This is a genomic window from Mycolicibacter virginiensis (genome assembly GCF_022374935.2).
Lineage (GTDB): Bacteria > Actinomycetota > Actinomycetes > Mycobacteriales > Mycobacteriaceae > Mycobacterium > Mycobacterium virginiense.
Window position 1 is genome coordinate 3,759,543 of sequence record NZ_CP092430.2, and the last position, 114,924, is coordinate 3,874,466.

At 68.1% G+C, this 114,924-nt stretch carries 109 protein-coding genes and 1 pseudogene (1 of these 110 cut by a window edge); 45 read left to right on the forward strand and 65 right to left on the reverse strand.

Going from position 1 to position 114,924, the window contains the following annotated elements; all coding sequences use genetic code 11:
- Positions 1-9: 9 nt before the first annotated feature.
- Positions 10-1,137, forward strand: a complete 1,128-nt coding sequence (gene otsB / locus MJO54_RS18285; RefSeq protein WP_046283459.1) for a trehalose-phosphatase — start codon at positions 10-12, stop codon at positions 1,135-1,137.
- 9 nt (positions 1,138-1,146) lie between these two features.
- On the opposite strand, the gene MJO54_RS18290 is transcribed toward otsB, so the two are convergent.
- Positions 1,147-2,016 carry a MaoC/PaaZ C-terminal domain-containing protein gene (locus tag MJO54_RS18290; RefSeq protein ID WP_046283428.1) on the reverse strand — a complete coding sequence of 290 codons (870 nt, stop codon included), beginning with the start codon at positions 2,014-2,016 and terminating at the stop codon, positions 1,147-1,149.
- 87 nt (positions 2,017-2,103) lie between these two features.
- On the opposite strand from MJO54_RS18290, the gene MJO54_RS18295 reads away from it, so the two are divergent.
- From MJO54_RS18295 to MJO54_RS18310, 4 genes are read left to right on the forward strand one after another with little or no spacing between them, the layout of a single operon-like run.
- Complete coding sequence (locus MJO54_RS18295; RefSeq protein WP_434085413.1) at positions 2,104-2,820, forward strand: histidine phosphatase family protein; 717 nt, start codon at positions 2,104-2,106, stop codon at positions 2,818-2,820.
- Between the two features lie 10 nt (positions 2,821-2,830).
- The gene (locus tag MJO54_RS18300; RefSeq protein ID WP_046283426.1) at positions 2,831-3,496 is read left to right on the forward strand and encodes a TMEM175 family protein; all 666 of its coding nucleotides are present in this window, start codon (positions 2,831-2,833) and stop codon (positions 3,494-3,496) included.
- 31 nt (positions 3,497-3,527) lie between these two features.
- Entirely contained in the window at positions 3,528-5,564 is a 2,037-nt protein-coding gene (locus MJO54_RS18305) for an SDR family oxidoreductase (protein ID WP_240175280.1), read from the forward strand.
- Between the two features lie 10 nt (positions 5,565-5,574).
- Positions 5,575-6,756 carry a nucleoside hydrolase gene (locus tag MJO54_RS18310; RefSeq protein WP_240175281.1) on the forward strand — a complete coding sequence of 394 codons (1,182 nt, stop codon included), beginning with the start codon at positions 5,575-5,577 and terminating at the stop codon, positions 6,754-6,756.
- Positions 6,757-6,831: 75 nt separating this feature from the next.
- On the opposite strand, the gene MJO54_RS18315 is transcribed toward MJO54_RS18310, so the two are convergent.
- Positions 6,832-8,427: a DNA polymerase Y family protein gene (locus MJO54_RS18315; RefSeq protein ID WP_065152944.1), complete on the reverse strand. Its 1,596-nt coding sequence runs from the start codon at positions 8,425-8,427 to the stop codon at positions 6,832-6,834.
- 11 nt (positions 8,428-8,438) lie between these two features.
- A complete protein-coding gene (gene imuA' / locus MJO54_RS18320) occupies positions 8,439-9,146 on the reverse strand; it encodes a DnaE2-dependent mutagenesis accessory factor ImuA' (protein WP_065152945.1) in 708 nt (235 codons plus the stop codon).
- 174 nt (positions 9,147-9,320) lie between these two features.
- Between imuA' and MJO54_RS18325 the strand changes: the two genes are divergently transcribed.
- Together MJO54_RS18325 and MJO54_RS18330 are read left to right on the forward strand one after the other, a co-directional pair.
- Complete coding sequence (locus tag MJO54_RS18325) at positions 9,321-10,175, forward strand: oxygenase MpaB family protein (protein WP_240175282.1); 855 nt, start codon at positions 9,321-9,323, stop codon at positions 10,173-10,175.
- Positions 10,153-10,755: a TetR/AcrR family transcriptional regulator gene (locus tag MJO54_RS18330; RefSeq protein ID WP_240175283.1), complete on the forward strand. Its 603-nt coding sequence runs from the start codon at positions 10,153-10,155 to the stop codon at positions 10,753-10,755. The genes MJO54_RS18325 and MJO54_RS18330 overlap by 23 nt, the downstream gene beginning before the upstream one ends.
- Before the next feature lie 17 nt (positions 10,756-10,772).
- Here the strand turns inward: MJO54_RS18330 and MJO54_RS18335 are convergent, their stop codons facing one another.
- Positions 10,773-11,684, reverse strand: coding sequence for a phytanoyl-CoA dioxygenase family protein (locus MJO54_RS18335; protein ID WP_240175284.1), 912 nt, complete (start codon positions 11,682-11,684; stop codon positions 10,773-10,775).
- Positions 11,685-11,689: 5 nt separating this feature from the next.
- Positions 11,690-13,255, reverse strand: coding sequence for a glutamine-hydrolyzing GMP synthase (guaA, locus tag MJO54_RS18340; protein ID WP_240175285.1), 1,566 nt, complete (start codon positions 13,253-13,255; stop codon positions 11,690-11,692).
- Between the two features lie 46 nt (positions 13,256-13,301).
- Here guaA and MJO54_RS18345 point away from each other — a divergent pair, with 46 nt between their 5' ends.
- Entirely contained in the window at positions 13,302-14,078 is a 777-nt protein-coding gene (locus tag MJO54_RS18345) for a beta-phosphoglucomutase family hydrolase (RefSeq protein ID WP_240175286.1), read from the forward strand.
- Positions 14,079-14,088: 10 nt separating this feature from the next.
- Positions 14,089-16,449, forward strand: coding sequence for a glycoside hydrolase family 65 protein (locus MJO54_RS18350; RefSeq protein WP_240175287.1), 2,361 nt, complete (start codon positions 14,089-14,091; stop codon positions 16,447-16,449).
- Between the two features lie 55 nt (positions 16,450-16,504).
- On the opposite strand, the gene MJO54_RS18355 is transcribed toward MJO54_RS18350, so the two are convergent.
- The 3 genes from MJO54_RS18355 to guaB form a co-directional block, all read right to left on the reverse strand.
- Positions 16,505-18,226, reverse strand: coding sequence for a GMC oxidoreductase (locus MJO54_RS18355; protein ID WP_065152949.1), 1,722 nt, complete (start codon positions 18,224-18,226; stop codon positions 16,505-16,507).
- A gap of 63 nt (positions 18,227-18,289) precedes the next feature.
- A complete protein-coding gene (locus MJO54_RS18360) occupies positions 18,290-19,438 on the reverse strand; it encodes a GuaB3 family IMP dehydrogenase-related protein (protein WP_064890235.1) in 1,149 nt (382 codons plus the stop codon).
- Positions 19,439-19,502: 64 nt separating this feature from the next.
- Positions 19,503-21,035 carry an IMP dehydrogenase gene (gene guaB / locus MJO54_RS18365; RefSeq protein ID WP_064890237.1) on the reverse strand — a complete coding sequence of 511 codons (1,533 nt, stop codon included), beginning with the start codon at positions 21,033-21,035 and terminating at the stop codon, positions 19,503-19,505.
- 198 nt (positions 21,036-21,233) lie between these two features.
- On the opposite strand from guaB, the gene MJO54_RS18370 reads away from it, so the two are divergent.
- Positions 21,234-21,638 carry a DUF5319 domain-containing protein gene (locus MJO54_RS18370; RefSeq protein WP_024440345.1) on the forward strand — a complete coding sequence of 135 codons (405 nt, stop codon included), beginning with the start codon at positions 21,234-21,236 and terminating at the stop codon, positions 21,636-21,638.
- Here the strand turns inward: MJO54_RS18370 and MJO54_RS18375 are convergent, their stop codons facing one another.
- On the reverse strand, positions 21,639-22,448 hold the full coding sequence (locus tag MJO54_RS18375) for a hypothetical protein (RefSeq protein WP_240175288.1): 810 nt from the start codon (positions 22,446-22,448) through the stop codon (positions 21,639-21,641). It lies immediately after the preceding gene.
- A gap of 257 nt (positions 22,449-22,705) precedes the next feature.
- Here MJO54_RS18375 and MJO54_RS18380 point away from each other — a divergent pair, with 257 nt between their 5' ends.
- The gene (locus tag MJO54_RS18380) at positions 22,706-22,996 is read left to right on the forward strand and encodes a WhiB family transcriptional regulator (protein ID WP_046189106.1); all 291 of its coding nucleotides are present in this window, start codon (positions 22,706-22,708) and stop codon (positions 22,994-22,996) included.
- Positions 22,997-23,240: 244 nt separating this feature from the next.
- On the forward strand, positions 23,241-23,552 hold the full coding sequence (locus MJO54_RS18385) for a DUF732 domain-containing protein (RefSeq protein ID WP_046285245.1): 312 nt from the start codon (positions 23,241-23,243) through the stop codon (positions 23,550-23,552).
- Positions 23,553-23,652: 100 nt separating this feature from the next.
- Here the strand turns inward: MJO54_RS18385 and MJO54_RS18390 are convergent, their stop codons facing one another.
- Both MJO54_RS18390 and MJO54_RS18395 read right to left on the reverse strand, forming a co-directional pair.
- The gene (locus tag MJO54_RS18390; RefSeq protein WP_434085414.1) at positions 23,653-24,501 is read right to left on the reverse strand and encodes an NAD(P)-dependent oxidoreductase; all 849 of its coding nucleotides are present in this window, start codon (positions 24,499-24,501) and stop codon (positions 23,653-23,655) included.
- 35 nt (positions 24,502-24,536) lie between these two features.
- Positions 24,537-24,917: a carboxymuconolactone decarboxylase family protein gene (locus MJO54_RS18395; RefSeq protein ID WP_046285237.1), complete on the reverse strand. Its 381-nt coding sequence runs from the start codon at positions 24,915-24,917 to the stop codon at positions 24,537-24,539.
- Between the two features lie 153 nt (positions 24,918-25,070).
- Here MJO54_RS18395 and MJO54_RS18400 point away from each other — a divergent pair, with 153 nt between their 5' ends.
- Positions 25,071-26,012 (forward strand): PE-PPE domain-containing protein, encoded by a 942-nt coding sequence (locus MJO54_RS18400; RefSeq protein ID WP_064890241.1) that lies wholly within the window; start codon positions 25,071-25,073, stop codon positions 26,010-26,012.
- Between the two features lie 39 nt (positions 26,013-26,051).
- Here MJO54_RS18400 and MJO54_RS18405 read toward each other — a convergent pair whose 3' ends face one another.
- The 3 genes from MJO54_RS18405 to MJO54_RS18415 form a co-directional block, all read right to left on the reverse strand.
- Positions 26,052-26,330 carry a hypothetical protein gene (locus MJO54_RS18405; protein ID WP_046285239.1) on the reverse strand — a complete coding sequence of 93 codons (279 nt, stop codon included), beginning with the start codon at positions 26,328-26,330 and terminating at the stop codon, positions 26,052-26,054.
- Positions 26,331-26,342: 12 nt separating this feature from the next.
- Positions 26,343-26,642, reverse strand: coding sequence for a GlsB/YeaQ/YmgE family stress response membrane protein (locus MJO54_RS18410; protein ID WP_064890243.1), 300 nt, complete (start codon positions 26,640-26,642; stop codon positions 26,343-26,345).
- A gap of 155 nt (positions 26,643-26,797) precedes the next feature.
- The gene (locus MJO54_RS18415) at positions 26,798-27,763 is read right to left on the reverse strand and encodes an oxygenase MpaB family protein (RefSeq protein ID WP_065152951.1); all 966 of its coding nucleotides are present in this window, start codon (positions 27,761-27,763) and stop codon (positions 26,798-26,800) included.
- Positions 27,764-27,914: 151 nt separating this feature from the next.
- Here MJO54_RS18415 and MJO54_RS18420 point away from each other — a divergent pair, with 151 nt between their 5' ends.
- Entirely contained in the window at positions 27,915-28,484 is a 570-nt protein-coding gene (locus MJO54_RS18420) for a TetR/AcrR family transcriptional regulator (protein WP_064890247.1), read from the forward strand.
- On the opposite strand, the gene MJO54_RS18425 is transcribed toward MJO54_RS18420, so the two are convergent.
- From MJO54_RS18425 to MJO54_RS18480, 12 genes are all read right to left on the reverse strand, one after another.
- A complete protein-coding gene (locus MJO54_RS18425; RefSeq protein ID WP_046285243.1) occupies positions 28,481-29,581 on the reverse strand; it encodes a ferritin-like domain-containing protein in 1,101 nt (366 codons plus the stop codon). The two genes, MJO54_RS18420 and MJO54_RS18425, sit on opposite strands and share 4 nt — an antisense overlap.
- 157 nt (positions 29,582-29,738) lie before the next feature.
- Positions 29,739-30,938 (reverse strand): IS30 family transposase, encoded by a 1,200-nt coding sequence (locus tag MJO54_RS18430; protein WP_165604537.1) that lies wholly within the window; start codon positions 30,936-30,938, stop codon positions 29,739-29,741.
- Between the two features lie 448 nt (positions 30,939-31,386).
- Entirely contained in the window at positions 31,387-33,009 is a 1,623-nt protein-coding gene (gene groL, locus MJO54_RS18435; RefSeq protein WP_046286722.1) for a chaperonin GroEL, read from the reverse strand.
- Positions 33,010-33,100: 91 nt separating this feature from the next.
- Positions 33,101-33,403: a co-chaperone GroES gene (groES, locus tag MJO54_RS18440; RefSeq protein WP_046286723.1), complete on the reverse strand. Its 303-nt coding sequence runs from the start codon at positions 33,401-33,403 to the stop codon at positions 33,101-33,103.
- A 272-nt stretch (positions 33,404-33,675) separates the two neighbouring features.
- Positions 33,676-34,719: a tRNA (adenosine(37)-N6)-threonylcarbamoyltransferase complex transferase subunit TsaD gene (gene tsaD, locus MJO54_RS18445; protein WP_046286724.1), complete on the reverse strand. Its 1,044-nt coding sequence runs from the start codon at positions 34,717-34,719 to the stop codon at positions 33,676-33,678.
- Between the two features lie 49 nt (positions 34,720-34,768).
- Entirely contained in the window at positions 34,769-35,845 is a 1,077-nt protein-coding gene (locus MJO54_RS18450; protein ID WP_046286728.1) for a bifunctional tRNA (adenosine(37)-N6)-threonylcarbamoyltransferase complex dimerization subunit type 1 TsaB/ribosomal protein alanine acetyltransferase RimI, read from the reverse strand.
- Entirely contained in the window at positions 35,842-36,303 is a 462-nt protein-coding gene (gene tsaE, locus MJO54_RS18455) for a tRNA (adenosine(37)-N6)-threonylcarbamoyltransferase complex ATPase subunit type 1 TsaE (RefSeq protein WP_046286725.1), read from the reverse strand. The genes MJO54_RS18450 and tsaE overlap by 4 nt, the downstream gene beginning before the upstream one ends.
- The gene (locus MJO54_RS18460) at positions 36,296-37,390 is read right to left on the reverse strand and encodes an alpha/beta fold hydrolase (protein WP_046286726.1); all 1,095 of its coding nucleotides are present in this window, start codon (positions 37,388-37,390) and stop codon (positions 36,296-36,298) included. The genes tsaE and MJO54_RS18460 overlap by 8 nt, the downstream gene beginning before the upstream one ends.
- Entirely contained in the window at positions 37,380-38,534 is a 1,155-nt protein-coding gene (gene alr, locus MJO54_RS18465; protein WP_082108457.1) for an alanine racemase, read from the reverse strand. Before alr ends, MJO54_RS18460 begins: the two co-directional genes overlap by 11 nt.
- A gap of 122 nt (positions 38,535-38,656) precedes the next feature.
- On the reverse strand, positions 38,657-40,045 hold the full coding sequence (gad, locus tag MJO54_RS18470; RefSeq protein WP_046285576.1) for a glutamate decarboxylase: 1,389 nt from the start codon (positions 40,043-40,045) through the stop codon (positions 38,657-38,659).
- A gap of 12 nt (positions 40,046-40,057) precedes the next feature.
- Entirely contained in the window at positions 40,058-41,479 is a 1,422-nt protein-coding gene (locus tag MJO54_RS18475; RefSeq protein WP_046285577.1) for an NAD(P)H-hydrate dehydratase, read from the reverse strand.
- Positions 41,480-41,511: 32 nt separating this feature from the next.
- The gene (locus tag MJO54_RS18480; RefSeq protein WP_046285578.1) at positions 41,512-42,159 is read right to left on the reverse strand and encodes a rhomboid-like protein; all 648 of its coding nucleotides are present in this window, start codon (positions 42,157-42,159) and stop codon (positions 41,512-41,514) included.
- Positions 42,160-42,273: 114 nt separating this feature from the next.
- Here MJO54_RS18480 and MJO54_RS18485 point away from each other — a divergent pair, with 114 nt between their 5' ends.
- The 5 genes from MJO54_RS18485 (at position 42,274) to MJO54_RS18505 (ending at position 47,898) form a co-directional block, all read left to right on the forward strand.
- The gene (locus MJO54_RS18485; protein ID WP_082108355.1) at positions 42,274-43,143 is read left to right on the forward strand and encodes a sensor domain-containing protein; all 870 of its coding nucleotides are present in this window, start codon (positions 42,274-42,276) and stop codon (positions 43,141-43,143) included.
- A 214-nt stretch (positions 43,144-43,357) separates the two neighbouring features.
- Complete coding sequence (locus MJO54_RS18490) at positions 43,358-44,215, forward strand: sensor domain-containing protein (RefSeq protein WP_259602748.1); 858 nt, start codon at positions 43,358-43,360, stop codon at positions 44,213-44,215.
- Between the two features lie 40 nt (positions 44,216-44,255).
- Entirely contained in the window at positions 44,256-45,134 is an 879-nt protein-coding gene (locus MJO54_RS18495; RefSeq protein ID WP_046285581.1) for a sensor domain-containing protein, read from the forward strand.
- Between the two features lie 99 nt (positions 45,135-45,233).
- Positions 45,234-47,159 carry a flavin-containing monooxygenase gene (locus MJO54_RS18500; protein WP_064887665.1) on the forward strand — a complete coding sequence of 642 codons (1,926 nt, stop codon included), beginning with the start codon at positions 45,234-45,236 and terminating at the stop codon, positions 47,157-47,159.
- Between the two features lies 1 nt (position 47,160).
- Complete coding sequence (locus MJO54_RS18505) at positions 47,161-47,898, forward strand: SDR family NAD(P)-dependent oxidoreductase (protein WP_240175292.1); 738 nt, start codon at positions 47,161-47,163, stop codon at positions 47,896-47,898.
- Positions 47,899-47,903: 5 nt separating this feature from the next.
- Here MJO54_RS18505 and MJO54_RS18510 read toward each other — a convergent pair whose 3' ends face one another.
- Entirely contained in the window at positions 47,904-48,455 is a 552-nt protein-coding gene (locus MJO54_RS18510) for a hypothetical protein (protein WP_240175293.1), read from the reverse strand.
- Between the two features lie 112 nt (positions 48,456-48,567).
- Between MJO54_RS18510 and MJO54_RS18515 the strand changes: the two genes are divergently transcribed.
- A complete protein-coding gene (locus MJO54_RS18515) occupies positions 48,568-48,924 on the forward strand; it encodes a hypothetical protein (RefSeq protein ID WP_240175294.1) in 357 nt (118 codons plus the stop codon).
- Here the strand turns inward: MJO54_RS18515 and rnhA are convergent.
- The 6 genes from rnhA to gjpA (MJO54_RS18545) all read right to left on the reverse strand — a co-directional run bounded on the left by rnhA (position 48,900) and on the right by gjpA (MJO54_RS18545) (position 54,801).
- On the reverse strand, positions 48,900-49,466 hold the full coding sequence (rnhA, locus tag MJO54_RS18520; protein WP_240175295.1) for a ribonuclease HI: 567 nt from the start codon (positions 49,464-49,466) through the stop codon (positions 48,900-48,902). The two genes, MJO54_RS18515 and rnhA, sit on opposite strands and share 25 nt — an antisense overlap.
- Positions 49,463-50,089, reverse strand: coding sequence for a VOC family protein (locus tag MJO54_RS18525; protein ID WP_240175296.1), 627 nt, complete (start codon positions 50,087-50,089; stop codon positions 49,463-49,465). The genes rnhA and MJO54_RS18525 overlap by 4 nt, the downstream gene beginning before the upstream one ends.
- 13 nt (positions 50,090-50,102) lie before the next feature.
- The gene (locus tag MJO54_RS18530) at positions 50,103-50,924 is read right to left on the reverse strand and encodes a DUF4436 domain-containing protein (RefSeq protein WP_046285594.1); all 822 of its coding nucleotides are present in this window, start codon (positions 50,922-50,924) and stop codon (positions 50,103-50,105) included.
- A 212-nt stretch (positions 50,925-51,136) separates the two neighbouring features.
- The gene (locus tag MJO54_RS18535; protein WP_233428702.1) at positions 51,137-51,694 is read right to left on the reverse strand and encodes a cupredoxin domain-containing protein; all 558 of its coding nucleotides are present in this window, start codon (positions 51,692-51,694) and stop codon (positions 51,137-51,139) included.
- A gap of 12 nt (positions 51,695-51,706) precedes the next feature.
- On the reverse strand, positions 51,707-53,575 hold the full coding sequence (gene glmS, locus MJO54_RS18540) for a glutamine--fructose-6-phosphate transaminase (isomerizing) (protein ID WP_240175297.1): 1,869 nt from the start codon (positions 53,573-53,575) through the stop codon (positions 51,707-51,709).
- Positions 53,576-53,688: 113 nt separating this feature from the next.
- A complete protein-coding gene (gene gjpA, locus MJO54_RS18545; protein ID WP_046285586.1) occupies positions 53,689-54,801 on the reverse strand; it encodes an outer membrane porin GjpA in 1,113 nt (370 codons plus the stop codon).
- Between the two features lie 285 nt (positions 54,802-55,086).
- Between gjpA (MJO54_RS18545) and MJO54_RS18550 the strand changes: the two genes are divergently transcribed.
- Both MJO54_RS18550 and MJO54_RS18555 read left to right on the forward strand, forming a co-directional pair.
- The gene (locus MJO54_RS18550; RefSeq protein ID WP_240175298.1) at positions 55,087-56,919 is read left to right on the forward strand and encodes a fatty acyl-AMP ligase; all 1,833 of its coding nucleotides are present in this window, start codon (positions 55,087-55,089) and stop codon (positions 56,917-56,919) included.
- A gap of 39 nt (positions 56,920-56,958) precedes the next feature.
- A complete protein-coding gene (locus MJO54_RS18555; RefSeq protein ID WP_046285588.1) occupies positions 56,959-57,798 on the forward strand; it encodes a dienelactone hydrolase family protein in 840 nt (279 codons plus the stop codon).
- 67 nt (positions 57,799-57,865) lie between these two features.
- On the opposite strand, the gene MJO54_RS18560 is transcribed toward MJO54_RS18555, so the two are convergent.
- The 4 genes from MJO54_RS18560 to gjpA (MJO54_RS18575) form a co-directional block, all read right to left on the reverse strand.
- A complete protein-coding gene (locus tag MJO54_RS18560) occupies positions 57,866-61,240 on the reverse strand; it encodes a PGRS repeat-containing protein (RefSeq protein WP_240175299.1) in 3,375 nt (1,124 codons plus the stop codon).
- Between the two features lie 66 nt (positions 61,241-61,306).
- On the reverse strand, positions 61,307-62,494 hold the full coding sequence (gjpA, locus tag MJO54_RS18565) for an outer membrane porin GjpA (protein WP_165797953.1): 1,188 nt from the start codon (positions 62,492-62,494) through the stop codon (positions 61,307-61,309).
- A 548-nt stretch (positions 62,495-63,042) separates the two neighbouring features.
- Positions 63,043-66,414, reverse strand: a complete 3,372-nt coding sequence (locus MJO54_RS23660) for a PGRS repeat-containing protein (protein WP_207543221.1) — start codon at positions 66,412-66,414, stop codon at positions 63,043-63,045.
- An 84-nt stretch (positions 66,415-66,498) separates the two neighbouring features.
- Positions 66,499-67,680, reverse strand: coding sequence for an outer membrane porin GjpA (gene gjpA / locus MJO54_RS18575; protein WP_046285303.1), 1,182 nt, complete (start codon positions 67,678-67,680; stop codon positions 66,499-66,501).
- Between the two features lie 381 nt (positions 67,681-68,061).
- Between gjpA (MJO54_RS18575) and MJO54_RS18580 the strand changes: the two genes are divergently transcribed.
- A complete protein-coding gene (locus tag MJO54_RS18580; protein WP_064888353.1) occupies positions 68,062-69,105 on the forward strand; it encodes an LLM class F420-dependent oxidoreductase in 1,044 nt (347 codons plus the stop codon).
- A 56-nt stretch (positions 69,106-69,161) separates the two neighbouring features.
- Positions 69,162-70,985, forward strand: a complete 1,824-nt coding sequence (locus MJO54_RS18585; protein ID WP_240175301.1) for a fatty acyl-AMP ligase — start codon at positions 69,162-69,164, stop codon at positions 70,983-70,985.
- 16 nt (positions 70,986-71,001) lie between these two features.
- Here MJO54_RS18585 and MJO54_RS18590 read toward each other — a convergent pair whose 3' ends face one another.
- From MJO54_RS18590 to MJO54_RS18640, 11 genes are all read right to left on the reverse strand, one after another.
- Positions 71,002-71,433, reverse strand: coding sequence for a TA system VapC family ribonuclease toxin (locus MJO54_RS18590; RefSeq protein ID WP_046285299.1), 432 nt, complete (start codon positions 71,431-71,433; stop codon positions 71,002-71,004).
- Entirely contained in the window at positions 71,430-71,657 is a 228-nt protein-coding gene (locus MJO54_RS18595) for a CopG family transcriptional regulator (protein WP_192830613.1), read from the reverse strand. Before MJO54_RS18595 ends, MJO54_RS18590 begins: the two co-directional genes overlap by 4 nt.
- A 66-nt stretch (positions 71,658-71,723) precedes the next feature.
- Positions 71,724-73,226, reverse strand: coding sequence for a hypothetical protein (locus MJO54_RS18600; RefSeq protein ID WP_105295625.1), 1,503 nt, complete (start codon positions 73,224-73,226; stop codon positions 71,724-71,726).
- A 1-nt stretch (position 73,227) separates the two neighbouring features.
- Positions 73,228-73,530: a type VII secretion target gene (locus MJO54_RS18605; protein WP_046285296.1), complete on the reverse strand. Its 303-nt coding sequence runs from the start codon at positions 73,528-73,530 to the stop codon at positions 73,228-73,230.
- A 47-nt stretch (positions 73,531-73,577) separates the two neighbouring features.
- Positions 73,578-73,835: a Txe/YoeB family addiction module toxin gene (locus MJO54_RS18610; protein WP_064888350.1), complete on the reverse strand. Its 258-nt coding sequence runs from the start codon at positions 73,833-73,835 to the stop codon at positions 73,578-73,580.
- Positions 73,836-74,165 (reverse strand): type II toxin-antitoxin system Phd/YefM family antitoxin, encoded by a 330-nt coding sequence (locus tag MJO54_RS18615; protein WP_434085415.1) that lies wholly within the window; start codon positions 74,163-74,165, stop codon positions 73,836-73,838.
- A gap of 33 nt (positions 74,166-74,198) precedes the next feature.
- A complete protein-coding gene (gene glmM, locus MJO54_RS18620; RefSeq protein WP_240175302.1) occupies positions 74,199-75,530 on the reverse strand; it encodes a phosphoglucosamine mutase in 1,332 nt (443 codons plus the stop codon).
- Between the two features lie 145 nt (positions 75,531-75,675).
- Positions 75,676-76,191, reverse strand: coding sequence for a 30S ribosomal protein S9 (gene rpsI, locus MJO54_RS18625; RefSeq protein ID WP_275564466.1), 516 nt, complete (start codon positions 76,189-76,191; stop codon positions 75,676-75,678).
- Positions 76,188-76,631: a 50S ribosomal protein L13 gene (gene rplM / locus MJO54_RS18630; RefSeq protein ID WP_046285292.1), complete on the reverse strand. Its 444-nt coding sequence runs from the start codon at positions 76,629-76,631 to the stop codon at positions 76,188-76,190. The genes rpsI and rplM overlap by 4 nt, the downstream gene beginning before the upstream one ends.
- A 271-nt stretch (positions 76,632-76,902) precedes the next feature.
- The gene (locus MJO54_RS18635) at positions 76,903-77,199 is read right to left on the reverse strand and encodes a WXG100 family type VII secretion target (protein WP_240175303.1); all 297 of its coding nucleotides are present in this window, start codon (positions 77,197-77,199) and stop codon (positions 76,903-76,905) included.
- Between the two features lie 12 nt (positions 77,200-77,211).
- Positions 77,212-77,538, reverse strand: coding sequence for a WXG100 family type VII secretion target (locus tag MJO54_RS18640; RefSeq protein ID WP_046285290.1), 327 nt, complete (start codon positions 77,536-77,538; stop codon positions 77,212-77,214).
- 223 nt (positions 77,539-77,761) lie between these two features.
- Here MJO54_RS18640 and MJO54_RS18645 point away from each other — a divergent pair, with 223 nt between their 5' ends.
- Both MJO54_RS18645 and MJO54_RS18650 read left to right on the forward strand, forming a co-directional pair.
- Positions 77,762-79,204 carry a PE-PPE domain-containing protein gene (locus tag MJO54_RS18645; protein WP_240175304.1) on the forward strand — a complete coding sequence of 481 codons (1,443 nt, stop codon included), beginning with the start codon at positions 77,762-77,764 and terminating at the stop codon, positions 79,202-79,204.
- A gap of 84 nt (positions 79,205-79,288) precedes the next feature.
- The gene (locus MJO54_RS18650; RefSeq protein ID WP_240175305.1) at positions 79,289-79,651 is read left to right on the forward strand and encodes a hypothetical protein; all 363 of its coding nucleotides are present in this window, start codon (positions 79,289-79,291) and stop codon (positions 79,649-79,651) included.
- A gap of 88 nt (positions 79,652-79,739) precedes the next feature.
- Here the strand turns inward: MJO54_RS18650 and MJO54_RS18655 are convergent, their stop codons facing one another.
- Complete coding sequence (locus MJO54_RS18655) at positions 79,740-82,307, reverse strand: PGRS repeat-containing protein (RefSeq protein ID WP_275564467.1); 2,568 nt, start codon at positions 82,305-82,307, stop codon at positions 79,740-79,742.
- Positions 82,308-82,375: 68 nt separating this feature from the next.
- On the reverse strand, positions 82,376-83,494 hold the full coding sequence (gene gjpA / locus MJO54_RS18660) for an outer membrane porin GjpA (RefSeq protein WP_240175306.1): 1,119 nt from the start codon (positions 83,492-83,494) through the stop codon (positions 82,376-82,378).
- Between the two features lie 244 nt (positions 83,495-83,738).
- On the opposite strand from gjpA (MJO54_RS18660), the gene MJO54_RS18665 reads away from it, so the two are divergent.
- Positions 83,739-84,599 (forward strand): helix-turn-helix transcriptional regulator, encoded by an 861-nt coding sequence (locus MJO54_RS18665; protein WP_105294412.1) that lies wholly within the window; start codon positions 83,739-83,741, stop codon positions 84,597-84,599.
- 20 nt (positions 84,600-84,619) lie between these two features.
- Here the strand turns inward: MJO54_RS18665 and MJO54_RS18670 are convergent, their stop codons facing one another.
- Positions 84,620-85,789 (reverse strand): type VII secretion-associated protein, encoded by a 1,170-nt coding sequence (locus MJO54_RS18670; protein WP_205843395.1) that lies wholly within the window; start codon positions 85,787-85,789, stop codon positions 84,620-84,622.
- The gene (gene eccCb / locus MJO54_RS18675; RefSeq protein WP_240175307.1) at positions 85,786-89,373 is read right to left on the reverse strand and encodes a type VII secretion protein EccCb; all 3,588 of its coding nucleotides are present in this window, start codon (positions 89,371-89,373) and stop codon (positions 85,786-85,788) included. Before eccCb ends, MJO54_RS18670 begins: the two co-directional genes overlap by 4 nt.
- 114 nt (positions 89,374-89,487) lie before the next feature.
- On the opposite strand from eccCb, the gene MJO54_RS18680 reads away from it, so the two are divergent.
- Both MJO54_RS18680 and mycP read left to right on the forward strand, forming a co-directional pair.
- Positions 89,488-90,642, forward strand: a complete 1,155-nt coding sequence (locus MJO54_RS18680) for an EsaB/YukD family protein (RefSeq protein WP_046284777.1) — start codon at positions 89,488-89,490, stop codon at positions 90,640-90,642.
- A gap of 42 nt (positions 90,643-90,684) precedes the next feature.
- Positions 90,685-91,953 (forward strand): type VII secretion-associated serine protease mycosin, encoded by a 1,269-nt coding sequence (gene mycP / locus MJO54_RS18685; RefSeq protein ID WP_240175999.1) that lies wholly within the window; start codon positions 90,685-90,687, stop codon positions 91,951-91,953.
- Here mycP and eccB read toward each other — a convergent pair.
- A complete protein-coding gene (eccB, locus tag MJO54_RS18690; protein ID WP_240175308.1) occupies positions 91,889-92,980 on the reverse strand; it encodes a type VII secretion protein EccB in 1,092 nt (363 codons plus the stop codon). The genes mycP and eccB overlap by 65 nt on opposite strands.
- A gap of 94 nt (positions 92,981-93,074) precedes the next feature.
- Here eccB and MJO54_RS18695 point away from each other — a divergent pair, with 94 nt between their 5' ends.
- Together MJO54_RS18695 and MJO54_RS18700 are read left to right on the forward strand one after the other, a co-directional pair.
- Complete coding sequence (locus MJO54_RS18695) at positions 93,075-93,770, forward strand: cutinase family protein (RefSeq protein WP_046284775.1); 696 nt, start codon at positions 93,075-93,077, stop codon at positions 93,768-93,770.
- Positions 93,771-93,829: 59 nt separating this feature from the next.
- Positions 93,830-94,465, forward strand: a complete 636-nt coding sequence (locus MJO54_RS18700; protein ID WP_275564468.1) for a cutinase family protein — start codon at positions 93,830-93,832, stop codon at positions 94,463-94,465.
- A 72-nt stretch (positions 94,466-94,537) separates the two neighbouring features.
- Here MJO54_RS18700 and truA read toward each other — a convergent pair whose 3' ends face one another.
- The 6 genes from truA to rpsM all read right to left on the reverse strand — a co-directional run bounded on the left by truA (position 94,538) and on the right by rpsM (position 98,541).
- On the reverse strand, positions 94,538-95,413 hold the full coding sequence (truA, locus tag MJO54_RS18705; protein WP_046284773.1) for a tRNA pseudouridine(38-40) synthase TruA: 876 nt from the start codon (positions 95,411-95,413) through the stop codon (positions 94,538-94,540).
- Complete coding sequence (rplQ, locus tag MJO54_RS18710; RefSeq protein ID WP_105294418.1) at positions 95,385-95,939, reverse strand: 50S ribosomal protein L17; 555 nt, start codon at positions 95,937-95,939, stop codon at positions 95,385-95,387. Before rplQ ends, truA begins: the two co-directional genes overlap by 29 nt.
- 74 nt (positions 95,940-96,013) lie before the next feature.
- Complete coding sequence (locus MJO54_RS18715) at positions 96,014-97,057, reverse strand: DNA-directed RNA polymerase subunit alpha (RefSeq protein WP_046189663.1); 1,044 nt, start codon at positions 97,055-97,057, stop codon at positions 96,014-96,016.
- Positions 97,058-97,129: 72 nt separating this feature from the next.
- Complete coding sequence (rpsD, locus tag MJO54_RS18720) at positions 97,130-97,735, reverse strand: 30S ribosomal protein S4 (RefSeq protein ID WP_046284771.1); 606 nt, start codon at positions 97,733-97,735, stop codon at positions 97,130-97,132.
- Between the two features lie 15 nt (positions 97,736-97,750).
- Positions 97,751-98,161, reverse strand: coding sequence for a 30S ribosomal protein S11 (gene rpsK / locus MJO54_RS18725; RefSeq protein WP_024443770.1), 411 nt, complete (start codon positions 98,159-98,161; stop codon positions 97,751-97,753).
- 5 nt (positions 98,162-98,166) lie between these two features.
- The gene (gene rpsM, locus MJO54_RS18730) at positions 98,167-98,541 is read right to left on the reverse strand and encodes a 30S ribosomal protein S13 (protein WP_024443769.1); all 375 of its coding nucleotides are present in this window, start codon (positions 98,539-98,541) and stop codon (positions 98,167-98,169) included.
- Between the two features lie 94 nt (positions 98,542-98,635).
- Here rpsM and MJO54_RS18735 point away from each other — a divergent pair, with 94 nt between their 5' ends.
- The gene (locus MJO54_RS18735; protein ID WP_240175309.1) at positions 98,636-98,776 is read left to right on the forward strand and encodes a hypothetical protein; all 141 of its coding nucleotides are present in this window, start codon (positions 98,636-98,638) and stop codon (positions 98,774-98,776) included.
- On the opposite strand, the gene rpmJ is transcribed toward MJO54_RS18735, so the two are convergent.
- Both rpmJ and infA read right to left on the reverse strand, forming a co-directional pair.
- A complete protein-coding gene (gene rpmJ, locus MJO54_RS18740) occupies positions 98,773-98,886 on the reverse strand; it encodes a 50S ribosomal protein L36 (RefSeq protein ID WP_003879483.1) in 114 nt (37 codons plus the stop codon). The genes MJO54_RS18735 and rpmJ overlap by 4 nt on opposite strands.
- Positions 98,887-98,940: 54 nt before the next feature.
- Positions 98,941-99,162, reverse strand: coding sequence for a translation initiation factor IF-1 (infA, locus tag MJO54_RS18745; protein ID WP_003418601.1), 222 nt, complete (start codon positions 99,160-99,162; stop codon positions 98,941-98,943).
- Between the two features lie 290 nt (positions 99,163-99,452).
- Between infA and MJO54_RS18750 the strand changes: the two genes are divergently transcribed.
- The 9 genes from MJO54_RS18750 to MJO54_RS18790 all read left to right on the forward strand — a co-directional run bounded on the left by MJO54_RS18750 (position 99,453) and on the right by MJO54_RS18790 (position 109,204).
- Positions 99,453-99,947: an NfeD family protein gene (locus MJO54_RS18750; RefSeq protein ID WP_046284783.1), complete on the forward strand. Its 495-nt coding sequence runs from the start codon at positions 99,453-99,455 to the stop codon at positions 99,945-99,947.
- Positions 99,948-99,968: 21 nt separating this feature from the next.
- Positions 99,969-101,459, forward strand: coding sequence for a flotillin family protein (locus tag MJO54_RS18755; protein ID WP_434085416.1), 1,491 nt, complete (start codon positions 99,969-99,971; stop codon positions 101,457-101,459).
- A 23-nt stretch (positions 101,460-101,482) separates the two neighbouring features.
- On the forward strand, positions 101,483-102,328 hold the full coding sequence (locus MJO54_RS18760; protein WP_065152866.1) for an LLM class F420-dependent oxidoreductase: 846 nt from the start codon (positions 101,483-101,485) through the stop codon (positions 102,326-102,328).
- A 76-nt stretch (positions 102,329-102,404) separates the two neighbouring features.
- Positions 102,405-103,421 carry a dTDP-glucose 4,6-dehydratase gene (rfbB, locus tag MJO54_RS18765; RefSeq protein WP_240175310.1) on the forward strand — a complete coding sequence of 339 codons (1,017 nt, stop codon included), beginning with the start codon at positions 102,405-102,407 and terminating at the stop codon, positions 103,419-103,421.
- 1 nt (position 103,422) lies between these two features.
- The gene (gene rfbC, locus MJO54_RS18770) at positions 103,423-104,007 is read left to right on the forward strand and encodes a dTDP-4-dehydrorhamnose 3,5-epimerase (protein WP_240175311.1); all 585 of its coding nucleotides are present in this window, start codon (positions 103,423-103,425) and stop codon (positions 104,005-104,007) included.
- 288 nt (positions 104,008-104,295) lie between these two features.
- The gene (locus MJO54_RS18775) at positions 104,296-105,816 is read left to right on the forward strand and encodes a CoA-acylating methylmalonate-semialdehyde dehydrogenase (RefSeq protein WP_240175312.1); all 1,521 of its coding nucleotides are present in this window, start codon (positions 104,296-104,298) and stop codon (positions 105,814-105,816) included.
- A 4-nt stretch (positions 105,817-105,820) separates the two neighbouring features.
- A complete protein-coding gene (locus MJO54_RS18780) occupies positions 105,821-106,984 on the forward strand; it encodes an isobutyryl-CoA dehydrogenase (protein WP_064888957.1) in 1,164 nt (387 codons plus the stop codon).
- A 35-nt stretch (positions 106,985-107,019) separates the two neighbouring features.
- Positions 107,020-107,895 carry a 3-hydroxyisobutyrate dehydrogenase gene (gene mmsB / locus MJO54_RS18785; RefSeq protein ID WP_240175313.1) on the forward strand — a complete coding sequence of 292 codons (876 nt, stop codon included), beginning with the start codon at positions 107,020-107,022 and terminating at the stop codon, positions 107,893-107,895.
- Positions 107,896-107,953: 58 nt separating this feature from the next.
- Positions 107,954-109,204, forward strand: a complete 1,251-nt coding sequence (locus tag MJO54_RS18790; protein WP_240175314.1) for an HNH endonuclease signature motif containing protein — start codon at positions 107,954-107,956, stop codon at positions 109,202-109,204.
- 16 nt (positions 109,205-109,220) lie between these two features.
- Here MJO54_RS18790 and MJO54_RS18795 read toward each other — a convergent pair whose 3' ends face one another.
- A complete protein-coding gene (locus tag MJO54_RS18795; protein ID WP_240175315.1) occupies positions 109,221-109,877 on the reverse strand; it encodes a L,D-transpeptidase family protein in 657 nt (218 codons plus the stop codon).
- Positions 109,878-109,948: 71 nt separating this feature from the next.
- Positions 109,949-110,482: an HAD family hydrolase gene (locus tag MJO54_RS18800; protein ID WP_064888771.1), complete on the reverse strand. Its 534-nt coding sequence runs from the start codon at positions 110,480-110,482 to the stop codon at positions 109,949-109,951.
- 120 nt (positions 110,483-110,602) lie between these two features.
- Here MJO54_RS18800 and MJO54_RS18805 point away from each other — a divergent pair, with 120 nt between their 5' ends.
- Positions 110,603-111,253, forward strand: a complete 651-nt coding sequence (locus MJO54_RS18805) for a response regulator (RefSeq protein ID WP_046284761.1) — start codon at positions 110,603-110,605, stop codon at positions 111,251-111,253.
- Positions 111,254-111,297: 44 nt separating this feature from the next.
- Positions 111,298-112,509, forward strand: coding sequence for a GAF domain-containing sensor histidine kinase (locus tag MJO54_RS18810; protein ID WP_046284781.1), 1,212 nt, complete (start codon positions 111,298-111,300; stop codon positions 112,507-112,509).
- A gap of 67 nt (positions 112,510-112,576) precedes the next feature.
- On the opposite strand, the gene MJO54_RS18815 is transcribed toward MJO54_RS18810, so the two are convergent.
- On the reverse strand, positions 112,577-113,095 hold the full coding sequence (locus tag MJO54_RS18815; RefSeq protein WP_046284760.1) for a MarR family winged helix-turn-helix transcriptional regulator: 519 nt from the start codon (positions 113,093-113,095) through the stop codon (positions 112,577-112,579).
- 150 nt (positions 113,096-113,245) lie between these two features.
- Between MJO54_RS18815 and MJO54_RS18820 the strand changes: the two genes are divergently transcribed.
- Complete coding sequence (locus MJO54_RS18820; RefSeq protein ID WP_240175316.1) at positions 113,246-114,298, forward strand: type III polyketide synthase; 1,053 nt, start codon at positions 113,246-113,248, stop codon at positions 114,296-114,298.
- Positions 114,299-114,306: 8 nt separating this feature from the next.
- On the opposite strand, the pseudogene MJO54_RS18825 reads toward MJO54_RS18820, so the two are convergent.
- Positions 114,307-114,486 (reverse strand): annotated as a pseudogene (locus MJO54_RS18825) (sigma factor-like helix-turn-helix DNA-binding protein); the annotation flags it as partial.
- Between the two features lie 154 nt (positions 114,487-114,640).
- On the opposite strand from MJO54_RS18825, the gene MJO54_RS18830 reads away from it, so the two are divergent.
- On the forward strand, positions 114,641-114,924 hold the 5' portion of the coding sequence (locus MJO54_RS18830; RefSeq protein ID WP_046284759.1) for a TetR/AcrR family transcriptional regulator. The gene runs 325 nt beyond the window's last position; the window shows 284 of its 609 coding nt (coding positions 1-284); the start codon lies at positions 114,641-114,643; its stop codon lies beyond the right edge, outside the window.

Here is a 114,924-nt window from a genome sequence, read left to right on the forward strand (position 1 = left end):
ATGGTTGGCATGTCGGTCACGATCGACCCGCGCCGGCATGACGCGGTGCTGTTGCGGCTCGACGATGCCGACACGGCGCCGTTGACCGAGCGGCTGCAACAAGCTGGCGTGCAGGTGGCCGCGGCAGCCCCCGATGACTCCGACGGTTCCAGCGCCGAACTGCTGGCCGCCGCCGCCGGGTTGGCCGTGCGGCCGGGCCGCTGTGTGGTGCTCACCGACTCCCAATCGGGGGTAATCGCCGCTCGCAGTGCCGGATTCGCCCTGGTGATCGGTGTGGGGTGCGACGGCGGTGACGCGGTGGTGGCTGATCCGGGCGCGGTGTCAGTGCGTACCGGCGATCGGCCGATGTCGGCGTTGCCGGATGCGATGACGGCCTTGAACGCCGGAGCGTTGCGCGACCTCGATCACCCGGCGGTGTTCTTCGATTTCGACGGGACCCTCTCGGACATCGTCGACGATCCCGACGCGGCCCGGCCGGTGGCCGGCGCGGTGGAGGCGTTGACCGCGTTGGCCGCTCAGTGCCCGGTCGCGGTGCTGTCCGGTCGCGACCTGGCCGACGTGCGAACCCGGGTGGGCCTGGACGGGATCTGGTATGCGGGCAGTCACGGCTTCGAGCTGATCGGACCGGACGGCGCTCACCACCAGAACGACGCCGCCGTCGATGCGGTGCTGGTGCTGGCCGCAGCGGCCGGTTCGCTCCATGAGCAGCTCGGTGCGATCCCGGGAATCATGGTGGAACACAAGCGCTTCGCGGTCGCCGTGCACTACCGCAATGTCGCCCGGGATCGGGTCGGTGAGGTGCTGGCGGCGGTGCGCGAGACCGGTCGGCGCCGCGGCCTGCGGGTCACGACCGGGCGTGAGGTGATCGAGCTGCGTCCCGAGATCGACTGGGACAAGGGCCGTACGCTGCACTGGCTGCTGGATCGGATGACCGGGGTGAAGACACCGCTTTTTCTCGGCGACGACATCACCGACGAAGACGCGTTCGACGCGGTGGCCGAACTGTCGGGCGCCGGAATAGTGGTGCGGCACAACGACGACGGCGATCGTGCGACCGCCGCCCGCTACGGTCTGGACAGCCCGGCGCAGGCCGCCGAGTTCACCGCACGGCTGGCTGAGCGGCTGGCCGCCGGCTGATCTGCGACCTCAGGCCTGGTATTCCACCGCGCCGTCGTCAAGCACCACCCGCGGGTTGGTGCCGTCGGGACCGGCTGCCTCGGTGCGGAACACCGCCTTGCCCGGCTCGGTCCGCCAGATCGAGGTGGTCAGCGTCTCCCCCGGGAACACCGGGTCGGTGAATCGTGCCGAGATGGCGCTGACCCGGCTGGCGTCGCCGCCGCCGAGCTCGGCGACCAGCGCACGACCGGCGAAACCATAGGTGCACAGCCCGTGCAGGATCGGCTTGGGGAAACCGGCCAGTGTGGTGGCGAACCACGGATCGCTGTGCAGCGGGTTGCGGTCGCCGGAGAGCCGGTAGAGCAGCGCCTGGTCCTCACGGGTCGCATACGCGACGCGGGAATCCGGCTCGGTGTCGGGGATCTGCGGGGCGGCCGCCCGTTGCCCGGGTTCCCCGCCGAAGCCGCCGGCCTTGCGGATGACCAGGGTGGTCAGCGTCTCAACGACCAGCTCGGAAGTCTTCGAATCGGTGCCGCGCGCCCGCAGCATCACGACGGCGTTCTTGCCCTCGCCCTTGTCCTGAATGTCGGCCACCTCGGCCACCACCTGCAGGCTTCCGGCGGGCGGCAGCGGGGCGAACAGTCGTACCTCTTGGGAGCCGTGCAGCAGCAGCGCCGGGTTGAACGTGCCGATCTTGCCGACGGCCGCAAAGCCCATGCAGCAGATGACGGCGTAGGTGGGCAGCACCTGTTGCGGGGTGTCATGGCTGTTCTCGGTGGTGAATGCCAGATCGGCTGTTCCGGCGCCGACCCCGAGCGCATAGAGCATGGTGTCGCGATCGGTCCATGCGAACGGCATCGGGTCGGCGGTCGCGCCAATGGCCGTCGGGTCCAGTGCCACGGATTCTCCTTCACCTCGGACGAATTGGCCCCCACCATTTCAGCAGAACCGGTCGCGTCAGCGCCATCCACACGGCAGGCTGTCGGCATGGGGAAGCGCACCTGGAACCGCACCGGCACCCTGTTCGCAATGTTGGCGGCGGCGCTGGCCACGGTGCTGGCGCTCAGCGGTTGTTCGGGGACACCGCACCCGCGCAACATCACCCTGACGCTGGTCCGGCACGCGGAATCCGAAGCCAACGCCGCCGGAATCCTCGACACCTCGGTGCCCGGTCCGGGACTGACCGAGAAAGGCCGCGTCCAGGCTCAGGAGATCGCAGATCAGCTCTCCCGCGGCCACCACGACGGTGTCTATGCCTCGTCGATGGTGCGCACTCAGCAGACCGCCGCCCCGCTGGCCCGCGAACTCGGCCGTCAGGTGCAGATCCTGCCCGGGCTGCGAGAGATCAGCGCCGGTTGGTTCGGCGACAAGCCCCGAGACGTGGCCAATTCGGCATATTGGCTTGCCCCGCAGGCATGGCTGCACGGTGACCGGACCGCAGCCATCCCCGGCTCGATCGACGGCAACCAGTTCAACGACGAGTTCGGCGCCGCGATCCAGCAGATCTACGACTCCGGCGACACCAACCCGGTGGCCTTCGCACACGGGGCGTCGATCGCGACGTGGACCCTGATGAATGTCAAGAACCCCCGCGATGAGCTGTTGATCGACCATCCACTGCCCAACCTCGGCAAGGTGGTGATCACCGGCAACCCGGCCACCGGCTGGAAACTGTTGGACTGGGACGGGATTCGCGCATTCTGACCGGGTGCCGATGAGCGCGTCTGACGGCTCCGACGCTCCGGCCGGCTTGACCGACACCGGACGCGTGGAGGCGTTCAGCGACGGTGTCTTCGCGATCGCGGTGACCCTGCTGGTGCTCGACCTCAAAGCACCCGAGCACGCCCCCGGACAGCTGCTGGAGGGCCTGCTTCGGCAGTGGCCGGCCTACCTCGGCTACCTCGCGTCGTTCGGCTACGTCGCGGTGATCTGGCTCAACCACCACCAGGCGTTCACCGCGATCAAACAGGTCAACAAGGGTGTACACCTGGCCAACATCGCCCTGCTGTTCACCACGGCGCTCATCCCGTTTCCGACCGCGGTGCTCTCCCGCGCGTTCATCGACGGCGCTGACACCCACGACGCGCGTACCGCCGTGGCCCTGTACGCCGGCATTTTGGCGGTGATGTGCGCGAGTTGGCTGCTGCTGTTCGACCAGGTCAGCCGATGCCCCGACCGGCTGGTCGCAGACGAGGTGGATCCGCGCGTGTTCGCCGCCCAACGGCTTCGGTCGATGACCGGGATCGTCGCCTATCTGGTGGCGGGCGTGATCGGCGTGCTGTGGTCGCCGATGGTCGCGCTGGCGATTTTCGTCGTGATGCCGGCCTTCTACGCGATCAATATCCCGGGCATGACCCGGCGAGACTCAACTCACCATTGACGTAGCCGACCCGAGCGACCACCATGACCGCATGCGTTATGTCGTTACCGGCGGTACCGGGTTTATTGGGCGGCGGGCGGTGGCCCGAATTCTGGAGCACAGTCCCGATGCGCAGGTGTGGGTGCTGGTGCGCCGCGCCTCGCTGGGCCGCTTTGAGGCCCTGGCCGCTCAGCACGGTCAGGCATGGGGCGAGCGGGTGAATCCACTGGTCGGCGACCTGACGGAAGAGAATCTGGGGTTGACCGACTCGGCGCTCGCCGAACTGGGCGACATCGACCACGTGCTGCACTGTGCGGCCATCTACGACATCACCGCCGGCGCGGCCGAACAACAGGCCGCCAACGTCGAAGGCACTCGCGCGGTGATCGGGCTGGCGAAGCGGCTCGACGCCACCTTGTCGCACGTGTCGTCGATCGCGGTGGCCGGCAACTACGCCGGTGAGTTCACCGAAGACGACTTCGACATCGGCCAGGAACTGCCAACCCCGTATCACCAGACCAAATTCGAGGCCGAAGCACTGGTGCGCTCGACGCCGGGACTGCGCTACCGGGTGTATCGGCCGGCGGTGGTGGTGGGCGATTCCCATACCGGCGAGATGGACAAGGTCGACGGGCCATACTACTTCTTTCCGCTGTTGGCCAAGCTGGCGGCACTGCCCCGGCTCACCCCGATGGCGGTGCCGGACACCGGACGCACCAACGTGGTTCCGGTCGACTACGTCGTCGATGCGCTGATCGAGTTGATGCACGCCGACGGGTATGACGGGCGCACCTTCCACCTCACCGCGCCGCGCTCTATCGGGCTGCCCGACATCTACCGCGCCGTCGCGCGAGAGGCCGGGCTTCCGCCGCTACGCGCCACGCTGCCCGGCGCCGTGGCGGCCCCGGTGCTCAACGTCCGCGGGCGGGCCCGGGTGTGGCGCAACATGATGGCCACCCAGCTGGGCCTGCCCGCCGAGGTGCTCGACCTGGTGAACCTGCGGCCGACGTTCGTCGCCGACGCCACCCGCGCGGCGCTTGGTGGCAGTGTCCGGCTGCCCGAGTTCGCCGACTACGCGCCGGGGCTGTGGCGGTACTGGGCGCAACATCTGGATCCCGACCGCGCCCGCCGCGACGATCCGGCCGGGCCCCTGGTCGGCCGGCACGTCATCATCACCGGGGCGTCCAGCGGTATCGGCCGGGCTTCGGCGATCGCCGTCGCCGAGCGCGGCGGCACGGTCTTCGCGCTGGCCCGCAACGGCTCGGCACTCGACGATCTGGTGGCCGAAATCCGGGCCGGTGGTGGGCAGGCGCACGCGTTCACCTGTGACGTCACCGATTCGGCGTCGGTGGAGCACACCGTCAAGGACATCCTGGGCCGGTTCGGGCACGTCGACTACCTGGTGAACAACGCCGGCCGGTCGATCCGCCGATCGGTGGTCAACGCATGCGATCGGATGCACGACTACGAGCGCACGATGGCGGTCAATTACTTTGGCGCGGTGCGCATGACGCTGGCGCTGCTGCCGCACTGGCGGGAACGACGGTTCGGCCACGTCGTCAACGTCTCCAGCGTGGGGGTACAGGCGCACAGCCCCAAGTACAGCGCGTACGTGCCCACCAAGGCGGCGCTGGACGCGTTCGCCAATGTGGTGTCGACCGAGACACTGTCGGACCACATCACGTTTACCAACATCCACATGCCGCTGGTGTCCACCCCGATGATTGCGCCGACCGGAAAACTGGTTCCGATGGGGGCGATCAGCGCCGAACACGCGGCGGCAATGGTGGTTCGCGGGCTGGTCGAGAAGCCGGACCGGATCGACACCCCATCGGGCACGCTGGGCGCGGCCGGCAACTACTTCACCCCCAAGCTGTCCCGACGGGTCCTGCACCAGCTGTACCTGGGCTACCCGGACTCGGCAGCAGCACGCGGCATGGCGCCCCCAGAAACCACCGAAGCCGTTGCACCCGTTGCGGCACACCCGACTCGACGGCGCCCGAAGCGGCCGTCGCGGGCGATCCCCCGGGCACGGACGCCCCGCCCGATCAAGCGGGCGGTGCGGTTGGTTCCGGGCGTGTACTGGTGAGCCTGCGCTTGTGACACTGCCCGTCTTCGCCGACTTCGATACCGGCGTCGACGACGCGGTCGCGCTGGTGTACCTGTTGGCCAGCCCGGATGCCGAACTTGTCGGGATCGCCGCTACCGGCGGAAACGTTGCGGTACAGCAGGTCTGCCGCAACAACCTGGCCCTGTTGGAATTGTGCGGGGCGACCGGCGTGCCGGTGTCCAAAGGCGCCGACGGACCGGCCCGCACCGCGGAGAACATCCACGGCCCGCAGGGGCTGGGGTACGCCGAGTTGCCGCCCGGCACCGGACAGCTCACCGGATACGACGCCGCCGCAGCCTGGGTCGCCGCCGCGCGGGAACATCCGGGGCAGCTGATCGGTCTGGCCACCGGCCCGCTGACCAACCTGGCATTGGCACTGCGGACCGAGCCGGCACTGCCCACGCTGCTACGTCGGCTGGTGATCATGGGCAGTGCGTTCTCCGGCGAACGGTCCGGCTGGGCCGAGTTCAACATCGGGTTCGATCCCGAGGCGGCCGCTGAGGTATTCACGACATGGGGAACAGTTGCGCCGCAACGGCTTCCGATCGTGTGCGGCCTGGATCTGACCCGGCACATCGCGATCACGCCGGCGATCCTGGCGCGACTGTCCGCGCCGGCTGACAGCCCGGTGGTTCAGCGAGGCTCGACGCAGGAGAGCCGAAGCTGGGACCACCGCATGAACCCGGTGGTTCAGCGAGGCTCGACGCAGGAGAGCCGAAGCTGGGACCACCGCATGAGCCCGGTGGTTCAGCGAGGCTCGACGCAGGAGAGCCGAAGCTGGGACCACCGCATGAGCCCGGTGGTTCAGCGAGGCTCGACGCAGGAGAGCCGAAGCTGGGACCACCGCATTAGCCCGGTGGTTCGGATGCTCAACGACGCACTGCGGTTCTATTTCGAGGCACACGAGGCGCACGGCCACGGCTACCTGGCGTATCTGCACGATCCGCTGGCCGCGGCGGTCGCACTGGAACCCACGCTGGTGACGACTCGCCAGGCTGCGGTGCGAGTCGAGCTTGCGCCCGGCGATGCGCGCGGGCGCACGGTCCCCGACTGGGATGCCGCACAGCCCAACGCGCTGATCGGGGTGGGCGTCGACCCGGCGGTGTTCTTCGACCGGTTCGTGCAGCGGGTCAGCGCATTCGCCGGTTCTCTCCCACCGAACGTGCACTGAGGGCGATCTCGGAGCCGAATTCTCGCGCTGCGTACACGTTCGGCGCGGGGTCCCTCGCGCGGCAATTGACCGGGTTCACTCGTACACCCCCTCCAGATACCACCGTCGCAGCCGGTAACACAGCAGCAGCGCCCGCCCGGGCGCTGCGCTTCCCGGCGAGTCCTCCAGCAGCGCCTGGACCCGGGCGGTGCGCCCGGATCCCGGCCCCTCCCGCTGCGGGTCCCACCACCGTTCGTCGACCGGCCAGGGACCGGCCCACCAGCGCAGCCGGTCGTCACGCCCCCGGGCGACCAGCCAGGCCGGGTCGGCGGAGAAGAGCCCCCGGCCCGTCACTCGGATCGGATTGCGTTCGGCGTCAAGCAGTTCCACCGGGTCATCGAGCAGTACCGACGGCGAGGGTTCGGGAAGCCGGCCGGGCCACGGCTGGCGCGGGTCGGCTAGCGGCACCGGCTCATCCCCCAGCGGGGTCAAGGTGATGCGCTCGGCGGGGCCGCGGCCGCCGGAGAGCACCGGCACCCGTACCGCTTCGGGACCGAGCAGGCTCTGCACCCGCACCAGGGCGCGGCGGGCACGCAACCGGTCCTCCTCCCCGAGGCCGCCCCACAGCGGCAACTGCAGCGCTTCGGTCGCCGAGAGCACCTCCACCGGCTCCAGCCGCAGCAGCGTCACCGGACCGGAGGGCCGGTCGGAGCCGACGCGGCTGTTCAGCCAGCCGTCCAGCTGCCAGCGCACCCGATCCGCGGTGGCATCCTCGGTCAACGGCTCGGCGCATCGCCACACCCGGGTCAGCTCTTGTCCGGTGTCGGTGACGGCGTGAATGGCCAGCCGGGTGCAGCCGACCCCGGCGGCCATCAGCGTCCGGTGCAGCGCACCGGCCAGCGAGCGACCGGCGAACGCCGCGGCGTCGACCCGGTCGATCGGCGGATCGCAGTGCAGCACGGCCTCGAGATCCGGCGTGGGCTCCCGCCCGGACGGACCGCGTTCCGGCTCGGCGCGGGCGAACCGGTGCGCGATGAGCGCGTCGGGGCCGAACCGCGAGGTGACATCCGGCCGGGGCAGCGCAGCGAATTGCCCTATGGTTCGAATTCCCAAGCGCCACAACAGGTCAACCAGGCCGTCCCGCCCGGGACCGGACAGGCTGGGCTCGGCGGCCAGCTGCCGGATCGACAGCGCCGACAGGAATCGGGCGTCTGTCCCGGGCGGCACCACGGCCCCGGCACGTGCGGCGAGCACCGCGGTGGAGAGCCCGTCGGCGATCCCGACCTGGCATTCGACATCGGCCGCGGCCACTGCATCGACGAGGCGTTCAGCGGCCCGCTCCTCGGAGCCGAAGACTCGCACCGCACCGCGCACCGACACCACCAGCAGCCCGGGCCGCAACACCTCAGCAGCCGGCATCAGTTCGTCGACCGCAGCCAGGACCGGCTCGAACAGCCGGGCATCGCGATCGGTGTCGGCGGCCACCACATGCAGCGCTGGACAGCGGGCCGCCGCTTCTCGGCGTCGCAGCCCACGCCGGACCCCCGCCGCCCGGGCGCCCGCCGAACAGGCGACCACCCGGTTGGCCAGAGTGACCGCAATCGGCGCGGTGGCCGGCAGCCCCGCCGCGGCCGCCGCGGCGACCGCGGGCCAGTCCATGCACCACAGCGCCAGCACTCGAGAGTCGACCATGAGAAGGCTCGCTACCCGGCCCTGGTTCGCCCGGCCGCGCGTCCGGCGGCCCGCACCTCGAGCCGCACCGCGCCGATCCGCCCGAAGCCGGGGATGGCGCCGCAGCCCGCCATCTTGTCGCCTACCGTCTCATAGCCGCTCACCCGAGCGTCCAACTGCAGCGCCGTGCCCTGCCAGGCGCCGCCGGAGACCAGCAGGGCGCAGCCCCGGTGTCGCGCGCGGGCCAGCACCACCCGGGTGCGCGCCGGCGGCACCGATCGACCACCCAGTCCGAGCACCACCAGATCCATGCCGTCCATCAGCACCGTGGCCACCTCCACCGGGTCGTTGCCGGGGTCGGGGATCACCGCGAGCCGGCTCAGGTCGGCGCCCATCTCGGAGGCGGCCAGCAGACCGAGATCGGGCTGACCGACGATGGCTGCGTTGCCGCCGGCCGCCGTCACCGTGGCCACCATGCTCAGCATCAGCGAGCGGGCCCCCGAGAGCACCGCCACCGTGCCGCGCGGCAGCCCGGCGGGCAACACCCCGGCCAGCAGCGACGGGACCGGCAGCACAGCCTCGAAAACCGGGTCGGCCGGGGCCGCCGAAGGCCCAGCCCCCCGCCGGCCCACACCCACCTTGCCCGACACCGCCGCCATCTGCCGACGCAGCTGTTCTAGCTGGTCGGCGCGATTCTTTCCGGAGCTATGACGTTGCCCCAAGTCCACTGCCGCCGTCATGATCGCCTCCGGAAAACACTCGAATATGTTCGAAACTATGTTCGATTGACCCGAGTGAACACTTCCCCACCGACAACCGTCAAGCCGGATCTCGCGGCGGCGCATCAACGGCCCCTCGCGCCCCATCAGCACCGATGATTGGTACATAGTTCAAAATATGTAACACTGTTCCGCATGACCCAATCCGTGGAGTCCGACGCGACTACCGATGCGCTGCCGTTGGGACCGCAGTCCTTGGTGTGGCGCTACTTCGGCGACAACCGGATGTTCTTGATCGGGCCGCGGCCCGCGGTGCTGCAGAACATGCTCGCCGAGCTCGGCCAGGGCGTGCTTGACCACTCGGTGTTCTTCACCGACACCGCCGCCCGCATCAAACGCTCGCTGCCGCCGATCTTCATGACCGTCTACGGCGACGACTCGGACAACACCGGCCAGCAGGTGCGCGACTTCCACCACAACATCAAGGGGACGATGCCCGACGGGAGCCGGTATCACGCCCTGGATCCCGAGACCTACTTCTGGGCGCACGCCACCTTCGTCGAGCAGGTGCTGTACTTCGCCGACACCTTCGTCAAGCGGCTGACCCCCGCAGAGAAGGAACGGATCTACCTCGAATCGAAGACCTGGTATCGCCGCTACGGTGTCAGCGACCGGGCGATGCCGGCCGACTACGCCGCGTTCGAGCGCTACTGGAATCAGATGCTGGACAAGGTTCTCGTCGACCACCCGACCGCCAAGTACGGCGTCGGCTATGTCACCAAGGGTTTCCCCTGCCCCAAGGGAGTGCCGCCGACGCTGTGGCGGGCGATCTCGGTGGTCTTCAATCCGCTCGCGGCGTTTCTCACCACCGGCGGTATGCCGCCGAGCACCCGTGCCCAACTGGGCCTGCCGTGGAGTGATCGCCACGAGCGACGCTATCAGCGGTTCGCCGCGGTCTGCCGGTCGCGGCCGGTCAACTGGGCATGGGATCATTTGCCGATGCGACTGCGCTACAACCAATTCGCCTATGCCGGCTACACCCGGGGCTGACCCGGCGACCACCGCCATCCTCGATGCCGCGGTCGCCGAGTTCGAGCAGCACGGCTTCCGACGGGTCGCACTCGACGACGTCGCCCGCCGCGCGCGAGTCAGCCGCACCACCATCTACCGCCGGTTCGCCGGCCGCGATGAGCTGGTCGCCGCGGTCATCGACCGGGAGAACGCCGCGCTCTACGACGACATCGCCGCCGAGCTGAAAAACTCTGGCCCCCAGTCGAATTACTATGTCGAGGCGTTCACCTCGGCGATCATGCAGTTTCGCCGACATCGGGTGCTCAACCGGATGATCACCGACGAGCCGGCGCTGGCGCTGGAACTGGGCCAACGGCACTACGACGCGATCATGGACCGGATGTCCGAAGCGCTGCAGGTGATCTTCCCGGCCGGATTCGCCGAACGCATCGGCGCGGCGGTGGTCACCGAATTGGCCGACATCATCCTGCGCTACGCCGCGATGGCACTGTTATTGCCGTCGCGCGAACCGCTGGAATCCGCCGAGGACATCCGCACATTCGCGACCGCGCATTTTCTGCCGAGTCTTCCCGCGGCACTGCGCGCAATGCCGATGTAGGGGGTTGCCCCCACTCATCAGAGGGCCGCACTGACTCCCATCGAGGCCGCCACCTCGGGCATGTAGCGCTCCGCGAGCAGGGTCGCGATGGCCTCGACATCACTGGCCAGCGGATACATGTGGCGATATTGCAGAACCTGTTTGCCGATCAGCCCGAGCCGCTCGGTGAACGTCGGCATGCGGCCCGGATCCAGCAACGGTGTGTTGAACGGCGCGCAGTCGGAACGCTGAAACTCAAAAGCCGCGCTGATCCGCGGCGCGGCCCCGAGACGGCTGCCGCGCCCGCCCCAGTGCAGCACTGCCTGGTTCCAGGCGAACATGGTGCCGGCCGTGGCCGGTAGCGCCCGAACGTCCTGCACATTGCGGACCACGGTGTTGTCCGGCCCGTCCCATCGACGCTGGACGAAACGATCGTCGAGATGGGCGGGCAGCACGTACATGCATCCATTCAGCGGGGTGGCATCGGTGAACGGGAGCCACACCGTCAGCGTCCGCGGCGAGTTGTCGGCATCGAGAGTCCCGATCACCCGGTCGCGGTGCGGGCCCCAACCCACCGCGTTGTCGCTGGGGTTGACGTGCCAGACCCAGAAGTCGGGCAATGCCTGGTATCCCTCGCCCATCACGCTGGACAGGAAATCTGAAAGCCCCTGGAAAGCCAGCCACAGCTCGTCATAGACGAAGGCGAAAGCCAGTGGGATGCCTTGTTGGAACAGCGTCGACACGCCCGCGCGAATGGGCGCGATGGCCGCTTCCGGCAGGGCGTCGGGAACCTGGACGTAGCCCTCGCGCTTCAGGTTGGCCAGCTGGGTGTCGAGCTCACCGACCGCAGCGGACGGGCGGGCGCCCCCGGCTTCTATCGACATTTCTGGGCATAGCTGCGCCCAGAATTCGCGACGCACAACGTCGGCAGCCGAAAGCGCAGCAATCATCGTGGCTACTCCCACTCAATAGTGCCGGGGGGTTTGCTGGTGACGTCCAACACTACGCGGTTGACCTCGGGAACCTCATTGGTTATACGGGTTGAGATCCGCTCCAGCACCTCGTAGGGCACCCGAGTCCAGTCGGCGGTCATGGCGTCCTCGCTGGACACCGGCCGCAGCACAATCGGATGGCCGTAGGTGCGGCCGTCGCCCTGCACGCCCACCGAACGGACATCGGCCAGCAGTACCACCGGGCACTGCCAGATCTGGTGGTCCAGACCGGCGGCGGTCAACTCCTCGCGGGCTATCGCGTCGGCCGCCCGCAGCGTCGCCAGCCGCGGACCGGTGACCTCGCCGACGATCCGGATGCCCAGCCCGGGACCCGGGAACGGTTGGCGGGCAACGATCTCCTCCGGCAGTCCCAGCTCGCGCCCGACCGCACGCACCTCATCCTTGAACAGCAGCCGCAGCGGCTCGACGAGACTGAACTTCAGGTCGTCGGGCAGCCCGCCGACGTTGTGGTGGCTCTTGATGTTCGCGGTGCCGGTCCCCCCGCCGGATTCCACCACGTCCGGATACAGCGTGCCCTGCACCAGGAATTCGACTCCCCCTTCAGAAGCGTGGTCTCCCAAGGTGTCTCGCACCGCACCCTCGAACGCCCGGATGAACTGGCGCCCGATGATCTTTCGCTTGCCCTCGGGATCGGACACCCCGGACAACGCGTCGAGGAACACCGCTTCGGCGTCCACGGTGACCAGCTTGGCGCCGGTAGCGGAGACGAAGTCGTTCTGCACCTGCTCGCGCTCCCCGGCGCGCAACAGCCCATGGTCGACGAACACACATGTCAGGCGGTCACCGATGGCACGCTGCACCAGTGCCGCGGCCACTGCGGAGTCCACCCCGCCGGACAGTCCGCAGATGGCGTGGCCGTCGCCGATCTGTTCACGCACCTGCTCGATCAGCGCATCGGCGATGTTGGCGGGCGTCCAGGCCGCGTCGATGCCGGCGAACTCGTGCAGGAACCGGCTGAGCACCCGCTGCCCGTAGGGCGTGTGCAGCACCTCGGGGTGGTACTGCACCCCGGCCAGCCGGCGGGCGCGGTTCTCGAATGCGGCCACCGGGGCGCCCGCGGTGCCGGCCACCACGGTGAACCCGTCCGGCGCTACGGTCACCGCGTCACCGTGGCTCATCCACACCGGCTGAGTGCCCGGCAGGCCCGAGTGCAGCTCCCCGCCGGTCACCGTCAGTTCGGTGCGGCCGTACTCACTGGTCCCGGTGTGCTCGACGGTGCCGCCGAGCGCGGCCGCCATGGCTTGGAAGCCGTAGCAGATGCCGAACACCGGAAGGTCGAGGTCAAACAGTGCCGGATCGAGCTGCGGGGCGCCCTCGGCGTAGACGCTGGACGGCCCGCCGGACAGCACGATCGCCAGCGGATCGCGCGCGGCGATCTCTTCGACGGTCGCGGTGTGCGGGATGACTTCGGAGAACACCCTCGCCTCCCGAACCCGGCGGGCGATCAATTGGGCGTACTGCGCGCCGAAGTCGATGACCAAGACGGGGCGAGACGATGGTGATGACACGCAAAGAGTCTAGTGGCGGCGAAAGTCAGCCGGACCAACGGCGGGCATGGTGAAGTGTAGGCACGCCGGATCGCCGGAGGGAGAACATGTGCTGGGTCTGCCCGAAACGGTGCGTGCCTGCCTGTTCGACCTCGATGGAGTGCTCACCGACACCGCCAGCGTGCACACCCGCGCCTGGAAATCCATGTTCGACGCCTACCTGTCGGCGCGTGCCGAACGCACCGGCGAGCCGTTCGTGCCGTTCGACGCGCAAGGTGATTACCGGCGCTTCGTCGACGGCCGCAAACGCGACGACGGGGTGCGCGCGTTTCTGGTCAGCCGCGGCATCACGCTGCCCGATGGCGCCGACGACGACCCGCCCGACGCCGAAACCGTGCACGGTCTGGGCAACCGCAAAAACGAGGCGTTCCGGGTGACGCTGCAGGCCGACGGCGTGGAGGTGTTCGAGGGGTCCCGGCGCTACCTGGCGGCGGTCACCGCTGCCGGCCTGGCCACCGCCGTGGTATCAGCCAGCGCCAACGCCGGTGACGTGCTGGCGCTCACCGGTCTGGAGAAGTTCATTGCGCAGCGAGTCGACGGCGTGACGCTGCGCGCCGAACACATCGCGGGCAAGCCCGCACCGGACTCGTTTCTGCGGGCCGCGCAGCTGCTCGGGGTCACCCCCACCGCGGCAGCGGTATTCGAAGACGCCCTGTCGGGAGTGGCGGCCGGTCGAGCTGGCGGGTTCGGCTTCGTGGTGGGCGTCGACCGGGTGGGCCAGCGCGACGACCTGCTGAGCCACGGCGCCGATGTCGTAGTCACCGATCTGGATCAACTGTTGTGAAAGCGGGCCGATGATCGCGCAAGATTACTTTCCGATAGAACCGTGGCAGATCCGCGAAACCCACCTCGATCTGAATCTGCTTGGGCAGACCGAGTCCCTGTTCGCACTGTCCAACGGACACATCGGCTTACGTGGCAACCTCGATGAGGGCGAACCGCACGGGCTGCCCGGCACCTACCTGAACTCGTTCTACGAGGTGCGGCCGCTGCCGCACGCCGAGTCCGGATTCGGCTACCCGCAGGCCGGGCAGACCGTCGTCGACGTGACCAACGGCAAGATCATCCGGCTGATGGTCGACGACGAACCGATGGACGTCCGCTACGGCGAGCTGATCGACCACGAACGCATCCTCGACCTGCGGGCAGGCACCCTGACCCGCCACATCCACTGGCGTTCCCCAGCGAAGAAGCAGGTCAAGGTGCATTCGACCCGATTGGTGTCGCTGGCGCAGCGCGGCGTCGCGGCCATCGAATACGTCGTCGAGGCGATCGACGAATTCGTCCGTGTGACAGTGCAATCCGAGCTGGTCGCCAATGAGGACCAGCCACCGACCTCCACCGACCCACGAGTTGCGGCGATCCTGGAGAACCCGCTGGAGGCCGTCGAATGCGAGAACACCAACACCGGCGCGGTGCTGGTGCATCGCACCCGGGCCAGCGAACTGATGATGGCCGCGGCCATGGATCACGAGGTCGAGGTACCCGGCCGGGTCCAGGTGTCCACGATGACGATCTCCGACGTGGCGGCGACCACCGTGGTGTGCGGCCTGCGCCCGGGGCAGAAACTGCGCATCGTCAAATACCTGGCCTACGGCTGGTCCAGTGAGCGGTCCCGGCCCGCGCTGCGCGATCAGGCCATCGCGGCGCTGACCGGTGCCCGCTACAGCGGCTGGCAGGGGCTGGTCGACGCCCAACGCGCCTACCTCGACGAGTTCTGGGACGGCGCCGACGTCGAGGTCCACGGCGACCCGGACTGCCAGCAGGCTATCCGCTTCGCGCTGTTCCACCTGCTGCAGGCCAGTGCCCGCGCCGAACGGCGTGCCATCCCCAGCAAGGGCCTGACCGGCACCGGTTATGACGGCCATACTTTCTGGGACAGCGAGAGTTTCATCCTGCCAGTGCTGATCTACACCGCTCCACACGCGGCAGCCGACGCGCTGCGCTGGCGAGCGACCACACTCGATCTCGCGCGCGAGCGAGCCACCGAGCTGGGACTGTCCGGCGCGGCTTTCCCGTGGCGGACGATCCGTGGCCAGGAGTGCTCCGGGTACTGGCCGGCGGGCACCGCCGCCTGGCACATCAACGCCGATATCGCGGCGGCGTTCGAGCAGTACCGGGTGGTCACCGGCGACAACACGGTGGAGCAGGAGTGCGGGCTGGCGGTGCTGATCGAGACCGCGCGACTCTGGCGCTCGCTGGGGCACCACGATCGGCACGGGGTGTGGCACCTGTACGGGGTCACCGGCCCCGACGAATACACCGCGATCGTCCGCGACAACGTGTTCACCAACCTGATGGCCGCTCACAATCTGCGCACTGCCGCGCAGGCGTGCGCCCGCCACCCCGACGCCGCCCACGAACTGGGGGTCACCACCGAGGAGATGGCCGGCTGGCGGGACGCGGCCGACGCGGCGCACATTCCCTATGACGAGGAACTCGGGGTGCATCCGCAGTGCGACGGTTTCACCATGGCCGCGGAATGGGACTTCGACACCCGCAACACCTACCCGCTGCTGCTCAATGAACCCTATGTGCGGCTGTATCCGGCCCAGGTGGTCAAGCAGGCCGACCTGCTGCTGGCCATGCAGTGGCGCAGCCACGCATTCACCGACGAGCAGAAGGCCCGCAACGTCGACTACTACGAGCGGCGCACGGTGCGCGACTCGTCACTGTCGGCGTGCACCCAGGCGGTGATGTGCGCCGAGGTGGGGCATTTGGAGTTGGCCCACGACTACACCTACGAGACGGCGTTCGTTGACCTGCGCGATCTGCACGACAACACCCGCGACGGCCTGCATTTGGCGTCGCTGGCCGGTACCTGGCTCGCCTTGGTGGCCGGGTTCGGCGGCCTGCGTGACGACGCCGGCGTGCTGTCGCTGGATCCCGCACTGCCGGACGGGATCTCACGGCTACGGTTCGGGTTGCGTTGGCGGGGATTTCGGGTGACGGTCGACGCCAACCACAGCAAGGTCACCTACACCCTGCGCGATGGCCCCGACGGTCTGCTGACGATCAACCATGCCGGCGAGGAGGTCGAACTGAGCACGCAGTCCCCGACCACGCTGCCCGCCCGTCGGCGTGAACCGCTGCTGCCCGCCCCGCCCCAGCCGCCCGGGCGCGAGCCGAAGCACCGCCGGGAGGTAGCGCGGTGAACCCGTGCGATTTCGGCGCGGTTGCGCCCGCTCAGCGGGAATTATCGCGCCGAAATCACCCGGGCCAGCGCAGTGCACCGAAAGCGCTGTCCGGCACCGCCGGGTTCTTCGGCGCGATCGGGTCCAGTCGCCGGTAGGCCTCGCCCTGGGTGGGCCGCAGATCGGCCTCGCCCTTGTTGGGCCACAGCGACGCGGCCCGCTCGGCCTGCGCGGTGATCGACAGCGACGGGTTGACACCGAGGTTGGCCGACACCGCCGCGCCGTCCATCACCGCCAGGGTCGGGTAGCCGTACACCCGCTGGTAGGGGTCGATGACGCCGTGCTCGGGGCTGTCCCCGATCGCCGCCCCGCCCAAGAAGTGCGCGGTGAGCGGGATGTTGAACAGCTCGCCCCAGGTGCCACCGGCCACGCCGTCGATCTTGGCGGCGATGCGGCGGGTGACCTCGTTGCCGACCGGGATCCAGCTGGGGTTCGGCTCGCCGTGGCCCTGCTTGCTGGTGTAGCGACGGATGCCCAGTTTGCCGCGTTTGGTGAAGGTGGTGATCGAGTTGTCCAGGTGCTGCATCACCAGGGCGATCACGGTGCGCTCGCTCCAGTCCTTGGGGTTCAGCAGCCGCAGGATGTTGCGGGGGTCTTCGCGGCCCTGGTTCAGCAGTTGCTTCCAACGCGGCACATCCGTCCCGCCCGGCCCGGAGCCGTCGGTCATCAGGGTCTGCAACAACCCCATGGCGTTGGAGCCCTTGCCGTAGCGGACCGGTTCGACGTGGGTGTCGGCGGTGGGGTGAATCGAAGAGGTGATCGCCACGCCGTGGGTCAGGTCCAGATCCGGGTTGACGCTCAATGTGGCCGCACCCACGATGGATTCGGAGTTGGTGCGGGTCAGCACGCCCAGCTTGTCGGACAGCTGGGGCAGCTTGCCCTTATCGCGCATCTTGAACAACAGCCGCTGGGTGTTGTAAGTGCCGGCGGCCAGGATCAGGTGCCGGGCAGTGAAGGTCTTGCGGTGCCGGCGCGCGCGCAGACCGGTTCGCACCGTTGTCACCTGCCACAGTCCGTCGGCACCCTGCTCGAAGGCTGTCACCGTCGTCATCGGATGCACCTGTGCGCCAGCCGATTCCGCCAGATACAGGTAGTTCTTGACCAAGGTGTTCTTGGCACCCCAGCGGCAGCCCGTCATACATTCTCCGCACTCGATGCAACCGGTGCGCTGCGGGCCCGCACCGCCGAAGAACGGATCGGCCACGGTCTTGCCCGGTTCCTTGGCACCGTTGGCGCCGTCCGGGCCGAAGAACACCCCGACCGGGGTGGCTACGAACGTCTCGCCGACCCCCATCTCATCGGCGACCTGCTTGACGATGCGGTCGGCGTCGGTGAAGGTCGGGTTCTGGACCACGCCGAGCATCCGCTTGGCCTGGTCGTAGTGCGGCATCAACTCGGCACGCCAGTCGGTGATGTGCGCCCACTGCTTGTCGGCGAAGAACGGCTCCGGCGGGACATAGAGGGTGTTGGCGTAGTTCAACGACCCGCCACCGACGCCGGCGCCGGCCAGCACCATGACGTTGTTGAGCAGGTGGATGCGCTGAATGCCGTAGCACCCCAGCTTCGGCGCCCACAGAAACTCCCGCAGATGCCAGGAGTTCTTGGCGAAATCCGCGTCGGCGTATCGGCGTCCGGCTTCCAGTACGCCGACCCGATAGCCCTTCTCGGTCAGCCGCAGCGCGCTCACGCTGCCACCGAAACCCGAGCCGATGATCAGGACGTCGTAGTCAGGCTCCATAGCCAGCAAGTATGACCGTACTCACCGGTAACTTGCTAGATAGGCTGCCCTTACCTCCTGGATTCAGGAACCGACGGTCAGGCCGACCTTCTGGAATTCCTTGAGGTCGCAGTAGCCGGCCTTGGCCATCGAGCGACGCAGCCCGCCGACCAGGTTCAACGAGCCGAACGGGTCGTCGGAGGGGCCCTCGAGCACCTGCGCCAGGCTGGGGCGCTCCCCGTAGGCGACCTGCATCAGCGCGCCGCGCGGCAGGGAGGGGTGGGCGGCTGCCGAGGGCCAGTACCAGCCGTCGCCCTGCGCCTCGGCTGCGCCCGCCAGCGGCGTGCCCAGCACCACCGCGTCGGCGCCGCAAGCGATCGCCTTGGCCAGGTCGCCGGACGTATGGATGTCGCCGTCGGCCAGCACGTGCACGTAGCGCCCGCCGGTCTCGTCGAGGTATTCACGGCGCGCAGCGGCCGCGTCGGCGATCGCGGTGGCCATCGGCACCGAGATGCCCAGAACCTCGTCGGAGGTGGTCACCCCGGAAGTGGAGCCGTAGCCCACGATCACCCCGGCCGCGCCGGTCCGCATCAGGTGCAGCGCGGTGCGGTGGTCGATCACTCCGCCGGCCACCACCGGGATGTCCAGCTCGGAGATGAAGGTCTTCAAGTTGAGCGGTTCGCCCGCACCATCGCGGTCCACGGCGACCCGTTCCGCGGAGATGATGGTGCCCTGGATGACCAGCAGGTCGACGCCGGCGGCCACCAGCGCCGGGGTCAGTGCCGCGGCGTTCTGCGGGCTGACCCGCACCGCGGTGGTCACGCCGGCCTCGCTGATGCGTGCCACCGCGGCGCCGAGCAGCTCGGGGTTCAGCGGGGCGGCGTGCAACTGCTGCAGCAGCCGGATCGCCGCCGAGGGCTCGGGTTCTTTGGCGGCCGCTTCGGTCACCTGGGCGATCTTGGACTCGACGTCGGCGTGGCGGCCGATCAGCCCTTCGCCGTTGAGCACACCCAGTCCACCGAGCCGGCCCAGTTCGATGGCGAACTCCGGGGAGACCAGCGCGTCGGTGGGATGAGCCAGCACCGGCATCTCGAACCGGTAGGCGTCCAGCTGCCAGGCGGTGGACACGTCCTTGGAGGAACGCGTACGCCGGGACGGCACGATGTTGATGTCGTCGAGCTCATAGGTGCGACGGGCGGTGCGGCCCATGCCGATCTCAACCATGTCACGCATGACGGGTCAGCCTCGTTTCTGTTGCTCTGCTTGTCTGCGCGCAGACGCGGGGACGAACGCCTGCTCAGCGGACGTAGTAGTTGGGGGCTTCGACAGTCATGGTGATGTCGTGCGGGTGGCTTTCCTTCAGACCCGCCGCGGTGATGCGCACGAACTGTGCCTGCTGCAGCTGCTCGATGGTGGCCGATCCGGTGTAGCCCATCGCCGCCCGCAGCCCGCCGGTGAGCTGGTGGATGACCGTGCTCAACGGGCCCCGGAACGGCACCCGGCCCTCGATGCCCTCGGGTACCAGCTTGTCCTCGGAGAGCGCGTCGTCCTGGAAGTAGCGGTCCTTGGAGTAGGACTTGGCTCCGCCGCGGCCTTGCATGGCGCCCAGCGATCCCATCCCGCGGTAGCTCTTGAACTGCTTGCCGTTGACGAAGATCAGCTCACCGGGCGACTCGGCGGTGCCGGCCAACAGTGAACCCAGCATCGTCGTCGAGGCGCCGGCGGCCAGCGCCTTGGCGATGTCTCCGGAGTACTGCAGTCCACCGTCGGCGATCACCGGCACACCGGCCGGGGCACACACGGCGACGGCCTCCATGATGGCGGTGATCTGCGGAGCGCCCACCCCGGCGACCACCCGGGTGGTGCAGATCGAGCCGGGGCCCACCCCGACCTTCACCGCGTCGGCGCCGGCCTCGACCAGTGCCGCGGCGCCGCTTCGGGTGGCCACGTTGCCGCCGACCACATCGACCCGCTCCCCCACTTCGGCTTTGAGCTTGCCCACCATGTCCAGCACCCCGCGGTTGTGAGCATGCGCGGTGTCCACGATCAGCACATCCACCCCGGCGTCCACCAGCGTCATCGCCCGGATCCAGGCGTCGTCGCCAACACCCACCGCGGCGCCGACCAGCAGCCGGCCGTCGCTGTCCTTGGTGGCCAGCGGGTGCTGCTCGGTCTTGACGAAGTCCTTGACGGTGATCAGCCCGGTCAGCTTGCCGTGGCCGTCGACGATCGGCAGTTTCTCGATCTTGTGGCGGCGCAGCAGGCCCAGTGCAGCGTCGGCGGAGACGCCCTCCTGCGCGGTGATCAGCGGCGTCTTGGTCATCACCTCGGCGACCGGCTTGTTCTGGTCGACCTCGAAGCGCATGTCCCGGTTGGTGATGATGCCAACAAGTTGGCCCAGGGAGTCCACTACCGGCAACCCGGAGATCCGGAAGCGAGCGCACAGCGCGTCCACCTCGGCCAGGGTGTTCTCCGGCGTACAGGTGACCGGGTCGGTGACCATCCCGGCTTCGGACCGCTTGACGGTCTCGACCTGGCCGGCCTGCTCGGTGACGGGCAGATTGCGGTGCAGCACGCCCATGCCGCCAGCGCGGGCCATCGCGATCGCCATCCGGGCTTCGGTGACCGTGTCCATCGCGGAGCTGACCAGCGGCACCTTGAGCGCGATGTTGCGCGTGAGCCGACTCGCGGTGTCGGCGGTGGCCGGCACCACGTCGGATGCTGCCGGAAGCAGCAGGACGTCATCGAAGGTCAGCCCCAACATCGCGATCTTGGGCGACTGTCCGTCGAGCGCGCCACCGGCGTATACCGCATCGTCTTGCGGGCCCATGGCATCAATCATCGGAGCGCTGACCTCTGTTTTGGACAACCAACGGCCATCTGGGAGCCTCCACTACAAAGCCGGGGTGAAAAGTCCATCCTAATCGCGGCGCACAGCCGCTTTCGCCCGCCACCACCCTTGACCTTCGGGCGGGCCGCTGGACCCACCGCTGGCGTTCTGTCATGGCGACTGCGTACCCTGATGGGCGTGCGTGACCACCTGCCACCCGGTTTGCCGCCCGACCCGTTCGCCGACGATCCGCATGACCCGTCTGCCGCACTGGACGCCGTCGAACCGGGCCAGCCGCTGGACCCGCAGGAACGGACCGCAGTCGAGGCTGACCTCGCCGATCTGGCGGTCTACGAAGCGTTACTGGCGCACAGGGGAATTCGCGGCCTGGTGGTGTGCTGCGACGACTGCCAGCAGGACCATTACCACGACTGGGACATGTTGCGCGCCAACCTGCTGCAGCTGCTCATCGACGGCACCGTCCGGCCGCACGAGCCGGCCTACGACCCGGAACCGGACAGTTACGTGACGTGGGATTACTGCCGCGGTTACGCCGATGCGTCGCTCAACGGGGCGACCTCGGAAGCCGACGGCTACCGCTGATCAGGGGCGCTGCCAGGTTCCGCCGCGGTGGACCACCAGCTGTGCGGCCTCATCACGCAGACCGCGTAATTCTTCAGCCGTATAGGTAGTGCTGGCTGCGCCGTTCAAATCGGCCAACATGCACGCCAGCGCCCATTGCAGCGGAATCAGCCCCAGCCGGCCGGTGTCCTGCAGTGCGGCTTCGGCCACTGCGCCCGCTCGATCGAGGTTCCCCGCACAGCACAGCGCACCGGCCAGCACCACCTGACTTTTCACCCGGTGTCGCACCATAGCGTCGCTCACGAGCTCGCATGCCTGCTCGGCATGACGCACCGCGGCGGCTCCGTCGCCGGTGACCATCGCCAATTCTGCGGTCACCCAATGCCGGCGGACCACCAGGCGCGGCGGTGCGGTGGCCGGCTCCGGTTCGGCTCGGGCCAGCAGTGCCGCCGATGCCGCGAAACGCCCGATCCCCAGCGCGTCGGCGGCCAGTCCGACCAGCGCATCGGCACGGGCCTCAAGGTCGACTTCACGCTCATTGAGGGCCAGCGCCAGCGCCCGGCCGTCGAAGCCGCGGGCCAAATCGTGCCCGCCGAGTTGGCGCAAGAACGAGCCCCGGGTGCTGTATGCCAGGGAGGCCAGCGGTCCGGCCGGCACCTCGCGCACCAACGCCGCCAGATCGGCGGCGGCGCTGGCGTAGCGTCCCTGTCCCCCAGCCGCGACGGCACGCAGCCACCGCTGGCGGGGATTGGTCGCCTCGGGCAGGGGCCAGCGGCCGGGTTCATCGCCGAACGCGGCAGCTACTAGGACGGCATTTGGGTCGTCAATCATCGCTGGGCGACGTTACGCGGTACCGCCTTTGCATAACCACTCCACAGAATGCGGAATAACATCCACTCTCACGGAAACTCCACCCGTTTAGGCCAGCCTTTCTTAACCATCGCGTTGGTTTTACTTCAGATCGTTTAGTTACCGTCCCTTCGGCGCCGGAAGTCAGCCGGCGCTGTTTTACGCGCACCACCTGAGATACCGCTCGACAAGCCGCATCCCAAAGATCCGGCCCCAACAGCGTTTTGAGAGGGGTTCCCATGCCACAGGTTGAGCAATTGCCCGGCCGCAACGCGGACGTATGGGATTGGCAGCTCCGGGGAGCATGTCGAGGGGTCGACTCATCGGTGTTCTTCCCGCCCGACGGCGAGCGCGGCCGCGCCCGGGCCCAGCGCGAGCAGAACGCCAAGAAGTGGTGCCGCAGTTGCCCGGTGCTGGAGCAGTGCCGGACGCACGCACTCGCCGTAGGTGAGCCCTATGGCATCTGGGGCGGCATGTCCGAAGCCGAGCGGCACGCCGCGTTGCGCTGCAACCTGCGCCCCAGCGGCTGATTACTTCCCGACCGGCCGCGGCGTCACATCCGCGGCCCGTGGGCACCCTGAGCAGCCCCCGGTTAGCCGGGGGCTGTTCGCTCACTCCACCCCCGGCGGCACGACCGTTACGTGCAGCAACGGTCGCTTCGCTGGGTTGAGCGCGGATCGCTCGGTTCTGGCGCCCACCGGCCAGTTGCGCCATTACGCTTCTCTTTCGGCAGCCCGCGGGGGTTGCGAGGGCAAGAAGAGCAAGGAGAGCGCCGTGAAAAAGCACCTGCTATTCGCCACCATCGCAGCAGGGTTCGCCGTGGGCTTGATCGGCGCACCCATCGCGAGCGCAGACGACGAGGGATTCCTCAACGAACTGCGGTCCAATGGGTTTCCGGGCCTGACGCTGGGAGACCAGCAGTTGCCCGACGGCGTGGTGGTGGCCAACGGTTGGATGGCCTGCAACCGACTGCGTCTGGGCGAGAAGCCCGAACAGACGCTGGCCCAGGTGAACCCGAACGATGCCGACAAGGGCCGCATGCTGATCAATGCCGCGCAGCATCACCTGTGCCCCGACACCCTCTGACAGCGTCCAAGCCGTACGCGCGGTGACATCGCAAGACAGGGCTGTCTGGCGGCCAGCAGCGGACTGTTCCAGAGCGTGTTCGACTCTGCGCTGCCGTTCTTCAACGACTTCTACTGATCGCCTCCACGGTGACGCCCGCGGCTTTCTCCAACACTTTGACGATGGAGGTGAAGTCGGACTCGGGGCCCCGTTCCCGCAGCGTGGACTCCCACATGGCGGCCACTGTGTCGGCCAGTTCCCGCGGCAGGCCGAGCACTTGCGCTTCGTCGAGGTAGAGCCGGATGTCCTTGACCATCAGGCCGGTGGCGAACCCGTAGTCGAAGGTGCGCGGCAGCACGGCTTTGGGGAACTTGTCTCGGCTGGCGTGTGTTCCTCCCGAGCCGGCATTGAGTACGTCGAGCATCACCTGCGGATCGAGGCCGGCCTTGACGCCCATCACCATGACCTCGGCGGTGGCGGCCAGTGTGGTGGCCGCCATCAGGTTGTTCACCAGTTTCATCGTCTGTGCCGTACCGGGCTTCTCGTCGACGAAGAACGGGCGTCCGAGTTCGCGCAACACCGGCCCGGCGGTCTCGAACGCTGCCCGCGGCCCCGACACCATGATGGCCAGGGTGCCCTGCTTGGCCCCGCCGACGCCGCCACTGACCGGTGCGTCCAGCGCCGCGATCCCGTTGGCAGCCAGAGTGACGTGATTGCGCTGCGCCACTGCACTTCCCACCGTCGACAGGTCGATGAACAGCGTGACCTTCGTGCCGGCGGCCACCTCGTCGGTCACCGCCGCCGACGCCTGTGGTGACGGCAGACTGGCCAACACGATCTCGGCACGATCGGCGACCTCCCGCGGCGAAGACGTGCCCTGTGCGCCGAACCCCATTGCGCGCTCGACCACTTCACGACGGCTGTCGCAGACCACCAGCTCGTGGCCGGCATCGACCAGCCGACTGGCCATGGGAGACCCCATGTTGCCTAGGCCGATGAAGCCGATCACTGCTGCTTCTCGTACTCGACGAACACCTCACGAGCGATCCGGAAGCTGTCCACCGCGGCCGGGACGCCGGCGTAGATCGCCACCTGCATGAAGACCTCGCGGATCTCGTCACGTGTGACGCCGTTGGTGAGCGCGCCCTTGACGTGGGTGCGCAGTTCGTTGGGCCGGTTGAGCGTCGCGATCATGGCCAGGTTGAGCATGCTGCGGATCTTGTGCGACAGGCCGTCACGCCCCCATACCGCGCCCCAGCAATACTCCGTGACCAGGTCCTGGAACGGTTTCGAGAAGTCGTCTCCGTGCTCGGCGTTGGCGACATAGGCACTGCCCAGCACCTCGGTGCGGATCTCCCGACCGCGGTCGTAGGTCTGTTGATCCATGGGATTCTCCTTCTCGCAGCGGTGAGAATATTAGACTTCAAAAATGAGAATGTGATATTCATATGCCATACACAGCGGGGGGTTCTCATGGCTCAGGTGATACTGCGCAGGGGCAGAAGTGCTAAAACTGTCGGCCGCCTGGCCACCGTCGGCATGGTTCTCGCTGCGTCCGGCGCGGCGATCATCCAACCCGTCGGGATCCTGCTCGCCGAGGCGGCCCTGCTGGCCACCACCGGTCCCCTTGCTGGCAGCCAGACCGCACTGATCCTCGGCGGAACCGGCCAGCCGACGCCGTCACCGGAGTATGCACGCTCCGCAGAAGAGCTGTACCTCAACGCGCTGGGCTTCAACGGCGGCTCGACCGGCTCGATGGTCTGCCACATGGACGGCACCGACCCGTGCAGTGCCCCGCTACAGGTGCTGACGACACCCGAGCTGTTCCAGCAGAGCAGCCTTGCCGACGCAACAGCGCTCGTCCTGGCCGTGGAGAAGGAATTCGACGCAAACCCAGGAGCATTCGACGCCGACCACCCGCTGACAATCTTCGGCTACTCGCAGAGCGCCACCGCCGGGTCGATGGCCATGGCCCAACTCGCCGCGTACGGAATCCCCAGCGATGCACTGCATTTCGTATTCATCGGCAATCCCTCCAACCCGGACGGCGTCTGGCAACACCTGGAAGCTGCCATGGACGCGACACTGGGCACCCAGTTCACCGACGCCTTCCTCAGCTTCACCGGTATGGATGACAGCATCGGCAGCTCTACCCCGAATGACCTGTACCCCACCACCATCTACAGCCTGCCCACCGACCCGGTGGCCAACTTCGTGGACTCCTACGCCGAAAACGGCCTGTGGGGCGCGCTGCTGAACATCTTCGGGCCGCACGTGGAGTACTTGGGTCTGACCCCAGAGCAGATCGCCGACGCCACCACCATCACCGATGGCCTGCTGACCTACGTCAACATCAACGACGACGACATCAACGGCTTCGACGCCTGGCTCAACGCGCTGTTGTTCAACGGGGTCGCAAACAGCGATCCGCTCCAGAGCCTGTGGGACTCGCTGGTGCTGCTGTTCACCAATTCGTACTGAGCTCAGCCGGAATTATCCGGCCCGAACTGCGCTGCGCCCTCAGCCGTGCGGCGCCTCGGATATCTTGCTGTCCGGCTTGCCCAGCGTCTTGCAGTAGGTCGACACCGACAGACGGGTCGCCGAGATCTCCAGACTCGATGGGTCGGCACCGCTCTTGTCTTTGAGCATCTTGGTGATTTCGTCGTCCTGCTTCTTCTCGTCCTGGTCGACGAAATCCTGGCACTTGGTGTCGCCGCCGGTGTTGATCACCTGCGAGGCCGAGCACCCACTGGAAAGCAGCACCCCCAGCGCAAGGGCGGCAAACACAACGCTTTTCATCCTCGTCACCCCTTACGCCTCGCGCCCGAAGAGGCGCAGCAGCCAGAGCAGGATCATCGCACCCAGGATTGCGGTGAACAAGGTGAACCACCAGCCGCCGCTCGCCGTGTCGACGACGAAGCTGAGCAGGAATCCGCCGATCAACGCTCCGACGACACCCACGACGACGTCGGCGAGCAGCCCATATTTGGTCTTCATGGCCATACCCGCGATCCAGCCGGCAATAGCGCCGATCACGATGTAGCCGATCCACCCCACACTGGTCAACGTTGTGGAACGGGCCAGGAATTCGGTGGCCGCCACTGCGTTCATGGTGATCTCCTTTTCGACACCCTTAGCGCCGCCCCGGTCAGCGCCGCGGGAGATTCATACCCGTTCTACGCGGCGGCTAATCACAATCGCTGACTGCTCACCACTGAGCCGAAAAATGAATTGATAACCGATGCAATGGATTCGCTGGATCTGAGTTATCCCGAGCCCTTCGGCAGGTGGTAGGCAAACGACTTCTCCTGGCGCTGCTTCATCTTCTCCAGGCACTGGTGGTGCTTGCGGGCGTGGTAGGCCAGCGGGAAATAGGTGAGCCGGTCGGGCAGCACCCGGTAGGCGATCCGAATGGCGGTGTAGATGCGGGTGAGCTGGCGTTCCTCGTCGGCGCTCCAGGTGACACCGAGCTTCTCCCGGAGCCGCGGGTCCAGCAGCCCGACCACCGACAGATAGTTGAACCGCAGGGCCGGTCGTAGCGCGCCTTGCACCAGCGGCGCCAACAGTTTCGGCACCGTGGGCGGCAGCTCGACCTTTCCGGACTGTAGATCGGCGATCAACTGCAGCGCCTGCGGCGTACCACGCAGGGTGTCGACCATCCGCTCGTAGTAGTCGGCCATCTCCTGCTGCGACTCGGGATAACCACGCATCGGCACGTGCAGCAGTCGAGCCAGCCGGCGGTTGTCGCGCAGCAGTTCTTCCTTTTCGGCGCCGGTGAATTCGCGGCCGATCATCAAACGCCCCGCCTGGGCATTGATGATGTAGCCGGTGGCGATCACCCACTGATAGGACTCCGGGTGCAGCGCGCTGATCTGCTTGCCGGTTTCGGCACTTTTCATGGTGATCGGCTTGTGCAGTGCGCGAACACGATCACCTTCGGCTTTGGCCTCGGTTCCGCCATAGGTCCAGCGCAGCACCGAGTCGACCGACCGGATCGCCCGGCCGCCCGGGTCACCGTGGAAGGCCGCGGAGTAGCGGCCGGTGACCTCGGCGATGACCGGATGCATGGCCTGCATCATGAACGCCGCGCCCTCCAGGATCAGGAAGGTCCATCGTCCGGTGTGCTCGGCGGTCAGCGATTCCGGCGGAATGAGTTCGATCTGCTCGAGGTCGTCGATCTCCTCGAGATCCTGGGCGGGCTGGTGAGCCTCGAGATCGGGTGTAGAAGTCATCGGCTTCCCCTTCGTCCCTTGCCATCTGATGCTGGCGCCGACGCTAATGTGCACGTACGGTCGCATACAAGTCGCGTTAGGAGATCATGTGAACGCACATAGCCCCAGTTCACGGCGTCGCAAGTCACCACAGCAGACGCGTTCCCGTGAGATGGTCGCAAAAATAGTGACGTCGACGGCGTGGCTACTGCATCGGCATCCGCCCGAGCAGATCACCACCAATCTGATCGCCGAGAAGGCGGATATCAGCAAGGGATCGATCTATCAGTACTTCGCGAACAAGGAGCAGATCATCGACGCCGCGGTGGAGCGGCTGGCCGCCGAACAGGCGCCCGCGATCGAGGACATGCTGCGGGCGATCACGTTGGACCGGCCGGCCTCAGCGATGGAAGCATCGATCGACATCCTCATCGACTACACGATCACCAACCGTCGGCTGATTCGCTACCTCGCCCAACGGCCGGATCATCTGCGCGCGTTCGAGAACGTCTCCGGGCTCAACGCCACCTTGTTGGCCATGACCACACTGCACATGAGTCACTACCGCAGCCAATACCGCGACGAACTGAGCCCGAGCGCTCTGGCTTGGCTGTTCTTCAACATGGCCGTGGCAACGACCATGCGCTACATCGAGTCCGACGACCCGATCTCGCTCGACGAACTGCGGGCCGGGCTGAAATTCGCTTCGGCCGGACTGCTGGCGCCCAGCCCGTTGGGTTAGCTCGAGCCCGCCGCGATCACCTCGTTGACCTCTACGGCCCGCTCGGCCATCTCGGCGTGTGCCCGGTCCAGGGCTTCGGCTTGGTCCTCGTCGGCTTTCATCAGCGCGTCGATGTTGAATCCGGCCATGTCGAGCACACCCATGTCCCGGAACGCCTTCTGCACCTTGGGCCCCCACAACCCGATGTCCTTGACGATCGGCACAATGCGGCTGAACAGGTGTGAGCGGAACTGGGTCATCAACGGCGACGCGTCGACCCACTGCGCACACTCGGTGACGTTCAGGCCGAGGGTCTCAAACACCTCTTCGCCCCGGAACCGGTCGCGCATCAGGTAGCAGGCGTCCACGACGAACTCTTCACGCTCGTCGCGCTCCGCCTCGGTCAGCGCAGAGTAGTAGTCCTTCAAGGAGATTCGACCGAACGCGACGTGGCGGGCCTCGTCCTGCATGACGTAGGCCAATATCTGCTTGGCCAGCGAGCCCTCCGCCGACACGTCACGCAGCACGCCGAACGCGGCAAGCGCAAGCCCCTCGATGAGGACTTGCATGCCCAGATAGGGCATATCCCAACGAGAGTCACGCAGGGTGTCGCCCAACAACGCAGTCAAGTGCTTGTTCACCGGGTAGACCATCTCGGCCTTGTCCTGCAAGAACCGTGAGAACGCCTCGACGTGGCGGGCCTCGTCCATGGTTTGGGTGGCCGCGTAGAACTTCGCGTCCAGGTCCGGAACGACCTCGACGATCTTGGCCGCGCACACCATCGCCCCCTGCTCGCCGTGCAGAAACTGCGAGAACTGCCAGGACTGATGGTGCTGGCGCATCTCGGCGCGACGCTTGTCGTCTGCGGCGTCCCACATCGGGCTGCCGAACAGGGGATGGAAGTCGTCAGGGAGCCCGAGCGGATTCATCGGGTCGACATCTTGGTCCCAATCGATACGCAACTGGGCATCCCACTGCTTGTCCTTGCCCTTTTGGTACAGCGACAGAAGCCGGGCCCGGCCGTCGTCGTACTCCCAGGTGAAGCACGCGTCGCCGGCACTGGGGACCTGCCAGGAATCGGACGCAGGAACCTGCGTGTATTTGTCCTTCGTGGTCATGAGCTGCCGCCTTTTACCGGGTGTGACCAGTGGTCTTATGACGTGTATCACACTGCGCCGCGGGCGGCGGCGCGTCAAGCATCGGCGCCAAAACCGAACACACGAAAACACCCCCGGCCCAAATGGCGGTTTCTAGGGGTCGTCGCAACACTGCTGGTTAGTTGGCCAGTAGTAGATCACGCAGGCGCTCGGCTGGGGTATCCCAGCCGAGCGTTTTGCGTGGGCGGCTGTTGAGCTCTTGGGCGACGTGTTCGAGGTCTTCGGGTCCGTAGATGCTCAGGTCGGTTCCTTTGGGGAAGTACTGCCGCAGCAGTCCGTTGGTGTTCTCGTTGCTGCCACGCTGCCAGGGGCTGGCCGGATCGCAGAAATAGACGGCCATGTCGGTGGCCATGCTGAACTGCTTGTGCCCGGCCATCTCGGCGCCTTGGTCCCAGGTCAGTGACCCCCGCAGATGTGCCGGCAGGGTGCTCATAGTTGCGATCAGTGCATCGCGCACGGTCTCGGCGTCATGCCCGCCCGGTAGGTGCAGCAGCATCGTGTAGCGCGTCGTTCGCTCGACGAGGGTGCCGATCGCGGTCTGGTTCTTCTCCCCGGTGATCAGATCGCCTTCCCAATGCCCGGGGATCGCACGGTCTTCGACTTCGGCGGGGCGGTCGCTGATCATCACCATCGGGTCGGTGAACCGCTGATAGCGTTCGCCGTCTTTGCGGTGCGGTTTACGTCTCGTTCGTCCGGTCCGAAGTGCTTGCTGCACTTCTCGTTTCAAGCCACCTCGGGCCTGGAAGTAGAGGGCCTGGTAGATCGTTTCGTGGCTCACCCACATGCTCTCGTCGTCGGGATGATCCCGGCGCAGGCGGCGCGAGATCTGCTCCGGTGAGAGCTTGCGCGATAAGCCTTCCTCGACCGCCTCCCGCAGGACCGTGTTCACCACCAGTTTGGACCCCTTGGGCCGCGCCCGGGCCGCCACTGCCACACGATCGGCCTGATACGGCAGGTATCGGCCATCAATGCTGTGTCTGCGGACCTCCCGCGAGACGGTGGAGACGTTCTTGCCGATCCGGTCGGCGATCGCCCGCAGCGAATCCCTCCCGAGCAGGCCCTCGGCGATCGCTACCCGATCCTCGATCGACAGATACCGGCCGTCAATCGCCGGCGGCCCGGTGTCATCGCAGGTCACACTGGTCACAGGCTGTTTGTAGACGGTGCCGTGGTTGTAGTCCACGACCCGGCCATCGGGATAGATCCGCGTGTTGTTGACGTGGCGAATCCCCTGGCGCCAGTCCCGCGCGGTCCGTACGTTCACACCGACCTCACGAGCTGCCTGCGCGGTTGACCAGCCGGCCGCGAGCAGCTCCATGCAACGACGTTTGGCCTCGTCCTTGCCCTTCGGCGGGATCTTCTCGGTGGTGACCAGACCCTCGACGACCAATATTCGACGCGCCACCGAATGCGATACCCGACAGGCTTTTGCCGCCTGATTGATCGAGCCCGTCTTGTCGAATACGGCCACGATGATGTCCCGATCGGCAACCCCACGCTGATCACCACGCTTGCCAGGACCCCGGGCCTGCCCGGCCGGCCGGCCGATGGCCCGCAGAATCGCATAGCACCGGTCACGGGACAGGCCGACCGCGACCGCAGCCTCCTTAACCGGAACCCCAGCATCGACCAACTTCGCTAGCTGGTCACCGAACCGCGCACAGTCCTCCAAAAACGACATGGTCGCCGCAACCTCTCAATCGAGAGTGTTGCGACGACCATGTGAACCCGCCAATGGGACCGGGGGTGCTTTTCGTGCGGACTGACTAGTGAGCGTGCCCGTGATGCCCGTGGCCGGCGTGCGCGTCGACCTCGACGGGCTTGTCGACCACAGCGGTCTCGGTGGTCAGCACCATCCGCGCCACCGACGCGGCGTTGAGCACCGCCGACCGGGTCACCTTGACCGGGTCGATGACACCGTCGGCAGCCAGGTCACCGTAGGACAGCGTGGCGGCGTTGAAGCCCTGCCCGGCCGGCAACTCGGCGACCTTGCTGGTCACCACGGCACCGTCCACGCCGGCGTTGGTGGCGATCCAGTACAGCGGTGCGCTCAGCGCGGCGGCGAACACCTCCACGCCCTGCTTCTCGTCGCCGGTCAGCGAGGACTGCAGCCCCGACAACGCCGCACGGGCCTGCACCAGCGCCGCGCCACCGCCAGTGACGATGCCCTCCTCCACTGCAGCCTTGGCCGCCGCCACCGCGTCTTCGACCCGGTGCTTGCGCTCCTTGAGCGCGGTCTCGGTGGCTGCGCCGACCTTGATCACCGCCACGCCGCCGGCCAACTTCGCCAGCCGCTCCTCGAGCTTTTCGCGATCCCAGTCGGAGTCGGTCGCCTCGATCTCGGCGCGCAGCTGCTTGACCCGTCCTGCGATGGCCTCGGCAGTCCCGGCGCCGTCGACGATCACGGTGTCGTCCTTGCTGACCACCACCCGGCGGGCCGTGCCCAACACGTCCAGGCCGGCCTCGCGCAGTGTCAGGCCGACGTCGGGGTTGATCACCTGGGCGCCAGTGACGATCGCGAGGTCCTCCAGGAACGCCTTGCGACGGTCACCGAAGTAGGGCGCCTTGACGGCAACCGCCTTGAGCGTCTTGCGGATTGCGTTGACCACCAGGGTCGACAGCGGCTCGCCCTCGACGTCCTCGGCGATGATCAGCAGCGGCTTGTTCGCCTCGACGACCTTCTCCAGCAGCGGCAGCAGGTCCGGCAGCGAGCTGATCTTGTCGCGGTGCAGCAGGATCAGCGCGTCCTCGAGAACGGCTTCCTGCGAGTCGAAGTCGGTGACGAAGTAGGCCGACAGGAAACCCTTGTCGAAGCCGACACCGTCGGTGATCTCCAGCTCGGTAGACAGCGTCGAGGACTCCTCCACGCTGACCACGCCGTCGCTGCCGACCTTGGTCATCGCCTCGCCGACCAACTCACCGATCTCCTCGTCACGCGAGGACACGTTGGCCACCTGCGCGATCGATTCCTTGCCCGAGACCGGGGTGGCCGCGGCCAGCAGCGCCTCAGAGACCGCGTCGGCGGCCTTGGCGATGCCGTTGCCCAGCGCGATCGGGTTGGCGCCGGCCGCGACGTTGCGCAGCCCGCCGGAGATGATGGCCTGGGCCAGGACGGTGGCGGTGGTGGTGCCGTCGCCGGCCACGTCGTTGGTCTTGGTGGCCACCGACTTCACCAGCTGCGCGCCGAGGTTCTCGAACGGGTCTTCCAGGTCCACGTCGCGAGCCACGGTGACACCGTCCATGGTCACCGTCGGGCCGCCGAAGGACTTGGCCAGCACCACCGTGCGGCCGCGCGGACCCAGCGTCACCCGGACTGCGTCGGCGAGCTTGTTGACGCCGGCTTCCATCGCCCGGCGCGCGGCCTCGTTGAACTCAATCTGCTTGCTCATAGCTGTTTAAGCCCTTTTCTCTACGCGTGCCGCCCCGGACATCACCCGTAAAACGGGGATCTCCGGGGCGGGCACGGTGGTTGCTTTGTGGCTACTTGCCGACGATGGCCAGCACGTCGCGCGCGGACAGGATCAGGTACTCCTGGCCGCCGTACTTGATCTCGGTGCCGCCGTACTTGCTGTACACGACGACGTCACCCTCAGCGACGTCCAGCGGGATCCGCTTGCTGCCACTCTCGTCCCACCGGCCGGGGCCGACGGCGACGACAGTGCCTTCCTGCGGCTTCTCCTTGGCAGTGTCCGGAATGACCAGACCGGAAGCGGTCGTGGTCTCGGCCTCGTTGGCCTGAACGAGGATCTTGTCCTCGAGTGGCTTGATGTTCACGCTCGCCACGATTGGAGCCCTCCACATTGTCTGGATGCGACCCGGCCGATGCCGAGCCCATCGGAACGTACTTACTTAAGGTGTTCGGCATTCGTACGAGCCCTCGCGTCGTCGTCGCGGGTGCCGAGCGAGAATCCGACCGACTGCCACCTAGCACTCTATACATGAGAGTGCTAGCACTCAAGGGGACCCCGGTGCTTCCGCGGCATCGTGGCGAGCCGGCCGCGAACGCGCGTCGTCGTACCTCTGGGCCCCCTAGCTCGCCGCGACGAGGAGCGGCGTCAGCTGACCTGGCCCGCCACCACCGGCAGGCCCGGGTTGGTGGCCACATCCAGCGGCGACGGCGCAGCGCCGGCGGCGATCAGGTGTGCCGCGAACGACGCGATCATCGCCCCGTTGTCGGTGCACAACCGCAACGGCGGGATGCGCAGGGTCAAACCCGCTGCTGCACAGCGTTGCTCCGCGAGCTCGCGCAACCGGGAGTTGGCAGCAACCCCGCCGGCGATCAGCAGAGTGCCGACCCCGAGATCGGTGGCCGCGCGCACCGCCTTGGCGGTCAGCACGTCGGCGACCGACTCCTGGAAGCCAGCCGCCACGTCGGCGGGTGAGAAAGCGGCTTGCGCCCCGTGCTTTTCGATGTAGCGGGCTACCGCGGTCTTGAGCCCGGAGAAGCTGAACGTGTACGGGGCATCACGGGGGCCGGTCATTCCGCGCGGGAACACCACCGCGTCGCGGTCGCCGGTGCGGGCCAGTTCATCGAGCACTCGCCCACCCGGGTAGCCGAGTCCGAGCAGCCGGGCCACCTTGTCGTAGGCCTCCCCCGCGGCGTCGTCGACGGTGCTGCCCAGCTCGACGATCGGCTCCCCCAGCGACCGGACGTACAGCAGATGAGTGTGGCCGCCGGAGACCAGCAGGCCGACGCACTCCGGCAGCGGGCCGTGCGCGTAGACGTCGGCGGCGAGATGCCCGCCCAGGTGGTTGACGGCGTAGAACGGCACTCCCCAGGCCGCCGCGTAGGCCTTGGCCGCGGCCGCGCCCACCAGTAGCGCCCCGGCCAGTCCCGGTCCGATGGTGGCCGCCACTGCGTCCGGACGGCGGTCCCCTCCCAACCCGGCCGTCGCCAGTGCCCGGCGCATGGTGGGGCCCAACGCCTCCAGGTGTGCCCGCGATGCGATCTCGGGCACCACCCCACCGAAGCGGGTGTGCTCCTCCACACTGGAGGCCACCTCGTCGGCCAGCAGCGTCAGAGTGCCATCCGCTTCCAGACGGGTGATGCCGACACCTGTTTCGTCACAGGAGGATTCGATGGCCAGGACAATTGTCATGCGCGCCACTTCTCCTCATCGCTTCGCTCTGCATCGTCGCCGGCGCGTGTCACGACTGAGCCTCCCGTCGCATCGTGTAGGCGTCGGCACCATTGCGGTAGTAGCGCTTACGCAGTCCGGTCTCGACGAAGCCGACGTCGCGGTAGAGCGCGATCGCCGGAGCGTTGTCGGTCCGGACCTCCAGGTACACCACGCCCCCGTCGGCGTAGTCCAGCAGGTCGGTGAGTAGCCGCCGCCCGATGCCGCGGCCCTGATGGGCCTTGTCCACCCCGATGGTGTGCACTTCGTATTCGAACGGTGCGGTGCGCCCCAACCGCGCGATTCCGCCGTAGCCCACCACGGCATCGCCGATCCGGGCGGCGACGTAATGGTTGTCTCCCGCAGCGATCGCCCGGCTGAACGCTTCGGCCGGCCATGGGTCGTCGCCGCCGAACAGTTGGGCTTCCAATTCGGCGCAGCGCACCGCATCGCTGTCCTCCAGTGCGCCCAGCGTCACCGGCACCGCGGCCGTCGCCGCCGGTTTGGCGTCGGGGCGGCGCAGGTACAGCGGGACCAGCGATTCCGGCGTCGTATTCCAATCCCGCACTGCGGCAACCAGTCCGGCCGGAGTCGGGTAGGTGATGGCGAGAACCGGCAGGTCGAACAGCTCGGTATGCGCGGGCGAGCCGGCGACCGCGACGGCATCGGCGGGGTCGACGTCGGCCGGGGCACACACCGCGGGGCCGGCGACCCGGGCGCCGTCGCGATAACGCGCCCAGTAGACCTCCCGACGGCGCGCGTCGGTGACCACCAGCACCGGGCCCGTGGTGCGCACACCGATCGCGTCCAGGCTGCACACGCCGTAGACCGGGATGCCTAGGGCGTGACCGTAGGCGGCGGCACTGGCCATCCCGACCCGCAGGCCGGTGAACGGTCCCGGCCCGCAACCCACTACCACCGCAGTCAGATCGGCCATGCTCACGCCGGCATCGGCCAACGCCCCCAGCACGTTGGGGGTCAGCCGCTCGGCGTGAGCCCGGGCGTCGGGGGTGACCCGTTCGGCCAGCACGGTGCGCCGGTCAGCGGCCACAATGCCCGCCGTGACGGCCGGGGTGGCGGTGTCGATGGTCAGAATCACTTCGGTCACGGCGCGCACCACCGCCAGGTCGCAGTGCGCATCTCGGAGTCCGCGGCGCGGTCCAGCCGAACATCGAGGTGCCGTTCCGAGAGCCGCTCGGCCAGGCCTTCACCCCACTCCACCACGACGACGGCGTCGTCGAGTTCAGTGTCCAGGTCCAACGAGTCCAACTCGGCCAGCAGGTCCAGGCCCGACTCGTCGAGCAGCCGGTAGAGGTCGACGTGGATCATCGCCGGGCTGTCGGGCCGGCGGGCCCGATGCTCGCGGGCCAACACGTACGTCGGCGAGGTCACCGGACCGTCGACATCGAGTGCCGCTGCGATCCCCTTGGCCAACACGGTTTTTCCGGCGCCCAGCGGTCCCGACAGCACCACCACGTCGCCGGCGCGCAGCTGTTCACCCAGCCGAGCTCCCAGCGCAACGGTGTCCTCGGCGGTGGCCAAGGTCGCCTCCTGCGGATCAGCCACTGCGCCCGGCCTTTCGGCGCAACCGGTGAGTCAGCATGCCACGGCGCGGGGTGGCGCGCTCCACCAGTCGAACCAGCGCCTCGTCGATGACATCGGGTTCCTCCAACTGCACCAGATGCCCGGCCCCGGGCACGATCACCAGCTCACAATCCCACAAGGTGGCCGCCATCGCCCGCGAGTACCCCGGCGGGGTGAGCAGATCCTGGTCGCCACAGGCGACCAGCGTAGGGATCTTGGCCAGCGTCGGCAGCGCGGCACTCTCGTCATGAACTTCCAGGGCGTGCAAAAAGCCCACCATGGTGGCGACCGGGGTGGAGTGCATCATCTCCTCGGAGTAGGCCACCACACTCGGGCTGATCTGGTCGGTGCCGTAGGAGGCGGCCCGCAGAATCGGTGCGATCACCCCACGCGCCGCGCCGCGGCCGCGGTGCACCAACTTCGGCGCGTAGCGCACACTGAACTGCACGGCCTCCAGCGCCGGGTTACGCAGTATCTGGCCCAGCGGGGACCGCGAAACACCTTTGGCTGCCGACGATATCAACGCCGCACCGACGATCCGGCTGCCGTAGCGCTGGGGAAACTGCCGAGCGTGCGCGAGTACCGTCATGCCGCCCATCGAATGCCCGACCAGCACTATCGGGCCGCGCGGCACGGCCGCCCGCAGCACCGCCTCCAGATCCTGGCCGAGTCGCGGCACGGTGTAGGTCCCCGGCGGGGCGACACTGGAATCGCCGTGCCCGCGCTGGTCGTAGAAGACCATGCGCACCTGATCACCCCACTCGGCGGCCAGCCGCGCCCGCTGAAAGTGGAACGAGCCCATCCGCAGGCAGAATCCGTGCGCGAACACCACGGTCAACGGGGCGTTACGCGGACCGGTGTCGCGCACCGCCAGTTCGACACCGTCGTCGGTGACCACCACCGAGCTGTGGTCGTGGTCGAGGATCTCGAAATCCTCGTCGGCGTAAGCGTCATCGGCGGTGGTGCGTCGTGTCACCGACCGGGCGATGGTGCTTCCGGCGATGGTGCCGACGGCAGCCAGACCTGCCATCCCCGCCAACCAGCCGCCGGCTCGCCGCTTACCCGCCATCGGCGCCCCGATATGTCCGGGCGACCCGCCCGCGCGGGCTGTTGACCACCTCGTAGTGGATGGTTCCCAACGCGTCGGCCCAATCCTGGGCCAACGGTTCGCCGTCGGCTCCGGACCCGAACAGGATGACCTCGTCACCCTCGGTGACGTCGACGGGGCCAGGGCCCAGATCGACCACGAACTGGTCCATGCACACTCGGCCCACGCTGCGCCGACGCCGGCCGTTGATCAACACGTCGAACCGTCCGCTCAGCGGTCGGAACACTCCGTCGGCGTAGCCCATCGGCACCAACGCCACGGTGGTGTCGACCGGGGCGACCCAGGTGTGACCGTAAGAGACCGCCTCCCCGGCTTTGATCGGTCGAACCAGCACCACAAGCGATTTCAGCGTCATCGCCGGAATCAGGCCCATGTCACCACGTTCGGGGATCGGGCTCAGGCCATACATCGCTATTCCGGGCCGAACCATGTCGAACGCCAGATCGGGACGGGTCATGGCACCGGCTGAGTTGGCCAGGTGAGCGACCGGGAACTTCAAACCCTGCTCGCGTGCCACGTTCAGAAGATCGGAAAAGCGTTGGGCTTGAACGTCGTTGACCGGGTTGGACGTCTCGTCGGCGCAGGCCAGGTGCGACATCAGGCCGCGCACCCGGATCGCGTCGTCGGCGACAGCCCGCTGCAGTGCGCTCACCAGTACCAAGAAATCGGCGGCGCCCACCCCGTTGCGGTTCATGCCGGTGTCGGCCTTGACCGTGACGGTCGCAGTCCGTCCGGTACGTCCCACCGCGTCGAGCAGCTCGTCCAGCTGCGACACCGAGGAAACCGCGATCTGTACGTCGGCGGCCAACGCGGGAGCGAAGTCGGTGCGGGGCCCGTGCAGCCACGCCAGCACGGGTGCGGTGATGCCGGCCGCCCGCAAGCTGAGGGCCTCGTCGACGGTGGCCACCCCGAGTTCGGCTGCGCCGGCGGCCAGCGCCGCACGGGCCACTGGGACCGCGCCGTGGCCGTAACCGTCTGCCTTGACTACAGCCATCACCCCGGCGGTGCCGGCGTGTTCGTCCAGCACCCGCACGTTGTGGGCAATGGCGTCCAGGTCCACCAGCGCTTGCGCGAGCAGGCCGGACGTTCGGGATATGGCAGTCATGTCAGCCTCGATTGTCCCAGAACCTCCCAAAACGGCCCGCCGGATCGCCCAGTGTGCGGTTTGATCGGCCTCAAAGCCGTTTTGCGACCGAGAACACACACTCGGCCGCAGCGCCCGCCTGATCAGTGCGAAAAGTGCTGCTGATCGTCGTAATGGCCCGCGGGCTTGACCCGGTCCAGCGCGGTCACCGATTTCATGATGTCGTCGAAAAGCGCCCGGGCAAGATCCGCCGACAGCCCCTCGCGGACCACGACGCGCAGCACCGCGACGTCCTCGGCGCCCTCCGGCATGGTGTAGGCCGGCACCTGCCAGCCGAAGGTGCGCAACTCGTGGGACACGTCGAACTCGGTGTAGCCGCGCTCGCCGGCCAGCCGGCAGCTCACCACCGGGATCGCCGAACCGTCGCTGATCACCTCGAAATGCTCCGAAGCGGCCAACTGATGCGACAACCAGCGGGCGGTGTCGGACAGGGTCCGCATCACCTCGGTGTAGCCGGCGCGGCCCAGCCTCAGGAAGTTGTAGTACTGGCCGACGACCTGGTTGCCCGGCCGGGAGAAGTTCAGCGTGAACGTCGGCATGTCCCCGCCCAGGTAGTTGACCCGGAACACCAGCTCCTCGGGCAGGTAGTCGGCGCTGCGCCACACCACGAAACCGATGCCCGGATAGGTCAGGCCGTACTTGTGGCCGCTGACGTTGATCGAGACCACCCGCGGCAGCCGGAAATCCCACTTGAGGCCCGGGTGCAAGAACGGCACCACGAATCCGCCGCTGGCGGCGTCCACGTGCACCGGCACGTCCGGCCCTCCGCCGTCGGCCAGATTGTCCAGTGCCGCGCAGATCGCCTCGATGGGTTCGAGCTCGCCGGTGTAGGTGGTGCCCAGGATGCCCACCACCCCGATGGTGTTCTCGTCGACGGCGTCGATCACCTGCTCGGGCGTGATCACGTAGCGGTCCTGGCCCATCGGCAGGTAGCGGGGTTCGACGTCGAAGTAGCGGCAGAACTTCTCCCACACCACCTGGACGTTGGAGCCCATCACCAGGTTCGGAGTGCGACCCTTCCAGTCGTCACCGACCTGCTGGCGCCAGCGCCACTTCATCGCCAGCCCGCCCAGCATCACCGCCTCGCTGGACCCGACGGTGGACACCCCGATCGCGCTGGCGGGGTCGTCGTCGCGCAGGTTCTCGGCGTGGAACAGGTCGGCGACCATGGACACGCAGCGCTGCTCAATGGCCGCGGTGGCCGGGTATTCGTCCTTGTCGATCATGTTCTTGTCGAACGACTCGGCCATCAGCGCCGACGCTTCGGGGTCCATCCAGGTGGTGACGAAGGTGGCCAGATTCAGCCGGGAGCTGCCGTCGAGCATCAGCTCGTCGTGGATGAAGCGGTAGGCGGTCTGCGGGTCCATCGGGTCGTCGGGCAACCGCAGCGCCGGGACCGGCGAGGTGAACATCCGGCCGGTGTAGGCCGGGGCGATGGCATGCGCCGGCACGGACGGGTGGGAATGGGTCACTGCGACTCTCCTCTATAGCTGGGCCAGGGCGGTGCGGATGTGGGCCAGGATGCGCGACGCCGACGTCGGAGTGTCGCCGGGGCCGGGGTCGGCGGCCGAGGCCGCGGCGGCGCGGGTGTGTACGAACGCGGCGGCGGCAGCGGCTTGCGCGGGCGGCAGGCCCGATGCCAACAGCGCGCCGATCATCCCGGAAAGCACGTCGCCGGAGCCCGCGGTGGCCGCCCAGGACCCGCCCGACGGGTTGAGATAGACCGGGCCGGATGGATCCGCGATGACGGTGACGTTGCCCTTGAGCAGCACGGTGGCCCCGAAGCGGTCGGCCAGCTCGCGCGCCGCGCCGACCCGGTCGGGTCCGGGCGGGTGCCCGGCCAACCGGGCGTATTCGCCGGCATGCGGGGTCAGCACCGTTGGGGCGTTGCGCTCGGCCACCAGGGCTGGGTGGGCGGCCAGGATGGTGAGCGCATCGGCGTCGACGATCACCGGCAGATCGGTGTCAAGCGCGAACCACAGTGCGGCGGCAGCCTGTTCGCCAGTGCCCAGACCCGGACCGACCGCCCAGGCCTGCACCTTCCCGGCGGCCGCCGCACTGGGTGCGGCGACCACTTCCGGCCAGTGCGAAACCACTTGGGCGTCAGCGCTTCCGGCGTAGCGCACCATCCCGGAGGTGGCGGCCACCGCTGCCCCGGCGCACAGGATCGCCGCGCCCGGGTAGGTTGCCGAGCCGGCCAGGATTCCGGTGACGCCCTGGGTGTATTTGTCGTCGCGGGGACCGGGCGCCGGCCAGCAGGCCTCGACGTCGGCTGCGGTCACAGAGTGAATGTCGGTGTCCGGCAGCTCCAGGCCGATCTCGACGAGCTCGACCCGTCCGCATTGCCCCAGTGCGTGCACCGGTTTGAGACCACCGAAGGTGACGGTGAGCGCGGCGTGCACCGCGGGACCGTCCGCCGCGCCGGTGTGCGGGTCCAGGCCGCTGGGGATGTCGACGGCCACCACCGGGATGCCTCGCGCATCGACGTCGGCGAAGATCTCGGCGGCGTGCGGCCGCAGCGGGCCGCGCCCGGAGATGCCGACCACTCCGTCGATCACCAGATCCGTTGCGGGCGGCGCGGTGTCGACGATCCGGCCGCCGGCATGTCTGAAGGCTGCGAGCCCTTTTGCGTGGGCGCGCCCAGGGTCGAGCAGGATGGCGCTGGCCGCCGCGCCGCGCCGGCGTAGGAAAGTGGCCGCCCACAGCGCGTCGCCGCCGTTGTCGCCGGAGCCCACCACCGCGCACAGGTTGCGCCCGGCTATCCCGCCGGTTCGCGCGGCCAGTTCCCCAGCGATCGCGGTCGCCAGCCCGAACGCGGCCCGGCGCATCAGCACCCCGTCGGGCAGGCTCGCCAACAGCGGTGCTTCGGCGGCGCGAATGACCTCGACGCTGTAGTAATGCCGCACTTGCCCTCCTCGCGCTGCTCGCGCTTGTCAGGCTAGTGGCCGCCGGCGCTACTCGGGTGATGTCGCAGCGGATGGTGGGGATGAGTCAGCGGGTAACAGCACAACCCGATCACCAGGGCGGCGGCGTGGCCGATCGCGGTGAAGTCGGGATTGATGAGCAGCGGCACGGTGAAGATGACGACCAGGCCGGCCAGGTAAACCCAGCGCCACGGCCGACGTATCCGGTAGGTGAGCACCGCCATCACCCCGACCAGGAAGTAACTGACGCCGATGTCGCGGGCGTAGGTGAGGCGCTCCGATTCCCGGTGCAGGTGGATCAGCGCATACAGCGCACCCTCGCTGACGTAGGTGGCACCGACGTGGGAGATCAATCCGACCATCAGCCAACGCAGGTGGCCCAACCAATGTTCGGCCGGCGCCAGGAACAGGGTGAACAGCACCAGATACGGCGACCAGTCCTTGCCGTCGATCCACAGCAGGCTGGAGACCAGCACCTCCAGCGGGTCGGTGGCCAGATGGTGCAAGTTGGTGGATTGCTCGACGAGCATGGTGTGCAGGCGCCGGCCGACCAGGTGCTGGATGACGGTGGTGACTCCCAGCACCGCCAGCCACAAGTAGGTCAGCGGCGCGGTGTGCACGAAGTGCCACACCGCGGCCAGGCGCGTTCTGACGTCCGCCACGGCGTACAGCGTCGCATGGTTGATGCAGACACGGACAGACCGACCGCTGATAACGTCTCATGCCAGTGAGGCCCGTCCGCCTGTGACCGGCCCCGACGGGACGGGGGTGCCCCGATGAGCGAACCGCACGGTCCAACTCCCAATCCGTACGACCCAACACAATTTGCGCCCACCAGCCGGCCCATGCCGCCGCTGGGCGGACAGTTCCCGCCGCCGTGGCCACCCGGTCCACCGCCGCAACGCAGCCGCCGATTGATTTGGGCTCTGCTGGGGCTGGTCATCGTGCTGACCGTAACCGCCGTAGTGCTCGGCGTGACCGTCGTCGGGCGCGACCGGCAGGAGAACGCGCATGCCACCGCAGAGTCTGGCTCCGGCGACAGGGCGCCGGTACCCGTCTCGGTGCTCGAGACCTTGCTGCCGGCCGCGGATGTCGTCCGCGACGCGACGGCCGACCCTGGGATCGGCATTGTGGACAAAGGCGAAAGCATGTTCCCCGGGGTCGTGGAGGAGAAATCATGCCAGGGGATGAGCTTCGTCGCCGCGGGCCCGGTCTATGCGGGCTCGGGTTGGACCAGCGTCCGCTGGCAGATTTGGAACAGTCCCGCCGAACCCAAACCGGAGAAGCTGGAGCATCAGATGTTGACATCGGTGGTGAGTTACCCCTCTGCCCAAGCCGCCCGCAGCTACTACGACAAACAGCGCACCGACTGGCAGTCGTGTTCTGACCGTACCGTCAACATGCGGGTAACAAACCTGGAGAACCCAACCGACGCTTTCTGGACCGTAGGAGCGGTCACCGAAAACCACGGTGTACTCAGTACCACCGGGATAAGTGAGGGCGGTGCCGGTTGGTCCTGCGGGCTCACGACCGCGGTGCGCAACAACATCATCACGCAGCTGAATTTGTGCGCCCTTACCCCGTCTGGCGATGCGGCACAGAAGGTCCTCGCCTCGATCACCGCGAAGATCGACGCGGCGGCCTGACTCGGGCACAAGCGGTTCGCGTCGATTCTCACCCCTGCGACGGCGTGCAGCTTCGCATTGTCAGTGCAGACCGTGATAGCCCAACCGCTGATAACGTCTCATGCCAGTGGAGGCCGGTCCGCCTGTGACCGGCCCCGAGGGGATGTGGGGGCACCTCATGAGCGAACCGCACGGTCCGACACCCAATCCGTACCACCAGCCCCCTTTCGCGCCTATGAACCAGCCGATCCCGCCGGTTGGAGGCGGACCATTCCCGCCGCCGCTGCTGCCCCCTGGGCTCAGCGGTCCCCCACCGGGGTCACCAGGGCCCAATCGCCGCAAGATCTGGACGGTCTTAGCCACGGTCGCCGTGGTCGCGGTGATCGGCATCGTGCTCACCGTGACACTGTCCGGGCGTAGCCGGCACGACACGGCCAGGCCCGCCTCAAAAACGGAGACCTCGGCGACGGCATCGGCATCCTCTGACAAGTCACCGGTACCGGCCGCCAAGATTGCGGGATTGCTGCCTCGCCAGGAAGACCTCGCCGCGGCGGTGGGCGACCCCGAACTCGGTGTCGTGGCTAGTGGCGAAGCGATGGATGAGGTCACCGTGGTGGACGCGGACTGCCAGGGCATCAGTTCGGTCGCCTCGGGGCCCGTCTACGCCGGGACCGGTTGGACCGCGATCCGCTGGCAGCGCTGGTACAGCCCGCCCGACATCGACACTCACGACCTGAAGCACGGCCTGTTGGTATCGGTGGCGGCCTTTCCACGGGCGGAGAACGCGCAGGCCTTCTACGCGAAGCAGAGCGACAAGTGGAAAAGGTGCGCCGGCCGCACCCTCAACATGACTGTGACCAATGGCGACAATGAGCCGCGCGTTTTCTGGACCGTCACCGAGGTCACCGAGTCCGATGAGCTGGTCAAGACGACCGCCATCAGTGAGGGCGGCGCCGGCTGGTCATGCCAGGACGCCCTGACCATCCGCAACAACGTCGTTGCGCAGGCCGATGTCTGCGGTAACAGCATCCCGGCCAATGCGGCGCAGGAGATCCTCGGCTCGATCGCCCCGAAGGTCGACGCGGCAGGCTGAGCTGACTTCCGACAGGCCCGACGGGAAGTGGAGTGCACCAATGAGTGAACCGCAGGGTCGGACTCCCAACCCCTATGATCCGATGCGATTCGCGCCGATCAACGGCCCCGTCTCACCAGACAGTCAGGCACCGCCGTTCTGGCCACCGAATCCACCACCGAATGGCGGCCGACGGCTGATATGGCTGCTGGTGGGGCTGGTCTGCGCGCTGACAGCGATCGTCGTGGCACTCAGCGTGACCGTCGTAGGCCGTGACCGACACGAGATTGCCCAATCCCCCACCACGACATCAGCACCCGCGACCTCCGACCGCCAGGCGCCGCTGTTTCCCGCTTCAGCTCTGGACAGCCTGCTGCCGGACCGGAGCGTCGTCTCTTCCGTCGTGGCCGACCCTGCCATCGACCTGGTCGATCACGGCGAGGCTATTGCCGCCGGCGATTTGGTGGATGCCGATTGCCAAGGAATTGCATCTGTTTTCTCGCGGGACTACGTAGGCTCCGGCTGGACCGCCATCCGCTGGCAACGCTGGAACAGCCCCGCCGAACCCAATCCCAGCTATCTGGTACAGCATGTTTCACTGTCCGTGACCACCTATCCGAACGCCGCCGCTGCCCGGGCGTTCTATGCCAAACAGAGCGCTGCATGGCGAAAGTGCAACACCCGTATTGTCAACAGCCGCGACGTAAGTGCGAAAGGATCCCCGGAGCAACTCTGGTATATCGACAGTGTCGCCGACTACGAGGGCGTGCTCGCCGCCCGCATGACGGACAACGTCAACTCCGACTGGAGGTGTGAAGCCAGACTGACCGTACGCAGCAACGTCGTCGTCCACGTCGGAGTGTGTGCGCACACAACTTCGATGATGGAGGCACGCACGCTGCTCGCCTCGATCGCCCAGAAGGTCGATGAGGCCGGGTGAGCCCGCACCATCCAATCCTTGATCCGCTTCGGCGCCTCGCGTATCGTCCGATTCAATTTCGCGTCGCACAGTAGCGAATACAGGGAAAGGGCCGAGCCGTTGCGCAACCGCTACGCCGGGGAACCGTTCACCACCACCGAATCTGAGATCGCCGCCGCTCTGGAGCAGGTCTCGATCCCCACCTTGTTGCTGTCGTGCGTGCACATCACCGGCGACCCCCGCTTCATCCGGGATTACCACCAGAACGGGATCTTCCTCAACGAGATCCAGGGGTTCATGTCCGAGGAAGACAAGGCCCGCGCCCGCGCCGAGGCGCTGCCGGTGATCGCCGACTATCGCGATCGCGGCTGCCCGGAGCCCGCTCCCCTGCCCGCCGAGCTGGTCAAGGAGATGATGGACTGGGCGGCCTGCGAGACCGTGCCGGATGCCTACCTCGGGTTGCTCTCCGAAGAACTCGACCTCGACGGGGTCGACCCGCGCAGTCCAGCGCCGGTGGAGCGCGCGGCGGAATTGTCGGTGGTGGTGATCGGCTGTGGCGAGTCGGGCGTGTTGGCCGGAATTCGGCTGGCCCAGGCCGGTATTCCCTTCACGATCATCGAGAAGAACGAGGGCCCGGGCGGAACGTGGTGGGAGAACGACTATCCGGGCGCTCGGGTGGACGTCGCAAACCACTTCTACTGCTACAGCTTCGAACCCAACAACGACTGGGGGCACTACTTCGCCGAACAGCCCGAGCTGCGGGCGTACTTCGCCGATCTGGTCACCAAACACAGTCTGGCTGACCATATTCGGTGGGGCACGGAGGTCACCGACGCCGTCTGGGACGAGGGCGACGGTACCTGGACGCTGACCGCCCGCACCGCCGACGGGGCAGTGTCCACGCTGGCAGCGCGCGCGGTGATCACCGCGGTCGGTCAGCTCAACCGGCCGCATCTGCCCGATCTCGACGGGGCGGACAGTTTCGCCGGGCCAGCGTTTCACTCCGCGGCCTGGGATCACAGCGTCGACCTGACCGGCAAGCGGGTGGCGCTGATCGGGGCGGGTGCCAGCGGGTTCCAGATCGCACCCGCGATCGCGGAGAAAGTGGCTCACCTCACGGTGTTTCAACGCACCGCACAGTGGATGTTCCCCAACCCGATGTATCACGACGCCGTCCACGACGGGGTGCGCTGGGCATTGCAGCACTTGCCGTTCTACGGCCGCTGGTACCGATTCCTGTTGCTGTGGCCCGGGGCCGACAAAGGCTTGGAGGCCGCCCGAGTAGATCCGGACTATCCCGACCAGGACTACGCGGTGAGCGAGATCAATGCCCTGGCCCGGCAGATGTTCACCGGCTGGATCACCGATCAGGTGGGCGACGACGACGAGCTGCTGGCCAAGGTACTGCCCGACTATCCGGCGACCGGTAAGCGCACCCTGCAGGACAACGGCACCTGGCTCAAGACCCTGCGGCGCGACAACGTCGAACTGATACGCACCCCGATACGCACGATCACCCCGCAAGGTGTGGAGACCGAGGACGGCATTCACCACGACGTGGATGTGATCGTGTACGCCACCGGATTTCGGCACACCGATGTGTTGTGGCCGATGCGCATCACCGGCCGCGACGGCACCGATCTGCACGCACTGTGGGGCAGCAAACCGTATGCGTATCTGGGCATCACGGTGCCCGGGTTCCCCAACTTCTTTGTGCTCTACGGGCCCGGCGCGCATCTGGCGCATGGTGGCAGCCTGATCTTCAACTCCGAGTTGGAGATGCGCTACATCGACGCCTGTCTGGCCAAGCTCGCCGACGAACAGCTGCACTCGATCGAGCCGACCGCGCAAGCGGCTACCGAATGGCATCAGGCCACCCAGAGCGCGATCGCCCAGACGGTGTGGGCGCATCCGGCGGTCAAGCATTCCTACTTCAAGAACGCCGACGGCGAGATCCACACGGTGAGCCCGTGGCGACTCGACGAATACTGGTCGGCGGTGCGCGAACCGGATTGGTCGCAGTTCGTCATCGCAAAGGAGCGCTGAGTTGAGCGGAATCGTCGTCACCGGGGCAGCATCGGGGATCGGCCGGGCCTGCGCCCAGGCCCTGGCCGCCGAAGGCCGCCGAGTTGCATTGTGGGACATCGCCCCGGCGGTCCAGGACGTAGCCGAGAGTTTGGGGATGCCCGGCGCGGTGGTCGACGTGTGCGACGACGCCGGCGTGCCCGCCGCGGTCGCAGCAGCGGCCGAGGCGCTCGACGGAATCGACGGGCTGGTGCATGCCGCGGGGCGAGTGCTGCCCGAACCGGTGGGCGCCTACACCGGCGAATCCTGGGATGCGGTGATGGCTGTCAACCTGCGCGCCCAGGCGATGCTGGTGCAGCTGATGCTGCCGCACCTGGAGGCTGTCGCCCGGGCCGGCGGCGACCCGGCGGTGGTCGGTATCTCCAGCATCGAGGGCCTGACCGCCAACCCGTTCATCCCCGCCTATTGCGCCTCCAAGGCCGGTCTGCTGGGGTTGACCAGGTCGATGGCCGCCCAGCTGGGCCCGGCCGGAATCCGCGTCAACGCGGTCTGTCCCGGCTTCATCGAAACCCCGATGCTGCAGATCGCTCTCGACGTCGAAGAAGTGGCCGCCGGCTTTGTAGCTGCGGCGCCGCTGGGACGCATCGGTCAACCGGAGGAGGTCGCCCAAGCGGTGGCGTTCCTGATGTCGCCGCGGGCGTCGTTCATCACCGGCACCCAGATCGTCGTCGACGGTGGAGTCACCGCGCGGCATCCGTGACGGGCTTAGAAGACCCAGCTCTGCGGTGCCGCGATGACGAAGCCGTGAGTGGCCACCGGACTACTCACCTCACCGCGGACCTGGGGCTCGCGAAGCACACAGACCAAGTCAGTGGACGGCGGAACCCCGCAAACCATCGACTGGGCGGGTGAGAAGTCCCAAAACACGATCTTGTGGCCCACCGGAAGCTTTGCCGCCGGCGGGTTTCCGGCGAGCAGAGCGTCTGGTGGGGCGGGTACGAAACGAGCGGGGATGCTTTCCTTCCCGTAGATCCCGGGCAGCTCCACCGAGCCGGCGTCACGCGGGGCCCCCGGTATATCGCCCGCGCAGTTGACGTCATGAGTGATCCTGCCCTGCCGCACCCGGCAGACCAGCCCGGAATCGGTCGCGAAGACCACATTGGGCGCCTTCTGCAGGTCGCTGACCGAACCGGGCAGCGGTCCGCTGTCGTCGATCAGGGAGTCCACATCGGGGATCCCCGGTGCCGCCAACGCATTCGGCACCGCCGTCAGCAGGGCCAACGCGGTGACCGCCACTGCCAGTGCTCGCCGCGCCACCCGGAGCCTCCCAATTCGCCGTCAGAACTTCAAAACTACGAGCGACGGGCTCGCAGGTCAACGTCATCGACCGCCTCAACCGTGTGCATCCAAGGCGGTAGTGTCCCGGAGGATGGCCCAGAGCTACCCGCCGCCGAAGCCGCCGATCTCGAGGGGAGATCTCGCTGGTTCCCTCTGCGCGCTGGCTCTGACAGTCGTCGGCGGTGGCGTGGCCGCGATTCTGGGACTCTTCCTGATGGCCTTCACTGACAACTGCCCGCCCGCGACCTGCGATATCGATGCAGGCGTCACCGCAATCATGGCCGGATTCGCAGCAGCCGCCGTAGTCGGCCTCGCCGGAACGGTCGTCACCGTCGTCCAATTGGTGCGCCGTAACCCGGCCTGGCCGTTCGCCGTAGGAACCTTGGTATTGACCGCGGCGGCGTGCGCCGTGGGCATTGGAGGCTATCTCGCTGCGGTGGGCGGCTGAGCCGCCGCCGCCACGGCGCGCAGGGCCGAATCGGCGATCGCTTCCTGTAGGCCGCGGGTCGCCAGCTCATCGGCCAGCTCGTTGTCGGCAACCCCCGAATGGCCTTTCACCCAGAACCACTCGACCTGGTGACGCGCGCAGGCGGCCTGAAGCCGTTGCCACAGGTCGACGTTCTTCACCGGCTGCTTGGCGGCGGTCAGCCAGCCGTTGCGCTCCCAGCCTGACACCCACTTAGTGATGCCGTTGCGGACGTAGGTGCTGTCGGTGTGCAGATGTACCACCACGGGCCGGGTGAGGGCTTCCAGCGCCACGATCGGAGCGGTCAGCTCCATCCGGTTGTTGCTCGTCTCGCCGGGCTCGCCCCCGTACATCTCGCGGACGTGGTGGCGCATACGCAACACCGCGCCCCAGCCACCGGGGCCCGGGTTGGGGCGGCACCCACCGTCGGTGTGGATGACGACCACGTCATCGGTGGATTCGGCGAGCGGTGTAGTTCCGCGAGCAAGAGATCCGACGCCATCAGGATCGGTGGATTCGGTCATCGGCTGAGGATAGGGGGCGAGATCATCGCAGTGCGGACCGACATACCCAGATCGCGATGCCGAAGCGTGGTGATCCGGCGACCGGGCTGCACGGCATCCTTCACCGGCAAGGTGCGCGCGCCGAAGAACGACGCCGTGGCCTCGATATCGTCGACGACGTAGGTGATACCCCACAGCGACGACGGGCCGTCCGCCGCCGTGTCGGGCGACCCGACGACTTCGAGGATCACCGCACCCAGCCGGAAGAAGATCTGCCGCATCGGCCGGCCGCCGAATTCGGCGTCGCGTACCCGGCGCGACTGCAGCCCTACGGCAGCCAATGCCTCGACGGTGCGAGACAGGTTGGGCGACAAGAGCACAACGTGGTCGATCGCGATCACACCGTTCGGATGCGCGGCCGGTTCAGTGGCCGCCGCGGCGGAACGGGAGGTGGGGATACCGTCGAGCGGGCCGTCTTCGGGCAGGCCCCGCAGTGCCCACCCGAGGATGCCGGTGCCGGCCCCGCCCAGTCGCAGCCGAACCTCACCCACCCGGCAGACGTCGTCGGGGTCCACGCTGAACCCGGCCGACCGCCACGTGTCGGCTGGATCGCCAAGACGGAGTTCGTCGACGGTGACGGACATGCCGCGCATCTTCTCAGCCCTGCGTGACGGGCTCAGGTTTCAGATCACGCCACCAGCAGTAGATGAACAGCAGCATCGACATCACCAGCGCGACGATCACCCACAGCGTGATCGTGACATCGATCCAGGATCCGATCGGCGGAGCGTCGGGCAGCGCGTTTCTCAGTGGAACCACCGCGAAAAGCATTGCCGCATACCAGGTTGTCATCGGCGGCTGGAATTTACGCCAGCCCAGGAACGTCAGGTTCGCGACGACGACGGCCACTGCGGCCAGGGCGATCAAGACGCCGACGATCACGGCACCAAAGGCCATGGTGCTCGGCGACCGATGCAGCGTGATTCGGTACGGGCCACCGTCTTCGCGGTCGCTGACAATCTCGTTCTTCCAACCGGCGATGTGGTCGACGAACGTCACCGACATCCGTTCCGGAATCGAGGCGTCCCCGCGCACGACGTCGACGGTGATCGGTCCGGTCTGATAGTGATCGAACGGCCACTTCGCCGAATTACCGGAGATGGTCAACGGGACCGGGAATTCGCCGGGCACCATGCCCTTCGTCCAGGTGCGCTTGGTCGGCGTGACCGCGGAGTGCACCGCGATGCTCAAGTCTTCGGTGAGCCCGTGCCTGACCGGATCGAGCAGTGCCGGACCCGGGCTGATGGTGACCTTGCCGGTCAGGGTGCCCTTTACGGTCTGGAGATCCTCGATGTCGATGGTGACGGTGGTGCCATCTGCCGACACCAGACCTTCGGTGAGGTGGCGGGGGCATCCACACCCCGCCCGCTCATACAGCGCGACGGTCACGAGGTAGGACGCGACGAAGAAGACCGTCATCCCGAGGATCAGCAGCAGCCTGGGCCGGTTGACGTGAACAGCAGCATCGGCGTTGGACAAGCCTGTTCTCCCTGATGTCAGCTTGGTGGTCGACAACGACGGCTGCATCGTCTCATCGTGGCAGCGACTACCGCCGAGTTTTCGGCGGACGAGCGGCACACAAATCGAGCTGCTGCAACCAGATTCCGGCTCTGCCGCGAATCTGTGGTGCGTTAGAAGACTTCGCTGTGCGGCGCCGAGATGACGAACCCGTGCGTCACCGCCGGGCCGCCACTCTTGCCGCCGTTCTCACGCCCGGCCTTGAGCACACAGGCCACCTCGGTACCCATCGGAGCGCCACAGACCAGCGACTCGGTGGGTGAGAAATCCCAGAACACGATCTTGTGCCCGGGCGCCAACATGATCGACGGAACCTTCGCCGGATCTCCGAGGAGCCCGGCGGGCGCCATCGGCATGAACTGCGCCGGGCCGCTGCCGTCGGCGTAGACGGTGCCAAGACTCACGCTGCGGGTTCCCGCTGGGGCGCCAACGAGATTCCCGGCACAGGCCACACTGTGCGTCACCTTCCCGCGGCTCTTGCGGCAGGCCAGACCCGACGGGGTGGTAAACGCCAGATCTGGGATTCCGGTGAGGTCGGCAACCGAGCCCGGCAGCGGCCCACTGTCGTCGAAGAGTGGATCGAGATCGGGAACCTCGTTTGCCGCACCGGCATTGGGTACCGGAATAAGGACCGCCATTGCGGCACACGCCACCGCCAACAATTCTCGCACTGAAAACTCCCGCTACTCGACGGTGACCGACTTGGCCAGGTTGCGCGGCTTGTCCACGTCGTAGCCGCGAGCCTGCGCCACCCCGGCAGCGAACACCTGCAGCGGGATGGTCGACAACAGCGGTTGGTACAGGGTTGATACCGCAGGGATTTCGATCAGGTGGTCGGCGTAGGGGCGCACCGTCTCATCGCCCTCCTCGGCGATCACGATGGTGACGGCCCCGCGGGCCTGGATCTCTCGAATGTTGGAGAGCAGCTTGGAGTGCAACATCGCGGCGTTCTTGGGCGACGGCATCACGACGATCACCGGAAGGTCGTCCTCGATCAATGCGATCGGGCCATGCTTGAGTTCACCGGCGGCAAAGCCTTCGGCGTGCATGTAGGCCAGTTCCTTGAGCTTGAGCGCACCCTCCAGCGCCACCGGGTAGCCGACGTGGCGCCCCAGGAAGAGCACCGCACTCGACGAGGCGAACTGCCGCGCCAACTCCGCGACGGAGTCGATGCCTGCCAGCACATGCGACACCAGTTCGGGCATCGCCTCCAGTTGCCGGTACTCGTGCTCCACCTCGTCGGGGTACTTGGTGCCCCGGGCCTGCGCCAGCGCCAGACCGACCAGGTAGTTCGCGGTGATCTGCGCCAGGAACGTCTTCGTGGACGCGACACCGATCTCCGGCCCGGCCCGGGTGTAGAGCACCGCGTCGCACTCCCGCGGAATCTGTGAACCGTTGGTGTTGCAGACCGCGAGCACCTTGGCCTTCTGCTCCTTGGCGTGCCGGACGGCCTCCAGGGTGTCGGCGGTCTCGCCGGACTGGCTGATCGCCACCACCAGGGTGCTGCGGTCCAACACCGGGTCGCGATAACGGAACTCACTGGCCAGTTCGACTTCCACCGGCAGCCGCGTCCAGTGCTCGATCGCGTACTTGGCCAAGAGACCGGAGTGATACGCGGTCCCGCAGGCCACCACGAACACTTTGTCGATCTCGCGCAGCTCCTGGTCGCTCAGGCGCTGCTCGTCGAGGACGATCCGGCCGTCCTCGAAGTGCCCGAGCAAAGTCTCGGCAACCGCGGTGGGCTGCTCGGCGATCTCTTTGAGCATGAAGTATTCGTAGCCGCCCTTTTCGGCGGCAGAAAGATCCCAGTCGATGTGAAAGTGACGAGCGGCGGCAGTGTCGTCGTTGCCGTGGAAGTCCGAGATGCGGTAGCCGTCGGCGGTGATGACCACCGCCTGGTCCTGGCCCAGCTCAACAGCTTCGCGTGTGAACGGGATGAACGCCGCCACATCCGAACCCAGGAACATCTCGCCGTCGCCGATACCGACCACCAGCGGCGTGGACCGACGCGCCGCCACGATGGTGCCCGGTTCGTCGGCGTGGGCGAACACCACAGTGAAGTGGCCCTCCAGCCGACGGAGCACTGCCAGCGCCGAGGCCACGAAGTCCCCGGCGGTGTCGCCCTCGCGGTATTGGCGGGCCAGCAGATGAACGGTTACCTCACTGTCGGTCTCGCTGGTGAACTCCACCCCGGCGCGTTCCAGCTCGTCGCGCAGAACCGCGAAGTTCTCGATGATGCCGTTGTGCACCACCGCGAACTTGCCGGCGGCGTCGCAGTGCGGGTGGGCGTTGTGGTCGGTGGGACGGCCATGGGTGGCCCAGCGGGTGTGACCCAGCCCGGTACCTCCGGCCAGCAGGGCCGGATCAGTGGCGGCCAGTTCGGCTTCTAGGTTGGCCAGCCGGCCGGCACGGCGCCGAACGGTCAGCTGCCCGATCCCGTCGACGACGGCGATCCCGGCGGAGTCATAGCCGCGGTATTCCATGCGACGCAGGGCCTCGACGACGACGTCGCGAGCAGGGCGTTGCCCGACGTAGCCGACGATTCCACACATAGCTGATCAGGGTAGTGCACCGGCAGGGGGCCGCCATAAACCGTGCAGGTCAGCGGCGTCCCGGCCGTGAGCCGTGCAATTACGGCTTCAGGCCGACCGCTGCGCGCTGCTCGCTACTGCGCGCCACCGAAGAGGTCTGCCAACAGGCCTCCGAAGTCGAAGTCAGTGGCCGCCCCAGGATCCGGCTCCACCTCGGGAGGAGGCCCGTCGAAGTCCAGGTCGCCGGTCAGCAGCAATGCGAGCACCTGCTCCAGGCCGGCCAACGCGCCGGTCAACCCCACTCCCTGACCCGGGCCGAATGTCAGGTCCAGGGTGAGTGGGTCGGTGACCGACACGGTGATACCGAGCGCGTTGAGGATCGAGCCGCCCCCGAAGATGGGCGGGGGAAGTTCTTCCGCGGACAACGCATCGATATTGCCGCCGACTTCTCCCGGGGACAGCAGCCCGCCGAAAGCGAAGCTGAGGCCGGAGATGCCAACGCCCTCCGGCAGCAGGCCGGCTTCAGTGACCGTCGGGATCAGGAAATCCAGGTTGAGCGTGGCGCCGTTGAGAAGGCCGTTGACCATGTTGGCCGGGATGTTTATCAGCTCCTGCAACGCCGCCGTGGTGTCCGGGTTGTCGCCGCCGAGATTGGCGCTGATGGCTTCGACGCTGTTGATGAGCGCCACCAACGGTGACAGGGACGGCCCCAGTGCACCGATCAGCAGGCCGGACAGCGGCGAGGCCAGGACCTGGACGATCTCCGGGATCGGGTCGGGAATTGCCGGAATGAGTCCGGGCGCCAACGCTTCCCCTTGGTTGCTGAGCAGGCCGTAGAGCAAGAAGTTGCCCAGGTAGAAGTCTGGGCTCCCAATCCCGCCGTCGCCCGACGGGAGACTCGTCGTGAATTCAGCCAGCGGGTTGAGGAAGCCCTTCTGGTCGCCACCAAGGAACGTCAGGGCGGCACCCAACTGCTCGAGGTCCAGGTTGCTCAGATCGGCGTTGCTGAGCGCATCGCTCAGGGCGCTGTTGGCGTCCTGCAGCGCGGTCTGCAGGTGCTCGAAGTTGACTTCCGCGGTATTGAAGGCGTCAGCCCAAGCTCCCGTGAAATCGATATCGGCGGTCAGCGCGACGTCATGGACCATCTGAGCCTCGAGCAACGGCGTGGCCACCGGCGTGACAGTGATCATGCCCGCGCCTACCACCGCGATGCCGGCGGTGACGAAGGGTCGCAGTGTCGGATTCATTTGAGCAACTCCTCAAGATCCAGTGTCGTGCCTGCGGAAACAACTGAGTGTGAGGAAGATCATATTTAATAAAAAGCTGTGACACAAGGCTTGGTTTCCAGGTTCACGTCATCTTTGCCGGACATTTCGGCATCCACGCGGTCTTTTCGACCCCGACACTTTCTTGGGCTGCTCCCAGCACGTTGCGGCTAACCCGGCTCGGCAACGACCGGCAGCGGTTATGTTGGGAATCCGCCCGAAGACCCGAGGCGGGGTCGGCCAGCAAACGACGGTCTAGGTGACGACATGCCACAGGACAGCCCAGCCACCGCGCGCACCCTGGTGGAACTGCTACGTCAGCAGGCCGACCGCTACCGGGACAAGGTCGCGTTCGTGTTCGCCCCGGATGGCCTGGAGGAACAGAGTCGGCTGACCTACGCCGAGCTCGACCGCAGCGCGCGGGCGATCGCGGCGGGTCTGCAACAACAGGGAGCGACGGGACGTCGTGTGCTTGTTGTCTGCCGGCCGGGTCTCGACAGTGTCGCGGCCTACTTCGGCTGCCTGTATGCCGGGGCTGTTGCCGTGCCCGTGCAGGATCGGCTCGGGAGGTTGACGCTGATCGCCCCCGATGCGCGCGCCGGTTTCGCCCTGGCGGACTCCGCCACGCAGGACACGCTCAGGGCCAGGGTCGACGGTTTGACCAAACGGCCGCTGCGATGGCTGACGCCAGACGACCCCGGCGCAGACCCGGAGAGCTGGAAGCCCCCGGAGATCGGCGCCGACACCACAGCGATGCTGCAGTACACCTCGGGATCCACCAGGGCGCCCAAAGGTGTCGTCCTGACGCACAGCAACCTACTGGCGAACCTGGTCGCGATCCACGAGGCGTGGGGCGGCGACGACCAGAAGGTCGCGGTCTGCTGGCTGCCCCAGCACCACGACATGGGCTTGATCGGCGGCATCCTGCAGAGCGTGTACGTCGGCGGCAACACGGTGCTGATGTCACCGGCCGGCTTCATCACCCGCCCGATGCGCTGGCTGGAGGCCATGTCCCGGTACCGCGCCACCATCGCCACCGCACCGAATTTCGCCTACCAGCTCTGCGTCGAGCGCAGCACCGCCGAGGAGCGCGCGGCGCTCGACCTGTCGCAGTGGTCAACCGCGATGAACGGCGCCGAGCCGGTACAGGCCAGCACCCTGCGTGCCTTCGCCGAGGCTTTCGCGCCCGCCGGATTCCGGCCGGAGGCGTTCCTTCCGGTGTACGGCCTGGCCGAAGCCACCTTGTTGGTCTCGGGCGGATCGGACGCCACCGCACCGGTGATCCGCTGCATCGACCGCAACGCGCTTGGCGAAGGTCAGGTCGTCGAGATCACCGACGCCGCCGACGATGATCCCGGCGTCGTGGAGCTGGTCGGGTGCGGCCGACCCCGCGGCGGTCAGCAGATCGTGATCGCCGACCCGGAGACTCGCCGGCGCCGCGACGACGAGCAGGTTGGCGAGATCTGGGTCTCCGGTCCGTGCGTCGCCCACGGCTACCGCGGCAAGCCAGAGGACACCGAGCAGACGTTCGGCGCCTACCTGGCCGACTCCGGCGAAGGGCCCTTCCTGCGTACTGGCGATCTGGGATTCCTGCGAGCGGGCGAGGTGTTCATCGCCGGCCGCTGCAAGGACCTGATCATTCTCCGCGGCAACAACTACTACCCCAACGACATCGAAAAGACGGTGCAGGGCAGTCATCCCGCGCTGCTGTCCGGTCGCGGTGCGGCCTTCTCGGTGACGCCGCAACCGGGCGCCAGCGAACAGCTCGTGGTGGTACAAGAGATCGGATCCTCCGGTGACGCTGCGGCCTTCACCGGCGTGCTGAAGGCGATCAACGCGGCTATCGCCCGCTACCACGGCGTCGGGGCCCATGCCGTGGTTCTGGTGGAGCCGGGCACCATCCCGACCACCTCCAGCGGCAAGATCCAACGACAGGCCGCCCGGCAGAAGTTCCTCGACGGAGGGTTCACCGCGGTGGCCCAATGGCGCGCAGCGCCGGGCTCCGGCGGCGGTCCCGCGCAGCCCCAGGCGGCGGCCCAGACCGCCGCGGCGGCGCAGCGAGCGGTGGCGCTCCAGTACTGGAAGGCACGGCAGGGCTGACGGCTCAACGTCGGCGCCGGCGTGCGTTACGGTCATCAGATGGCCAGCCTCAAGCGCCTTTACGCCACGTTGTCCCGTCCCGGACCGCATCGCGTCCTGCGCGGAGATCTGGCCTATGCCGGGCTGGCCGGGGTGGTGTACACCCCGCAGTCCGGGTACCGGCTTCCGGCGGTGGCCTTCGGCCACGACTGGCTGACCGGGGCCGATCGCTACGCCGGGCTGCTGGAACACCTGGCCTCGTGGGGCATCGTGGCGGCGGCCCCCGACACCGGACGGGGGCTGGCACCGTCGGTGCTGGATCTGGCCGCCGATCTGGGCCGCGCCCTGGAGATCGCCACTGAGGTCCGGTTGGGACCGGGTCGGATCAGTGTCGATCGAGACCGGCTCGCGGTGGCTGGACACGGGTTCGGCGGTTCTGCCGCGGTGTTCGCCGCGGCCACACTATCGGTGAAACCCAAAGCGGTGGCGGCGATTTTCCCGACCGTCACCACTCCGCCCGCCGAGCAGGCGGCGTTGACGCTGGATGTGCCTGGCGTGGTGTTCAGCAGTCCCGACGACCCCAAAGCACTGCGTTCCAACGCAATAGAGCTGGCTCATGCCTGGCAGCTTTCAACGCTGCGGGTGATCGGCAAGGTATCGCCGGCCGGGCTGCCGCAGGGGCGCCGGCTGACCGGGTTCTTCGGCTTACCTACCTCGGATCGGCGCACCCAGCGGCGGGTGCGGGCCCTGCTGACCGGATATCTGCTGGCACAACTGGTGGGCGACAAAACGTTCCGAGACTTCGCCAACCCACAGGCGGCGTTGCCTAAGACCGAGGCGCTCGACGCCCTGCCAGAGCCGGTGAGCCCGGAAGAGAAGTTCGCCGCACTGTTCAAGTAGTTCTACATACGGCAGCGGCCGCCGAGTCCTTTCGGACCCGACGGCCGCTGCCGTTGTGGTGTGGCGTCTATCCGCCCGCACCCGCGGTACCCGAGGCGCCGACCGTGCCGGCCGTCCCGTCGGGCGTACCGGTCCCGGCCGCGCCACCGGCGCCACCCTTGCCGAGTGCCCCACCAGCCCCAGGCGTTCCGGTGCTCGCGCCGCCGGTGCCACCGTCGCCGCCGTGGCCACCGTTCGCGCCGTTGCCACCCGCGGCACCCTCGGTGCCGGCACCACCTGCGCCGCCGACCCCACCGGCCGCACCAGCGCCGCCCTTGCCACCGGCAACGCCGCCGGTGCCGGCACCACCGGTACCGCCGTTGCCGCCGGTTCCGGCCGCGCCACCGTTGCCGGCGGTGTTGCCCGCACCGCTGGCAGCGCCGCCGGCCCCGCCGGTGCCACCGACGCCGCCGGCTCCACCGGTGCCGCTGGCACCGGTCGAACCATTGGTGCCCGAGGTGCTCGACCCGCCCAGCCCGCCGGACCCGGCAGTACCGCCGTTGCCACCGGCACCACCGGTACCGCCGTCGAAGCCGGCACCGTTGTTCGTGCCACCGACACCGCCGGCACCACCCTTACCGCCGGCACCACCGGTGCCGCCGGCGCCACCAGCGCCACCGTTACCGGTGCCCGAGGTACCACCGTTGCCGCCGGCGCCGGCCGCGCCGCCGTTACCACCGGTGCTGCCATTGCCGCCGGCCGCGGTCGTGCCGGCATCGCCGGCGGTTCCGGCGACCCCGGCCCCACCGGTGCCACCCCGGCCGCCCGTGCCGCCGTTGCCGTCCAGCGCGCCGGCGCCGGTGTTGCCCGCGGTGCCGCTGGTGCTGGCACCGCCGTTGCCCGCGGTGCCGGCCGCTCCGCCGGCCCCGCCGTCACCGCCGATCCCGCCTGCCAGACCGTTGCCGTCGCTGTCCACGCCACCGGTCCCACCGGCACCACCGGTACCGCCGTTGCCGCCCTTGCCCGCGGCACCACCGTTGCCACCGTTGCCGGTGTTCGAGGTACCACCGTTGCCGCCGGTGCCACCGGCGCCGCCAGCGGATCCATTACCACCGTTGCCACCGGCCGTGCCGGCGACGGTGTCCGTCGCGGTCGCGCCGGTTGCACCGCTGCTGCCCGTGCTACCCGTGCCGCCGGCGCCACCAGCACCACCGTTACCACCCTTACCGGCATCCGCCGTGCCACCGTTGCCACCGGCGCCGCCTGCGGCGCCCGTACCACCGGTGCCCCCGTTACCGCCGTTGCCACCGTTGGCCGCGAGGGCGCCGTTGCCGCCGGCACCACCGGCACCGCCGACCCCATTGGCACCGCCTGCGCCGCCGTTACCGCCGTTACCGGCATGGCTGGGCGCGACACCGATGTCGTTGGTCGGCACTGCAGTTCCGGCGCTGTTGCCACCCTTGCCGCCCGCGCCGCCGGCCGAATCGGCGCCACCGGTGGCGCCGTTGCCGCCGTTGCCGCCGCTGGCGGTGCCGTTGCCGCCGTTACCGCCCGCGCCGCCGACACCGACCGCACTGCTACCGCCGTTGCCGCCGTTGCCGCCGATGCTCACCCCGGTGGCCGCACCGTTGCCGCCGGCACCGCCGTCACCACCGGTGGCGCCGGTACCAGCCGTGGAGGACGGACCGGATCCGCCGTTGCCGCCGTTACCGCCGACGCTGTAGACGGTGCCCGCGGTGAAGTGGTCGCCGTTGACGTCGCGCCAGCCGGTACCGGAGCCACCCGCACCGCCGTCACCGCCGTTACCGGCGGTTCCCGCGCCGGCCAGGCCGGTACCACCACCGGCACCGCCGTTACCGCCTTGAGCGTGGTTGCCGGAGAGCAGGCCGCCGCCGGCACCGACGGTGCCATTACCGCCGGCGCCACCGTTACCACCGGTGCCGCCGACGCCGGAGCCGGGCGCGCCGCCGGTGCCACCGTTACCGCCGTTACCGCCGAAGGTCTGGACGGTGTCGTCATCGGTGGCTCCGTTACCGCCCGCGCCACCATTGCCGCCTGCCCCCGCGGGCGCGCTGGCAGCGGCACCGCCGGCACCGCCATTGCCGCCGTTGCCCGCCACGCCTTGGACGTTGGCGGCGCCGCTGGCGTCACCACCGCGGCCGCCGTCACCACCCGCAGCGCCCGCGTTGAATCCGGTCGAGGCACCAGCGGCACCACCGACACCGCCGTTGCCACCGTTGGTGACGCCGGCGCCACCGGCGCCACCCGTACCACCGGCACCCCCGGTACCGTCACCGGCGTTCGCGCCGGCGCCGCCCGCGCCGCCGTTGCCGCCCTTGAGACCGTCACCGCCGATACCACCGGCAGCACCGTTGCCCGCGACACCGCCGCTGGTGCTGCTCAGCGGGTCACCGCTGCCACCGCCCGCACCACCGGCACCACCGTTACCGCCGTTGCCGAGGAAGTTGCCGTTCGCGTCCTTGAAGCCGTCACCACCGTTGCCGGCCGCGCCTCCAGCGGCTCCGATACCGGCGTGGCCCTTCTCCCAGAAGTTGCTACCGGCCGCGCCACCGGCGCCACCGGCGCCGCCGTTGCCACCGTTGACGTGGTCGGCGGTTCCAGCAGCGCCGTTACCGCCGGCGCCGGCCTTGCCGCCGTCGCCGCCGTTGCCGAGGTTGAAGGCGCCGCGACCGCCGGCCCCACCGTTACCGCCCGCGGTGCCGTTGCCGTTGCCGCCATTGGCGAAGCTGCCGGCCACGCCGTCACCACCGGCGCCGCCGTTGCCGCCGTTGCCGAAGAACCAGGCCACCGCGGCACCACCGTCGCCACCGTCGGCACCGATACCGCCGGCACCGCCGGCACCGCCGTGACCCAGACCCCAGGCGCTCGCGCCACCGTCGCCACCGGCGGCACCGAGCCCGCCGGCCCCACCGTCGCCGCCGTTGCCCAGCCAACCGTGTGCGTCGCCACCGTTGCCGCCGGCCACGCCGTCGGCATCGCTGCTCCAGCCGGCACCGCCGTCGCCGAACCACAAGCCGCCGTCGCCGCCGTCCGGGTTGACCTCCGTGCCGTCGGCACCATTACCGATCAGGAATTGCCCGGACATCTCGTTGATGGCGTTGTTGACCATCGAGCCGAAGTCGCTGTCGATCCAGGCGGTCATACCCATGTGCAGCGGGGTGTAGAACCACTGGTCGAGGATGGTGATCATGTCGAACGCGGCGGGATCGAAGGCGGCGAGGCCGGGGTCGACGTCGGAGGTGACGTCGGCCGGGGTGAGCCAACTGAAGTCGAACAGATCCTCGAAGCCGTCGGCCTGAGCGGCCGGCGCGCCGGCCAGCGGCGCCATCCCGAAGGCCAAGAACGCTGCCACTGCGCTGCCGGTTCCGACCGCCCGGCTGCCGCGCCGCGCTACGGTCTGAACTTCTGATCCCGGCTGGCTACCGGTGTGACGACGAGTCATTGCGAATACCTCTCCTGATGAAAAGTTCGGCTAGTAATGAAAGTTGCTGGGTGGATGCGCGACGGGTCAGCCGACCAGGCCGAGGTCGGAGAACAGGTCGCCGAAGTCGAAGCTGTCCGCCATCGCGCTGCCCGCACCGCCGTCGTCGACGCCGTCGTCGACGACGAAGCCCTCGGGCGCCGGGATGCTGAAGATCGGGTCCTTGCCGCTCCACGAACCCCAGCCGAGCTGCGAGCCGATCACCTGCGACAGCCCCAGCAATGCGCCCAACGGACCGATCGCGTCGCTGGGCGCGTCGATGGTGGGCGACAGCGCGACACCGGTGTTGAGGTTGAAGCCGATGCTGTTGAAGATGGAGCCGCCGGATGCCGGCGCCGTGGCGATCTCGTTTCCGTCGGCGTCCAGGATGTGCATGGGGCCGGCCGTGACGTGACCGCCGGTGCTGAACCATCCGCCGAAGGCGAAGTCCAGGTGCGTCAGCTCCATGGGCGCCGGGAGGACGCCGGCGCCGTTGATCGCCGGCAGCAGGCCGTCCAGGTTGAGGGTGGCGCCGTTGAGCGAGGCGTCGAACATGTTCGCCGGGATGTTGATCAGGCCCTGCAGCGCCCCTGACGTGTCACCGTCACGCAGTGCGTCGCTGATGTCCTCCCAGCTGTTGCCCAACGCGACCCAGGGCGCGATCCACGGACTCACCGAGGCGAGCATGAGGGCGCTCATCGGCGAACCCAGGAAGTTGATGATCGGAGTGAGCGTCGCGGCCTGATCCTCCGGCAGGAAGCCCGGGACCTGGTTGAAGATGATTTCGTGGCCACCGCTGAGGTTGCCCACTGTGTAGCTGCTGTCCATCGTGTGGCGGATGACATCGTTGATGGTGGCCTGGTCGGCATTCATCAAGGTGATCGCCGACCACGCGTTCTTGAAGTCCGTCTGGATCGCGTTGACCATCGCCGAAATGGTCGACGGGTCGTCGATCATGCTCTGGATGTAGCCCTCGATGTTATTCGTGAACTGGGTGAACCCGATGTTGGGCGCCGCGTTGTAGGAGGCCATCATCTGCGCGATGTTGTCCTGAGCGGTGTTGTAGGCCGCAACATAGGGGTCAGTGAAATCCGAGAGGCTGAAGCCGGCGGTCAACGCCAAGTCACGTGCGATGGCCATGTGAGTCGACGGCGCCACGCCGGGGGTGACAGCGATCAGGCTCGCGCCCACGATCGCGACACCGGCGGTGGCGTAGGGGCGAAGGGCTTGCTGCATCAATTTTCTCCTCACAACTTGTCGCCGCACCCTGAGGCGCAGGTAGGACCAGAGGCAAGATAGCTAATATTTAACTTAGAAGCAACCGGGAACGTGAACTGCCTCAAAAGCGGCAAAAAATGTGATCCCCACCTCGAATCGGCCGGCATGAACCCCCACTGACCTGCAGTTAACGGTCACGCTAACGCTAGGCTCCCGCACTCCAGACCTCCGGAAGCTTCGTTCACGTAAGTGAACTTATCCGACATGCTGTGAACTGCCTTAGGAATAGTGATTAGTGTCAGCAAGCGCCCCGGACCGGGGCGAATCCGCATGGCTGATAACTTGCGTCCGCTTCCCAGCATGGTTTCGTGGGTGGATCTGTGGGTCAGACAGGTGCGCTGAACGCCCCTCGAGTGGACTCCGGAGGTCATATCTAGCTCTAACGTCGTTCAAGTCGCGCGGGAACACGCGCGCACGGCCGGAGCGAAGGCGAGAACGACACCAAAACGACCACGGTCGCCGAGCCCGCGATGGACTCGGCGACCGTGGTCGCGTTCAGGTGCCGGCTAGGCGCCGGGCGCCCCGTTGGTGCCCGGGGTACCGGGGGCGCCGTTGCCGGCACCGCCGGTTCCGGTGCCGCCGGCGCCGGCCGCCCCACCAGCCCCGCCGGGACCACCCGGCGTGCCACCCTTGCCGCCGTTCGCGCCATCGCCGCCGTCGCCGCCGGTGTTGCCAGCGCCCTGAGCGGTACCGCCCTTACCGCCGGCCCCGCCCTGACCACCAGACCCGCCGGCCCGGTCAGCACCGTCGGCGCCGGCAGTTGCGCCGCTGCCGCCCGCCCCGCCGATGCCGCCCTGACCGCCGGTACCGCCGACCCCGCCGTTGCCGCCGTCGAAGCCATCGCCGGTGGCGTTGGTGCCGCCAGTGCCGCCGTTGCCGCCGGCACCGCCCGCGCCGGCAAGGCCGCCGGCACCGCCGGCACCACCGGTGCCGCCGGTCGACGTGCCACCGGCACCACCCTTGCCGCCGTTGCCTCCATCACCGGCCGCACTGCCGTTGCCACCGGCCGCGTTCGAGTGGTTAGCGCCCGCCGCGCCGGCACCGCCGACCCCGCCGTTACCGCCGGCCCCGCCGGCACCGCCGTCGCCATCGCTGCCGACAGTTCCGGCCGGGCCGCTGGTGCTGGTACCGGCCGCACCGCCAATGCCGGCCTTACCGCCGATCCCGCCGTTACCCCCGTTGCCGCCGTCCAGGCCCTGGCCGCCGGCCCCACCGTTACCGCCCGCACCGCCGGCCCCGCCGGTGCCGCCGACTCCGCCGCTGCCGGCGGCACCAGTGCCCGAGGTACCACCGGCCCCGCCGTTGCCGGCACTGCCACCGTTACCGCCGTTGGTGCCGTTGCCGCCGGCGGCGCCGTCAGTGCCGGCAGATCCGGCCCCGCCGTTACCGCCGGCACCACCGGTGCCGCCGCTGCCGTCGAGCCCCTCGGTTCCCGCGGCACCAGCGGTTCCGCTGGTACTGGCGCCACCCGCACCGGCCGCGCCACCGTCCCCACCGGCACCGCCCTTACCGCCGTTACCGCCGGCCAGGCCGTTGCCATTGGCGTCGGTGCCACCGTTTCCGCCCGCCCCACCGGCTCCACCGGTGCCGCCGACTCCGCCGTTACCGCCCTTGCCACCGTCACCGGTGGTCGCAGTACCACCGGCACCGCCCTTGCCTCCTGCGTTTCCGGCCGAGCCGTCACCGCCGTTACCCCCGGCCGCGCCCGCCAGCGCGGTGCCGGCCGCACCGGCCGCGCCGGCCGTGCCGGCACCGCCGTTACCGCCATTACCGCCATCGGCCGTGCCGGTAGCGGCGCCGCCGTTACCGCCCTGGCCGCCACCGACACCACCGTCGCCGCCGTTACCGGCGTGGCCCGTACCGGGCGTGATTCCGAGTGGGTTGCCGACCGCCGCCACCGCGCTGCCGCTGCTCGCACCGCCGTTACCGCCGGCCCCAGCCGTACCGCCCGGAGCACCGGCAGCGCCACCGGCACCACCGTTCCCGCCGATGACCGTGCCGCTGCCGCCGGCACCACCATTAGCGCCGTTACCACCATTCGTCGTGCCGCCGGTGAGGCCAGCACCGCCGGCACCCCCGGCACCGCCGGCACCGCCATTGCCACCCACGCTGACGCCGGTGGTCGCGCCGGCTCCGCCGGCACCGCCGGCACCGCCGTTACCACCTGCGAAGCCCAGGAGGCCGGACCCGCCGCCGCCATAGCCACCTGCGCCGCCGTTGCCGCCCTGGCTGTAGACACCGGTCCCGTTGTTCCAGCCGGTGGCGCTACCGCCGGCGCCACCAGCACCGCCGTTGGCACCTGAGTAGGCCCCGATACCACCGTTACCGCCGTTACCGCCGGCGAAGGTGCCGGTACCGCCGGAACCACCGGCACCACCGTTACCGCCGAGGCCCTTGGAGCCGAACCCGCCGTTACCGCCGGCTCCGCCCGCTCCACCGGTGGTCTTGACGGTGGCATCGTTGGTGGCGCCGGCACCGCCGGCACCGCCGTTACCGCCGGCCCCGGCCGCCCCGGTGCCGTTGCCGCTACCGCCGAAGCCGCCCTGACCGCCGGCACCGCCGACGCCCGCAGCTAGCGCGGAACCGGTCGCGGCGCCGCCGGCACCGCCGTTGCCACCGGCTCCCCCGGTGCCGGTCCCGAAGCCGCCACCGCCCGTGCCGCCGCCACCGCCAATACCGCCGTTGATACCGGCACCGCCAGCACCGCCGGCACCGCCGTCCGCTCCGGTGCCCTGCTTGGCGCCGTAAGTCAGGCCGCCGCCCTGACCGCCGGCACCGCCAGCACCGCCGTTGCCCAGGAACTTGCCCCCGCCGTCCTTGGCCGCGTCGCCGCCGGCGCCACCGGCACCACCGGCCGAACTGGCGCCGAGCTGGCCGGCCCCGCCGAGGGGGCCGTTGAACTTCTCACCGCCGACACCGCCGGCGGCGCCACTACCACCGGCGCCACCGATACCGCCGTTGAGGTGGGTGGCGTCACCGGCAGCGCCCGCGCCGCCGTTACCGGCGGTGCCGGCCGCACCACCGTTGCCGCCGGCGCCGAAGGTGTAGCCACTGCGGCCGCCGTCACCGCCGACACCAGCGTTGCCGCCCCCGGCACCATTGCCGCTGCCGCCGTTGGCGAAGGTGCCCACCGCGCCATTAGCGCCGTCACCGCCGGCACCGCCGTTACCGCCCGTGCCGAAGAACCAGGCCACCGCGGCACCGCCGTCACCGCCGGCGCCACCAGCAAAGCCGGCAGTGATGGCGTCACCGCCGGCACCGCCGTTACCGCCGAGGCCCATGAACCAGCCACCCGCGCCGCCGTCACCGCCAGCCGCACCGGCGCCGCCGGCTCCACCGTCACCGCCGTTACCAATCCAGCCCAGGGCACTGCCGCCGTCACCGCCGGCAACACCGGCCGCGTCGCTGCTCCAGCCGGCGCCACCGTCGCCGAACCACAAGCCACCGTCACCGCCATCGGGGTTGAGCGCCGTTCCGTCGGCACCATTACCGATCAGGTACAGCCCGGAGATGTCATTGATGGCGCCGTTGACCAACTCGCCCAACGGGTTATTGATCCAGAACTCCATAACCATATGGATCGGGTTGTAGAAGAAGTTGGTGAGCAGGTCCGTGCCGAAGTCCGCCGCGGGCATGGGTTCGAAGTTGAAGCTGAAGTCCGCCGGCGAAGCATCCGACTGGGGGAACATGTCGGAGAGCCAATCGAAGTTGAACAGATCATCGACGTCGGCCTGCGCCGGCGGCGCGGACGCCAACGGCGCCATGCCGAACGCCAAGAACGCGGCGACGGCGCTGCCGGCGCCGGCCACCCTGTTGCGGCGCCGCGCGCCACTTCCGGGCTGAGTGCCACGCTGGCTGCTGGTGTGACGACGATTCATTTTCGAACACCTCTCGTGTGAACAGTCCTGTTGAGCGGTTGTGACTTCTCAGTTCGGGTCATGCGAAATGCGGGCTGGACGGGTTTACAGGCCCAGGGCGTCCAGGAGGCTCGCCCAATCGGCCGCATCCCCCACGCTCGAGCCGGCACCGCCGTCATCGAAGAAGTCAGAGGGGACGACGGGGAAAGAGAAGCCGGACAGCGGCGGCTCCACGGGCGGCTGGCCAGGGTTCTTGCCGTCCCAGTTCCAGGCGGCCCCGCCCAGCAACCCGGTGATGGCCTGCTCCCAGCCCATCATGGCGCCGATCGGGCCGACCCCGTGGCTTTCAACGGTGAGCGTGAGCGGTACCCCGAGAAAACCCGAAGCGTCGATAGCGAGGCCGACACTGTTGAAGATCGAACCGCCAACCGCAGGCACCTCGGAAACGATGTTTCCGGAGGCGTCATAGGTGGTGTACGCCGCGTTGGCCACCGAGCCGGGAGTAAGCAGGCCACCGAACGCGAAATCCAGGTGGGACAGGGTGCCTGGCGGCACCACACCGTCGAGCATCGGCAGGATGAAGTCAAGGTTGAGGGTGGCGCCGTTGAAGAAGGCGCCGGTCATGTTGGCCAGGATCTCGTTCAGGCCGTCGCCGTCGTTGATGCTGTTCATCAGTGCGACCCAGGGGCTTATCCCCGGCCCGATCATGCCCATGATCATGCCGCTCATCGGTGACGAGATGAAGTTGATGATCGCGTTTATCGGTTCGACGTCGGTACCGGCGGGCAAGAAGGCCGGCAACAGTTGCGGCAGGAGTCCGAACAGCAGGGAATGGCCGAGGGTGAAGGTGGAGAGATCGGCACCCCCGCTGAGGGTGTGCAGAATCGTGGTAGCTGCGGTCGGGTCGTCTGCGGCGATGCCGAGCATGGTGTAGGCGTTGTTCACCGCGCGCAGATGCTCCTGCATCTCGTTGACCACGTCGGGGATCTTCGACGGGTCGTTGAGGATCTCCTGGAAGTAGCCGTATTGGTTGGCGATGAACTGCTGGAACGCCACGAACGGCGCGAGGTTGAAGTTGTTGGCGAGCACCGTGGCGTTCTCGGCCGCGATGTTGTACTGCTCGATCCACGGCGCCATCGCGTCGGTCAGGAAGCTGGTGAGTGCGACGTCGTGGGCCTGGGGTACGTCGGGCAACGACGCGACCGCCGGGGGGACGGTGATCAGGGTGGCGCCCACGATCGCGATACCCGCCGTGGCGTAGGGGCGAAGGGTTTTCTGCACAGCCATCTCCTTTGGTGAGGTGCCGCCCTCGGCAAACGCCTGGAGAAGCTGTGGCGCTGCCGTGTTGCTCCTGGATTCACACTTATTCACTGATGTGAGACGAAACACTAACCGTGAGTAACTTAAGACACAAGCACCTTCGTCAAATATTTTTCTCGCGTTTCCAAAGCTCACATGCGTTAACTTTCGGATATCTCGTCATCCTGCATAATTTTCATCTGAGAGTGGACGGTCGTCCTGTTCCGGGCAGGGCGCATGCCCACTAATGATCGAATCGATGTGATATCGGCAAATCGGTGGACGTCCCCGGCGGTGCCCCGTTGCCGAGGTTGGGCACCGCACTGTCGCCGTACGTCGCAGTAGGGAATGCCGTGGTATGTCTGTTAAGTGCGGATCGGTGTACAGCTGGCCTATGCGGGTGGGTTCAAGGAAGCGGTCGAGCAGGTTGTCGCGCTGGAGCGAGCCGGGATCGACGTGGTCTCGGTCGCCGAGGCCTACTCGTTCGACGCCATCAGCCAGCTGGGCTACCTGGCGGCCAAGACGTCGCGAGTCGAGCTCCTCACCGGAGTTCTGCCGATCTACACCCGCACGCCCGCCCTGCTGGCGATGACGGCCGCCGGCCTGGACTACGTCTCCGACGGCCGGTTCGCCCTGGGTCTGGGCACCTCCGGGCCGCAAGTGGTGGAGGGCTTCCACGGCGTGCCGTTCGACGCTCCCCTGGGCCGTACTCGCGAGGTCGTGGAGATCTGCCGGGCGGTATGGCGCCGCGAACGCCTCAACTACCACGGGAAGCACTACCAATTGCCGCTTCCGGCCGAACGCGGAACCGGACTGGGCAAGCCGTTGCAGTTGATCAATCACCCGGTACGCGAACGCATTCCGATCTCGATCGCCGCGTTGGGGCCCAAGAACGTCGAACTGACCGCCGAGATCGCCGACGGTTGGCAGCCGGTGTTCTTCTACCCGGAGCGGGCCAATGACGTGTGGGGCGCGTCCCTGAGAGCCGGTGCAGCCAAACGCGATCCGGCGTTAGGTCCGCTCGACGTCATCGTGGGGGCGTCGCTGGCCATCGGCGACGACGTCGAGGACCGGCTGGCATGGGTAAAACCGCAACTGGCGCTCTACATCGGTGGAATGGGCGCCAAAGGCCGCAACTTCTATCACAACCTGGCCACCCGTTACGGCTTCGGCGACGTCGCCGATCGCATCCAGGAGCTTTACCTGTCCGGACGCAAGACCGAGGCGATCGACGCGGTGCCCGACGAGCTGGTGCGCAACACGTCGTTGGTCGGGCCGCGGGGCCTAGTGGCCGACAGACTGGCCGCCTACGCCGAGGCCGGCGTGACCACGCTGCTGGTCGGCCCGCTGGCCACCGGGCCCGACGAAGCACTGCGCTATGTCGAGGAGCTGCGCGCCCTGCTGCCGTCCTGACTCCGCGCGCGGGGGCCGGGTGTGGCCCAGAACACCCCGCACGCCAAGATGGGCCCATGGAATTCACGCCCACCGTGACAACCCCCATTGCAGAAACCCTGGTAGAGCTGCTACAGCGGCAAGCCGAGCGGTTCGGCGACAAGGTCGCATTCACCTTCTCCTACAACGGCGACGACGACGGCCGCAGCGAGCTGACCTTCCGTGAGCTGGACCGTCGCGCACGCGCCATCGCGGCGAACCTGCAACACTACGACGTCACCGGCGAACGAGTGCTGGTGCTGGTGCGGCCGGGCTTGGACTTCATCGCCGGGTTCTTCGGCTGCCTGTACGCGGGCGCCGTGGCGGTGCCGGTGCATCAGAAGCTGGCGCCACGCCTGCAGGTCGTGGTCCCCGACGCCCAGGCCCGGTTCGCGCTCACCGCCGCCGAGAAGAGCCAGGACACCCGGGCCGCGGTCGCCGGGATTCCCGGGGAACCCGAGCAGTGGTTCTTCACCGACGCCGGCGCCGACCCCGACACCTGGGTCGCCCCCGATATCGACATCAATTCCCCGGCCGCCATCCAGTACACGTCGGGTTCGACCCGCTCCCCCAAGGGCGTGCTGCTGAGCCACGGCAACATTCTGCACAACTGCGACGCCATCCGTCAGTCGTGGAACGGCGACGAGAACGCCAAAGGCGTGTTCTGGCTGCCACCGCACCACGACCTGGGCCTCATCGGCGGGATCTTGTCGATGATCTACGTCGGGGCCAGCACGGCACTGATGTCGCCGACGGCCTTCATCAAGCGCCCGATGCGCTGGCTGGAACTGGTGTCGGCGCATCGCGGCGTGATTACCGCCGCCCCGAACTTCGCCTACGACCGGTGCGTGGAGACCAGCACACCCGAAGAGCGTGCCGCACTGGATCTTTCCTGCATGACCGTGGCGATGAACGGCGCCGAATCGGTGCGCGCCACGTCGCTGGCGGCGTTCGCCGATGCCTTCGCGCCGGCGGGTTTCCAGCTCTCGTCGTGCTATCCGGTATATGGGTTGGCCGAGGCCACCCTGTGCGTCGCGTCCGGATCGCCCGCCGGAGTGCCCGGAGTGCGCTACCTCGACCGGGTCGCGCTGGAGCAGGACCGCATCGTCGACGTAGCGCCGGATGACCCCGCCGCCGCGACGTTCGTCGGCTGTGGTCAGCCGCGCCAAGCTGACATCGCGATCGTCGACCCGGTGACCCGCCAGCCCTGCGGGCCCGACGAGGTCGGCGAGATCTGGGTAGCCGGACCCAATGTCGCACAGGGCTATTGGAACAGGCCGGAAGAGACAGCAGCGACGTTCGGGGCGGTGCTGGCCGAGCCGGGCGACCCTACGCGCGGCCCGTTCCTGCGCACTGGAGACCTCGGATTCCTGTGTGCCGGTGAAATTTTCACCACCGGGCGATGCAAGGACCTGATCACCATCGACGGTCACAACTACTACCCCAATGACATCGAATTCACCGTGCAGCAATGCGATCCTGTGCTGGTTTCGGGCCGCGGGGCGGTCTTTGCCACCGACGCGCCGCCCGGTGGTCTCGAACAACTTGTCGTCGTACACGAGGTGGACAGTGAGCGGGCCGCAGAGACCGACCTCGACGCCGTCATCGAGGCGATTCGTCTGGCGGTCGCCACCCACCACGGGATCGCGGCCGACGCGGTCGTGCTGGTGCATCATGTGTCACTGCCCACCACCTCGAGCGGCAAGGTCCAGCGCGGCCAGTCCAAGCAGAACTTCGTCGAGGGCAAGCTGGCGACCGTCGCCGAGTGGCGTACACCCGCCCGGGAACTGTCGCTGGAAGAGCTGGAGGCGGCCGCCAAGATCGTCTCGACACTGCAGTCGTGGGGAGTCCGACAAGGCTGAACGATGCGCCGAGGACCTAGCCGGAAGCCAGCGGGTTGATCCAGCGCAGGCCGGGAAATCGTTGGAAATCGGTGTCGGCCGAGGCGAGTTCGACGCCCTGCTCGATCGCGAGAGCGGCAAGCTGGGCATCTGGTACCAGGTTGCCGGTGACATCGACCTGGCCACAGATCTTCGCGTAGGTCTGTGCCGTTGCTTCGGTGGCGGGCGGGATCCACACCACTGGGACCGCTAACCAGTCCGAAACGTGCGTCCACGCTTCGGCGCCGGTCAATGGGTTGGCGGCCGCCCTGGGATGTGTGACCATCCGCAAGAACGCGCCGATGGTCTGCCACGGCAGCCCAACCCGGTTGGCGCCGTTCAACGTTTCTTCCAGCCACGCTGCGGCCACCGGATTGTGTTTGCTATCGGAATCGACGGCGTACAGCAGGAGGTTCGCGTCGACAATCATCGGTCGCCATCGAGTAGGTCGAGCACCTCGGCCACGTTGCTGACATCGACCTTCAGGCCGACCGGCGCGGTGCGATGACGGTATCGAGGCCCGGGGCCGCTGGCCTGTGCGGCGATGCCGCGGCGGGCAAGCAGGTTCAGCGCCTCGCTGATACCCAGTCCCTGCCGGCGAAGTCGCTCGATCTCGGCAGCGACATCGCTGTCGATCACCACGGTGGTTCTCACATTGAGCATGCTACTCCTGTCGCATCATGATGCGAGGGCAAACGCATCATGATGCGATTGCTCGAATCACTCCCCTACCTGCGGCAATTCCTCGGCTGCCATTTCGCACGGGGTCTTCGGCGGGATGACGTCTGTCGACTCGGCGGCCGGTTCGTCCGCACTGTCTCCGGTGTCGACTACGGGTCCGGAATCCCCGGCGCCCGGTGCTGGCTCCACTGCGACATCACCGATTGCCGCGTCCCCCGCCGGGTCTTCGGCGTCAGAATGCTTGGCGGTCTCCACCGCCGGTTCGGTCTCCGGCTCGGACTCCGGCTCGGGGTCGTCGGAGTCGGTGGGCTCGACGCCTTCCCGGATTGGATCGTCGAACGGCTCGTCGAACGCCTGGCCGGCGCCGGGATCGCCGAGCGCATCGACAAGCCGCGGGATCAGCCCGCCTAAGCCTGCGAGTCCGCCCAGCCCACCGCCCAGGCCACCCGGTAGTCCCGCCGACGGCAAACCCAGGTCGCCGGGCAGGCCGAGCGCGCCCGGCAGCCCCAGATCACCCGGTTTATGCGGCGGTTCCAGCTTCGCCTCTCCTTCGTCGAGGCTCGCTAAACCACCGGGTTTATGCGGCGGTTCCAGCTTCGCCTCTCCTTCGTCGAGGCTCGCTAAACCACCGGGTTTATGCGGCGGTTCCAGCTTCGCCTCTCCTTCGTCGAGGCTCGCTAAACCACCGGGTTGGTCATCGAGCGGTTTGGCGGGTGCCGAGGCGCTCACCGCCTGCGCCGGTGGATCCGGCGCCAGCCGGGCCATCTGGGCCGGCGAAACATCGAGCGGGCCGGCGATCGGAGCAATCGGGACGGGCACCGCGGGTGCTGCCACCTCGGATCGATGCGCCGGTCCCAGATCCCCCGGAATCGCGAACACCACGCCCGCCCCAGGCTCAGCCGCCGCTATCGCCGCGCCGTAGGCCGCGGCGATCCCGTCCTGCGCGGTTCGGATGGCCGTCACCCACTCGCCGCGAACATCGTTGTCCACGTAGGGAATTACTTGCTTGTCTACCACCTCGGCGGCACCCTCCTCGCCGGCGCCGGAGCTCACCGCGTGGGCTGCCGCCAGCCAGGAATGCCGGTGCGCGCCCACCCGCTCATCGACTGCCACCATCGCGGCCACCTTGGCGTCGACCAACCGCCACAACTCGTCGCGCAGCACACCGCAACCCGCGGCCGCCGCCCGCAGCCGGGTCGTCAGCTGTGCTGCGGCGTCGCAGTGCTGACGCAGGAATTCCGCGGCCACGTCGGCGCCCGGCCCCCGCCAGGCATTGGCCAGCTCTACCAGTTGCTGTCGTTGGATACGCAGTGCGTCGTCGGCGGTGTCGGCGAGTGCATTCAGTGCGGCACAGTCGCTATCGAGCGATTGCAGGTCCAGGCCGGCTTCGCTGTCGTAGCGGCCGGCGAGCTGGCCGTCGTAGCCGGTGAGTTCCGGATGCCGGTATCCCCGTCGATAGCACGCCGACACATAGGTCTGAGTGTGCATGACCGCCTCGCGCCCCTCGGCCAGCCGGGTGGACACGTCATATCGCTGGGCCACGTCAGCCAACCCGTTCGGCGGCGCTGGCTTCGGCCTGTCCGTAACGCGTCAGCGCGACCCGCAGTGCCGTGGCGATCTCGGTATTGGCCCGCGACCAGCGCATCAGCTCGGGCAACCAGGCCTGTAGCGCACGGCGCAGCGACTCCCCCGCCCTGATATGGTCGCGCCCGGCAGTGGCGCCGTCGAATAGCAGCCCGCCCAACCGGATACGGTAAGCCGTGTCGATGACCGATGCGACTCCATCGAACTGGTCCGCGACCGAGCGCAGCGCGGAGGCATCGAGGTAGAGCTGTTGTCGTCCCATACGTGTTTGACGGTGTGAACGCCCCGGCGGTTCCAGCCGCAACCAATTCAGCTGTAATGCAGGCGGCACTGCGCGATACGAACCTCGTCATCGACGACTTTGTAGACCAGCCGATGTTCGGCGGTGATACGGCGTGACCAGTAGCCCTGAAAGCCGCGCTTCAACGGCTCGGGCTTGCCAATGCCCTCGTTGCCGTTGCGCTGAATGTCGGCGACGAGCTGGTTGATCCGGCGCAGCACTCTGCGATCCTGACGCTGCCAATAGAGATAGTCGTCCCAGGCCGATTCGTCCCAGACAAGTTTCACCTACTTGTCCAACAGGTCGTGCGCCGCCCCTTCGCCGGCTTCCAGCCTCTCGATCGAGCCAAGCAGCCGCCGCGCATTGGCCGGGTTTTGCAGCAGATGCGCGGTCTCCTTCAGCGCTTCATAGTCCTCGAGCGCAACCAATACCACTGGAGGCTTTCCGGACCGTGTGATGATGACTTCCTCGCGGTCATCGAGTACCGAGTCGAGAGTGGCCGCAAAAGCCGCCCGCGTCGCGGAGTAGCTCATGGTCTTCATGGTCGGCAGGCCTTCCTCACCGAACAAGTACTGTACAAATAATTGTACGTCATGGGCGCCCACGGTTGCAGCCACGAACATCGCCCCCAGCGGGGTGGGCGGCCCGGCTCAGTGCCGGGTACGTACCGCGTCGGCGACGTCGGCCGCGATCCGGCGCGCCGTCTCCTCGTCAGAGGCCTCCACCATTACCCGGACGAGCTGCTCGGTTCCCGACGGACGCAACAGGATTCGCCCAGTGTCACCGAGCTCTTCGGTGGCGCGCTGCACCGCATCGCGCACCGCCGGGCGGCCCACCGCCTCGGCCTTGTCAGTGACCTCGACATTGATCAGCACCTGCGGCAGCGTGCGCATCGCCGAGGCCAGGCCGGCCAGCGGAGTGCGAGTCTGCGCCATTCGCGCCATCAGACGCAGGCCAGTCATGATGCCGTCACCGGTGGTGGCCACCTGGGGCAGCACGATGTGGCCGGACTGCTCACCGCCGAGGGTGAATCCGCCGGCGCGCAGCTGCTCGAGAACATAACGGTCACCGACGTCGGTGGTGTGCACCGTCACCCCGGCCTCGCGCATGGCCAGGTGCAGACCGAGATTGCTCATCACGGTCGCCACCAGGGTGTCGTCTGCCAGTTCGCCGGCTTCGCGCATGGCCAAGGCCAGCACGACCATGATGGCGTCACCGTCGATGACGTTGCCGTCCGCGTCGACGGCCAGGCAGCGGTCAGCGTCACCGTCGTGTGCCAGGCCCAGGTCCGCTCCGTGGTGCAGCACCGCGGCACGCACCGGCTCCAGGTGCGTCGAGCCGCACCCCTCGTTGATGTTGAGCCCGTCGGGGTCGGCGTTGATGGTGATCACGGTCGCCCCAGCGGCCCGGTAGGCCCGCGGCGCCGCGTCCGATGCTGCGCCATGAGCGCAGTCCACCACCACGGTCAGGCCGTCCAGCCGGCTGGGATTGGACTCGCCCAGGTGCCGCAGGTAGCAGTCCAGCGCATCCTTGGCGTCCACCACCCGGCCCAGCTCGGCGCCGATCGGGCGCAAGCCCGGTCCGGCAGCCACCAGGTCTTCGATCTGGTCCTCGGTGGCGTCGTCGAGCTTATGCCCGCCGGGACCGAAGAATTTGATGCCGTTGTCGGGCATCGGGTTGTGCGAGGCGGAGATCATCACCCCGAAGTCGGCTTCATACGCGCTGGTCAGATAGGCCACTGCCGGGGTCGGCAGCACACCGGCGCGGAGCGCATGGACGCCCTGGCTGGTCAGCCCGGCGATGACCGCGGCCTCCAGCATCTCGCCGCTGGCCCGCGGGTCACGCCCGACGACAGCAACCCGGCGCCCGGTGCCAGTGGAGAGCCGCTGTGCCGCCGCGCCGCCCAGCGCGACCGCCAGCTCGGCGGTCAGCTCGCGGTTGGCAACCCCGCGGACGCCGTCGGTGCCGAAAAGTCGACCCATAACTATCCTTTATCGCCGCGAGCGCGCGTGCCGCCGGCCCGACACGCCGGTGTCGAACCGAAAACACGCACCCTCAAACGCAAGCCGGGGGTGCCTTCCGCGTGCGGAAGGCACCCCCAACTCGCTGCCAGAATGCAATCGCAGATCAGCGCTTGCTGTACTGCGGAGCCTTGCGGGCCTTCTTGAGACCGTACTTCTTGCGCTCGGTGGCCCGGGGGTCACGAGTCAGGAAGCCGGCCTTCTTCAGGGCCGGACGGTCTTCGGGCTGCACCAGGATCAGCGCGCGGGCCAGGGCCAGGCGCAGCGCACCGGCCTGGCCGGAGGGGCCGCCGCCGTCGAGGTGGGCGTAGACGTCGAAGCTGTCCACCCGGTCGACGGTGACCAGCGGAGCCTTGATCAGCTGCTGGTGCACCTTGTTGGGGAAGTAGGCCTCCAGGGTGCGCCCGTCCAGGTTGAACTTGCCGGTGCCGGGCACCAGGCGCACACGCACCACGGCCTCCTTGCGGCGGCCGACGGTCTGGATGGGACGACCCAGGTCGTGCGGCTCGTAAGCCGGCGCGACCTCTTCGTACACCTCTACGGTCTCGTCAACCACGGGGGCCTCGACGGCCTCGGTGGCCTCGTCGATGGCCTCAGTACCTTCAAATGCAGTCTCGGTCATTGCGCCACCTGCTTGATTTCGAACGGGATCGGCTGCTGCGCGGTGTGCGGATGCACCGGGCCGGCGTAGACGTGCAGCTTGCGCTGAATCTGACGCCCCAGCTTGTTGTGCGGGATCATCCCGAGGATCGCCTTCTCCACGACGCGGTCGGGACGGGTCTCCATCAGCTCACCGATGCTGCGCTTGCGCAGCCCGCCCGGGAAGCCCGAGTGGCGGTAAGCCATCTTCTTCTGCAGCTTGTTGCCACTGATGGCAACCTTGTCGGCGTTGATGATGATGACGAAGTCACCGCCGTCAACGTTCGGTGCGAATGTCGGCTTGTGCTTGCCGCGCAGCAGGGTTGCTGCCGCAACGGCGAGCCGGCCGAGCACCACGTCGGTGGCGTCGATGACATACCACGAACGTGTGGTGTCACCCGCCTTCGGCGCATAGGTGGGCACAGCGCTTACCTCTTCTTTTAACTCGAGCCGGGGTTTCCCGGTTCTAGCGGATCCCGGAGCGAGCCGGGTGCCGGTCTGGCGACGACGGGTTGGTTCTCGGCGACCGACAGTGACCCGAGGACCCACTGTGCCAGAAGGCACCGCACGCCAACGGTGCAGCTTACCGGCGGTGATCGGGGCGGGTCAAAACGGCGATCGCCGGCGTTTGAGCCGGTGTGGCCCCGTCGGCTCTCCACCATCGGGGCCACACCGTGTTCGGGGGTGGCCTCTCCTACCTCCCCCAAGCTCCCGCGGCGCGACGATCGGCGTCGGCAACGTCGACGGCGCCGTCACGGACGGCGTTGCCCAGGTCGAACAGGATCTGGTTCAGCGCACTGACGGCGTGCTGCCATCGCAGCTGTTCAGCGTGGTAGGCGCCGGCCGCCTCCCGCGTCCAGACCTGCTGCAGGGGTGCGATCTGCGACCGCAGCTCCTCCAGGGCCCCGTTGAGCCGGGCGGCCGTGGAGTGGATCTCCTGGCGGACGGCGTATTCGATCTCGTCGAAGTTGTACGACAGTGCGGCGTCCATGTCCGGCCCTACTCAGATTCCGTCGCCGGCGGCGGCGATGTGGTGCGAGTGGGCCTGGGCGACCTCACGCAGCGCCCGCTCGTTGTGGCGGATGGTCTCGGCGATGCGCGCCAGGGCGTGGTGCAGCTTCATCGATTCGGCGTTCCAGCGGTCCACGACATCGTGGAAGCGGGCTGCCGCCAGGCCCGACCACACCGATGGCGGCACTGCCCCCATCCGGCCGACGAACGCCTGCAGCATCCCCCGAATCTCCTCGTTGCGGGCGTCGGTGGCCGCTGCGACGGCACGCATGACGTCGAAGTCGGCGCTGAGTGTGGTGGTGGCTGCGGGTGTGCTCACATCGTCTCCTGCCGTCGGCGGCCGCGATCGAGTCGCGCTGATATGTAGTTCGACTGCACTCGCCGGGTTTCGGTTCCATCGGCCTTGGCAACCGCCGGGCGACGCGTCAATCTGCGCATTCCCCCTCGACGACCACCGCCTGAATGACATAAATGCAGGACGAGGACCGTAAGCCTTGAGCTGACTACTGCGTGCGGCCCGTCGTCTGCATCGAGGAGGGGAAATGCAGCGTGTTCTGGGCGCCTATCTCGCCGCTGGCCTGGCCATCACCGGCGCCGGTGTGCTGGTCGTTCCGCCGGTGCAACCAGTGGCAGCGCACGCACAGGTACTCCTGGCCGGCGCTGAATCCTCACTCGGTGACGGCACCGCCCTGATCATGGGCGCCAGCTTCATCGCAACCCCCAGCCAGGGCTGGCTCAATGCGTTCGACCGGTTGTACCTGCAACCACATGGCTTCACCGGCGACCTACTTCCGGTGACCACACCGGAGTCGCTCTATCCGTTCACCGGGCCGTTCAGCATGACCTTCGACAATTCGGCAGCCCAGGGCCTCCAGATTATTGAGGAGGCAATCCAGCGGCAGATCGCGGCAGGCGGAGTCAGCGCCGACAACCCGGTGGTGGTGAGCGGCTACTCGCAGAGCGCCTCCATCGATTCGCTGCTGATGGCACGACTGGAACAGGACGGCATCGATCCCGCGAACGTGCATTTCGTGTTGCTGGGCAACCCGAATAACCCCAACGGCGGGTTGCTGGAACGGTTCGCCGTCCCGTTCGGCGATAACCCCGACGCCGTACATCTCGGGCTGACGTTCTCGGGCGCTGCCCCCTCGGATGTCTCGCCGACCGACGTCTACACCTATGAATACGACGGCTTCGCCGACTTTCCGAAATACCCGATCAATCTGCTGTCCGATCTCAACGCGTATCTGGGCATCATCTTCAACCACGTCGCCTACCTGGGGCTGACGCCGGAGCAGATCAGCAACGCGGTCGCGCTGCCAACGCTGGACCCAAACAGCCTGACCAACTACTACATGATCGAGTCCGCGAGCCTGCCGCTGCTGGCCCCGCTTCGGTTGTTGCCGGTGTTCGGCAATCCACTGGCCGACCTGCTGCAGCCGGCGCTGTCGGTGTTGGTGAACCTGGGCTACGGCAGCATCGACAACGGCTGGTCGCCCGGCTACGCCGATGTGGCCACCCCGATGGGTTTCCTGCCCGACCAGAGCGTCCTCGACCAAGTGCCCGAGGCGCTGTGGAACGGTGTCCTGCAGGGATTCACCGACGCGTACCGGGACCTGAGCGATCCCGCCAACTACCAGCTGATCTCACCGCAGACGATGTCCGATGTGCTGGGGCCGCTGCTGAACTCGGCGACCGCGGCTTTCAACCTCGACGGGTCGTGGGAGGACATCACGAGTTATCTGTCGACCTTCCTCTCCGGGGCCGCGAACTGGTACGCCGAAGGCCTCCAGGAGCTGTCGCTGACCCACACCGGCCTGCCGCCCATCGACATGGGCAGCACCCTGTTCTTTACGCTGCCCCAGGTCGCCTGGAACCTGTTCGAAACCCAGCTGGCTGCCGGTGACCCGCTGGCCGCCATCGGCGAACCGCTGGCGGCGCTGATCGGCCTGGCCCCGCTGATGCTGGTGGGGGCGGTGATCTAGTCCCGAGGTAGACCTCGGTGCGTCATCCACAGGCAGACCCGTCATCCGAATGGCCGCGACCCGAGCCGGCGGTAGGCTGCCGGCATGGAGCCGGGGAACCTGGAGGCGCGCGTCGCCGCACTGGAAACCCAGGTGCGCGACCTTGACGGCCGGATGCGTGCAAGCGAGCGTGACGCCGCGGCCGCACGGGTCCTCGCCGGCGCCGCCGATCGGGACGTGAGCGAGATCCGCGGCGAACTGCGGGACTTCCGGCGGGCCACCATCGCGAGCTTTAATGCACTTCGCGAGGACATGAACGATCTTCGCGCGGACATGAACGCCCGTTTCGCCCAGGTCGACAACGGATTCATGGAGATGCGCAGAAGGTTCGACGCCACCGCGGCCGGCCAACAGCGCATTGTCGAACTCATCCAGGGCCTGAGCAGCGAGCAGGGCGGCACCAGCTAGGCCCTGCGGTAGCCGCGATATCCCCTGCAAACGACTGATCGCCGGGCCCCTTGTGGGGACCCGGCGACCGTGTCGAGAGGGATACCGGCTAGCCGGGGTTGCCCGGGTTGCCGGGGGTGCCGTCAGCACCAACGGGGTCTCCGGCGCCACCGACGCCACCGGCACCGGCCGCACCACCAGCGCCGCCTGCGCCCACCGAACCCGCGGCGCCGTTACCGGCCCCGCCGTGTCCGGCTTGTCCGGCCGCGCCACCGGCCGCGCCGTTACCGCCGTTACCACCGTTACCACCGGCCAGGCCGGCGCCGGTGTCGGGGTTGACGCCACCGGCGCCGCCGGCACCGCCTCCGCCACCGTCACCGCCACGCCCGCCGTTGCCGGCGTTACCGCCGGTGCCGTTCTGCGAGGTACCGCCGTTGCCGCCCGTGCCGCCCGCGGCGCCCGCGGCGCCGTTACCGCCGACGCCGCCGGCCGTCTTGCCGGGCGCGCCGGTGAGCGGGTTGTTGCCGGTCGATCCTGTTGCGCCGTAACCGCCCCGTCCGCCCTGGCCGCCCTCGCCGCCGTTGCCGCCGTTGACGCTGCCGGCCCCGTTACCGCCGTTGCCGCCGGCGCCGCCGACACCCGCGGTGCTGGTGCCGCCGCCGGCCGCGCCTCCGGCGCCGCCGATACCGCCGTTGCCGGCGTGGCTGGGCCCGATGCCAAGGGTGTTGGTCGGGGTTTGCACGCCGCCGCTGTTGCCGCCGTTGCCGCCCTTGCCACCGACTCCCGAGACGGTGTCCGAGCTTGAGCCGTTGCCGCCACCGCCACCGTTGCCGCCCGAGGCGGTGCCGTTCCCGCCGTTGCCGCCGTCGCCGCCGGCACCGCCCGGAGCGCCGTTGCCCGCGCCGCCGCTACCGCCCCAGCCGCCGTTACCGCCGACGCTGACCACGCCGGGGCCGGTCGCGCCGTCGGCGCCGTTTCCGCCCTGACCGCCGACTCCACCGCTACCGGTGCCGCCGCTGAGCATGTTGGTGCTGGTCTGACCGCCGCCACCGCCGGCACCGCCGTTACCGCCGATGCTCCAGATGGTGCCGTCGGCGTCCTTCCAGCCGGTCGCCACGCCGCCGTCGGCCCCATTGCCGCCGGCACCGCCGTTGATCCCGTTGGCGCCGTTGCCGCCGCCGCCGCCGTCACCGCCCTTGTAGGTGCCGGTGCCGCCGGCGCCGCCGTCGGTGCTGGCACCGGTGGTGTAACCGTTGCCGCCGCCTCCGCCGTAGCCACCGCGCCCGCCGATGGTCTTGATGGTGTTGTCGGTGGTGGCGCCGTTGCCACCGGCACCGGCTTGGCCGGCGTCCCCGCCGCGCCCGCCTTCCACGTCGCCGCCGTAGCCGCCCTGGCCACCGGAGCCGCCGTTGCCGGCGGTGCCGGTCACCCCGACCGCGCCGGTGGCATTGCCACCGACACCGCCGTTGCCGCCCTGCCCGCCGATACCGGTGGCGCCGTCGGTGGTGGCGGAGTTGCCCAGGCCGTAGCCGCCGCTGCCGCCCCAACCGCCGGCGTTGCCGCCGTTGATGCCGGCGCCGCCGTTGCCGCTGTTGCCGCCGTTGCCGCCGGCGTAGCCGGCGCCACCGTCACCGCCGATGCCGCCCTCGGCGCCGTTGCCGATGAAGTGGCCGTTGGCGTCCTTGACTGCTTCGCCGCCGGCGCCACCGTTGCCGCCGTTGCCGCCGTCCCCGGCCTGGCCGGCTTGACCGTAGAGCGGGGCGCCGTAGAAGTTGGAACCGCGGGCGCCACCCAGGCCGCCCACACCGCCGCGGCCACCGACGCCGCCGGCCAGTCCGTTGGTGCCATCGTTGCTGCCGACGCCACCGTCGCCGGCCGCGCCGCCGGAGCCGCCTTTGCCGCCGTTGCCGAGCAGGTAGCCGCTGACCCCGCCGTTGCCGCCGGTGCCGCCTTGGCCGCCGCTCATCCCCGTGCCGCTGGCATTCTGGGTGCCGTCCATGCCGGCGCCACCGGCGCCACCACTGCCGCCGTTGCCGAACATCCAGGCCATCGCGGCACCGCCATCGCCGCCGGCGCCGCCGAAGCCACCAGCCACAGTCGCAATGCCGCCGGCTCCGCCGTCGCCGCCGTGGCCCATCCAGACGCCACCGATACCACCGTTGCCACCGGCGGCACCCGCACCACCGTCACCACCATCGCCGCCGTTGCCGAAGCCCAAAGCGTTACCGCCGTTGCCGCCGGCCTCCCCGGCCACATCACTGGACCAGCCAGCACCACCATCGCCGAACCACAACCCGCCATGGCCACCATCGGGGTCCTCCGCGGTGCCGTCGATACCGTTGCCGATCAGGTACTGCCCGGAAATGGTGTTGATGGCGCCGTTGACCATCTCCCCGAGCGGGTTGGTGATCCAGAACTGCGTCAGCATGTGCAACGGCTCATAGAACATCTGGTCAAACATCGTGGCCACGTTGAAGTCGCCCATCAGACCCGACAGGTCGAACCCATCAGCCGAGCCGGGCACATCGATGTCAACGGTCGGGGCCAACCACTCGAAACTGAACAGATCCTCGAAATCAGCCGAAGCGGCCGGCGCCGGCGCCAACGGCGTCATACCGAACGTCAAAAACGCCGCCACGGCGCTGCCAGTACCGATCATGCGGTTGCGGTAACTCATCTGTGAATACCTCTCGTGCGAAAAGTCTGGTTTGGAAAGAGTTTTAGGGGATTGACGCCGGGCGCGGGCTACAGCCCCAGCAGGTCGGCGAACCAGTCGCTGGCCGCGGCACCACCGGCACCGCCGTCATCAAGGTCGTTGATCACCGGCAGCTCAGCACCGGCCAGCGGCGGGGTGACCGGCACCGCACCCTTGCCGTCCCAACCCGAACCCAGCAGCGCACCGATGGTCTGGCCCAGACCCAGCATCGCCCCGAGCGGCCCGACCGCATTGCTACCGATGTTCAGGCTGCCGATCACCGGGGCACCGGTGAGCTCGATACCGACACTGTTGAGGATCGAACCACCCACCGCGGGCGTCTCACTCACCACCGCACCGCCGGCGCCAAGCACCTGATACGGGTCGATAGCCACATGCCCGGCCGTCAGCCACCCACCAAACGCAATGTCCAAATGGCCGATCCCCATGCCGTCGGGCAACATGCCACTGCCAGCAGCGGCCTCATTGATCATCGGCAGCAGACTGTCCAGGTTGAGCGTGGCACCGTTGAACGAGGCCCCCACCATGTTGGCCAGGGTGTCACCGAAACTGTCACCCTCGGTAATGCTGTTGAGCAAGCCCACCCACGGCGCAATCCACGGACCCAGCGAGCCCATGATCAGTCCACTCAGCGGCGAGGACAAGAAGTGGATGACCGGCACGATCTCCGCCGGAAACATCCCGCCCATCAGCGACGACAACGGCCCGGCAAACAGGTCATACCAGCCCAACGCGAACGTCGAGGAGTCCCCAGCGGCCAGGGTGTGACTCATCACGATCTCCAGGGTTTCCTGGCTGGGGTTGGAAAGCGTGTACCCGGTCAGCAACGCATCCAGGTTGTGACGCATCTGCTCGGTGACCGCGGTGATGTTCGCCGGGTCATCCATCAGCTGCTGGGCGTAGTCCATTTGGTTGGCCAAGAACTGCTGAAACGCGATCCCCGGCGCCAGGTAGTAGTTATTGAGCAACTGCGACAGGTTCTGCGACGCCGCGTTGAACACCTCGTCCCACGCGCTGCTCGCCGTCAGCGCCACATCGCGCACCGCGCCCACAGTGGGCAGCGGCGCGACCACCGGGGTGGCCGCGATCAGGCCAGCGCCCACGATCGCGACACCAGCGCTGGCGTAGGGGCGGATTGTTGCGCGCAAGGGAAATCTCCTCAAGGTTGTGGCACGAGCACGGGTCGGATTCTGGGTTAGCTGGCGCGCTGAAAGGAAGGCGAGGCTTACCAGAGTTTTCTCAGGTAAATGCAGGCATTCGGCAGCGCCGATTGCCCACGCGGTATGAATCCGCAGCAATAACAGCGCATCTCAATCAACACGACTTAAAGCTAACCGTCATTTTTCTGTGAAGTTAGGACGTTCTTCCGCAGGTTTGGATTATCGTCGGCGCATGCTTCCTACGGCCCGATTGGTGCGTCAGCGCGCCGGGGTGAAGGTCTACGACTATCCGACCGCCCCACACCTGCCACCGGTGGTGGTGGCCCGGGTGGGGCGGGAAAGACTGTCCCAACACGGCCAGATCCACAACTTCCCGGCCCTGTGGTGCGACCGGTCGACCGGGATGGTCTATGTGGTCGCGATGGGCGCCACCGTCGGTCCCGAGGCGGTGGAGTGCGCCGACGACGGCATCGCGGTGTTCTTCGACCCAGCAGCGGTCGGCCATGACGGCGCATCGCCATGGCTCTCCTGGCGATCACATCCGCTACTCTGCCTGTTCCTGCACGAGAACGAAGACGGTCTGTTGCGCATCGAGCTACCCGTCGCCGATCGTCCAGCGATCTTCAACATCCTCAACGCGATGAAATCCGAACTCACGCAACGCCAAGACGGAGACCGCGAAGCGATATCGGCCCTACTGACCCTGCTGCTGGTCAAGCTCACCCGACTCGGCGCCGACACCATCGGCAGCGTGCGCCACGAAGACGAACCCCTACTGGCCGAGGTGTTCGCCACCATCGACCGGCGCTACACCGAACCGCTCTCGCTACGCGAAGTCGCGCGTGAGGTCTCGGTATCAGCCGGGCATCTGACCACCGTTGTGCGCCGCCGCACCGGCCGCACCGTACTCGAGTGGATCACGCAGCGCCGCATGGGCGAAGCCCGTCGCCTGCTGACGGATACCCGGCTATCGATCACCGAAATCGGCCAGCGCGTCGGACTGCCGGATGCGGCCTACTTCACCCGGCAGTTCCGCCAAACACACGGTGTTTCACCCAGCCAGTGGCGAAAATCCCCGCCGCCCCCTCTGTGACGGTCGGCAACGTAGCGTTCTCAGCCGACGGCGTGGGCAGAGCGCACCGCCTGCTCACACACCACACGCAACGCGTCCTCGCCTCCCGACTCGCTCTGGCACCCGATTCCGATGCGCAGCGCACCGTCGGCCAACACCACCCAGTCGACATGGTGGCCGTTGCGAACTTCCCGATAGGTCACGGCGGGACGTCCCGCGCTGGTGCCTTCCGGGTCGAAATCGGTGAACACTCCGGGCGTTTCGGCGTCAGCGCGTTGCAGGGCGCGCTGCAACGGCTCCGCGATCGCAGTCAGGGTGTCGCCGGCGGCCGGCGCTTGGGTCACGTGCAGCACCAGCTGTGGGTCGTCGGGCGACACTACTTCCACCCGCGCCGATCCTGGCCCACCTGCCACCCGTCGCGTCGACCACCCATCCGGAATCTGTACCGCTACATGGCCTTCCACTAGGTAGGTCACGGGATTCGCGGTGTCCGAACGAGCGTCATGACGTGTCAGAAAGCCCAGCGCCACCACAGCGCCGACCAGGGCGGCCGGGGCCAGTCGCCGGCGGCGACTGGCGGAGGCGAGTTTGGCGACCGGCGCATTGCCCGTGCGGCGGATCGGCGGCAGCCGATCGACCACGGTCGTCCGCACCTCGGGCCGCAGCCGCTCCTCGATCAGCGCAGCCAGCGCCGCTACCCCACCGATCCCGGCCGGTGCGTCGATCACGACCGCTCCGGGATGACCCCGTACCACCGCACGTATCCGGCGCGCCACCGCGTCGGCGACCTCGTCGGGGGAACCGATGCGCGGCTCGGCGACCACGTCAGCGCTACCGACGCCGGTGACGGCCACCAGGCCGGCGGCGATCTCCACGACGACCGCGGCGTGGGATGCGCGCACCAGCACCGTTGCGCGCGATCGGCAGACCACCTCGCCGGCCAGCGGTCGGGCCGCATCGGCGAGCAGCCGCACCCTTCGGACCGGCCACCACGACGGGTGGATGAGCTCGACCGATTCAACGGGCAACGGGCAGGTCAGCACCTCGCGCAATAGCTCTGGCACCGCGACCGGTTGCCCATCGACCAAACCGACCGGGTCATCGATCCACTCCAGCGCCGCTGCGGCGAGGGCTGATTCGGCACCGCCGCAACACAATCGGCGAATGGTTGCGGGACCGGCCTCGACCACCGCACGATGCCCGACGCTCATGGCTCCCACGCCACCTGTACGAGCCGCTCGCCGTCGGCCCGGGTGACCAGTGTGCCGCGCCCAGGAGGCAGCGGCACCGAGCGAGCCGAATCCCACGGGGCGTCCGCGGCACTGCCAGCCGAACCGTTCATCATCAGCGTCATCGCGCCCAGGTCGATCAGCGCGGTCAGCAGCGGCTCATACATCGATCGGGCCGCTCCCCCGCTGCGACAGGCCACGACCAGGTGTAGCCCGAGGTCCCCGGCGTGCGGGAGGTATTCGATCAGTGGTGTCAGCGGATTTCCGGTGCCGGCGGCCACCAGGTCGTGGTCATCGACCACCACATACAGCTGCGGCCCGGACCACCATGAGCCGGTGCGCAGCTGTTGCGGGCCGAGGTCTGCACCGGGCATCCGCCTCGCCAGCTGGTCGATCAGGCCCGGCAGCAGCGTGGCCAGTGAGGGCCTCGACATCGCATAACCGGCCAAGTGCCCGGCCGGTACGACGTCCATCAGGCCGCGCCGGTAGTCGACCACCAGCAGCTGAGCCTGCCCGGCAGGGTGGACCCGCACCAGCTCCCGGCACAGGGTTCGCAGCACGGAGGTCTTGCCGCACTCGCCGCCGCCCACGATGAACAGGTGCGGTTGCCGCCCGAAATCGATCGCGACAGCGTCGAGTTCACGTTCGTCGATGCCCAGAACCGGCTGGCCGGCGGCGGTGACGGGCAGGTCGGCCCGGGCGACGAGGGTCGGCAGCAGCCGGATCGGTGGTGCGACGGCACCGTCGGGGTGGTGCATCGGTTCCCAGCCTTGCGGGCGGGCCAGCAGCATGTGCATGCCGTCGTGGGTCAGGCCGCGGCCGGGCCGGCCCTGCGGCACCCGCTGGGCCTGGCGGCGGTCCAGTTCGGACTCGGCCGGATCGCCCAGCCTCAGCTCGATACGGGTGCCGATCAGGTCCCGCAAGGCGGGCCGCACCTCGGCCCACCGCGACGCTGCCAGCATTACGTGCACACCAAAGGACAGGCCGCGGGCGGCCAGCGCGACAATTCTGGACTCCACCTCGAATTCCCGGCACAGGGCGGACCATCCGTCGATCACCAGGAAGACGTCCGGGCCCACGCGTTCGCCGTCCGCGATGTGGCCGGCACGCTGAGACTCGCGCCGCGCCACAATGGCCTCGATCTCGGCGACCACCCGCTGCACCAGGTCTGGTTGCCCAACGCCGGCGACCGCGCCGACGTGCGGCAGGGTTCGGGTCGCGGAGAGCTCTCCGCCGCCGAAATCCAAGCAGTAGAACGCGACCCGGGTCGCATCGTGGGTGGCGCACAGCGCGGCGATCAGGGTGTACAGCGCGGTCGACTTGCCCGACTGCGGGGCGCCCACGACGGCGACATGGCCCGCAGCGCCGTCCAACCGAATCGACAAGGTGGTCCGACGCTGCTCGAAGGGCCGATCGACGACGCCGATCGGGACCGTCAGATCCGCGTAGTCGGCATCGAGGAGTGGCCCCAAGGTTGGGGAATCTCCGAGGGGAGCCAGCCAAATCTGTCGTGCCGCCGGGCCATGCCCGGACAATCGCTGCAGCATTGCCTGCAGCACGGTGCGCCCACCCAGATCGGTAGCTTCCCGGATCGGACCGAGTGGCATGGCGGTGAACGGGCGTACCGCGACCGGATCCGCCCGCGCTGGAGGGCACATCCCGGCGACGTAGGCCGTCTGGAATTGCCGCACCGCGCCGTCGGCCGTGCGCAAGAACCCAACCCCGGGGACATTGGGCAGATCGTGGGCATCGGTGGTGCCCAGCACGATCCGGGATTCGGCAGCCGACATCGTCTTGAGGCACACCCGGTAGGACAGGTGCGATTCCAGACCCCGAAGCCTGCCCTCCTCGAGCCGCTGACTGGCCAGCAACAGATGCATGCCCAGCGAACGACCCAACCGGCCTATGGCGACGAAGGTGTCGAGGAGATCGGGATGCTGGTGGAGCAGTTCGGAGAATTCGTCGACGATCACCAGCAGTGCCGGCAGCGACGGCAACTGCGGCCGCGCGGTTCGTGCCTGCCGATACGCTGCGACGCTGGGCGCCCCGGCGGCGCGCAGCTGTTGCTGGCGCCGCTGCATCTCGCCGGCCAGCGCGTCGCGCATCCGTTCCACCAGCGATGCCTCCTCGGCGAGGTTGGTGATGACGGCACAGACATGCCTGGTCTGCTCGAATCCGAGAAAGGTTGCACCACCTTTGAAGTCGACCAGCACCAGATTCAGGTCCTCCGGTGAATGCCGCGTGGCCATGCCCAGCACGAGCGTGCGCAGGAACTCCGATTTGCCCGAGCCGGTGGCGCCGACGCACAGCCCGTGCGGCCCGCTGCCCCGCTCGGCGGCTTCCTTGATATCCAGCCGTACCGGCTCTCCGCTCGCATCGGCGCCGATCGGGACGCACAATGACTGCGCCGAGGCGCGCGCCCATTCCGCCGGCGCATCGAAGCGGTCGATGTCGCCGATGCCCAGCAGATGAGCCCACCCCCCGCTCCCGGAGCCGAGGGGCCGGTGCGCGGTCAGGCGCCGCGCACACACCGCCGCGTCGGCAAGAGTCAGAAAGTCCGGCCGGCCAAGGTGGCCATCGGCGTCACGCAGTTCCATCGCGGTCACGTGCAGGAGGCGGGCCGTGCCTCGGGCGCCCAACTCGGCCACCTGAAGACCGCTCGCATCGTCGCTGATCACCACGGACCGGCGGCCGGTCAGGCTGGTTTCGGCGGCCGTCAGGTCGGGATAGGTCAGACGCAATGGTCCGTCGGCATCGGCGGCCGACGGATGCTGATGGTGCGGCAGCCATTTCAGCCAATCCCAGTCGCCGCGATGCCGGCCGTCCACGGCCGCGATCAGCAGCGCATCGGGGCCGTGCAGCACGGCGAGCTGACAGATCAGCGCGCGCAGCAGACCGCGAGCCCGCTCGATGTCACCGTCGAGGCGCAGCGGCGACGGCCCCAGCACCATCAGCACGACAGGCACGTCGGACACCGCTGCGTGAGTGTCCAGGAAACGGCGCAGTGCTGAGTCGGTGACCGGATCGACCCGTCGCACCGGATCGCGCGATGGCGCCACCAGTCGATTGGCCGGTGCGGCCGGGCCGATCCCGACCCGCACCGAGCCGAAATCGGGGTCGCCGAGCTGGCGCTCCCACATCCGGGCCCCGCCGGCCAACACCCATAGTGCGTCCGGCTCTGGGTGCGACCAGAGCGCCCAGGCGCGCTGGGCCTCAGCGTTGTCTGCCACGGACTTCCGCAATCCCGCGAGGTAGGCCAGGTAGTTCTCGCGGTCGCCGTCGATGTCGGTGCCACGCCCATGGTTTCGGCTGGCGAGGACGGCTGCCACCGCCGACGTGAGCATCATCAGCGGGAACAGTGCGAACACCGGGCTGCGCACGGCCGTGGAGCCCGAGCGGTAGGCGACGGCGGTCACGGCGAGCATCCCCACCGCCATAACGGCGGGAAGCAATCGGGTCAGAATCATCCGCGACTCGGCGTCGGGCACCGATGGCGGTGCAGCGACGGCGATTTCGCCCCGCGATGGCGACGGGGGCGGGAGCGCGGTCGGCGCAGGACCGGTCATCGGCACACCGTAGGCAGCGCCGATTCGCCGGGCAAGTCAGCTGTGGATAGCCGAAAACGTCGCGGCTGCCGGCTCAGTAGCGTGCGGGCAACGAGGCCGAAAGGAGAACGGGACGTGTCGAATCCGGATTCGGGCCTGCGGCGGGTCGCCGTACACGCCGACAACACGCACGCTGATCTGACGCTACCGTCCGGCGTGCCGGTGGCGGCCCTGATCCCCGCCGTCGTAGAGCTGATGCCGCACCGGGCCAGTCCGGACTCGCTGCGCCCCTATCGCCTCTCCGAACTGGGGCGCCCTGCACTCGACGGCACGAGAACACTGTCTCAGCAAGGCATCCGCGATGGCGCCACCCTGGTGTTGACCCGCGCCGAATGCTCGGCCCCGCAAGTATCGTTCGACGATCCCGCCGAACAGGTGGCGGCCGCGGTACGGACCATCGAGCGCCCGCGGAATCGGGCGGCGCGCCGGCTGGGCGCCGCGCTGACCGCGTCCGGGCTGGCCGGGGTGGCCGGCTTCGTGGCGATTCCCGGCGGCCCCGGCGCCCCGAACGCACTGTTGGCGGTCGCGGCCACCGGCGCGGTCGCCCTGATGACCGTCCCGCCGAGTGGCTGCAACGGGTTGGTGCGCACGACGTTGTGCTGTCTGGCCGGGTTGGCGCTACTGGGCGCGGTCGCGGGAATGGCCGTCGCGGTGGCCGGGATTGCACTGCCCCAGGCGGGCGCCGCGGCGGTTGTCGCGGGAGTCGGCATGATTCGCGTCGCCGGCCGAGTGGCGGCCGCGGCCACCGGGTTGTTCGGTCGGGAGGAGTCACAGGTGGGCCGGGCGCACGATCTGCTGACCGGCTTGGTTTCGGCGGCTGCGGCCGTGGCGGCTCTGGGTTCCGCCGCGGTGGTCGTCGGGGCACCGGTGGCCGAGGAGCCCTACCTGGTGGGCGCGGTGCTCGCGGCGACGGCTGGCCTGGCGCTGGTACTGCGCGCCCGCTCGCACACCGATGGCGTGCAGATCGCGGCGCTGATCGCCGGCGGTACCGCCACATCGGCGATCGGCCTACTCGGCGCGGCGGGCCACACAACGGCGCAATGGCCGGCGGCGCTGGCCGTGGTGCTGACCGTTGCGGCGCTCGGCCTGGGCTTCACCGCTCCGACCACATCCCCACTGATCCGGCGTGGCGCCGAAGTCGTGGAGGGCCTGGCCCTAGGTTCGTTGGTGCCGCTGGCGTGCTGGCTGTGCGGGTTGTACAGCGCTGCCCGCGGATTGAATCTGGGCTGACTCGTGCCGCGTACCCGGGTCGCTCGGTTGGCGACGGTCGCCATGATCGCTGCGACAGCGTGCGCACCGCCGGCGAACGCGGTCGCACCGCCCCCGGTCGACCACACCCGTTTGCCCGCGCCTGCACCGGCCGCGCCGACACGCCCCACGGTGCAGCGCGAGGTGTGCACGGTGGGCGCACTGGGGTCCGGTGGGACCCCGACTCAGCTCGACGGGCTGGACCTGGCCGCGGCCTGGGCGCTCACTCGGGGCGCCGGCCAACGGGTTGCGGTGATCGACACCGGTGTCGCGCCGCACCGGCGGTTGCCCGGATTGATCGCCGGCGGCGACTACGTCTCCACCGGCGACGGCACCCGGGATTGCGACGGGCACGGCACGCTGGTCGCCGGAATCATCGCGGCCGCACCGGATCCCGTAGCCGACCGGTTCAGCGGGGTGGCGCCGTCGGCCACCGTGATCGGTATTCGAGCGTCCAGCGCACGGTTCGCCGCCATCGGCGACGCTGCCGGTATCGGCGATGTCGATACCCTGGCCAAGGCGGTGCGTACTGCGGCGGACCTGGGCGCATCGGTGATCAACATCTCCACGGTGGCGTGCCGACCCGCACGTACCGGACTCGACGACCGAGCGCTGGGCGCCGCGCTGGCGTATGCGGTCGAGGTCAAGAACAGCGTCGTCGTCGCGGCAGCCGGCAACGCCGACGAGGGTTGCGGCGCCGAGGAACCCATGATCGTCACGCCGGCCTGGTACGACGACTACGTGCTGACCGTCGGCTCCGTGGATGCCCGCGGCGTCGCTTCGGCGTTCACCTTGCCCGGTCCGTGGGTCGACGTGGCAGCGCCCGGCGAAGCGGTGCTCTCGTTGAGCACCGTGGGCGATGCGATGGCAGACACCCTCGACGGCTCACCGTTGCGCGGCACGAGCTTCGCCGCGCCGGTGGTCAGTGGGCTGGCGGCGCTGATCCGCTCGCGGTTTCCGCAGTGGACGCCACGCCAGGTGATGGACCGGATCAAGGCCACCGCCCACCACCCACCGGGCGGTCGTGATGATGTTGTCGGCGCCGGTGTCGTGGACGTGTTGGCCGCGCTCACTTTTGACGTGACCACCTCGCGCAAACTGTCCCCGCCCGCACTTCCTCTGCCCCTGCCTGCACCCGACCCCGAACCCGCTGCCGAAGCGGCGCCCGCCGGGCTGCGCACCGCGATCCTCGGCACGGCTGTCCTAGTGGCGTTGCTCCTGTCAGCCGTCACCGGTCGGGCACTTTCGGGCCGGGCGGCGCGTCGCGGCCCAGCAGCGCTTGGTCCCGACTGAGCCGGGGGCCGGCCGGCAACCCAGCCAACAGCGGCCACGGCACCCCGGTGGCTACCGCGGGCAGCCCCAGCCTGCGCCCCGCGTCGTCGTCGTCAACGGTGAACCGCACCCCGCTCTCGGTGATCAGATAGCCGACACCGCCGGCGTGACCGGAGGTGTCGGCCGCGCGCACATAGGCACTGTGCCCCGGCGGCAGGTAGACCCCGTCCAAGGCGGGGCCCGGCCCGTCCGCCTGGGCCAGCACAGTCGGCGACTCCCCCACCGGTAGACGCACGCCGCTCGACAGCGTGACCCCGCCCGGGTCGTCGGCGCGCCAGTGCACGCACAGCACGGCCGGGGCTAGTCCCACCCTGTGAAGGTCCGCGGCCGGCGGGGCTTCGGGGATCGCGTTGAGCAGCAACGCCGAGACCCGACTCGGCACGGCGGCGTCCAGCAGCGGGTCGGCAGGGTCGACCGCAACCCGCCGTCCGTCGAGGAGCAGAAAGGTTGCCCCGGATTCTGAGCTGACCGGTATCGCCTGCTGCGGGTCGAGGCTGCCGGACTGCAGGGGGTCGGCACCGACCATGAGGACGGTGCCGGCGGAATCCTCGCACAACGACCACGTCGCAGCGTCCGGCAGTGGCGCCCCGATCACGCCCGGCGCACCCGGGATGCCCAGCGGTGGCCCGCGCCGAGCCCGGCCGAGCGCACTGCCGTCCACCGGTCGCGGGTCGGCCGCCCCGGTGATCAGCCGCGCCGAAGCGAGGTTGTACACCGGATGCACCGTGTCGGCGATCCGGACATAGAGCGCCCCGGTCGCGCGGTCCAGCAGGATCGGCGCATCACCCAGGACCGGCTGTGGCTGTAGGACGGCCAGCATCACCGCGCCGACGACCACGACCATGCTCAATAGCCAGCCCAGGGCCAGGGCACTTCGACCGGGGACGGGGCCGCCCGTGACCCGCCCGCACCGCAGCGCCCGTTCCATCCGGCGAGAAAAGAAGCGGTGTGCACTGAGCTGAAGCTGCGTCGTCGATCGCCCGGCCATATCGGCCACAGGCTATTCGTGAGACCGCTGCGGCCGTACTCGGCCATCCACAGTCCCGTCGGTATCGAATTCGGGCTTCGGTACCATCTCGGGTATGCGTTTTGTTCAGCTGAGCAGCATTTTCTCCGCGACATTGATGGCAGGCGCACTGCTGACGCTGCCGGCCGTAGCGCCGAGCGTCGCCCCGGTGGCGACCGCCTACGACTGCCCGGATGTCGAGGTCATCTTCGCCCGCGGCACCAGCGAGCCGCCGGGCGTCGGCCGCGTCGGCCGGGCCCTGATCGACTCGCTGCGCCAGCAGACCTCCAAGAAGATCGACGAGTACGCGGTCAACTACCCCGCCGGCCGGCTGCAACTGGGTGGGGGCGACGGCGCCAACGACGTGATCAGGCGGGTCAAGGCGGCGGCCGAAGTCTGCCCGAACACCCAACTGGTGCTGGGCGGCTACTCGCAGGGCGCCTCGGTCATCGACATCGTCACCGGCACACAGGTCGGCGGCATCACCTGGGGCAACCAGCTGCCCCCGGACCTTGCCAACCAGGTGGTGGCCGTGGTGGCGTTCGGCAACCCGGCTGTGCGCACTGGCGGCCCGATCAGCGTGCAGAGCGCCCTGTTCGGCTCCAAGGCTCTCGACCTGTGCAACCCGGGTGATCCGATCTGCCATGAGGGCCCCGGCAACGAATGGACCGATCACACCGACGGCTACATCCCGGCGCTGACCAGCCAGGCGGCCAACTTCGTCGCCGGCCGGCTGCGGGCCGCGGGTCCGGCACCGACGCTGGAGCCGTGATCGGGCCCACCCCGTTTTAGTTAGCTCGTCAAGGCTTATTTTCGCTACTATCGTTCACTATGAAGGCATTCCGCATCCTGGCGGCAGGAGCCGCTGCTACAGCGCTGCTGATGGACCCCACCGCGTCATCGACGCCGACAGCCTCGGCTGACGGTTGCCCAGATGTCGAGGTGGTGTTCGCTCGCGGGACCAGCGAGCCGCCGGGCCTGGGTCGGGTAGGCGACGGCCTGGTCAACGCGCTGCGGAACCAGACGTCCCGCTCGGTTGGCGCCTACGCGGTCAACTACCCGGCCAGCTACGACTTCGGCCGGGCAGCCGACGGCGCCAACGACGCCAGCGCCCACATCATGTGGATGGTGGAGAACTGCCCGGGCACCCGCCTGGTCCTCGGCGGCTACTCACAGGGCGCGGCGATCATCGACATCGTGGCGGCGGCACCGGTGCCCGGCTTCGGCTTCACCGCGCCGCTGCCGCCCGAGGCCGCCGACCACGTCGCGGCGATCGCGGTGTTCGGCAACCCGTCGAACAAGATCGGGCAGCCGCTGACCAACAGTCCGGCTTACGGATTCAAGACCATCGACCTGTGTACCGATGGCGACCCGGTGTGCTCCCCCGGGCGCATTTTCTCCGCGCACTCCGGCTACACACCCGGCATGACCAATCAGGCCGCCTCGTTCGTCGCCGGCCTGCTGTAGCCCGGTTGCCTCGAGTGTGCGGTTTGGTCGCCGAAAACGCGCTTCCGCGACCCAAACCGCACACTCGGTGGTCTAGCGAGTGCGAATATCCCGGGTGATGATGGTGCGCGCTCCCAGCTGATCGTCCGGCGGGTAATCCACCCCGACCAAGGTCAGCCCACGTGCGGGTGCGGCGGTGAAATCACTGGATCGGCGCTGCGCGTTCAGCAGATCTGCACACCACGAGGCATCGCGGCGGTGCTCACCGACCGCCAGCACCGCCCCGACCAACGAGCGCACCATCGACCAGCAGAACGCGTCGGCGCTGACGTGCGCGGTCACCAGCTCACCGTCACGCACCCAGTCCAAGCGCTGCAGGTCGCGAATGGTGGTCGCTCCCTCGCGGTGCCGGCAAAAGGCCGCAAAGTCATGCAGCCCCACCAGATTTCGGGAGGCTTCGGCCATCGCGTCGACGTCCAGCGGCCGCGACCAGGCGGTGATGTAGCGGGCCTCTTGAGGCGCCACCCCATAGGGCGCGGTCGACAACCGGTAGGCGTAGTGGCGACGCAGCGCCGAGAACCGGGCGTCGAAGTCAGCTACGGTGCGCTGCACCCGCAGCACCCGCACGTCGATCGGCAGGAAGCGCGCCAATCGCCGTGTCAGCGCCAGGAACTCCGGCTCGCCGTCACGCCGGGTGCGCGAATAGGCGTGCTGCAGCGCCGAATCCGGTACATCGATGTGGGCCACCTGCCCGGTGGCGTGCACGCCTGTGTCGGTGCGTCCCGCCGCGAACAACCGCACCGGAGTGCGGAACACGGTCGTCAGAGCCTCATCGAGAACTCCGGCGACCGTGCGCTGTCCCGCCTGAACCGCCCAGCCGGCGAATTCCGTGCCGTCGTAGGCGATGTCGAGCCGAAGCCGGACGACTTCGGCCGTACCGTCAGGACTCGTCGGTACCCTCGGCCGCATCGGTGGCCTCGGTGGCTTCAGCAGCCTCGGTCGCCTCGGCGGCCGGCTCTTCGACCTTCTCCTCGACCTCGGCGGGCTTCTCGGCCTTCTCGGTCTTGGGGGCAGCCTTCTCCGCCTTGGCTTCAGTCTTAGCGGCCCTACGTGCCTTCTCAGCCTCCGAGGTCACGGTCTTCTCCCGGACCAGTTCGATCACGGCCATCGGGGCGTTGTCACCCTGACGCGGCTCGACCTTGATGATCCGGGTGTAGCCACCGCTGCGGTCCGCGAAGTGCGGGGCGATCTCGGCGAACAGCGAGTGCACCACGTCCTTGTCGCGGATCTTCTTGAGCACCTCACGCCGGTTGTGCAGCGTGCCCTTCTTGGCGTGGGTGATCAGCTTCTCGGCGTACGGCCGCAATGCCCGCGCCTTCGGCTCGGTCGTCTTGATCCGGCCGTGAGTGAACAGCGACGTGGCCAAGTTGGCCAGCAGCGCCTTCTGGTGCGAGGACTTTCCGCCGAGGCGGGGACCCTTAGTGGGCTTGGGCATTGCGACTTCTCCTAAATGGGGCCGGCCCCCGTATCAGGTAGGGCCGGGACGGCTCTCTTTCGAGAGGTTTGGCGTTAAAGCTGCTCGGTTTCGGCGTAGTCCTGCTCGTCATAACCGGCGTCGGCCGACCAGGTGCCAGTGGCAACGTCGTAGCCCGCCACCTGCGACGGGTCGAAGCTGGCCGGGCTGTCCTTGAGCGACAGGCCGAGCTGGTGCAGCTTGACCTTGACCTCGTCGATGGACTTCTGCCCGAAGTTGCGGATGTCGAGCAGGTCCGACTCGGTGCGAGCGACCAACTCCCCGACCGTGTGCACACCCTCGCGCTTGAGGCAGTTGTAGGACCGCACGGTCAGGTCCAGGTCGTCGATCGGCAGCGCGAACGAGGCGATGTGGTCTGCCTCGGCCGGCGACGGGCCGATCTCGATGCCCTCGGCCTCGACGTTGAGTTCCCGTGCCAGACCGAACAGCTCGACCAGGGTCTTACCGGCCGAGGCCAGCGCGTCCCGCGGGCTGATGGAGTTCTTGGTCTCCACGTCCAGCACCAGCTTGTCGAAGTCGGTGCGCTGCTCGACACGGGTCGCCTCGACCTTGTAGGTCACCTTGAGCACCGGCGAGTAGATCGAGTCAACCGGGATGCGGCCGATCTCAGCGCCCGACACCTTGTTCTGCACGGCCGGCACGTAACCGCGGCCGCGCTCGACGATCAGCTCGACCTCGAGCTTGCCCTTGTCGTTCAGGGTGGCGATGTGCATGTCGGGGTTGTGCACCGTCACGCCGGCCGGCGGGACGATGTCACCCGCGGTGACCGCACCCGGGCCCTGCTTGCGCAGGTACATGGTGACCGGCTCGTCCTCTTCGGACGAGACCACCAGGCCCTTGAGGTTCAGGATGATGTCGGTGACATCTTCCTTGACGCCGGGGACCGTGGTGAACTCGTGCAGCACACCGTCGATGCGGATGCTGGTGACCGCCGCGCCGGGAATCGACGACAGCAGGGTGCGACGAAGCGAGTTACCCAGGGTGTAACCGAATCCCGGCTCCAGCGGTTCGATGACGAACTGCGACCGGTTCTCGGCCACGACCTCTTCGGACAGGGTCGGACGCTGCGAGATCAGCATGTTTTTCTTTCTCCTTCTGGCACCCGCTATTTGATGCCGGTTGGGGGACTCGGGGTGGGACCCCGAGCTGTATTACTTCGAGTAGAACTCGACGATCAGCTGCTCGGTGAGCGGCACGTCGATCTGGGCACGCTCCGGCAGCTGGTGAACCAGGATGCGCTGACGCTCCCCGACCACCTGCAGCCAACCCGGGATCGGGCGGTCGCCGGCGACCTCACGGGAGATCTGGAAAGGCACCGTGTTGATCGACTTGTCCTTGACGTCGATGATGTCGTACTGCGACACCTGGTAGCTGGGCACGTCGACCTTCACACCGTTGACGGTGAAGTGGCCGTGGCTGACCAGCTGACGGGCCATCCGGCGGGTGCGGGCCAGGCCAGCGCGGTAAACCACGTTGTCCAGCCGGCTCTCCAGGATGCGCAGCAGCTCCTCGCCGGTCTTGCCGCCACGACGGACGGCTTCCTCGTAGTAGCGACGGAACTGCTTCTCCATCACGCCGTAGGTGAAGCGCGCCTTCTGCTTCTCCTGCAGCTGCAGCCGGTATTCGCTCTCCTTGATCCGCGCGCGACCGTGCTGGCCGGGCGGGTAGGGGCGCTTTTCGAATGCCTGGTCGCCGCCGACGAGGTCAACACCCAGACGGCGGGACTTGCGGGTGGCGGGTCCGGTGTAACGAGCCATTTTGTTTCAGTCCTCCTAGACCCGACGCCGCTTGGGCGGACGGCAACCGTTGTGCGGCTGCGGGGTGACATCGGAAATCGCACCGACCTCGAGGCCGGCGGCCTGCAGCGAGCGGATCGCGGTCTCACGACCCGAACCCGGGCCCTTGACGAACACGTCGACCTTCTTCACGCCGTGCTCCTGCGCCTTGCGGGCAGCGTTCTCGGCGGCCAGCTGCGCGGCGAACGGAGTGGACTTACGCGAGCCCTTGAAGCCCACGTGACCCGACGACGCCCACGCGATCACGTTGCCCTGCGGGTCGGTGATCGTCACGATCGTGTTGTTGAAGGTGCTCTTGATGTGAGCGGCACCGTGCGGGATGTTCTTCTTTTCCCGACGCCGAGTCTTCTGGCCCTTCTTGGGCCCGGTCGCTTTCTTGGTTGCCATGGGTCTTACCTGGCCTTCTTCTTACCGGCGATGGTGCGCTTCGGGCCCTTACGGGTGCGCGCGTTGGTCTTGGTCCGCTGGCCGCGCACCGGCAGGCCGCGACGGTGCCGCAGACCCTGGTAGCAGCCGATCTCAATCTTGCGACGGATGTCCGCCTGCACCTCGCGGCGCAGGTCGCCCTCAACCTTCAGGTTGCGCTCGATGTAGTCACGCAACTGGGTGAGCTGGTCGTCGGTCAGGTCCTTGCTGCGCTGGTCCTTGTCGATACCGGTCGCGGCCAGGATTTCGTTGGAGCGAGTACGGCCGATGCCGTAAATGTAGGTCAGCGCGATCTCCATGCGCTTATCGCGCGGCAGGTCGACGCCCACAAGTCGAGCCATGGGGGCATGCCCCTTTCATCTTCGTTACGGAGGTTGTGATCCCAGCCCGTTCCCGGCCTACTGCTCCGGGGCCCGGCCTCCGATCCGGGCGTGTGTGGGCGGCCTATCCGCTCACTGGTACTGGGAGGTCTGCATTCAGTTGTGGCTGGTGCCCGGCTTCGCCGGGCCGGCGATCTGTGTCGATGGCGACGACCCGCTGCGCCCGGCTGGCGCCGCGCTAGCGGTCGCCGCTTAGCCCTGGCGCTGCTTGTGGCGCGGGTCCGAGCAGATCACCATGACCCGGCCGTGCCGACGGATCACCCTGCACTTGTCGCAGATCGGCTTGACGCTGGGGTTCACCTTCACGGCTGCTGTGGTCCTGTTCTAATCGCTGGTTGACGTACTTCGGGCGGTCGGGAGCTACTTGTACCGGTAGACGATGCGTCCGCGGGACAGGTCGTAGGGAGACAACTCCACGACCACCCGGTCTTCCGGCAGGATACGGATGTAGTGCTGCCGCATCTTGCCGCTGATGTGGGCGAGCACCTTGTGACCGTTCTCCAGCTCAATGCGAAACATCGCATTGGGCAGGGGTTCGACCACTCGACCCTCGACCTCGATTGCACCGTCTTTTTTGGCCATTACTCTCCGGCGATCCTCCGTGTCTGACTTACTTGTCGCGTGTGCATGCGCCCGCCACGGCGCAGCATCGACTACGACTGCAAAACGTGGGCCGGTGACAGGAAATTCCAGGTAGAACCCCAAGAATCTCAGACTGGACACGCAAGAGTCGACGCGGACGCCGCACCGTCGACCTACGATACCCGCATCCGCCCCCCACGCCAAAAACGGCGGGTTCGCACACGGCGCCGGCATGCGAGGATGACCCTGACAATCGGCGAACCGGCGGCGCTCGACCTACAGGAGGCGTGGTGACGATTGTGTACCTGGCGGCGTTCGCCGTCGGTGCGATCGCCCTGCTCACCGCCTTGCTGCTGACCGATATCGGCCACGACGGGATGCCGTTCCTGAGCCTGACCGGAATGTCCGCCGCACTGGTCGGAACGGGCGCCGGCGGACTCGTGGCGACATGGGCCGGGTTCAGCGCCCTGCCCGCGGGCGCGCTGGGTCTCGGCACTGGAGTCACCCTGGCCTTCATCCTGCACGGTGTTGTGCTGCCCTACCTGCGGCGACAGGAATCGAACTCCCAGCACGGGCGGTCGGCCTATATCGGCCTGTTGGGCACCGTGACGATCGACGTGCCGCCCGGCGGGTGGGGTGAGATCGCCTTCGTCGACCCCGACGGCAACCGGGTCCGGTCCCGGGCGATCAGCCCGGAGCCGCAGACTCTGGCCAAGGCCACCCGCGTCTACATCGCCGATGTCGACGCCGATTACCTGCACGTCGTCGCAGTACCCGCTCAGTAACCCGCTAGAGAGGCAGTAATCGTGTCGCTTGTCTTGATCGTGACCATCGGCACTATCGCAGCACTGTTGTTGCTGGTCGTGTTGCCGATGATCTACGTGAAGAACTACATCAAGGTCCCGCCGAACGAAGTCGCGGTGTTCACCGGGCGGGGTACGCCGAAGGTGGTGCGCGGCGGGGCCAGGTTCCGGATGCCGGGCATCGAACGGGTCGACATCATGTCGCTGGAGCCGTTCAACGTCAGCATCAACCTGCAGAACGCGCTGTCCAACAACGGCGTGCCGGTCAACGTCGAAGCCGTCGGCCTGGTCCGCATCGGCTCGGCCGACGAAGCCGTGCAGACCGCGGTGCAACGCTTCCTGACGTCGGACCTCGATGATCTGCAGCGCCAGATCAACGACATCCTGGCCGGGAGCCTGCGTGGCATCACCGCCACGATGACCGTCGAGGACCTCAACTCCAACCGCGACACGCTGGCCCGCAGCGTGGTCGAGGAAGCCGGCACCGACTTGGCCCGCATCGGCATGGAAGTCGACGTTCTCAAGATCGCCGGTATCTCCGACCGCAATGGTTATCTCGAATCGCTTGGTCAGCGCCGCATCGCCGAGGTGAAACGCGACGCCACGGTAGGCACCGCCGAGGCTGAGCGGGACGCCCAGATCCAGTCGGCCAAGGCGCGCCAGGCCGGTGCGGTCGCCCAGGCCGAAGCCGACACTGCCATCGCTACCGCCAATCAGAAGCGCGATGTCGAGCTGGCCCGGTTGCGCGCCCAGACCGAGGCCGAGAACGCCCAAGCTGACCAGGCCGGTCCGCTGGCGCACGCTCGCGCCGAGAAGGACGTCGGGATCGCCGTCGAACAGGCCGAGGCCGCCCGTGTGCAGGCCCGCATTGAAGTGGAACAGCGTCGCGCCGAGCAGGCCCAGGCCGCGCTGCAAGCCGATGTGATCGCCCCCGCCGAGGCGCAGCGGCAGGCCGATGTGGCCCGGGCCGAGGGGCAGCGCCAGGCCGCGATCCTGGCGGCACAGGCCCAGGCAGAGGCGGCCCGACAGGCCGGTGAAGCACAAGCCGACGCGCGCAAGGCGGCCGCCGACGCCCTGCGGGTGGAACGCCAGGCCGAAGCCGACGGCGCCAGGGCGGCCCTGGTCGCCGAAGCCGAGGGCACCAAGGCCAAGCTGCTTGCCGAAGCCGAGGGTAAGAAGGAGATTGCCAACGCCCTCAACAGCTACAGCGCGGAGGCAGCCCGAATGCTGATGCTCCCCGACGTGCTGGCTTCGGTGGTGGCGGCCACCCAGGCCGCAGCCGCGCCACTGTCGGACATCGAGCGACTGTCGATTGTCGGCGGTGCCGGCGATGCGCAGGATGCGATCGGCGGTCTACTGGGTATCAGTCCGTTGGGCATCGCCAAGGTGCTGGAAACGTTGAAGGCATCCGGGGTGGACGTGGCGGCCATGCTGAGTCCGAAGGACACCGAATCGCCACCGGTCCCCAACTCGTATCCGCTGCCCACCGAGTAACTGCAACGAGCACAGGAGTCACGATGTCGGACACGTTCGCACTCAAGCCCGACCTGGGCCGCTACGCGGTGTGGACCTTCGGATCCCCCACTCCTGAACAGGCCGCCGAGATCGAACGCCTGGGCTACGGCGCCATCTGGGTGGGCGGCTCGCCGGCCGCTGACCTGGCATTTGTCGAGCCGCTGCTGGCGGCGACCGCGACCCTGCAAGTGGCCACCGGGATCGTCAACATCTGGTCCGCACCGGCCGAGCAGGTCGCCGAGTCCTACCACCGCATCGAATCCGCCTACCCAGACCGGTTCCTGCTCGGCATCGGAGTCGGCCACTCCGAGGCCACCGCCGAGTACCGCAGCCCGTTTGCCGCCCTGACCGATTACCTGGACGCCCTCGACGAGGCCGGGGTGCCGACCAGCCGCCGGGTGCTGGCAGCACTGGGCCCCAAGGTGCTGCAGTTGGCGGCGCAGCGAAGCGCCGGGGCGCACCCCTACCTGACCACCCCCGAGCACACCGCGAGTGCGCGCGAGCTGGTCGGCCCGTCGGTGTTCCTGGCGCCCGAGCACAAAGTGGTGTTGTCCACCGATGCCGGCGCGGCCCGCGAGGCCGGACGCGAGGCGGTCGGCTTCTACCTGCGGCTGTCCAACTACGTCAACAACTGGCGCCGGCTGGGGTTCAGCGACCGCGACGTGCGCGCGCCGGGCAGCGACCGGTTGATCGACGCGGTGGTGGCGCACGGCACCGCCGACGAGATCGCCGCTCGCCTGCGCGAGCACCTGGACGCCGGTGCGGACCAAGTGACCATCCAGGTGCTGGGCGGTTGGAAGAACCTGCTGCCGACCCTGACCGAGCTGGCCGGGCCCCTGGGATTGTGATTTCGGCGCGATTGTGCCCGCTGAGCGAGAGAAACCGCGCCGAAATCGCCCCGAGGATCCCGGTTATGGTTGCCCCATGCATCTGCTGGTCACCGGTGGCGCCGGGTTCATCGGCGCCAACTTTGTGCACAGCACACTCGCGCAGCGCCCCGGCACCACGATCACCGTGCTGGACGCGTTGACCTACGCCGGCAGCCGCGAATCGCTGGCCGCCTTGGATTCCCAGGCCGGCCGGTTCCGGCTGGTGCAGGGCGACATCACCGATGCCGCGCTGGTCGACGCCCTAGTCGCCGATCTGAATCCCGAGACCGACGCCGTGGTGCACTTCGCCGCCGAAACCCACGTGGACAATGCACTAGCCGACCCGGAGCCGTTCCTGCGATCCAACGTGGTCGGCACCTTCACCGTGCTGGAGGCGGTGCGCGCCCACGGGATACGGCTGCACCACATCTCCACCGATGAGGTCTACGGCGATCTGGCCCTCGATGATCCGCGCCGGTTCACCGAGACGACGCCGTATCACCCGTCGAGCCCGTACTCGTCGACCAAGGCCGCCGCCGATCTGCTGGTGCACTCCTGGGTGCGCTCCTATGGCGTACGCGCGACGATCTCGAACTGCTCCAACAACTACGGGCCCTATCAGCACGTGGAGAAGTTCATCCCGCGCCAGATCACCAACCTGCTCACCGGGCGGCGGGCCAAGTTGTACGGCAGCGGCGCCAACGTCCGCGACTGGATCCACGTCGACGACCACAACAGTGCCGTCTGGCAGATCATGACCGGCGGCCACATCGGGCGCACCTACCTGATCGGCGCCGACGGGGAGCGCGACAACCGCAGCGTGCTGCAGGCGATCCTGCGGTTGATGGACCACGACCCGGACGACTTCGACCACGTCTCCGACCGGCCCGGTCACGACCTGCGTTACGCGATCGACCCGTCAGCGCTGCGCGACGAATTGGGCTGGAAGCCCGAGCACACCGACTTCGAGGCCGGCCTGCGCGAGACCATCGACTGGTACCGCGCCAACGAATCCTGGTGGGCCCCATTGAAAGAGGCCGCCGAGGCCCGTTACGCGAAGCTGGGACGCTGACGTGCAGGCGCGCGAGCTGGCCATCCCCGGAGCATGGGAGCTCACCCCGACTCAGCACTCCGATTCCCGCGGCGTGTTCTTCGAGTGGTTCACCGACCGCGAATTCACCGCATTCGCCGGGCACCGTTTCGACCTGCGCCAAGCCAACTGCTCGGTGTCGAGCGCCGGAGTGCTGCGCGGACTGCACTTTGCCCAACTGCCGCCCGGTCAAGCCAAATACGTCACCTGCGTGTCAGGTTCGGTCTTCGACGTCGTCGTCGACATCCGGGTCGGCTCCCCGACCTACGGTCACTGGGATGCGGTACTGCTGGACGCCCAGGATCGTCGGTCGGTGTATCTCGCCGCGGGCTTGGCGCATGGATTCCTTGCACTGCAAGACAATTCGACGGTGATGTACCTGTGCTCAGCCGAATACGATCCGCAGCGCGAGCACACCATCTGCGCCACCGACCCCGCGATCGGGATCGACTGGCCGGCCGATCACCCGTTGGTGCTCTCTGACCGGGATGCGAGCGCCCCGTCGCTGGAGCAGGTCCGGGAAGCCGGGTTGCTGCCCTCCTGGAAGCCCACCCCCGAGCCGCGCTAGATCGGCGGTCCAGCTTCGCACCCAACAGGGCGCGGATGACCATGTCGGCCAGCCACCAACGGCCCGAGTGGGTACACAGCCGATCATGCGGGCGATCGGATCGACCGCCGTCCGATCATGGCGGAAGCGCCGGACGCGAATCCCCGCCGCGACCCCAGTGCCGGGCGCTTCACACCCGCCGTGAACGCGGCAACGACCCTCTAGCAATTACTAGGATGTCCTAGTATTCTCGGAACCGGGCAGATTCAGCCCACCACTCGCCACTGAAAACACTCCCGGGATGACCGCATGAGCACACAGATTCCGCACTTCATCGATGGCCACCGAAACGCCGGCTCGTCACAGCGCACCACCGATGTCTTCGACCCCAACACCGGAAAGGTGCAGGCCACCCTGCCGCTGGCCAACACCGCGGACGTCGACGCCGCGGTCACCTCCGCGGCCGCGGCCCAGCGCGGTTGGGCCGCCTACAACCCGCAGCGCCGGGCCCGGGTGATGATGCGTTTCATCGACCTGGTCAACACCCACGTCGACGAGCTGGCCGAGTTGCTCTCCCGCGAGCACGGCAAGACCCTCGAGGACGCCCGCGGCGACATCCAGCGCGGCATCGAGGTGATCGAGTTCTGCGTCGGGATCCCGCACCTGCTCAAAGGCGAGCACACCGAGGGCGCCGGCCCGGGCATCGACGTGTTCTCGCTGCGCCAGCCGCTGGGCGTGGTCGCCGGGATCACTCCGTTCAACTTCCCGGCGATGATCCCGCTGTGGCAGGCCGGACCGGCCCTGGCGTGTGGAAATGCATTCATCCTCAAGCCGTCCGAGCGTGACCCGTCGGTGCCGGTGCGTCTTGCCGAATTGTTCGTGGAGGCCGGCTTGCCGCCGGGCGTGCTGCAGGTGGTGCACGGCGACAAGGAAGCCGTCGACGCCCTGCTGCACCACCCGCAGGTCGCCGCGATCGGCTTCGTCGGCAGCTCCGACATCGCGCAGTACATCTATTCGACGGCCACCGCCAACGGTAAACGTGCCCAGTGCTTCGGTGGGGCCAAGAACCACATGATCGTGATGCCCGACGCCGACCTGGACCAGGCCGTCGACGCACTGATCGGCGCCGGCTACGGCAGTGCCGGGGAGCGCTGCATGGCGATCTCGGTGGCGGTCCCCGTCGGCGAGCAGACCGCCGAGCGGTTGCGCTCCCGGCTAGTGGAGCGCATCAACGGCCTGCGGGTCGGCCACAGCCTGGACCCCAAGGCGGACTACGGCCCGCTGGTCACCCGGGCCGCTCTGGACCGGGTCAACGACTACATCGGCCAAGGCGTGACCGCCGGCGCCGAGCTGGTGATCGACGGCCGCGAACGGGCCAGCGACGACACCCAATTCGGCGACGCCGATCTGACCGGCGGCTTCTTCGCCGGCCCAACGCTGTTCGACCGTGTCACCACCGACATGTCGATCTACACCGACGAGATCTTCGGCCCGGTGCTGTGCATCGTGCGTGCCCACGATTACGAAGAAGCCCTGCGCCTGCCCAGCGAGCACGAGTACGGCAACGGGGTGGCGATCTTCACCCGCGACGGCGACACCGCCCGCGACTTCACCTCCCGGGTGCAGGTCGGCATGGTCGGTGTGAACGTGCCGATTCCGGTGCCGGTGGCCTATCACACCTTCGGCGGCTGGAAGCGGTCCGGCTTCGGCGACCTCAACCAGCACGGGACGGCGTCCATCACGTTCTACACGAAGGTGAAGACCGTCACGCAGCGTTGGCCCTCGGGGATCAAGGATGGCGCTGAATTCCACATCCCCACAATGGAATAGGACAATGAACACCATCTTGGATGATGAAGAACGGGTGATCGTCGACACCGCGGCGGCGTTCGCCGACAAGCGCCTGGCCCCTTACGCCCTGGAATGGGATGCCACCCACCACTTTCCGGTCGACGTGATGCGGGAGGCCGCTCAGTTGGGGATGGCGGCGATTTACTGCCGCGACGACGTGGGCGGCTCCGGACTACGCCGCCTGGACGGGGTGCGGATCTTCGAGCAGCTCTCGATCGCCGACCCGGTGATCGCGGCCTACCTGTCGATCCACAACATGTGCGCCTGGATGATCGACAGCTACGGCACCGAAGACCAGCGCAAGAGCTGGGTGCCGCGGCTGGCGTCGATGGATGCGGTGGCCAGTTACTGCCTGACCGAGCCCGGCGCGGGCTCGGATGCCAGCGCACTGAGCACCCGTGCGGTGCGCTCGGGTGACGACTACGTGCTCGACGGGGTCAAACAGTTCATCTCCGGCGCCGGGGTCTCCGACGTCTATGTGGTGATGGCCCGAACGGGCAGCGACGGCCCGCGTGGCATTTCCACGTTCATCGTCGAAAAGGACGCGCCGGGGCTGAGTTTCGGCGCCGCCGAGCAGAAGATGGGCTGGAACTCCCAACCGACCGCGCAGGTGATCTTCGAGGGCGTGCGGGTGCCGGCCGAGGCGATGCTCGGCGGTCCGGACGGAGATGGCAACGGTTTTGCCATCGCGATGAACGGCCTCAACGGCGGCCGGATCAACATCGCCGCCTGCTCGATGGGCGGCGGACAGGCAGCGTTCGACAAGACCGGCAGCTACCTGGCCGACCGGACGGCATTCGGCAAGGCACTGCTGGACGAACCGACGATCCGGTTCACCCTGGCCGACATGGCCACCGCGCTGGAGACTTCACGACTGCTGCTGTGGCGCGCGGCGACTGCGCTCGACAACAACTCCCCCGACAAGGTGGAGTTGTGCGCGATGGCCAAGCGCTACGTCACCGACGCGTGCTTCGATGTCGCCGACAAGGCACTGCAACTGCACGGCGGGTATGGGTATCTGCGCGAATACGGTCTGGAGAAAATCGTCCGCGATCTTCGGGTGCACCGCATTCTGGAGGGCACCAACGAGATCATGCGGTTGGTGATCGGCCGGGCCGAGGCGGCCCGCGTCCGGTCCGGCCAGTAACCCCCGGCATTCGAGGCCCACTTAGGAGCACATATATGGCAATCGTCGCGTTTCTCGGTCTGGGCCACATGGGTGGGCCGATGTCGGCAAACCTGGTCGCCGCCGGGCACACCGTGCGCGGCTTCGACCCGGTGCCGGCAGCCACCGCGGCCGCCGAGCAACACGGCGTGAGCATCCACGCCAGCGCCGCCGAGGCGGTGGCCGGTGCCGACACGGTGGTGACGATGCTTCCGCACGGGGACGCAGTGAAGAGCTGCTACGCCGAGATCCTGCCCGCGGCCTCCCCCGACACCCTGTTCATCGACAGCTCCACCATCTCGGTAGCCGACGCCCGCGAGGTGCACGCCCTGGCCGGCTCGCACGGGTTCGCCCAATTGGATGCACCGGTGTCCGGCGGAGTGACCGGTGCGGTCGCCGGGCGCCTGGCGTTCATGGTCGGCGGCGAGGATGCCGCCGTGGCACGGGCCACCCCGGTGCTGGAACCGATGGCCGCCAAGATCATCCACTGCGGTGCGGCGGGCGCCGGCCAGGCCGCCAAGGTCTGCAACAACATGGTGCTGGCCGTGCAGCAGGTGGCGGTCGCCGAGGCGTTCGTGCTGGCCGAAAAACTGGGACTGGCCGACCAAGCCCTCTTCGACGTGATGACCGGCGCCACCGGAAACTGCTGGGCACTGCACACCAACTGCCCCGTCCCGGGCCCGGTGCCGACCTCCCCGGCGAACCGGAATTTCGAGCCGGGTTTTGCCACCGCGCTGATGAACAAGGACCTCGGGCTGGCGATGGATGCGGTTGCCTCGACCGGGTCGGCTGCCCCGCTCGGCAGCCACGCCGCTGCGATCTACCGCGACTTCGCCGCCGAACACGGCGCGCAGGACTTCAGCGCGGTGATCAATCTGCTGCGCGGCAGCTGAGCGCCCGCCGGCGCGCACGATCACGATACTTGTCAGACCCTCCTGCCATGCTGATGGCATGTCCGCGACCGCGACCTCAACGGGCGTCAAAGCGCGTCCTGACCAGCGTCTCGAGGTGCTGTTCGAGGAGTTGTCGGAGTTGACCGGTCAGCGCAACGCGATCGATGGACGCGTTGTCGAAATCGTCGCCGAGATCGAACGTGATCAGCTGTGGGGCACTACCGGGGCACGCTCAGTCGCCGCACTGGTGGCCTGGAAGACCGGGACCTCGCCGGGCAACGCGCACACGATCGCGACGGTGGCGCACCGACTCGAAGCGTTTCCCCGCTGCGCCCAAGGAATGCGGGAAGGCCGCTTCTCCCTGGACCAGGTCGGCGCGATCGCTCAGCGAGCCGCCGACGGATCCGACGAGCACTACGCGCAATTGGCCGTTGTTGCCACGGTCAGCCAGCTGCGCACCGCGGTGAAGTTGGAACCGCGCCCCGAACCCGGCCCGCCGCCCGACCCGCGGCCGGCGATCACCAAGACGTCCAATACCGAACTCGACGTCTGGCGTATCGCCTTGCCGCACAACGAATCAGCGATTCTCGACGCCGCACTGCAATCGCATCTCGACGCCCTGATCGCCGCGTGGAGCCACGACCGCGACAGCAGCAGCGCCAAGCCCGACAACACTCCCCCGATGCCGACCCAGATCGATGCGTTCCTGTCGCTGGTCGAGACGGGCTGGGACGCCGAGGTGCGCCGACGACCGCACGGTCAGCGCACCACGGTGGTGGTGCATCTTGATGTCCAACAGCAGATCGGCGCCTTGCATCTGGGCCCGTTACTGCCTGAATCCGAGCGGCAGTACCTGACCTGTGACGCCACCTGCGAAGTGTGGTTCGAGCGTGCCGGTGAAGTGATCGGATGCGGTCGATCGACCCGCACCATCAGCCGTCGACTGCGCCGCGCCCTCGAACACCGCCACGCCACCTGCGCTGTTCCCGGCTGCGGCGCCACCCGCGGCCTGCACGCCCACCACATCCGGCACTGGGAAGACGGCGGCGAAACCGAACTGAGCAACCTGGTGCTGGTCTGCCCCTATCACCACCGGCTGCATCACCGAGGCATCATCACGATCACCGGGCTGGCCGACCATCTCATCGTCAACGACGCAGACGGCCGACAACTGCAGTCCGGATCACTGGCCCGCCCGCCACGCACCCCCGCACCCGCGGTCGCACCCTGTCCCGGACCGACCGGCGAACGCGCCGACTGGTGGTGGTACCAACCCTTCCAACCCCAAGCACCACCGAGCACCAACTGACCTGCTGTACTACGGCCTACTTCGCGATTGCCATCACCGCGCCGGGCCGCAGCCAGCCGATGATCTTCACCAGCGTGGCGTCATCGATCGCCACACAGCCCGCCGTCGGCCCGCCGTCGGTGGTGTGAAAGAAGTAGGCGGAGCCGTCACCGGGTGTGCGGGTTTTGTTGACGCCGATGGCCACCGCGTGCCGGTACTGCGGGATATTGAGGTTCTCGCTGGCCGCCGTGTTGAACGGACACTGGGCTTTTTTGCAGACCTGCATGGTGTTGTAGGTCGGACTGCCCGAGTCGCTATCCCACCAGTGGTCGGATCCGACCTGCACATACGGCAGCCCACCGCCAGGATTCGGCGCGGTGCCGAACGCCGAATCGAGCGTGTAAAACCCCATTGGGGTCGACGGCTCGCCTTCCTTGGTCTCTCGCGTGATTCCCGCCGAGCCGACATGTGCCGGAATCCCGGCCGCAACCGCCTCCCAGCCCGCGGCAGTCCGCTGATAGACATCGATCTTTGCGGTCGAATGACCCACTCCGACAACCGACACCACCTGGGTGGCGTTACCGACCGCTTCGGCGAACCACGGTTCGACGACCGCCACGGCCAGCGGCGCGGTCACCGAATTCACGCCCATCGCGCATAGCGCTGCGCACACAAGAACCACCAGTCGACGCACCACAGCATGGTCGATGACCGGAGCCGTCAGCGTCAAACAATGATTGCGGCGCGGCGTAACCAGCGCCGAGATCAAACTGCTTCGCGACAGCTGAACCGGGCGACCACCCGCTGCGCCTGCAACTCCCGGCAACCGTTGGCCAGCAGTCCGTCGTAACGGCTGGAACCCGCGTAGATCACCGGCAGTCCGATCGCGGCCGCGGTACGGGCCCCGGACTCGTAGCCGGCGATCACCAGCGCCTCCCCGGCCACAATGCCCAGCTCCCACAGCGCCAGCCGGTAGAGCTCGGCATCCCCGGCGGGTCCGGTCAGGTCGTCTGCGCTCACCACGGTCTCGGCCATGCCGTCGCCGATCAGTTCCCGCACCCGCTCCTGCACCCACGCACGCGGGCCAGCGCCGACCACCGCGATCCACAGACCGGTGGCGAACAGGCTCAACACCAGGTCCACCAGGCCCGAGCGGGGCTCGCCGTCGGCGTCGGCGAGCGCGTCGAGATCGAAGATCACCGCTTGTAGGGGGTAAACCTCGGCATCCGGGTGCGCCTGGTCCCACCAGAACGGGCGGCCCGGACCGGTCCATGTCGCGAGTTCAGTTGTGATCTGCATAACAGACACCGTGCCGGAAGCGGGAGCGGGTGTCCTCCCCCATTGGGGGGATCTGGGTGGGGTAATCACCGCCGGGGTTCATTCAGCGGTCCCAGCGTCGCGGGGCCCTATTGTCTTGCTATGCCCGTGCGCCTGGTCCTCGTCGACGACCACGAGATGGTGATCGAGGGCCTGCGCGCCATGCTCACCGCGTTCGCCGACCGGATCGAAGTGGTCGGCCAGGCGGTCAACGCCGAACAAGCCATCGCCGTGATCGCCGAAACCGACCCCGACGTCGTGTTGTGCGATGTGCGGATGCGCGGTGAGAGCGGCTTGGACCTCTGCCTGGCGCTGCGGGAACGCGACCCTGACCGCAAGGTCGTGATGCTCTCGGTCTACGACGACGAGCAGTACCTGTTCGAGGCGCTGCGCGTCGGCGCGACGGGTTACCTGCTCAAGAGCATCAGCAGCGACGACCTGGTGCATCAGATCGAGTTGGCCCACCGCGGTGAGACGGTGATCGATCCCGGACTGGCAGCGCGCGCGGCGGGCACCGCCGCACGACTGCAACGCGACGAGTTCTGGCCCGGCGCCCGTCAGGGGCTTACCCAGCGGGAAAGTGAGATCCTGGCCTACATGGTCAGCGGGCTGTCCAACCGCGGGATCGCCACCAAGCTGGTGATCGGCGACGAGACGGTCAAATCCCATCTCCGCTCGATCTACCGCAAGCTCGGGGTGTCCGACCGGACCGGGGCGGTGGCCACCGCGCTGCGCGAAGGCATCTACCGGTGAGCTCCAACAGCGGGCCGCGCTCGCGCCCCCGCAAGACCACGGCGGTGCGGGACTTCGTCGACGCCAACCACGAGCTGGCACTGCTGCGGGAGCTCATCCAGGCCGCCTCCAGCGGGCCCGGAGTGGAACCGCTGGCCGCCGCGGCGGCCCGGATGATCACCGCGGCCACCGGCACCGACGTCTGCTTCGTGCACGTCCTCGACGACACCGAGCGTTCCCTGACGCTGACCGGTGCGACCCCACCGTTCGACACCGAGGTGGGCAAGATCCGGCTGCCGCTGGGGTCGGGGGTGTCGGGCTGGGTGGCGCGACACCGCGAGCCGGTGGTGATCAGCGACAACAAGGAGGCCGATCCGCGCTACCTGCCGATCGAGTCGCTGCGTGGGCGTGACTTCACCTCGATGGTGTCGGTGCCGATGGAGACCGACCCGGGCGGGTTGGTGGGTGTGCTCAACGTGCACACCGTGACGCGCCGCGAGTTCACCCCCGGCGACGTCGAACTGCTGCGGGTGATCGGCCGGCTCATTGCCGGTGCCATGCACCAGGCCCGGCTGCACCGGCAGCTGGTTGCGCGCGAACGTGCCCACGAACTCTTCGTCGAGCAGGTGATCGAGGCCCAGGAGATCGAGCGGCGCCGGTTGGCCGGCGACATCCACGACGGCATCTCCCAGCGGCTGGTGACGCTGTCCTACCGGCTGGATGCCGCCGCCCGCGCGGTCGGCAACGACCCGGACGAGGCGTCGGCGCAGTTGGAGGCCGCTCGTGAACTCGCCGGGCTGACCCTGCAGGAGACCCGGGTGGCGATCAGCGGGTTACGGCCACCGGTGCTCGACGATCTGGGCCTGTCCGGTGGCCTGGCCAGCCTCGCCCGGTCGATCCCGCAACTCACGATTGAGTTGGACCTGGCCGAGACCCGGCTGCCCGAGCACATCGAGCTGGCGCTGTACCGGATCGCGCAGGAGGGCCTGCAGAACGTGGTCAAACACGCGGCCGCGACGACGGTGCGGCTGGGATTCGCGATCACCGCCGACCCCGACACGGCACGGCTGGAGATCGTCGACGACGGGGTGGGTTTCGACACTTTCGAGCACCCGGTGGGCGGCGACGAGATGGGCGGCTACGGGGTGCTGTCGATGGCCGAGCGCGCCGAGCTGGTCGGTGGCCGACTCAACATCCGGTCGCGTCCCGGGGCGGGCACCGCCGTCACCGCCACCATCCCGATCCCGTCCCCCGCCGCGCGAGCTGGGGGGCACTGACTCCGGCGAGCAGTCGCGAAAGCCCCCAATCCGGGTCGCAATCGGGGGCTTTCACGACTGCTCGGCATCAAAAATCTCCGGCGTTGCGCCGCAACGTCTCGATCGCCGAGGACAGCATCCGCGATTCCTGCACCGACATACCGACATCGGCGAACACCTCCCGGTTGAGGCTGACCGTGGCGTCCGCAACGGTGGCGCGACCCAGGTCGGTGATCGAGACCAGCGTGGTGCGGCCGTCGGTGGGGTGCGGCAGCCGCTCGACCAAGCCGGCCGCCTCCAACCGTCGGATCGCGTGCGTGACGCTGGTGACGTGCACCTGCAGCCGGTCGGAGGCCTTAGTGATCGGCAACTGCCCGGAGCGACTGAACGCCAGTAGCCGCAGCAGTTCGAATCGGGAGAAGCTCAAGTCGTAGGGCCGCAGGGTCGCCTCCACCCGCGCCAGCAGGATCTGGTGGGCGCGCATCACCGACGTCACCGCCACCATTCCGTCGGCGACCTCACCCCAACCGGCGCGCTCCCAGTTGGCGCGGGCCAGCGCGATCGGGTCGGCTGGGGCGAGATCGCCGGAGGAACTGGAAGCTGCCACGCCCTTTTCTTACCGCACCGCGCGGTGCCGTCACGTCGGTGTGCGGCAATTGCCACCACGACGCCAGTCGCGGAAGGCGAAGGCAGAGGTCGGAAGGGTCAGCGCGGTAGCGGAATTGAACCGTTGGGCACTCGACAACGTGACACCGACATGACCCCCTCTTCGCCTTCGCTTGCCGCGGTAGCCGTTGAATTCCCACCGAACCGATACAGCCAAGACGAAGCGGCCCAAGCGCTGGGCGACTTCGCCGGCCCCGAGTTTCGGCGGTTCTTCGATGCCAGCGGCGTCGCGTCGCGGCATCTGGCGTTGCCGTTGCCGCGCTACGCCGAGCTGAGCGGTTTTACCGAGGCGAACAACACCTTCATCGACGTCGCCCTCGACCTCGGTGAGCAGGCGCTGCTGGCGGCCCTCGATGCCGCTAAGGTCAAGCCGGCCGATGTCGACGTGGTGGTGTCGACGACGGTGACCGGGCTTGCCGTACCGACATTGGAGGCCAGGCTGGCGGCCCGGGTGGGGCTGCGGCCCGACGTCAAGCGCATCCCGCTGTTCGGCTTGGGCTGCGTTGCGGGCGCGGCCGGGGTGGCCCGGATGTACGACTATCTGCGCGCCTACCCCGACCACGTGGCGGCGTTGCTCGCGGTCGAACTGTGCTCGCTGACCGTTCAGCGCGACGACCGTTCGATGGCGAATTTCGTGGCGGCGAGCCTGTTCGGTGACGGCGCGGCAGCCGTGGTCGCGACCGGGGCGAATCGGCGCCCGGTCCGACCGAACGCGCCGAAAGTATTGGCTACCCGCAGCCGGCTCTACCCTGACACCCAGGACGTGATGGGCTGGGATATCGGCACCAGCGGGTTCCGGATCAAGCTGTCGGTCGAGGTCGCCACCGTCGTCGAGAAGTATCTGGCCGAGGATGTTCGCAACTTCCTGGCCGACTGCGGGATGACCTCCGATGACGTGTCGACCTATGTCTGCCATCCTGGTGGGCCGAAGGTTATCGAGGCGGTCCAGGACGTGTTGGAGCTGCCTGCCGACGCGCTGGATCGAACCCGAACGTCGTTGCGCGAGAACGGGAATCTGTCATCGGCCTCGGTACTTGACGTGCTGCGGTCCACTATGGCCGATCCGCCGCCGCCGGGCTCGTTCGGGCTGATGGTCGCGATGGGGCCGGGATTCTGCTCCGAACTCGTGCTGCTTGGCTGGTAGCCCACGCTTCAGCGGTTGATTCCGACTGTCGGGAGACCGGCCCGCAATGCGCACAGCGCGTCGTGCAGGTCGCCTTTGACGGTGTCGTCATCGATGCCGAGATCCGCGGCGATCTGCGCCGTCGTCCAGCCGAGGTAGTAGGACCGGTAGATCACCGCGCGGTACCGGCCCGACAACTGGGTCAGCGCGCCTTTGAGCTGGTCCGCACTTCCCGACGATGGCACCATCCCGTTCCGCCTCCGACCCGGTACACCTAGCCATCCCTTGTATGGACCGATACAACTACATCATAGATGTATCTGCTAGGACATATCTACTTTTTTGTCGGCTATCCTTTGGGGCATGCCAGCCGTGCCGAATTTTCAGGCCGAGGTCCGGCAGATGCTGCACAACCGGATCCTCGACGCGGCCCACGCGCTGGTCTGCGCCGAGGGCTGGCAAGCGGTGAACATGTCGCGCATCGCCGCCACAGTCGGCATCAGCCGGCAGGTGCTCTACAAAGAGATCGGCGCGAAGCAGGCGCTGGGCGAGGCCCTGGTTCAGCGCGAGACCACCCGATTCATCACCGGGGTGATCACAGCGATCCAGTCCCACCCCGACGACGTCGCTGCCGGTCTGGCCGCCGG

Bases quoted from the DNA above. Each gene is read 5' to 3' on its own strand.
- otsB (WP_046283459.1), top strand. From the start codon at position 10: ATGTCGGTCACGATCGACCCGCGCCGGCATGACGCGGTGCTGTTGCGG.
- MJO54_RS18295 (WP_434085413.1), top strand. From the start codon at position 2,104: ATGGGGAAGCGCACCTGGAACCGCACCGGCACCCTGTTCGCAATGTTG.
- MJO54_RS18300 (WP_046283426.1), top strand. From the start codon at position 2,831: ATGAGCGCGTCTGACGGCTCCGACGCTCCGGCCGGCTTGACCGACACC.
- MJO54_RS18305 (WP_240175280.1), top strand. From the start codon at position 3,528: ATGCGTTATGTCGTTACCGGCGGTACCGGGTTTATTGGGCGGCGGGCG.
- MJO54_RS18315 (WP_065152944.1), bottom strand. From the start codon at position 8,427: ATGGTCGACTCTCGAGTGCTGGCGCTGTGGTGCATGGACTGGCCCGCG.
- imuA' (WP_065152945.1), bottom strand. From the start codon at position 9,146: ATGACGGCGGCAGTGGACTTGGGGCAACGTCATAGCTCCGGAAAGAAT.
- MJO54_RS18325 (WP_240175282.1), top strand. From the start codon at position 9,321: ATGACCCAATCCGTGGAGTCCGACGCGACTACCGATGCGCTGCCGTTG.
- MJO54_RS18330 (WP_240175283.1), top strand. From the start codon at position 10,153: ATGCCGGCTACACCCGGGGCTGACCCGGCGACCACCGCCATCCTCGAT.
- MJO54_RS18335 (WP_240175284.1), bottom strand. From the start codon at position 11,684: ATGATTGCTGCGCTTTCGGCTGCCGACGTTGTGCGTCGCGAATTCTGG.
- MJO54_RS18345 (WP_240175286.1), top strand. From the start codon at position 13,302: ATGGTGAAGTGTAGGCACGCCGGATCGCCGGAGGGAGAACATGTGCTG.
- MJO54_RS18350 (WP_240175287.1), top strand. From the start codon at position 14,089: ATGATCGCGCAAGATTACTTTCCGATAGAACCGTGGCAGATCCGCGAA.
- MJO54_RS18355 (WP_065152949.1), bottom strand. From the start codon at position 18,226: ATGGAGCCTGACTACGACGTCCTGATCATCGGCTCGGGTTTCGGTGGC.
- MJO54_RS18360 (WP_064890235.1), bottom strand. From the start codon at position 19,438: ATGCGTGACATGGTTGAGATCGGCATGGGCCGCACCGCCCGTCGCACC.
- guaB (WP_064890237.1), bottom strand. From the start codon at position 21,035: ATGGGCCCGCAAGACGATGCGGTATACGCCGGTGGCGCGCTCGACGGA.
- MJO54_RS18375 (WP_240175288.1), bottom strand. From the start codon at position 22,448: ATGATTGACGACCCAAATGCCGTCCTAGTAGCTGCCGCGTTCGGCGAT.
- MJO54_RS18380 (WP_046189106.1), top strand. From the start codon at position 22,706: ATGCCACAGGTTGAGCAATTGCCCGGCCGCAACGCGGACGTATGGGAT.
- MJO54_RS18390 (WP_434085414.1), bottom strand. From the start codon at position 24,501: ATGGCCAGTCGGCTGGTCGATGCCGGCCACGAGCTGGTGGTCTGCGAC.
- MJO54_RS18395 (WP_046285237.1), bottom strand. From the start codon at position 24,917: ATGGATCAACAGACCTACGACCGCGGTCGGGAGATCCGCACCGAGGTG.
- MJO54_RS18400 (WP_064890241.1), top strand. From the start codon at position 25,071: ATGGTTCTCGCTGCGTCCGGCGCGGCGATCATCCAACCCGTCGGGATC.
- MJO54_RS18405 (WP_046285239.1), bottom strand. From the start codon at position 26,330: ATGAAAAGCGTTGTGTTTGCCGCCCTTGCGCTGGGGGTGCTGCTTTCC.
- MJO54_RS18410 (WP_064890243.1), bottom strand. From the start codon at position 26,642: ATGAACGCAGTGGCGGCCACCGAATTCCTGGCCCGTTCCACAACGTTG.
- MJO54_RS18415 (WP_065152951.1), bottom strand. From the start codon at position 27,763: ATGACTTCTACACCCGATCTCGAGGCTCACCAGCCCGCCCAGGATCTC.
- MJO54_RS18420 (WP_064890247.1), top strand. From the start codon at position 27,915: ATGGTCGCAAAAATAGTGACGTCGACGGCGTGGCTACTGCATCGGCAT.
- MJO54_RS18425 (WP_046285243.1), bottom strand. From the start codon at position 29,581: ATGACCACGAAGGACAAATACACGCAGGTTCCTGCGTCCGATTCCTGG.
- MJO54_RS18430 (WP_165604537.1), bottom strand. From the start codon at position 30,938: ATGGAGCTGCTCGCGGCCGGCTGGTCAACCGCGCAGGCAGCTCGTGAG.
- groL (WP_046286722.1), bottom strand. From the start codon at position 33,009: ATGAGCAAGCAGATTGAGTTCAACGAGGCCGCGCGCCGGGCGATGGAA.
- tsaD (WP_046286724.1), bottom strand. From the start codon at position 34,719: ATGACAATTGTCCTGGCCATCGAATCCTCCTGTGACGAAACAGGTGTC.
- MJO54_RS18460 (WP_046286726.1), bottom strand. From the start codon at position 37,390: ATGGCGGGTAAGCGGCGAGCCGGCGGCTGGTTGGCGGGGATGGCAGGT.
- alr (WP_082108457.1), bottom strand. From the start codon at position 38,534: ATGACTGCCATATCCCGAACGTCCGGCCTGCTCGCGCAAGCGCTGGTG.
- MJO54_RS18485 (WP_082108355.1), top strand. From the start codon at position 42,274: ATGAGCGAACCGCACGGTCCAACTCCCAATCCGTACGACCCAACACAA.
- MJO54_RS18490 (WP_259602748.1), top strand. From the start codon at position 43,358: ATGAACCAGCCGATCCCGCCGGTTGGAGGCGGACCATTCCCGCCGCCG.
- MJO54_RS18495 (WP_046285581.1), top strand. From the start codon at position 44,256: ATGAGTGAACCGCAGGGTCGGACTCCCAACCCCTATGATCCGATGCGA.
- MJO54_RS18515 (WP_240175294.1), top strand. From the start codon at position 48,568: ATGGCCCAGAGCTACCCGCCGCCGAAGCCGCCGATCTCGAGGGGAGAT.
- rnhA (WP_240175295.1), bottom strand. From the start codon at position 49,466: ATGACCGAATCCACCGATCCTGATGGCGTCGGATCTCTTGCTCGCGGA.
- MJO54_RS18525 (WP_240175296.1), bottom strand. From the start codon at position 50,089: ATGTCCGTCACCGTCGACGAACTCCGTCTTGGCGATCCAGCCGACACG.
- MJO54_RS18530 (WP_046285594.1), bottom strand. From the start codon at position 50,924: ATGACGGTCTTCTTCGTCGCGTCCTACCTCGTGACCGTCGCGCTGTAT.
- glmS (WP_240175297.1), bottom strand. From the start codon at position 53,575: ATGTGTGGAATCGTCGGCTACGTCGGGCAACGCCCTGCTCGCGACGTC.
- gjpA (WP_046285586.1), bottom strand. From the start codon at position 54,801: ATGAATCCGACACTGCGACCCTTCGTCACCGCCGGCATCGCGGTGGTA.
- MJO54_RS18550 (WP_240175298.1), top strand. From the start codon at position 55,087: ATGCCACAGGACAGCCCAGCCACCGCGCGCACCCTGGTGGAACTGCTA.
- MJO54_RS18555 (WP_046285588.1), top strand. From the start codon at position 56,959: ATGGCCAGCCTCAAGCGCCTTTACGCCACGTTGTCCCGTCCCGGACCG.
- MJO54_RS18560 (WP_240175299.1), bottom strand. From the start codon at position 61,240: ATGACTCGTCGTCACACCGGTAGCCAGCCGGGATCAGAAGTTCAGACC.
- gjpA (WP_165797953.1), bottom strand. From the start codon at position 62,494: ATGCAGCAAGCCCTTCGCCCCTACGCCACCGCCGGTGTCGCGATCGTG.
- MJO54_RS23660 (WP_207543221.1), bottom strand. From the start codon at position 66,414: ATGAATCGTCGTCACACCAGCAGCCAGCGTGGCACTCAGCCCGGAAGT.
- gjpA (WP_046285303.1), bottom strand. From the start codon at position 67,680: ATGGCTGTGCAGAAAACCCTTCGCCCCTACGCCACGGCGGGTATCGCG.
- MJO54_RS18585 (WP_240175301.1), top strand. From the start codon at position 69,162: ATGGAATTCACGCCCACCGTGACAACCCCCATTGCAGAAACCCTGGTA.
- MJO54_RS18590 (WP_046285299.1), bottom strand. From the start codon at position 71,433: ATGATTGTCGACGCGAACCTCCTGCTGTACGCCGTCGATTCCGATAGC.
- MJO54_RS18605 (WP_046285296.1), bottom strand. From the start codon at position 73,530: ATGGGACGACAACAGCTCTACCTCGATGCCTCCGCGCTGCGCTCGGTC.
- glmM (WP_240175302.1), bottom strand. From the start codon at position 75,530: ATGGGTCGACTTTTCGGCACCGACGGCGTCCGCGGGGTTGCCAACCGC.
- rpsI (WP_275564466.1), bottom strand. From the start codon at position 76,191: ATGACCGAGACTGCATTTGAAGGTACTGAGGCCATCGACGAGGCCACC.
- MJO54_RS18635 (WP_240175303.1), bottom strand. From the start codon at position 77,199: ATGGACGCCGCACTGTCGTACAACTTCGACGAGATCGAATACGCCGTC.
- MJO54_RS18645 (WP_240175304.1), top strand. From the start codon at position 77,762: ATGCAGCGTGTTCTGGGCGCCTATCTCGCCGCTGGCCTGGCCATCACC.
- MJO54_RS18650 (WP_240175305.1), top strand. From the start codon at position 79,289: ATGGAGCCGGGGAACCTGGAGGCGCGCGTCGCCGCACTGGAAACCCAG.
- MJO54_RS18655 (WP_275564467.1), bottom strand. From the start codon at position 82,307: ATGAGTTACCGCAACCGCATGATCGGTACTGGCAGCGCCGTGGCGGCG.
- MJO54_RS18665 (WP_105294412.1), top strand. From the start codon at position 83,739: ATGCTTCCTACGGCCCGATTGGTGCGTCAGCGCGCCGGGGTGAAGGTC.
- MJO54_RS18670 (WP_205843395.1), bottom strand. From the start codon at position 85,789: ATGAGCGTCGGGCATCGTGCGGTGGTCGAGGCCGGTCCCGCAACCATT.
- eccCb (WP_240175307.1), bottom strand. From the start codon at position 89,373: ATGACCGGTCCTGCGCCGACCGCGCTCCCGCCCCCGTCGCCATCGCGG.
- mycP (WP_240175999.1), top strand. From the start codon at position 90,685: ATGATCGCTGCGACAGCGTGCGCACCGCCGGCGAACGCGGTCGCACCG.
- eccB (WP_240175308.1), bottom strand. From the start codon at position 92,980: ATGGCCGGGCGATCGACGACGCAGCTTCAGCTCAGTGCACACCGCTTC.
- MJO54_RS18695 (WP_046284775.1), top strand. From the start codon at position 93,075: ATGCGTTTTGTTCAGCTGAGCAGCATTTTCTCCGCGACATTGATGGCA.
- MJO54_RS18700 (WP_275564468.1), top strand. From the start codon at position 93,830: ATGAAGGCATTCCGCATCCTGGCGGCAGGAGCCGCTGCTACAGCGCTG.
- truA (WP_046284773.1), bottom strand. From the start codon at position 95,413: ATGCGGCCGAGGGTACCGACGAGTCCTGACGGTACGGCCGAAGTCGTC.
- rplQ (WP_105294418.1), bottom strand. From the start codon at position 95,939: ATGCCCAAGCCCACTAAGGGTCCCCGCCTCGGCGGAAAGTCCTCGCAC.
- MJO54_RS18715 (WP_046189663.1), bottom strand. From the start codon at position 97,057: ATGCTGATCTCGCAGCGTCCGACCCTGTCCGAAGAGGTCGTGGCCGAG.
- rpsD (WP_046284771.1), bottom strand. From the start codon at position 97,735: ATGGCTCGTTACACCGGACCCGCCACCCGCAAGTCCCGCCGTCTGGGT.
- rpsK (WP_024443770.1), bottom strand. From the start codon at position 98,161: ATGGCAACCAAGAAAGCGACCGGGCCCAAGAAGGGCCAGAAGACTCGG.
- rpsM (WP_024443769.1), bottom strand. From the start codon at position 98,541: ATGGCTCGACTTGTGGGCGTCGACCTGCCGCGCGATAAGCGCATGGAG.
- infA (WP_003418601.1), bottom strand. From the start codon at position 99,162: ATGGCCAAAAAAGACGGTGCAATCGAGGTCGAGGGTCGAGTGGTCGAA.
- MJO54_RS18760 (WP_065152866.1), top strand. From the start codon at position 101,483: ATGTCGGACACGTTCGCACTCAAGCCCGACCTGGGCCGCTACGCGGTG.
- rfbB (WP_240175310.1), top strand. From the start codon at position 102,405: ATGCATCTGCTGGTCACCGGTGGCGCCGGGTTCATCGGCGCCAACTTT.
- MJO54_RS18775 (WP_240175312.1), top strand. From the start codon at position 104,296: ATGAGCACACAGATTCCGCACTTCATCGATGGCCACCGAAACGCCGGC.
- MJO54_RS18780 (WP_064888957.1), top strand. From the start codon at position 105,821: ATGAACACCATCTTGGATGATGAAGAACGGGTGATCGTCGACACCGCG.
- mmsB (WP_240175313.1), top strand. From the start codon at position 107,020: ATGGCAATCGTCGCGTTTCTCGGTCTGGGCCACATGGGTGGGCCGATG.
- MJO54_RS18790 (WP_240175314.1), top strand. From the start codon at position 107,954: ATGTCCGCGACCGCGACCTCAACGGGCGTCAAAGCGCGTCCTGACCAG.
- MJO54_RS18800 (WP_064888771.1), bottom strand. From the start codon at position 110,482: ATGCAGATCACAACTGAACTCGCGACATGGACCGGTCCGGGCCGCCCG.
- MJO54_RS18805 (WP_046284761.1), top strand. From the start codon at position 110,603: ATGCCCGTGCGCCTGGTCCTCGTCGACGACCACGAGATGGTGATCGAG.
- MJO54_RS18820 (WP_240175316.1), top strand. From the start codon at position 113,246: ATGACCCCCTCTTCGCCTTCGCTTGCCGCGGTAGCCGTTGAATTCCCA.